General features: G+C 71.8%; 106 protein-coding genes and 2 pseudogenes (2 of these 108 cut by a window edge). 65 read left to right on the top strand and 43 right to left on the bottom strand.

The window, feature by feature from the left end:
- Positions 1 to 667: the 3' portion of a HEAT repeat domain-containing protein gene (locus AB0I91_RS01330; RefSeq protein ID WP_499634584.1), read on the top strand. The gene continues 92 nt to the left of window position 1, outside the view; 667 of the gene's 759 nt are visible here — the last part of the coding sequence; the start codon falls outside the window, past its left edge; the stop codon is at positions 665 to 667.
- A gap of 52 nt (positions 668 to 719) precedes the next feature.
- Here AB0I91_RS01330 and AB0I91_RS01325 read toward each other — a convergent pair whose 3' ends face one another.
- The 7 genes from AB0I91_RS01325 to AB0I91_RS01295 form a co-directional block, all read right to left on the bottom strand.
- Positions 720 to 1,118 carry a pyridoxamine 5'-phosphate oxidase family protein gene (locus AB0I91_RS01325; RefSeq protein ID WP_498772213.1) on the bottom strand — a complete coding sequence of 133 codons (399 nt, stop codon included), beginning with the start codon at positions 1,116 to 1,118 and terminating at the stop codon, positions 720 to 722.
- 20 nt (positions 1,119 to 1,138) lie between these two features.
- The gene (locus AB0I91_RS01320; protein ID WP_499634581.1) at positions 1,139 to 2,575 is read right to left on the bottom strand and encodes an MFS transporter; all 1,437 of its coding nucleotides are present in this window, start codon (positions 2,573 to 2,575) and stop codon (positions 1,139 to 1,141) included.
- A 73-nt stretch (positions 2,576 to 2,648) separates the two neighbouring features.
- Complete coding sequence (locus AB0I91_RS01315; protein WP_499634579.1) at positions 2,649 to 3,137, bottom strand: MarR family winged helix-turn-helix transcriptional regulator; 489 nt, start codon at positions 3,135 to 3,137, stop codon at positions 2,649 to 2,651.
- 52 nt (positions 3,138 to 3,189) lie between these two features.
- On the bottom strand, positions 3,190 to 4,530 hold the full coding sequence (locus AB0I91_RS01310) for a glycoside hydrolase family 6 protein (RefSeq protein WP_499634576.1): 1,341 nt from the start codon (positions 4,528 to 4,530) through the stop codon (positions 3,190 to 3,192).
- Positions 4,531 to 4,675: 145 nt separating this feature from the next.
- On the bottom strand, positions 4,676 to 5,326 hold the full coding sequence (locus AB0I91_RS01305) for a response regulator (RefSeq protein WP_498772221.1): 651 nt from the start codon (positions 5,324 to 5,326) through the stop codon (positions 4,676 to 4,678).
- Positions 5,311 to 6,564, bottom strand: coding sequence for a hypothetical protein (locus AB0I91_RS01300; RefSeq protein ID WP_499611877.1), 1,254 nt, complete (start codon positions 6,562 to 6,564; stop codon positions 5,311 to 5,313). Before AB0I91_RS01300 ends, AB0I91_RS01305 begins: the two co-directional genes overlap by 16 nt.
- Positions 6,557 to 7,621 carry a sensor histidine kinase gene (locus tag AB0I91_RS01295; RefSeq protein WP_498772224.1) on the bottom strand — a complete coding sequence of 355 codons (1,065 nt, stop codon included), beginning with the start codon at positions 7,619 to 7,621 and terminating at the stop codon, positions 6,557 to 6,559. Before AB0I91_RS01295 ends, AB0I91_RS01300 begins: the two co-directional genes overlap by 8 nt.
- Before the next feature lie 150 nt (positions 7,622 to 7,771).
- On the opposite strand from AB0I91_RS01295, the gene AB0I91_RS01290 reads away from it, so the two are divergent.
- The gene (locus tag AB0I91_RS01290; protein ID WP_499634573.1) at positions 7,772 to 10,168 is read left to right on the top strand and encodes a GH92 family glycosyl hydrolase; all 2,397 of its coding nucleotides are present in this window, start codon (positions 7,772 to 7,774) and stop codon (positions 10,166 to 10,168) included.
- Between the two features lie 373 nt (positions 10,169 to 10,541).
- Here AB0I91_RS01290 and AB0I91_RS01285 read toward each other — a convergent pair whose 3' ends face one another.
- Positions 10,542 to 10,853, bottom strand: a complete 312-nt coding sequence (locus tag AB0I91_RS01285; RefSeq protein WP_498772228.1) for a hypothetical protein — start codon at positions 10,851 to 10,853, stop codon at positions 10,542 to 10,544.
- A 42-nt stretch (positions 10,854 to 10,895) separates the two neighbouring features.
- Positions 10,896 to 11,429 (bottom strand): hypothetical protein, encoded by a 534-nt coding sequence (locus AB0I91_RS01280; RefSeq protein WP_499619098.1) that lies wholly within the window; start codon positions 11,427 to 11,429, stop codon positions 10,896 to 10,898.
- 279 nt (positions 11,430 to 11,708) lie between these two features.
- Between AB0I91_RS01280 and AB0I91_RS01275 the strand changes: the two genes are divergently transcribed.
- From AB0I91_RS01275 to AB0I91_RS01260, 4 genes are all read left to right on the top strand, one after another.
- On the top strand, positions 11,709 to 12,323 hold the full coding sequence (locus tag AB0I91_RS01275) for a DUF1062 domain-containing protein (RefSeq protein ID WP_499634570.1): 615 nt from the start codon (positions 11,709 to 11,711) through the stop codon (positions 12,321 to 12,323).
- A 157-nt stretch (positions 12,324 to 12,480) separates the two neighbouring features.
- Positions 12,481 to 13,887, top strand: a complete 1,407-nt coding sequence (locus AB0I91_RS01270) for a serine hydrolase domain-containing protein (protein WP_499634568.1) — start codon at positions 12,481 to 12,483, stop codon at positions 13,885 to 13,887.
- A gap of 20 nt (positions 13,888 to 13,907) precedes the next feature.
- The gene (locus tag AB0I91_RS01265) at positions 13,908 to 14,867 is read left to right on the top strand and encodes a sensor histidine kinase (protein ID WP_499634565.1); all 960 of its coding nucleotides are present in this window, start codon (positions 13,908 to 13,910) and stop codon (positions 14,865 to 14,867) included.
- Positions 14,864 to 15,520 carry a response regulator gene (locus tag AB0I91_RS01260; protein WP_499634563.1) on the top strand — a complete coding sequence of 219 codons (657 nt, stop codon included), beginning with the start codon at positions 14,864 to 14,866 and terminating at the stop codon, positions 15,518 to 15,520. Before AB0I91_RS01265 ends, AB0I91_RS01260 begins: the two co-directional genes overlap by 4 nt.
- Here AB0I91_RS01260 and AB0I91_RS01255 read toward each other — a convergent pair.
- Positions 15,490 to 16,176, bottom strand: a complete 687-nt coding sequence (locus tag AB0I91_RS01255; protein WP_499634560.1) for a MerR family transcriptional regulator — start codon at positions 16,174 to 16,176, stop codon at positions 15,490 to 15,492. The two genes, AB0I91_RS01260 and AB0I91_RS01255, sit on opposite strands and share 31 nt — an antisense overlap.
- Positions 16,177 to 16,305: 129 nt before the next feature.
- Between AB0I91_RS01255 and AB0I91_RS01250 the strand changes: the two genes are divergently transcribed.
- Together AB0I91_RS01250 and AB0I91_RS01245 are read left to right on the top strand one after the other, a co-directional pair.
- On the top strand, positions 16,306 to 17,190 hold the full coding sequence (locus tag AB0I91_RS01250; protein ID WP_498772242.1) for an ABC transporter ATP-binding protein: 885 nt from the start codon (positions 16,306 to 16,308) through the stop codon (positions 17,188 to 17,190).
- A complete protein-coding gene (locus AB0I91_RS01245; protein WP_498772244.1) occupies positions 17,187 to 18,038 on the top strand; it encodes an ABC transporter permease in 852 nt (283 codons plus the stop codon). Before AB0I91_RS01250 ends, AB0I91_RS01245 begins: the two co-directional genes overlap by 4 nt.
- 5 nt (positions 18,039 to 18,043) lie before the next feature.
- Here AB0I91_RS01245 and AB0I91_RS01240 read toward each other — a convergent pair whose 3' ends face one another.
- On the bottom strand, positions 18,044 to 18,988 hold the full coding sequence (locus AB0I91_RS01240; protein WP_499634557.1) for a hypothetical protein: 945 nt from the start codon (positions 18,986 to 18,988) through the stop codon (positions 18,044 to 18,046).
- 642 nt (positions 18,989 to 19,630) lie between these two features.
- Entirely contained in the window at positions 19,631 to 20,266 is a 636-nt protein-coding gene (locus AB0I91_RS01235; RefSeq protein ID WP_498772248.1) for a hypothetical protein, read from the bottom strand.
- Between the two features lie 17 nt (positions 20,267 to 20,283).
- Here AB0I91_RS01235 and AB0I91_RS01230 point away from each other — a divergent pair, with 17 nt between their 5' ends.
- From AB0I91_RS01230 to AB0I91_RS01220, 3 genes are all read left to right on the top strand, one after another.
- Positions 20,284 to 20,442 carry a hypothetical protein gene (locus AB0I91_RS01230; protein ID WP_498772250.1) on the top strand — a complete coding sequence of 53 codons (159 nt, stop codon included), beginning with the start codon at positions 20,284 to 20,286 and terminating at the stop codon, positions 20,440 to 20,442.
- A gap of 179 nt (positions 20,443 to 20,621) precedes the next feature.
- Complete coding sequence (locus AB0I91_RS01225; RefSeq protein ID WP_499634554.1) at positions 20,622 to 22,121, top strand: amidase; 1,500 nt, start codon at positions 20,622 to 20,624, stop codon at positions 22,119 to 22,121.
- Between the two features lie 34 nt (positions 22,122 to 22,155).
- Positions 22,156 to 23,010: an NAD(P)-dependent oxidoreductase gene (locus AB0I91_RS01220; protein WP_498772254.1), complete on the top strand. Its 855-nt coding sequence runs from the start codon at positions 22,156 to 22,158 to the stop codon at positions 23,008 to 23,010.
- 190 nt (positions 23,011 to 23,200) lie between these two features.
- Here the strand turns inward: AB0I91_RS01220 and AB0I91_RS01215 are convergent, their stop codons facing one another.
- Positions 23,201 to 24,022 (bottom strand): hypothetical protein, encoded by an 822-nt coding sequence (locus AB0I91_RS01215; protein ID WP_498772256.1) that lies wholly within the window; start codon positions 24,020 to 24,022, stop codon positions 23,201 to 23,203.
- The gene (locus AB0I91_RS01210; protein ID WP_498772258.1) at positions 24,019 to 24,675 is read right to left on the bottom strand and encodes a hypothetical protein; all 657 of its coding nucleotides are present in this window, start codon (positions 24,673 to 24,675) and stop codon (positions 24,019 to 24,021) included. Before AB0I91_RS01210 ends, AB0I91_RS01215 begins: the two co-directional genes overlap by 4 nt.
- Positions 24,676 to 25,155: 480 nt before the next feature.
- Between AB0I91_RS01210 and AB0I91_RS01205 the strand changes: the two genes are divergently transcribed.
- The 3 genes from AB0I91_RS01205 to AB0I91_RS01195 all read left to right on the top strand — a co-directional run bounded on the left by AB0I91_RS01205 (position 25,156) and on the right by AB0I91_RS01195 (position 27,903).
- On the top strand, positions 25,156 to 25,686 hold the full coding sequence (locus tag AB0I91_RS01205; RefSeq protein ID WP_498772260.1) for a hypothetical protein: 531 nt from the start codon (positions 25,156 to 25,158) through the stop codon (positions 25,684 to 25,686).
- A gap of 119 nt (positions 25,687 to 25,805) precedes the next feature.
- Positions 25,806 to 27,425, top strand: coding sequence for a tannase/feruloyl esterase family alpha/beta hydrolase (locus tag AB0I91_RS01200; RefSeq protein WP_498772262.1), 1,620 nt, complete (start codon positions 25,806 to 25,808; stop codon positions 27,423 to 27,425).
- Positions 27,426 to 27,546: 121 nt separating this feature from the next.
- Positions 27,547 to 27,903 (top strand): DUF6292 family protein, encoded by a 357-nt coding sequence (locus AB0I91_RS01195; protein ID WP_498772264.1) that lies wholly within the window; start codon positions 27,547 to 27,549, stop codon positions 27,901 to 27,903.
- Here AB0I91_RS01195 and AB0I91_RS01190 read toward each other — a convergent pair.
- Positions 27,900 to 28,469, bottom strand: coding sequence for a hypothetical protein (locus AB0I91_RS01190; RefSeq protein WP_498772266.1), 570 nt, complete (start codon positions 28,467 to 28,469; stop codon positions 27,900 to 27,902). The two genes, AB0I91_RS01195 and AB0I91_RS01190, sit on opposite strands and share 4 nt — an antisense overlap.
- 6 nt (positions 28,470 to 28,475) lie before the next feature.
- A complete protein-coding gene (locus AB0I91_RS01185) occupies positions 28,476 to 29,636 on the bottom strand; it encodes an L-histidine N(alpha)-methyltransferase (RefSeq protein ID WP_498772268.1) in 1,161 nt (386 codons plus the stop codon).
- Positions 29,637 to 29,814: 178 nt separating this feature from the next.
- Between AB0I91_RS01185 and AB0I91_RS01180 the strand changes: the two genes are divergently transcribed.
- Positions 29,815 to 32,841, top strand: coding sequence for an AfsR/SARP family transcriptional regulator (locus AB0I91_RS01180; protein ID WP_499634548.1), 3,027 nt, complete (start codon positions 29,815 to 29,817; stop codon positions 32,839 to 32,841).
- A gap of 119 nt (positions 32,842 to 32,960) precedes the next feature.
- Here the strand turns inward: AB0I91_RS01180 and AB0I91_RS01175 are convergent, their stop codons facing one another.
- Positions 32,961 to 33,140: a hypothetical protein gene (locus AB0I91_RS01175; protein ID WP_498772272.1), complete on the bottom strand. Its 180-nt coding sequence runs from the start codon at positions 33,138 to 33,140 to the stop codon at positions 32,961 to 32,963.
- A gap of 145 nt (positions 33,141 to 33,285) precedes the next feature.
- Positions 33,286 to 33,657, bottom strand: coding sequence for an ArsR/SmtB family transcription factor (locus AB0I91_RS01170; RefSeq protein WP_498772274.1), 372 nt, complete (start codon positions 33,655 to 33,657; stop codon positions 33,286 to 33,288).
- An 87-nt stretch (positions 33,658 to 33,744) separates the two neighbouring features.
- Between AB0I91_RS01170 and AB0I91_RS01165 the strand changes: the two genes are divergently transcribed.
- Both AB0I91_RS01165 and AB0I91_RS01160 read left to right on the top strand, forming a co-directional pair.
- Complete coding sequence (locus AB0I91_RS01165) at positions 33,745 to 34,695, top strand: cation diffusion facilitator family transporter (RefSeq protein WP_498772276.1); 951 nt, start codon at positions 33,745 to 33,747, stop codon at positions 34,693 to 34,695.
- A gap of 115 nt (positions 34,696 to 34,810) precedes the next feature.
- A complete protein-coding gene (locus AB0I91_RS01160; protein ID WP_498772278.1) occupies positions 34,811 to 35,473 on the top strand; it encodes a hypothetical protein in 663 nt (220 codons plus the stop codon).
- 48 nt (positions 35,474 to 35,521) lie between these two features.
- Here the strand turns inward: AB0I91_RS01160 and AB0I91_RS01155 are convergent, their stop codons facing one another.
- Together AB0I91_RS01155 and AB0I91_RS01150 are read right to left on the bottom strand one after the other, a co-directional pair.
- Positions 35,522 to 35,794, bottom strand: a complete 273-nt coding sequence (locus AB0I91_RS01155) for a hypothetical protein (RefSeq protein WP_499634544.1) — start codon at positions 35,792 to 35,794, stop codon at positions 35,522 to 35,524.
- Between the two features lie 29 nt (positions 35,795 to 35,823).
- Positions 35,824 to 36,213 (bottom strand): MerR family transcriptional regulator, encoded by a 390-nt coding sequence (locus AB0I91_RS01150; RefSeq protein ID WP_498772282.1) that lies wholly within the window; start codon positions 36,211 to 36,213, stop codon positions 35,824 to 35,826.
- A gap of 131 nt (positions 36,214 to 36,344) precedes the next feature.
- Here AB0I91_RS01150 and AB0I91_RS01145 point away from each other — a divergent pair, with 131 nt between their 5' ends.
- The 10 genes from AB0I91_RS01145 to AB0I91_RS01100 all read left to right on the top strand — a co-directional run bounded on the left by AB0I91_RS01145 (position 36,345) and on the right by AB0I91_RS01100 (position 47,490).
- Positions 36,345 to 37,646: a hemolysin family protein gene (locus AB0I91_RS01145; RefSeq protein ID WP_498772284.1), complete on the top strand. Its 1,302-nt coding sequence runs from the start codon at positions 36,345 to 36,347 to the stop codon at positions 37,644 to 37,646.
- Positions 37,643 to 38,680 carry a hemolysin family protein gene (locus AB0I91_RS01140; RefSeq protein WP_498772286.1) on the top strand — a complete coding sequence of 346 codons (1,038 nt, stop codon included), beginning with the start codon at positions 37,643 to 37,645 and terminating at the stop codon, positions 38,678 to 38,680. Before AB0I91_RS01145 ends, AB0I91_RS01140 begins: the two co-directional genes overlap by 4 nt.
- Before the next feature lie 25 nt (positions 38,681 to 38,705).
- Positions 38,706 to 39,650, top strand: coding sequence for a sporulation protein (locus tag AB0I91_RS01135; RefSeq protein ID WP_498772288.1), 945 nt, complete (start codon positions 38,706 to 38,708; stop codon positions 39,648 to 39,650).
- 94 nt (positions 39,651 to 39,744) lie between these two features.
- Complete coding sequence (locus tag AB0I91_RS01130) at positions 39,745 to 40,173, top strand: hypothetical protein (protein WP_499634542.1); 429 nt, start codon at positions 39,745 to 39,747, stop codon at positions 40,171 to 40,173.
- Positions 40,174 to 40,335: 162 nt separating this feature from the next.
- Positions 40,336 to 41,367, top strand: coding sequence for a GDSL-type esterase/lipase family protein (locus tag AB0I91_RS01125; protein ID WP_499634541.1), 1,032 nt, complete (start codon positions 40,336 to 40,338; stop codon positions 41,365 to 41,367).
- 140 nt (positions 41,368 to 41,507) lie between these two features.
- Complete coding sequence (locus tag AB0I91_RS01120; protein WP_499634539.1) at positions 41,508 to 42,518, top strand: efflux RND transporter periplasmic adaptor subunit; 1,011 nt, start codon at positions 41,508 to 41,510, stop codon at positions 42,516 to 42,518.
- Positions 42,515 to 43,252, top strand: a complete 738-nt coding sequence (locus AB0I91_RS01115; protein WP_498772296.1) for an ABC transporter ATP-binding protein — start codon at positions 42,515 to 42,517, stop codon at positions 43,250 to 43,252. The genes AB0I91_RS01120 and AB0I91_RS01115 overlap by 4 nt, the downstream gene beginning before the upstream one ends.
- The gene (locus AB0I91_RS01110) at positions 43,249 to 44,550 is read left to right on the top strand and encodes an ABC transporter permease (protein WP_499634535.1); all 1,302 of its coding nucleotides are present in this window, start codon (positions 43,249 to 43,251) and stop codon (positions 44,548 to 44,550) included. The genes AB0I91_RS01115 and AB0I91_RS01110 overlap by 4 nt, the downstream gene beginning before the upstream one ends.
- A 482-nt stretch (positions 44,551 to 45,032) precedes the next feature.
- Positions 45,033 to 45,845 carry a nitroreductase/quinone reductase family protein gene (locus AB0I91_RS01105; RefSeq protein ID WP_498772300.1) on the top strand — a complete coding sequence of 271 codons (813 nt, stop codon included), beginning with the start codon at positions 45,033 to 45,035 and terminating at the stop codon, positions 45,843 to 45,845.
- A 160-nt stretch (positions 45,846 to 46,005) separates the two neighbouring features.
- Positions 46,006 to 47,490 carry a chymotrypsin family serine protease gene (locus AB0I91_RS01100; protein WP_499634532.1) on the top strand — a complete coding sequence of 495 codons (1,485 nt, stop codon included), beginning with the start codon at positions 46,006 to 46,008 and terminating at the stop codon, positions 47,488 to 47,490.
- Positions 47,491 to 47,612: 122 nt separating this feature from the next.
- On the opposite strand, the gene AB0I91_RS01095 is transcribed toward AB0I91_RS01100, so the two are convergent.
- Positions 47,613 to 48,365, bottom strand: a complete 753-nt coding sequence (locus AB0I91_RS01095) for a hypothetical protein (RefSeq protein ID WP_499634529.1) — start codon at positions 48,363 to 48,365, stop codon at positions 47,613 to 47,615.
- 792 nt (positions 48,366 to 49,157) lie between these two features.
- Here AB0I91_RS01095 and AB0I91_RS01090 point away from each other — a divergent pair.
- Positions 49,158 to 50,636 carry an ISL3 family transposase gene (locus tag AB0I91_RS01090; RefSeq protein ID WP_499634526.1) on the top strand — a complete coding sequence of 493 codons (1,479 nt, stop codon included), beginning with the start codon at positions 49,158 to 49,160 and terminating at the stop codon, positions 50,634 to 50,636.
- Positions 50,637 to 51,100: 464 nt separating this feature from the next.
- Here AB0I91_RS01090 and AB0I91_RS01085 read toward each other — a convergent pair whose 3' ends face one another.
- Together AB0I91_RS01085 and AB0I91_RS01080 are read right to left on the bottom strand one after the other, a co-directional pair.
- On the bottom strand, positions 51,101 to 51,898 hold the full coding sequence (locus AB0I91_RS01085) for a family 16 glycosylhydrolase (protein WP_499634524.1): 798 nt from the start codon (positions 51,896 to 51,898) through the stop codon (positions 51,101 to 51,103).
- 173 nt (positions 51,899 to 52,071) lie between these two features.
- A complete protein-coding gene (locus tag AB0I91_RS01080) occupies positions 52,072 to 52,644 on the bottom strand; it encodes a TetR/AcrR family transcriptional regulator (RefSeq protein WP_498772308.1) in 573 nt (190 codons plus the stop codon).
- 252 nt (positions 52,645 to 52,896) lie between these two features.
- Between AB0I91_RS01080 and AB0I91_RS01075 the strand changes: the two are divergent.
- From AB0I91_RS01075 to AB0I91_RS01020, 12 genes and pseudogenes are all read left to right on the top strand, one after another.
- Positions 52,897 to 53,697 (top strand): annotated as a pseudogene (locus AB0I91_RS01075) (S1 family peptidase); the annotation flags it as partial.
- A gap of 27 nt (positions 53,698 to 53,724) precedes the next feature.
- A complete protein-coding gene (locus AB0I91_RS01070) occupies positions 53,725 to 54,063 on the top strand; it encodes a proprotein convertase P-domain-containing protein (protein ID WP_499618146.1) in 339 nt (112 codons plus the stop codon).
- A gap of 305 nt (positions 54,064 to 54,368) precedes the next feature.
- Positions 54,369 to 56,606, top strand: a complete 2,238-nt coding sequence (locus AB0I91_RS01065) for a DUF6801 domain-containing protein (protein WP_498772310.1) — start codon at positions 54,369 to 54,371, stop codon at positions 56,604 to 56,606.
- Between the two features lie 111 nt (positions 56,607 to 56,717).
- On the top strand, positions 56,718 to 58,016 hold the full coding sequence (locus tag AB0I91_RS01060; RefSeq protein ID WP_498772312.1) for an FAD-dependent oxidoreductase: 1,299 nt from the start codon (positions 56,718 to 56,720) through the stop codon (positions 58,014 to 58,016).
- Between the two features lie 36 nt (positions 58,017 to 58,052).
- The gene (locus AB0I91_RS01055; RefSeq protein WP_499618142.1) at positions 58,053 to 59,579 is read left to right on the top strand and encodes a sensor histidine kinase; all 1,527 of its coding nucleotides are present in this window, start codon (positions 58,053 to 58,055) and stop codon (positions 59,577 to 59,579) included.
- Positions 59,567 to 60,208, top strand: a complete 642-nt coding sequence (locus AB0I91_RS01050) for a response regulator transcription factor (protein WP_498772316.1) — start codon at positions 59,567 to 59,569, stop codon at positions 60,206 to 60,208. The genes AB0I91_RS01055 and AB0I91_RS01050 overlap by 13 nt, the downstream gene beginning before the upstream one ends.
- A 78-nt stretch (positions 60,209 to 60,286) precedes the next feature.
- A complete protein-coding gene (locus AB0I91_RS01045) occupies positions 60,287 to 61,357 on the top strand; it encodes a hypothetical protein (protein WP_498772318.1) in 1,071 nt (356 codons plus the stop codon).
- Entirely contained in the window at positions 61,354 to 62,154 is an 801-nt protein-coding gene (locus AB0I91_RS01040) for a hypothetical protein (protein ID WP_499634521.1), read from the top strand. The genes AB0I91_RS01045 and AB0I91_RS01040 overlap by 4 nt, the downstream gene beginning before the upstream one ends.
- Positions 62,151 to 62,483, top strand: a complete 333-nt coding sequence (locus AB0I91_RS01035; RefSeq protein WP_499634519.1) for a hypothetical protein — start codon at positions 62,151 to 62,153, stop codon at positions 62,481 to 62,483. The genes AB0I91_RS01040 and AB0I91_RS01035 overlap by 4 nt, the downstream gene beginning before the upstream one ends.
- Complete coding sequence (locus AB0I91_RS01030) at positions 62,480 to 63,571, top strand: hypothetical protein (protein ID WP_499634516.1); 1,092 nt, start codon at positions 62,480 to 62,482, stop codon at positions 63,569 to 63,571. The genes AB0I91_RS01035 and AB0I91_RS01030 overlap by 4 nt, the downstream gene beginning before the upstream one ends.
- A 269-nt stretch (positions 63,572 to 63,840) precedes the next feature.
- Complete coding sequence (locus tag AB0I91_RS01025; protein WP_499634513.1) at positions 63,841 to 64,599, top strand: bestrophin-like domain; 759 nt, start codon at positions 63,841 to 63,843, stop codon at positions 64,597 to 64,599.
- Positions 64,596 to 65,867 (top strand): hypothetical protein, encoded by a 1,272-nt coding sequence (locus tag AB0I91_RS01020; RefSeq protein WP_499634510.1) that lies wholly within the window; start codon positions 64,596 to 64,598, stop codon positions 65,865 to 65,867. The genes AB0I91_RS01025 and AB0I91_RS01020 overlap by 4 nt, the downstream gene beginning before the upstream one ends.
- Position 65,868: 1 nt before the next feature.
- Here AB0I91_RS01020 and urtE read toward each other — a convergent pair whose 3' ends face one another.
- The 5 genes from urtE to urtA are packed head-to-tail and all read right to left on the bottom strand — an operon-like array spanning position 65,869 to position 70,462.
- Complete coding sequence (gene urtE, locus AB0I91_RS01015) at positions 65,869 to 66,564, bottom strand: urea ABC transporter ATP-binding subunit UrtE (protein ID WP_499634886.1); 696 nt, start codon at positions 66,562 to 66,564, stop codon at positions 65,869 to 65,871.
- On the bottom strand, positions 66,564 to 67,313 hold the full coding sequence (gene urtD / locus AB0I91_RS01010) for an urea ABC transporter ATP-binding protein UrtD (RefSeq protein WP_499634507.1): 750 nt from the start codon (positions 67,311 to 67,313) through the stop codon (positions 66,564 to 66,566). The genes urtE and urtD overlap by 1 nt, the downstream gene beginning before the upstream one ends.
- The gene (gene urtC, locus AB0I91_RS01005; protein ID WP_499618133.1) at positions 67,310 to 68,356 is read right to left on the bottom strand and encodes an urea ABC transporter permease subunit UrtC; all 1,047 of its coding nucleotides are present in this window, start codon (positions 68,354 to 68,356) and stop codon (positions 67,310 to 67,312) included. Before urtC ends, urtD begins: the two co-directional genes overlap by 4 nt.
- Positions 68,353 to 69,243 (bottom strand): urea ABC transporter permease subunit UrtB, encoded by an 891-nt coding sequence (gene urtB / locus AB0I91_RS01000; RefSeq protein WP_498772333.1) that lies wholly within the window; start codon positions 69,241 to 69,243, stop codon positions 68,353 to 68,355. Before urtB ends, urtC begins: the two co-directional genes overlap by 4 nt.
- A gap of 1 nt (position 69,244) precedes the next feature.
- Entirely contained in the window at positions 69,245 to 70,462 is a 1,218-nt protein-coding gene (gene urtA / locus AB0I91_RS00995) for an urea ABC transporter substrate-binding protein (RefSeq protein ID WP_499634504.1), read from the bottom strand.
- Positions 70,463 to 70,723: 261 nt separating this feature from the next.
- Between urtA and AB0I91_RS00990 the strand changes: the two genes are divergently transcribed.
- Genes AB0I91_RS00990 through AB0I91_RS00980 form a run of 3 tightly spaced genes read left to right on the top strand, consistent with a single transcriptional unit; the run spans position 70,724 to position 73,665 of the window.
- On the top strand, positions 70,724 to 71,863 hold the full coding sequence (locus tag AB0I91_RS00990; RefSeq protein WP_498772337.1) for a DUF418 domain-containing protein: 1,140 nt from the start codon (positions 70,724 to 70,726) through the stop codon (positions 71,861 to 71,863).
- The gene (locus AB0I91_RS00985) at positions 71,860 to 72,750 is read left to right on the top strand and encodes a LysR family transcriptional regulator (RefSeq protein ID WP_498772339.1); all 891 of its coding nucleotides are present in this window, start codon (positions 71,860 to 71,862) and stop codon (positions 72,748 to 72,750) included. Before AB0I91_RS00990 ends, AB0I91_RS00985 begins: the two co-directional genes overlap by 4 nt.
- A gap of 54 nt (positions 72,751 to 72,804) precedes the next feature.
- A complete protein-coding gene (locus tag AB0I91_RS00980) occupies positions 72,805 to 73,665 on the top strand; it encodes a maleylpyruvate isomerase family mycothiol-dependent enzyme (protein ID WP_498772341.1) in 861 nt (286 codons plus the stop codon).
- Positions 73,666 to 73,692: 27 nt separating this feature from the next.
- Here AB0I91_RS00980 and AB0I91_RS00975 read toward each other — a convergent pair.
- The 5 genes and pseudogenes from AB0I91_RS00975 to AB0I91_RS00955 all read right to left on the bottom strand — a co-directional run.
- Positions 73,693 to 73,866: pseudogene (locus tag AB0I91_RS00975) on the bottom strand (helix-turn-helix domain-containing protein); the annotation flags it as partial.
- A gap of 170 nt (positions 73,867 to 74,036) precedes the next feature.
- On the bottom strand, positions 74,037 to 76,241 hold the full coding sequence (locus tag AB0I91_RS00970) for a pectate lyase-like domain-containing protein (protein ID WP_499618126.1): 2,205 nt from the start codon (positions 76,239 to 76,241) through the stop codon (positions 74,037 to 74,039).
- 123 nt (positions 76,242 to 76,364) lie between these two features.
- Positions 76,365 to 77,408: a LacI family DNA-binding transcriptional regulator gene (locus AB0I91_RS00965; RefSeq protein ID WP_499634501.1), complete on the bottom strand. Its 1,044-nt coding sequence runs from the start codon at positions 77,406 to 77,408 to the stop codon at positions 76,365 to 76,367.
- 262 nt (positions 77,409 to 77,670) lie between these two features.
- Positions 77,671 to 80,037 (bottom strand): glycoside hydrolase family 3 C-terminal domain-containing protein, encoded by a 2,367-nt coding sequence (locus tag AB0I91_RS00960; RefSeq protein ID WP_499634498.1) that lies wholly within the window; start codon positions 80,035 to 80,037, stop codon positions 77,671 to 77,673.
- 76 nt (positions 80,038 to 80,113) lie between these two features.
- Positions 80,114 to 81,376, bottom strand: a complete 1,263-nt coding sequence (locus AB0I91_RS00955) for an ROK family transcriptional regulator (RefSeq protein WP_498772349.1) — start codon at positions 81,374 to 81,376, stop codon at positions 80,114 to 80,116.
- Between the two features lie 186 nt (positions 81,377 to 81,562).
- On the opposite strand from AB0I91_RS00955, the gene AB0I91_RS00950 reads away from it, so the two are divergent.
- From AB0I91_RS00950 to AB0I91_RS00925, 6 genes are read left to right on the top strand one after another with little or no spacing between them, the layout of a single operon-like run.
- On the top strand, positions 81,563 to 83,221 hold the full coding sequence (locus AB0I91_RS00950; protein WP_498772351.1) for an ABC transporter substrate-binding protein: 1,659 nt from the start codon (positions 81,563 to 81,565) through the stop codon (positions 83,219 to 83,221).
- Positions 83,218 to 84,297, top strand: a complete 1,080-nt coding sequence (locus AB0I91_RS00945; protein ID WP_498772353.1) for an ABC transporter ATP-binding protein — start codon at positions 83,218 to 83,220, stop codon at positions 84,295 to 84,297. The genes AB0I91_RS00950 and AB0I91_RS00945 overlap by 4 nt, the downstream gene beginning before the upstream one ends.
- Entirely contained in the window at positions 84,294 to 85,274 is a 981-nt protein-coding gene (locus AB0I91_RS00940; protein WP_498772355.1) for an ABC transporter permease, read from the top strand. The genes AB0I91_RS00945 and AB0I91_RS00940 overlap by 4 nt, the downstream gene beginning before the upstream one ends.
- 3 nt (positions 85,275 to 85,277) lie before the next feature.
- On the top strand, positions 85,278 to 86,270 hold the full coding sequence (locus AB0I91_RS00935) for an ABC transporter permease (protein WP_499634495.1): 993 nt from the start codon (positions 85,278 to 85,280) through the stop codon (positions 86,268 to 86,270).
- A complete protein-coding gene (locus tag AB0I91_RS00930) occupies positions 86,267 to 87,292 on the top strand; it encodes an ABC transporter ATP-binding protein (protein ID WP_498772359.1) in 1,026 nt (341 codons plus the stop codon). Before AB0I91_RS00935 ends, AB0I91_RS00930 begins: the two co-directional genes overlap by 4 nt.
- A 40-nt stretch (positions 87,293 to 87,332) precedes the next feature.
- Entirely contained in the window at positions 87,333 to 88,733 is a 1,401-nt protein-coding gene (locus AB0I91_RS00925) for a GH1 family beta-glucosidase (RefSeq protein WP_498772361.1), read from the top strand.
- 56 nt (positions 88,734 to 88,789) lie between these two features.
- Here AB0I91_RS00925 and AB0I91_RS00920 read toward each other — a convergent pair whose 3' ends face one another.
- Complete coding sequence (locus tag AB0I91_RS00920) at positions 88,790 to 90,907, bottom strand: discoidin domain-containing protein (RefSeq protein WP_498772363.1); 2,118 nt, start codon at positions 90,905 to 90,907, stop codon at positions 88,790 to 88,792.
- 184 nt (positions 90,908 to 91,091) lie between these two features.
- Between AB0I91_RS00920 and AB0I91_RS00915 the strand changes: the two genes are divergently transcribed.
- The 4 genes from AB0I91_RS00915 (at position 91,092) to AB0I91_RS00900 (ending at position 94,032) form a co-directional block, all read left to right on the top strand.
- Positions 91,092 to 92,006, top strand: a complete 915-nt coding sequence (locus AB0I91_RS00915) for a DUF1996 domain-containing protein (protein WP_499634492.1) — start codon at positions 91,092 to 91,094, stop codon at positions 92,004 to 92,006.
- Positions 92,003 to 92,605: a DUF305 domain-containing protein gene (locus AB0I91_RS00910; protein ID WP_498772367.1), complete on the top strand. Its 603-nt coding sequence runs from the start codon at positions 92,003 to 92,005 to the stop codon at positions 92,603 to 92,605. The genes AB0I91_RS00915 and AB0I91_RS00910 overlap by 4 nt, the downstream gene beginning before the upstream one ends.
- Positions 92,602 to 93,354, top strand: coding sequence for a DUF427 domain-containing protein (locus AB0I91_RS00905; protein WP_499612837.1), 753 nt, complete (start codon positions 92,602 to 92,604; stop codon positions 93,352 to 93,354). The genes AB0I91_RS00910 and AB0I91_RS00905 overlap by 4 nt, the downstream gene beginning before the upstream one ends.
- Positions 93,355 to 93,489: 135 nt before the next feature.
- A complete protein-coding gene (locus AB0I91_RS00900; protein WP_498772371.1) occupies positions 93,490 to 94,032 on the top strand; it encodes a uracil-DNA glycosylase in 543 nt (180 codons plus the stop codon).
- Positions 94,033 to 94,036: 4 nt separating this feature from the next.
- Here AB0I91_RS00900 and AB0I91_RS00895 read toward each other — a convergent pair whose 3' ends face one another.
- Together AB0I91_RS00895 and AB0I91_RS00890 are read right to left on the bottom strand one after the other, a co-directional pair.
- A complete protein-coding gene (locus AB0I91_RS00895; RefSeq protein WP_499612835.1) occupies positions 94,037 to 94,996 on the bottom strand; it encodes a helix-turn-helix transcriptional regulator in 960 nt (319 codons plus the stop codon).
- A 5-nt stretch (positions 94,997 to 95,001) separates the two neighbouring features.
- Positions 95,002 to 96,060, bottom strand: a complete 1,059-nt coding sequence (locus AB0I91_RS00890) for an ATP-dependent DNA ligase (protein ID WP_498772375.1) — start codon at positions 96,058 to 96,060, stop codon at positions 95,002 to 95,004.
- Between the two features lie 116 nt (positions 96,061 to 96,176).
- On the opposite strand from AB0I91_RS00890, the gene AB0I91_RS00885 reads away from it, so the two are divergent.
- Both AB0I91_RS00885 and AB0I91_RS00880 read left to right on the top strand, forming a co-directional pair.
- The gene (locus AB0I91_RS00885) at positions 96,177 to 96,674 is read left to right on the top strand and encodes a DinB family protein (RefSeq protein WP_498772377.1); all 498 of its coding nucleotides are present in this window, start codon (positions 96,177 to 96,179) and stop codon (positions 96,672 to 96,674) included.
- Between the two features lie 13 nt (positions 96,675 to 96,687).
- Complete coding sequence (locus tag AB0I91_RS00880; protein WP_499634489.1) at positions 96,688 to 97,461, top strand: DUF899 family protein; 774 nt, start codon at positions 96,688 to 96,690, stop codon at positions 97,459 to 97,461.
- Between the two features lie 9 nt (positions 97,462 to 97,470).
- On the opposite strand, the gene AB0I91_RS00875 is transcribed toward AB0I91_RS00880, so the two are convergent.
- Together AB0I91_RS00875 and AB0I91_RS00870 are read right to left on the bottom strand one after the other, a co-directional pair.
- Entirely contained in the window at positions 97,471 to 97,917 is a 447-nt protein-coding gene (locus AB0I91_RS00875) for a cupin domain-containing protein (RefSeq protein ID WP_499612831.1), read from the bottom strand.
- Positions 97,914 to 99,437, bottom strand: coding sequence for a diguanylate cyclase domain-containing protein (locus tag AB0I91_RS00870; RefSeq protein ID WP_498772383.1), 1,524 nt, complete (start codon positions 99,435 to 99,437; stop codon positions 97,914 to 97,916). The genes AB0I91_RS00875 and AB0I91_RS00870 overlap by 4 nt, the downstream gene beginning before the upstream one ends.
- 178 nt (positions 99,438 to 99,615) lie before the next feature.
- On the opposite strand from AB0I91_RS00870, the gene ruvC reads away from it, so the two are divergent.
- The 7 genes from ruvC (at position 99,616) to AB0I91_RS00835 (ending at position 106,045) form a co-directional block, all read left to right on the top strand.
- Complete coding sequence (ruvC, locus tag AB0I91_RS00865; RefSeq protein ID WP_499612829.1) at positions 99,616 to 100,236, top strand: crossover junction endodeoxyribonuclease RuvC; 621 nt, start codon at positions 99,616 to 99,618, stop codon at positions 100,234 to 100,236.
- Positions 100,233 to 100,823 (top strand): Holliday junction branch migration protein RuvA, encoded by a 591-nt coding sequence (gene ruvA / locus AB0I91_RS00860; RefSeq protein ID WP_498772387.1) that lies wholly within the window; start codon positions 100,233 to 100,235, stop codon positions 100,821 to 100,823. The genes ruvC and ruvA overlap by 4 nt, the downstream gene beginning before the upstream one ends.
- A complete protein-coding gene (ruvB, locus tag AB0I91_RS00855; RefSeq protein ID WP_498772389.1) occupies positions 100,820 to 101,875 on the top strand; it encodes a Holliday junction branch migration DNA helicase RuvB in 1,056 nt (351 codons plus the stop codon). The genes ruvA and ruvB overlap by 4 nt, the downstream gene beginning before the upstream one ends.
- Before the next feature lie 98 nt (positions 101,876 to 101,973).
- Positions 101,974 to 102,342 (top strand): preprotein translocase subunit YajC, encoded by a 369-nt coding sequence (gene yajC, locus AB0I91_RS00850; RefSeq protein ID WP_498772391.1) that lies wholly within the window; start codon positions 101,974 to 101,976, stop codon positions 102,340 to 102,342.
- Positions 102,343 to 102,481: 139 nt separating this feature from the next.
- Entirely contained in the window at positions 102,482 to 104,329 is a 1,848-nt protein-coding gene (gene secD / locus AB0I91_RS00845) for a protein translocase subunit SecD (protein WP_498772393.1), read from the top strand.
- A gap of 1 nt (position 104,330) precedes the next feature.
- Positions 104,331 to 105,530, top strand: coding sequence for a protein translocase subunit SecF (secF, locus tag AB0I91_RS00840; protein WP_498772394.1), 1,200 nt, complete (start codon positions 104,331 to 104,333; stop codon positions 105,528 to 105,530).
- Positions 105,527 to 106,045 carry an adenine phosphoribosyltransferase gene (locus AB0I91_RS00835; RefSeq protein ID WP_498772396.1) on the top strand — a complete coding sequence of 173 codons (519 nt, stop codon included), beginning with the start codon at positions 105,527 to 105,529 and terminating at the stop codon, positions 106,043 to 106,045. Before secF ends, AB0I91_RS00835 begins: the two co-directional genes overlap by 4 nt.
- A gap of 28 nt (positions 106,046 to 106,073) precedes the next feature.
- Here AB0I91_RS00835 and AB0I91_RS00830 read toward each other — a convergent pair whose 3' ends face one another.
- Positions 106,074 to 107,258 (bottom strand): HNH endonuclease signature motif containing protein, encoded by a 1,185-nt coding sequence (locus AB0I91_RS00830; RefSeq protein WP_499634487.1) that lies wholly within the window; start codon positions 107,256 to 107,258, stop codon positions 106,074 to 106,076.
- Positions 107,259 to 107,335: 77 nt separating this feature from the next.
- A complete protein-coding gene (locus AB0I91_RS00825) occupies positions 107,336 to 108,091 on the bottom strand; it encodes a hypothetical protein (RefSeq protein WP_499634484.1) in 756 nt (251 codons plus the stop codon).
- Between the two features lie 98 nt (positions 108,092 to 108,189).
- Here AB0I91_RS00825 and AB0I91_RS00820 point away from each other — a divergent pair, with 98 nt between their 5' ends.
- The 3 genes from AB0I91_RS00820 (at position 108,190) to AB0I91_RS00810 (ending at position 111,671) form a co-directional block, all read left to right on the top strand.
- Positions 108,190 to 109,050, top strand: coding sequence for a helix-turn-helix domain-containing protein (locus AB0I91_RS00820; RefSeq protein WP_498772809.1), 861 nt, complete (start codon positions 108,190 to 108,192; stop codon positions 109,048 to 109,050).
- Positions 109,043 to 109,246 carry a DUF397 domain-containing protein gene (locus AB0I91_RS00815; RefSeq protein WP_498772402.1) on the top strand — a complete coding sequence of 68 codons (204 nt, stop codon included), beginning with the start codon at positions 109,043 to 109,045 and terminating at the stop codon, positions 109,244 to 109,246. Before AB0I91_RS00820 ends, AB0I91_RS00815 begins: the two co-directional genes overlap by 8 nt.
- 124 nt (positions 109,247 to 109,370) lie before the next feature.
- The gene (locus AB0I91_RS00810; RefSeq protein ID WP_498772404.1) at positions 109,371 to 111,671 is read left to right on the top strand and encodes a RelA/SpoT family protein; all 2,301 of its coding nucleotides are present in this window, start codon (positions 109,371 to 109,373) and stop codon (positions 111,669 to 111,671) included.
- Positions 111,672 to 111,707: 36 nt separating this feature from the next.
- On the opposite strand, the gene AB0I91_RS00805 is transcribed toward AB0I91_RS00810, so the two are convergent.
- The 3 genes in view from AB0I91_RS00805 to AB0I91_RS00795 are tightly spaced (at most 52 nt apart) and all read right to left on the bottom strand, a layout consistent with a single transcriptional unit that may run on beyond the window.
- Positions 111,708 to 112,874, bottom strand: a complete 1,167-nt coding sequence (locus tag AB0I91_RS00805) for an MFS transporter (RefSeq protein WP_498772406.1) — start codon at positions 112,872 to 112,874, stop codon at positions 111,708 to 111,710.
- Positions 112,871 to 114,220 (bottom strand): DegT/DnrJ/EryC1/StrS family aminotransferase, encoded by a 1,350-nt coding sequence (locus tag AB0I91_RS00800; RefSeq protein ID WP_499634479.1) that lies wholly within the window; start codon positions 114,218 to 114,220, stop codon positions 112,871 to 112,873. Before AB0I91_RS00800 ends, AB0I91_RS00805 begins: the two co-directional genes overlap by 4 nt.
- Before the next feature lie 52 nt (positions 114,221 to 114,272).
- On the bottom strand, positions 114,273 to 114,378 hold the end of the coding sequence (locus tag AB0I91_RS00795; RefSeq protein WP_499612817.1) for a Gfo/Idh/MocA family protein. Its footprint extends 935 nt past the window's final position; only the last 106 of its 1,041 coding nucleotides appear in the window; the start codon falls outside the window, past its right edge; the stop codon is at positions 114,273 to 114,275.

Raw genomic sequence — 114,378 nt, 5'->3', positions numbered from 1 at the left:
CGTCCGGAACGCGGAGGCCGAGCTGATCTCGATGGGCGGCGAGGTGGTCCGGCCGCTGGCGGACGCGGTGGGGTCGCTGGACGCCTACGGGCAGCTGTGCGCGATCGAGGTCTTCGACCACTTCGGCGACCCCGCCGCCGGTCCCGCGTTGATCGGTCTGCTCGGCAGCGAGGACGAGGCGGTTCGGAGGTGGTCGACCTGGTCGGTCGGCGAGCTCCGCCTCCGGGAGGCGGTGCCGGCGCTGTCGGCCGCGCGCGAACGACTGCGCGCCGAGGGCGGGCCGCCGGACGGGGGCGAAGCGGTCGAGGTCCGTCGCGCGCTGACGCGGCTGGGCGCGCGGCGGGAGGTCTGGCCGCCGTTGACGGCGTCGTTGCGGACGACGGCGCGCGACCTGCCCCGGGCCTGGCCGTCGGACCGGCTGGCGGAGGTCGTCGACGACCTGGCCGACCACGACCAGGCGGTGCTGGGCTTCAGGCTGGCGCTGGTGTTCCCCGCGCACACCACCTGGGTCAGCCACGAGGGGCTCGACCTGCGCCTCGACGTCCGGAAGCCGTGGCCGCAGGTGGTCGAGGACGCGCGGGAGTCCGCGTTGGTCGAGGCGGCCTTCGTGGAGCCGCGGCCGAACCTGTTCGCGACCCTGCAGTGGATCGGTCGGGACGACGTGTGAACGCCGCCCCGACCGATCGCCCCGCTCCGTTGCCCCTGATCAGCCGCCCCGGTCAGGCGCCGGTCTGAGGCCCCACGTCCAGCGCGGTGCCGTAGAGGCGGGTCGCGGGGAACGTGATGGTCAGGCGGCGGTCCGGTGCGAGGTCCGGGCCGTCCGTCGTCTCCACCAGTTCCGCCTCGCCCTCCACCACCGCGAACGACCACACGTCCGGTCCGCTCACGTGCAGCGACACCTTCGGGTCGGCCCGCAGCTGACGGGCTTTCACCCGGTCGGCGGTGGTCGACACCCGGATCACCCGGTCCTCCGCGTCCCACTGGTAGAGCACGGTGGACAGGTGGGGGTGGCCGCTGCGCTTCACGGTGGCGAGCACGCCGAACCGCTGCCCGCCGATCAGGGCCACCAGTTCGTCGTCGGTCAGGGTGCGGGGCGCGGGGCCGGCGTTGACGGTCATGTCGATCTCCTTCGAGGAAGTCAGCGGGAACGCTTGCGCAGGACGAGGAGCGTGACCGCGAACGCGGCGGCCAGCAGCGAGGCGGCGACGGTGAACGCCACGTGGTACCCGGCGGTCAGCGCGGCCGGCTCGGCGGCGCCGGACGCCAGCTCCTCCTCGGTCCGCGCGGCGGCCAGCGTGGACAGCACGGCCACTCCCACCGCCATGCCGACCTGCTGCGTCGTGTTGAACAGGCCGGACACCAGGCCCGCGTCGTCGGGCTTCGCGTCGGACATGCCCAGCGACGCCAACGCGGGCAGCACCAGCCCGCCGCCGGCGATCAGCAGCATGACGGGCAGCAGGTCGGCGGCGTAGTCGGCGTCCACCGGGACCGCGGCCAGCTTGACCATCGCGCCGGCCAGCAGCGCCAGCCCGGCCAGCAGCACCGCGCGTTCACCGACGCGGGTGTTCAACCGGGCCGAGACGAACAGCGACACGCCGCCGATCGCGACCGCCGCCGGCAGCATCGCCAACCCGGTGGCGAGCGCGCTGTAGGCCAGCACCTTCTGCATGAAGAGCGCGACGATGATCTGGAACGCGAACATCGCGGACAGGGTGAGCACCTGCACCAGGTTCGCGCCGACCACGTTGCGCGACCGCAGGATCCGCAGCGGCATCAACGGCGTCCGCGCCCGGGCCTGCCGAACGGTGAACGCGGCGAGCAACGCGACCGACAGCGCGCCGAGACCGAGCGTGCGGGTCGCCGTCCAGCCGTACCGCTCGACCTCGACCACGGTGTAGATGCCGAGCATCAGGCCGCTCGTGACCAGCGCCGCGCCGAGCACGTCGGCGCCGGCGGACAGACCCGCACCCCGGTCGGCCGGCAGCACGCGGACCGCCAGCAGCACGGTGGCCACGCCGATCGGCAGGTTGATGAAGAAGATCCAGTGCCAGCTCAGCGCGTCGGTCAGCACGCCGCCGAGCACCTGCCCGATGGACGCGCCCGCCGCGCCGGTGAAGCTGAACACGCCGATCGCCTTGGCGCGTTCAGCCGGGTCGGTGAACAGCGTGACCAGGATGCCGAGTACGACCGCCGACGCCATCGCGCTGCCCGCGCCCTGCAGGAACCGGGCCGCGATCAGCAGTTCCGGCGTGCCGGCCGCGCCCGCCAGGATGGACGCGGCGGTGAAGACCGCGTTGCCCGCGAGGAACACCGTCTTGCGCCCGATCAGGTCGCCGAGCCGGCCGGCCAGCAGCAGCAGACCGCCGAACGCGATCAGGTAGGCGTTGACCGTCCAGCTCAGGCCGGCGGGGGAGAAGCCCAGGTCGCGCTGGATGGCGGGCATGGCGACGGTGACGACGCTGCCGTCGAGGATGGTCATCAGCATCGCGGCGGACAGCACGACCAGCGCCGACCAGCGGTTCGCGCGGGGTGTGCCGACCGGGGTGTCGTGCGGTGCGTCGAGCGAGGACGACATGGGTCTCTCCTGTTCCGGTGGGGACAGGAGGAACCGTAGCGGATAGTTTTGTTACAGACAATCTGTCGCGGACTTACCTCGTGCTCTCGCGGGCGCGACGGGCCGTCTGCGGTGCCGGGATCGGGGTCGACAAATGGTCGCTGACCAGCAGGTTCAGTGCGTGCAGGAGTGCTTCTCGATCTTTGCCGGGCAGTGACTCCAGGGCGGCCCGGTGCACCCCGTCGACGACCGCCTGGCTCTGCTTCGCCAGCTCGGCGCCCTTCTCGGTGACGGCGATGATCCGGGCCCGCCGGTCGGTGCCGGACGGCCGGCGCTCGGCGAGGCCGGCCTTCTCCAGCGCGTCCACCGTGACCACCATCGTGGTCTTGTCCATGTCGCCGATCTCGGCCAGCTGGATCTGCGTGCGCTCCTCCTGCAAGGCGTGGACGAGGACGCAGTGCATGCGGGCGGTCAGGCCGATCTCGGCCAACGCCGCCGCCATCCGGGTGCGCAGCACGTGACCGGTGTGGTCCAGGAGGAACGACAGGTCGGACTCGGTGCGGGCTGGGGCCATGGCGGACATGGCCCCAGTCTAGCTACCGGTACAACACTGGATTATCCGCAAGAAACCGAGTTCAGAGCGCCGGGTGGGCGTTGCGCAGCAACTGCTGGAACTGCGCCGAGTGCCAGTGGCCGGCCAACGGCGAGTCGCCCATCGCCCCGGTCGGGTCCGGGCTGGCGTTCGGGCGACCGTCGTAGGTGGGGTCGCACTCCCGGTTGAAGTTCTCGCCGTCGATCGGCACCGGGAAGCTCACGCCGTCCGACTCGCCCGGCGGTTTCATCCACACGTACGCGTCGACGTTCGGTCGGGGCGCGGCGACCGGGCGTTCGCCCAGGCCCGTGCCGGTCTGGTTGCACCAGTTCCAGATCCGGGCCCGGCGGTCGAGCCGGCTGGTGTCGACGTAGGTGTCCACGGTCGTCTCGTACCCCGGCTTGGTCGGCCGGTTCGGGCCGCCCCAGCCGTTGCGCGAGGTGTCGAGCAGCACGCCGACGTGCGGGTCGAAGCCCGCCGCGACGGCCTCGGCCCGGAAGAAGTCCACAAAGGACAGCTCGTCGATGAACGGGTTCCAGTCGACCCACCTGCTCTGCTGGATGTGCTGTCCGTTGATCACCGTCTTGACGATGAACTCCTCCCGCAGCGCCGAGTAGTTGGCGGTGTTGGCGATGAAGCCGTGCACGCTGCCGAGCCGGCTGCCGCCCGAGGTCGCCGCCTTCACCAGCAGTTCCAGCGTCGGCTTGCGGTTGTCGTCCCAGCCGATGTGGCCGTGGTGGCTGATGTCCAGGTAGTTGTAGACGTTGCGGATCGCGCCGAGCTTCGCCAGCGCGTACCCGATGCCCTCGGTGTACGAGCCGGCGGCCTTGACGTACTCGCAGGTCAGCGTGGCGTCGTAGCGCGGCTGGACGTGGGTGACGAGGTAGGGCAACGAGTTGGGCTCCACGACCGCGACCACCCGCAGCCGCGCGTACGCCGGGTCGGCCAGGATCGCGGCGATCGGGTCGATGAACTCCTGCTTGTAGCGCGGCAGCTCGTTCCAGGCCAGCTCGCCGTTGGTGGCCAGCCGACCGCAGTCGCGGCCGGGCAGGTTCCACAGCACGAGCTGCACCAGGTCGGCGTTCTGCCGCAGGGCTTCGTCGAGGTGGCCGCGCAGGCCCAGCTTCCCGTTGGCGCCCCGGACGGACGCGATGCTGCCGAGCCACACGCCGGTCGGCTGCTGGGCGACGGCCGCCCCGCCCGGCTCGGCGGCGGCGTGCGCGGACCACTCCGGGTTGACGTAGGGGCGGGCGCCGACGTACGGGTTGTCGACGCGTGGCGACCAGTGCGGCGCCGTGCTCGCGCCGGCGGGGGCGGTGACGACGAGCCCGGCGGCGATCGCGACCGCCATCAGCGCGTGGCCGACGCGGATGAGGGATCTCATGTACTGCTACCTCCGGTGATCACAACGATGTGAGGGAGGCGGTGTGCTGCCACCGTACCGTGCCGGGACGACTACCGGCCGTGATCACGATCGGGTGATCTTGGTGGAGGGTGGCGTCGAGGGCGTCCGGCCCGCAGTCGGGGGATCAGAGGTCGTCCACGCCGATCAGCCCGTCCTGGATCGCCCGCGCCACCAGCGCGGCCTTCGTCGGCGCCTCCCGCCCGATCAGCGCGTACTTGACCCGGATCCGCTCCAGGTGCGAGTTCACCGTGCTCAGCGAGATGCCCAGCCGCTGCGCCACGAACTCCTTGGACTCCGACTGGAACCACTCGACCAGCACCTCGACCTCGCGCGCCGACAACGCGGGCCGGTGGTCGGACCGGTCGCCCGCCAACGCGCCCGCCAGCGACGGCGGCGTGTACGACCTGCCCTCCGCCGCCGCACGGGTCGCCTGCACGAGGTGCTCCGCGCCCTCCGCCTTGGTCAGGTAGCACAACGCGCCCAGCTCCAGGCACTGCAACGCGATGTCGTCGTCGGCGCGCATCGAGTAGACGACGACCCGCCGACCCGCCTCGACCAGCCGGCGCAGGTCGCCGAGCACCGGCGTCGGCCCGTTGAGGTGCAGGTCGAGGATCACCACGTCGGCGTCCGCGCCCTCGCCGAGCCACGCCGAGCGCACGTCGTCCCCGCTCGCGACGACCCGGATCGGCGGCGTGCCGCAGGACAGCCAGTAGGCGACGCCCGCGCGCACCGCCGGGTGGTCGTCCACCACCACCGCGCTCAGTTCGTCCGCCATCTGGCCTCCATCCGCGTGTGCCGACCGTACGTGCCGCTTTCGACCTCCACCGGACCCGTCGTGGTTCCCACCTCGACGTCCGCGTCGGAGACCACCGCCACCCGCACCTCGTCCCCGGTGCGCAGCAGGCTCACCCGAGCGCGCTCCCGGGCCGCCGACAACGCCTCCGCCAGCGGCCCGGTCAGCCGCCGCCGCACGTCGGTCGGCACCGGCACCGGCGCGCCGCTGACCGCGAGCGACACGGCCACCCCGCGCCGCTCGGCGACGTGCACGCACGCCGTGACCTCGTGCACCAGCGGATCGGGCACGTCGTCGTTCTCGGCGAACAACCGCCGCAACTGCGTGGCCGCGAGCGCGCACCGCCGCCGGGTCTCGTCGGCACGCGGGTCGAGCACCCCGTCGGCGAGGCCCGCGAGCAGCGGCAGGGTGGCGCCGAGCTGTCCGGCGAACCCGGCGCGCAGGTCCTGCTCCCACTGCTCGGCCAACGCCGCACGGGTCGCCGCGCGCTCCCGTTCGGCGGCGACCTGGGCGGCCTGGCGCGCGCTGCGCAGCAGGACCCGGGACATCACCACGACCCCGAGCTGGACGCTGGTCATGCTGAGCGTGACGACGCCCGCGTTGCCGATCTCGGCCCGGTCCGGCGCGCCGTCGACCAGCCACAGGGCGATGGTGAGCACGAGGAGCGCCGCCTGGGCGGCGAGGAGCGCGGGCACGCGGTCCAGCAGCAACAGCAGCAGGTGCCACCCGACCAGCCCGTAGGACCAGTCCGCGGGGCCGAAGTGGGCGTGCGGCGGCAAGGTCGCGGTCGCCACCGCGGCCGCGGCCACCACCGCCACCACCCCGACCGCCACCACCGGCGGCGGCAACGGCCTGCGCCGCACCACCCACACCGCGCACAGCAGGGTGACCAGGGCGGGGACGGCGAACGCGACCCGCTCGGCCGGCTCGTGCTCGTTGGCGAGGAACGGGGCGACGCTGAGGCCCGGCTGCAACACGGCGGTGACGCCGAGCAGGATCAGCCGCAGGGTCGCGAACACGTCGCGCTCGGCCTCACGGCCCACGTCGGGCGCGGTTTCGGGGCTCAGGTCGCGCCCGGCAGCGGGGCCCAGGGCGCGCCTGGGTTCGGGGCCCAGGTTGCGCCCGGTTTCGGGGTTCACGTTGCGCTCGGTTTCGCGGTCGTGCCGGTTCGTCAGGTCGGCGGGGTGGTTCCGGCGCACCAGTCCGGGGCGGTCAGCCACGTGGCCACTCCAGCCGCACGGTGGTCCGGCCCGGCCGCGACGTCACCTCGGCGGCGCCGCCCACCGCCGCCATCCGCTCGACGACCGACCCGCGGATGCCGCGCCGGTGCTCCGACACCGCCCCGACGTCGAACCCGCGCCCGGCATCCGTCACCCGCACCTCGACCCCACCGCCGTTCGCCGTCACGTGCACCTCGGCCGCACCCGTGCCCGCGTGCCGCTCCACGTTCGCCAACGCCTCCCGCACCGCCCGCACCAGCGCCAACGCCACCGAAGCCGGCACGAGCGCGCTGTCCCAGCGCGCGTCGATGGCCAACGGGCTGTGCTCCACGACCGCCCGCAACGACGAGCCGACGTCCACCGCGCTGTCCCGCGGCACGCCCGACGTGCCGGTCAGCAGGTCGAGGTCCCGCCGCGCGTACCCGGCGACCTCGGCCGGGTCGGCGTCCCGCCCGTTCACCGCCACCACCAGGAACGTCGCCGACGCCGTGTCGTGCAGCAACGCCAGGTACTCGCGCTCACGCTTGCGCCGCTCCAGCGCCACCGCCTCGGCCCGCTCCATCGCGGCCCGCCTGGTCCGCAGCTCGTCCACCCGCCGCGACGACCGGCGCAGCAGCTGGAACGCCACCCGCGCCAGCACGCACTCCAAGAGCACCCGCAGCACCGCCGCGCCGTCGAACCCCGCCGCGGCCACGTACACCGCCAGCAGCACGGCCGTGGTCGGCACAGTGACCCTCGGCCCCCACTGCCACTGCACCGTGATCGCGGTGATCGTGAGCATGTTGAACGTCCACTGGCCCGTGCCGCCGATCTGCCCGTGCGCCGCGCACAGCGCGAGCACCCGCACGACCGCGAGCGCGAACGACAGCCGCGTCGGCCCGAAGTCCGCCACCGCGCCGATCAGCACCAGGCCGAGCAGCCCCAGCCCCAGCGGCAGGGCGTCGGTCGGCACGGAGAGCACGCCGAACACGCTGATCAGCGTCACGCCGACACCGCGGACGGGCCCGGCGAACCGCGCGATGGCGGTCAGGAGTTCGGTCTCGACCTGCCCCGGCATGCCGCGACCCTAGCCGCACGGTCCAGGGTGGACGGCAGGTGACGTGCCGGTCGACGGCACGGAGCGCTCCCGTGACAACAGCGGACAGAAAGCGCGCCGGGTCTTCCGGTCGGCCCGCCGCATTGGGTAGACCCTGGAGGCAGTCGAGAGGTGGGGGACGCGGTGCGGGTGCTCACGGCAGGGTTGGCGATCGTGCTGGCGGCAGGTCTGGCGACGGCGGTGGAGGCGCCGGCCACGGCGTCACCGGCGGTCGACCACGTCGACCCGCTGATCGGGTCGGCGGGCGGCGGCAACACCTACCCCGGCGCGGTGCGGCCGTTCGGGATGATCTCGTGGAGCCCGACCAGCACCCGCGGCGACCAGACCAACACCGGCGCGGCCAACGGCTACGCCTACGACGCCACCAGGGTGCGCGGGTTCAGCCTCACCCACGTCAACGGCGCGGGCTGCCACCCCGGCGCGGCGGGCGACGTGCCGATCATGCCGTTCGTCGGCGAGGTCACCGGCTCGCCGACCGCCGACGTCCGCGACGAGGTCTACGCCGCCGACTTCTCCCACGCCGACGAGTCGGCCACGCCGGGCCGCTACGCGGTGAAGCTGGCCTCGGGCGCGTCGGCCGACCTGAGCGTGACCACGCGGGCGGGCGTCGGCGACTTCACGTTCCCGCGCGACCGGCCCGCCGCCCTGCTGTTCCGGGTCTCCAACTCGCTCAACGGCAGCGAGGACGCCGAGGTCGCCATCGACCCGGCCACCCGCACGGTGTCGGGGTCGGTGCTGACCGGGGCGTTCTGCGGTCGTCGGGCCAACGGCGGCGCGAACAACAAGAAGACCTACTACCGGCTGTACTTCACCGCGTCGTTCGACCGGGCGTTCGCGGGCACCGGCACGTGGGTCGACGGCGCGCTCCAGCCAGGCGCCACCACCGCGAGCGGCGGCGAGGGCTACGAGACCGGCGCGGCGCGGCAGGGGCGCGGGTCGGGCGGCTACGTCACCTTCGACACCTCCCGCGACGACGACGTGCGCGTCCGGGTCGGCATCTCGTACACCAGCGCGGAAGCCGCACGGCGCAACCTGGACCGCGAGATCCGGCCCCACGACAGCGTGGACGACGTGGCGGCCGACGCGCGGCGGGAGTGGGCGCGGCAACTGCGCGCCGTCGAGGTCTCCGGCGGTACGGACGCGCAGCGCACCACGTTCTACACCGCCCTCTACCACGCGTTCCTGCAACCGAACGTGACCAGCGACGTGGACGGCACGTACCTCGGCAGCGACCGGCGGGTCCACCGCCTGGAACGCGGCCAACGAGCCCAGTACGGCAACTTCTCCGGCTGGGACCAGTACCGCGCCCACACCCAGCTCCTGGCCCTGCTCGAACCGGGGGTCGCCTCCGACTACGCCCAGTCGCTGCTCAACCTGGCCCGCCAGAACGGCGGCGTGTGGGACCGCTGGGTGCACGTCAACGGGCCCACGCACGTGATGACCGGCGACCCGTCCGCGCCCGCGTTGGCCGGCATGCACGCGATGGGCGCGCGGGACTTCGACGTGCGGTCCGCGTTCGAGTCGCTGGTGCGCCAGGCCACCGTGCCGCACCCCGACGGCCTGTCCGACAAGGGGTGCCCCGGCCAGTGCGAGGGGCAGCGGCCCAACCTGGCCGAGTACCTGCGCCTGGGCTACGCGCCGCAGGACACGTGCCACTGCTGGGGCGGCGCGGCGGAGACGTTGGAGGACGCCACGGCCGACTTCGCGCTGGCCGACTGGGCGGGGCGGCTCGGGCGTGACGACGTGCGGGCCGCGTTGCTGCCGCGCGCGGGCTGGTGGCGCAACACGTTCAACCCCTCGGCCGGTGGCGTCGGCTACCAGCAGGCACGGCGGTCGGACGGCACGTGGGTGTCGCCGTTCAGCCCGTCGTCGGACCTCGGGTTCGCGCAGGGGACGAGCTCGACCTACACGTGGATGGTGCAGCACGACGTGTCCGGGCTCGCGGCGGCGATGGGCGGGCGTGAGCGGGCGGTCCAGCGGCTGGACGCGTTCTTCCACAAGCCGGACGGCTCGTGGGCGACCGGCGGCGACGGCCTGCGCTACGACCCGACCAACGAGCCCGGCATCCACACCCCGTGGCTCTACAACGGGTTGGGGCAGCCGTGGAAGACGCAGGAGACGGTGCGCGCCATGGCGTCCCTGGTGTACCGGACGGGTCCGAACGGGCTGCCGGGGAACGACGACCTCGGCACCATGTCGGCCTGGTACGTGTTCGCGGCGCTCGGCGTGTACCCGCAGACGCCGAGCCGGGCGGAGTTGCTGTTGTCCAGCCCGATGTTCGTGAAGGCGAAGATCAACCGGAACGGTGGGCCGACGCTCACCATCAGCGCGCCTGAGGCGTCGCCGTCGAACGTGTACGTGCGTGGTGCGACGTTGGACGGGCGGGTGCATGGGAGGTCTTGGCTGTCGGAGGACTTCGTGACGCGGGGCGGGGAGCTGGTCGTGGACGTGGCGGCGGAGCCCGATATGGCGTGGGGTGTCGAGGATTTGCCGGTCGACCGCGGTTGATCACGCTCGGGTTGGGATCGGTGGTCACGCTCGGGTTGGGGGCGGTGGTCAGGTGCAAGTCCGGGGTTGGTGGTGGCGGGCGGTCGGGTCCGGCTCGATTTGACATGGGGCCCTTACGGGCACTCCAGGCAGGCCAAAGCCGGCAGGCCCGGCGGGGAAAAGCGTCCCGCCAGGCCTGCCGGCTTCGACCAGCCTAAAGCACCCGAACCCATGTCAAATCGGGCCTCTGAGGGTGCGCTGCGGGTCCGTTGGGGGGCACGGGCCCGGACGCCTGCCTCGTCGGCCCCCAGCGGTGGAGTGATGGTGTGAACACACTGGTGGCCTGTTTGGGATCGGGGGTTCGAGGTGAGCAGCCGATGAGGCCGTGGCGGAGCTACAGCTTGCGGACGAGGTCGCGGTTTACCCAGCCGATGTCGTCGGCGGCGGCGGTGGTGGCGACTGCCAGGTATTCGCGGTTCTCGGTTTCGTTGTAGTAGGTCCAGTCGCAGTAGCCGCCGACCACGTCGCCTCGGTACTTGTACTTCAGCCGGGTGCTGGAGTTGGTCGGCAGTTCCCACACGGAGATTCTGTCGGCGGTTACCTGGTACTGGCAGCTGGCGACGGTCGCCGCGTGAGCGGTCGGTGCTGGGGCCAGGATGCCGATGGTGGCGATTGTCGCCAGTAGCGTGGTCGCAGTCTTATGCATGACAACGTTCCTTTCTGGTACGGGTCACCGGTCGGGAGGTGGTCAGCCACGTCGGGGGGCTGCCTCCGGGCCGTTCCACTTCACGTAGTTCGCGGTGCTGCTTGAGGGCGGGGTCGCGTTCGCCTGGCCGGAGGCGGCGAAGTGGTTGAGCCGCACGTGAGTGATCGTGAGCCCGCCGCCGACACCGCGGGTCTGCTGGTAGCGCTGGCCGACGACGTTCTTGAACGAGGTGATCTCCAGCGGGGGCAGTCCGTGCCACTTGCCGTCGCTGCGCCGGGTTCCGACGAAGAACACGACGGTCGCTCCGGGGGTGAGACGGCGGCCGTCGAGGTAGACGGTGTGGATGGCACGCACGTAGCCGCCGCACCGGTAGAGCTCCGAATTCACCCGCATGTAGTACGTGTAGTGGCCGATGACGTTGTGGTCCCAGTTCGTCTCGGCGACCGCGAACGGGGTGGGCGCGCATCGGTCGCCGGCCGCGGCCTGGGCACTTGCTCCCGTCGTGGTCAAGGCGAGCGCAGCCAGGATCGCGACCACCGCCCTCCGCATCGAGTGGGGTTTCGGTCGAATCTGCATCAGCGAGAGTCCTTTCCTCGTCGAGCGTGGCGCTCCCGGAAGAAGCGCCCACCGAGAGGGTGGCCTGGCATCGCCGCAGGTAGGGAGCGAGTCGCGCGCGAGTCGTGTCCGTCGCGCTCAGCGACTGGAGTTCCGCGTCTGCATCGGCGAGGTGACCACGGTGGGCGCGTTCGAAATTCGGTGGAGCGGGGCGTGGTGGGCCGTTAACGTGCGGCGGAGTCACGTTGTCGAGGTGAGGACACACCGTTGTACATCCTGTGAGAAGGACCCAGAGCTGACTTGTCGCGCGTTGCGCCGATGCGCTCGCGCTCCCTCTGCTGCTCTCACAGAACCGGTGTATTTGCTGTGTCCGAAAATTGGTTGGTTGTGCCTACCCGCCTGCCGCTCGTTCGCCGCCGTTGTCACGTGTGCGCGTCCGACCGCTTCCGGGCGAGTGGGAAGTTCCGGGTCAACGCGAACCACAAAGTCCTCGACGCCTGGCTCCTGCTGCTCTGCGCGGCGTGCGGGGACACCGTGAAGCTCACGGTCCTGGAGCGGGTCAACGTGCGGTCTGTTCGACCCGGGTTGTTGAACCGGTTGCACGACAACGATCTCGGCCTGGTCGCCGACCTGCTCCAGGACCCCGTGGTGCAGAGTCGCAATCGCGTCGCCCTCGACTGGGACGACGCCTGGCGGCTCGACACCGGCGGATCGGATCACCTGGACCACGAGGTGGTGGACGTGTCGGTCCGGTTCGTGGCGCGGATCCCCGTTCGGCCGGTGCGCCTGATCGCTGAGGGTTTCGGTCTTCGGCGGGGTGAGGTCGAGAGGCTGATCGCCCAGGGGAAGGTCGTGTCGGCGGTTCGGTTGAGTGGCAAGCTCTCCGGCGACTTCACCTTTACCTTCAAGCGCTGAGCACTTCGGGACCAGGGCGCTGAGACCGTCGGGATCGGGGACTGCCCGGGTTGTTGACGGGGATGACACCTCGGTGCCGGTCTATGACTTTCGTCAGGGGTGGGTCCGGCCTGCGGGCTGATGTCCGGGTAGGGCGGCGATTTCTACGGTTCTCGGCATGAAGGCGATGTTGATCCTGATCGCGGTCGCGGCGGGGGCGTTCCTGAGCCCCGCCGCGCACGCCGCACCGACGTCCATCGACGACTACCTGGCGCAGGTCATGCACGACACCGGTTTGCCGGGGATGTCGGTGGTGGTGACCCAGGGCGACCGCGTCGTGCACGCCGCCGGGTACGGCGAGGACTCCGAGGGCGCACCCGTCACGGCGGACACGCCGATGCGGATCGCGTCGGTCAGCAAGTCGTTCACCGCGATGGCCGTCATGACGCTGGTGGAGGACGGCCGGATCGCGCTGGACGACCCGGTGGCCGACCAGGTGCCCGGCTTCACGATGGCGGATCCGAGGTTCGCCGACGTGACCGTCCGGCAGTTGGTGAACCAGACCTCGGGGTTCTCCGACACCACGATCGACGTGACCGCGTTGGAAACCGCCACCTCGCTGGGTGACTACACGGCGAAGCTGTCCTCCGGTTCGTTGGCGGCGGACCCGGGCACGCACTACGAGTACTGCAACGTGAACTACGACCTGGCCGCTCGGGTGGTGGAGGTGGCGAGTGGCCGGTCGTTCGACGACTACCTGAAGGAGCGCGTGTTCGGGCCGCTCGGCATGTCGCGCAGCACGGTGTCGACGGACGTCATCCGACCCGCCGACGGGTACAACTCGGTGTTCGGCGCGTGGCTGAGCAGGCCCGAGCTGCCGGGGTTCCACAGCGGCGGTGGCGGGGTCGTCACCACGGCGGCCGACATGGGCAAGTGGCTGATCAGCCAGAACGGCATCGGCACGCAGCTCGTGTCGGCCGAGGGACTGCGCGTGATGCACACGTCGTCCACTGTGGACGACTATGCCATGGGGTGGATTCCCGATCAGGGGCCGGACGGGGTGGAGCAGCTCGTGCACCCCGGGAACCTGTTCACGTACTCGGCCGTGCAGGCGATCGTGCCTGCCACGGGGCACGGGTTCGCGGTGCTGGTCAACAGCGCGTCGCTGCACGACGACACCTACGACATCCTCAACGGGCTGATCGCGTTGAGCCAAGGCCGTGATCCGGCGCCCGCGGGCGCCGGTCGGCAGTCGTTCGAGCTGGTGCTGGGCCTGATCGCGTTGGCGGCCATCGGTCTCGGGGTGCTGGGTGTCCGGCGGTCGGCGCGCTGGGCACGACGGCGCGCGGGTTCGCCGGTGTGGTCGGTGGCGTTGCGCTTCGTGCCGCTGCTCGTGCCGGTCGGCCTGCCGGCGGCCTATCCGGACCTCACCTCGATCCTGGTCAACGGGCGCACGGTCACGTGGGCGCAGCTGACCTACTTCGCCCTGCCGTTGACCATCACGGTGGTCGTCGCGGCCCTGGCCGGCGTGGCGACGGCGACGGCCCGGCTGCTCCGCCTGCGTGCGACGGTCCACACCGGATGACGCTCGGTAGGGTCCGCACCATGCGGAACGGCGTGGTCCTCGCGGCGCTCGCGCTCGTGGGGCTGGTCAACGGGCTGGCCACGGACGCGTTGCCGGTGTGGCGGCAGTTGCTCTACCCGGCGCTGGCCGTGCTGGTCTACCTGCACGGCCGGCACCTGCCGGTGCGCCGGGGCGAACTGGTCGTCGGCGCGGTGGCGGCGGTCGGGCTGGTGATCGCGGTGGTGCGGGTCTGGGAAGGTGTCGGCGCGCTGGCGAGCCTGGGCCTGTTCGTGGTGCTGCCGTGGCTCGCCGGCCGGTTCCGGCGGCAGCAGGCCGAGCTGATCGCGGTGGGACGGGAGCGGATCGTGCAGCTGGAACGGGCGCAGGAACTCGTCGCCGAACGCGCCCGGTTGCGGGAGCGGGCCCGGATCGCGGCCGACATGCACGACTCGCTCGGCCACGAGCTGACGTTGATCGCGCTGCGCGCCGGCGCGTTGGAGCTGACCGGCGACACCGAGTCCGCCCGCCGGGCCGCCGCCGGCCTGCGCGAGTCCGCGGTGACGGCCACCGACCGCCTGCGGCGCACCGTCGGCGTGCTGCGGGAGGGCGCCGCCCCGGTCGAGCCGCCGGACGAGACCGTGGAGGCGCTGGTGGACCGGGCCGCCGTCGCCGGCCTGCCGGTGGTCCTGACCCGGACCGGCGACACCACCCCGCTGCCGCCGCTGCTGGACCGCGCCGTGCACCGGGTGGTGCAGGAGGGGCTGACCAACGCCGCCCGGCACGCACCCGGCGCGCCCGTCGCGGTGGAACTGACGACGACCGACGAAGTGCTGGTCACCGTGGCCAACCCGGTCGACCGGACACCCGTCGGCGACGGCGGCGGCAGCGGCTTGGCCGGCCTGGCCGAGCGGGTCCGGTTGGTCGGTGGCACGCTGCGGTCGGGTGTGGTCGACGGCCGGTTCACGGTGACCGCCCGACTGCCGCGGGGAGGTGGGGCGTGATCCGCGTGCTGCTCGCCGACGACGAGGCGATGGTCCGCGCCGGCGTGCGGGCCATCCTCGACACCGACCCGGGCATCGAAGTGGTCGCCGAGGCCGTCGACGGGCGTGAGGCGGTCGAACTGACGCGAGCGCACCAGCCCGACGTCGTCCTGCTCGACATCCGGATGCCCCGCCTGGACGGCCTGGCCGCCGCCGCGGAACTGCGCCAGGCCATGCCGGAGGTCGCGGTGGTCATGCTGACGACGTTCGACGAGGACGAGTACGTCGCGCGGGCGCTGGGCGAAGGGGCCAACGGCTTCCTGCTCAAAGCCGCCGACCCGAGGGAACTGCTGATCGGCGTGCGCGCGGCGGCCGAGGGCGCCGCCTACCTCTCACCCCGCATCGCCCACCGCGTGGTCGCCGACCTGCGCGGCGGCCGCCTCACCCGCTACGACCAGGCCCGCAAGCGGGTCGACGCGCTGACCGGACGTGAGCGCGAGGTGTTGGCGCTGGTGGGGGAGGGCCTGTCCAACCAGGACATCGCCCGGTGCCTGACCGTCGCCGAGGGCACGGTGAAGGCGCACGTCAGCGCGATCCTGCAACGCCTCGAAGTGACCAACCGGGTCCAGGCCGCGATCCTCGCCTACGAGGCGGGGCTGACCACCGCCAGGTAGCCGTGCAGCGCGGCGGCGGCTTCGAGCATCGACCGGGCCCGCCGGCCGATCTCGGCCTCCCGGTCGGTGATCGCGGCGCGCAACGCGTCCGCGCCGCCCGAGCTGCGGAACTCGTCCATGATCGGCTTGATCGTCGGCAGCGGGTAGCGGCTCTGCCGCAGCGTGGCCACCAGGCGGGCGTCGCGGACGTCCGTCGGGCCGAACCGCCGGTGCCCGTCGGTGTCCCGCCCCGGCAGCAGCAGGCCCGCCGCCTCCCACACCCGCAACGCCGACGGCCGCACGCCGAGCCGTGCGGCCAACTCACCCACCCGCAACCCGGTCCGCGGCACGGTGTCCGGCGGGTGCCCGGCCACCGCCTCCAACGCCTCCGCCGTCGCCCGCAACGCCAGCCGCTGCCCGTGCGCCGCCGCGTGCTCGGCGTCCACCCGGACCAGCGCCTGGTCGGGCGCGCCGGCGTGGATCGAGCGCATGATGGCCTTGGCGGCGTCCCACCCGTACCCGCGACCCAGCGCCCGGTACGTCGTCAACGCCTGCCGGTGCCGCTCGTCGAACACCCGGTACCCCGCCGGTGAGCGTTCGGCCGGCGGCAGCACCCCGGCGTCGAGGTAGTTGCGCACCTGCTGGGCCGAGATGCCCGCGACACGGGCCAGATCCACCGGGCGAAGACCCACGGCAAGCACCCCACACGCGTTCAGGTTCAACGGGAATTTGAAGGTTGTCCGATGCCTTCCTCGCACAAGTCGCAGAAAGTCTCAACAGGGTACTTCAACGATACGGTTTAACACATGAAAACCAACGACAACCAGCGGGAACCGTCGGTTGTGCAGACGCGGGACCTGCGCATGCGGTACGGGTCCACCGACGTGCTGAAGGGCGTCGACCTGACCGTCGGACCGGGCGAGGTGGTGGCGCTGCTCGGACCCAACGGCGCGGGCAAGACCACCACCATCGAGATCCTGGAGGGCTTCCGCAAGCGGTCCGCCGGCGAGGTCCGGGTGCTCGGCGTCGACCCCGACGACGGCGACGAGACGTGGCGCGCCCGGCTCGGCGTGGTCCTGCAGTCGTGGCGCGACCACGGCCGGTGGCGGGTGCGCGAGCTGCTGTCCTACCTGAGCCTGTGCTACGAGCCGTACCGCGGGCGGGCGTTCGACCTCGACGACCTGATCGCGTCGGTCGGCCTGACCGACCACGCCGACAAGAGGATCGGCACCCTGTCCGGCGGGCAGCGGCGGCGCCTGGACGTCGCCGTCGGCCTGGTCGGACAGCCCGACCTGCTGTTCCTCGACGAGCCGACGGTCGGCTTCGACCCCGAGGCCCGGCGCGAGTTCCACGAGCTGGTGCGCGGCCTGTCCGGCACCACAATCCTGCTCACCACCCACGACCTCGCCGAGGCGGAGAAGCTGGCCGACCGCATCGTGATCCTGGTGGCCGGCCGGGTGGTCGCCGACGGCACGGCGGCGGAACTGGCCGCCCGGATCGCCGGCGTGGCCGAGGTGCGGTACCGGCTGGGCGGTGAGGAGCACGTGCTGTCCGTGGCCGACTCCACCGGCTACGTGCGGGAGCTGTTCGCCGAGCACGGCAAGGCGGTGGACGACCTCGAAGTGCGGCGCGCGAGCCTGGAGGACGTGTACCTGGCGCTGGTGCGCGAGTCCGAGCTGGTGACCGCGTGAACGCCCGGGTGGTGGCCGTGCGCGCGGGGGTGCGGCGCGGTCGGATCGAGTTCGGCCACACCATGGGCAACGCGGGCGAGCTGATGGGCTGGCTGTGGCTGCCGGTGGTGGCGCTGGTCGTGATGTACGCGTTCGGCGACGGCGCCGTGCCCGGCCTGGACTTCCCGCTCGGTGCGCAGGCCGTGCCGGGGATCCTCGCGATGAGCGCCGTGTTCTCCGGCCTGATGGGGTTGGCGATGACCCTCACCATGGACCGCGAGGACGGCACGTTGCTGCGGGCGAAGGCGACGCCGAACGGCGTGCTCGCCTACGTCATCGGCAAGGTGCTGGGCAAGGCGGCGATGACGGTCGCGGTGCTCGTGCTCATCCTCGTGCCCGCGATGCTGCTGTTCGACGGCCTGCGACCGGGTCGCGTGTCGACGTGGGTCACCTTGGTGTGGGTGCTCGGGCTCGGCCTGCTCGCCGTCCTGCCGATCGGGGCGATCGTGGGCGCGGTGTTCGGCAACACCCAGAGCCTCGGCTTCGTCACCTTGCTGATCATGGGTCTGGTGGTGGTGTCGGGCGTGTTCTACCCGATCACCGCCCTGCCGGGGTGGGCCCAGTGGATCGGCCAGGCGTTCCCGCTCTACTGGCTGGGGCTCGGCCTGCGGTCCGCCCTGCTGCCGGACGCGGTCGCCGCCGCCGAGATCGGCGGCTCGTGGCGGCAACTCGAGACCGTGATCGCACTCGGCGCGTGGGCCGTCGTGGGCCTGGCCCTCGCGTCCGTCGTCCTGCGCCGCATGGCCCGGCGTGAGTCGGGCTCGTCCGTCGCGGCCCGCCGGGAACAGGTCGCCCAGCGGTTCGACTGACCGGCTCAGCCGAACAACGTCGGCAGCTCGCCGCGCTGCAACGCCTGGAGCACCCGACCGATCCGCGCGCCCGGCGCGGTCGGCGCGAGCACCCGCACGACACCGGTCTGGTCGGCGGGCTGCTCGGCCGTCGCGCCGGGCAGCACCTCCGCCCAGGGCGAGGACTCGAGGTTCGTCCGCACGAGGTCCTTGAGCGCGTTGGGATTCTCGTCGGGCACGCACACGACCTCGGTGCTCTCGCCCGCCGGCGTCGTCCGCACCCCCGCCGCCACCGGCAACCCGTTCTTCGGCTTGCTGATCAGCGCCGCGGAGATCTCACCCAGGCACCGCGCCAACTCGCCGATCATGGGGTCGTCGGCCAACGACTGGTCCCCCGGCGGCTCGGTGACCCACTTCAGCGACTCACCGGCAGGCGAGTGCACCACCGAACCCGCCTCCACCCGCACCTGCTGGAACCCGGTCACGATCCCGGCCTCCGCCAACGGCCCGTCCGGGTCGATCTCGTTGTCCTCACCGGTCGTCCAGACGCCCGAACCACCACGTCGCCCACCCAACCCCGCGAGCTTGGCGTCCACCCCCGGCACGTCCACGTCCATGCGCAGCACCGCCGCCCACTTCGGCGGCTGCCCCACCCGCAACGCCGTGCTGGCCTTGGCGGGGTCGAACCCGACCAGCTCGGGCAGCACCCGGCTGTGCCCGGCCAGGTCGGAGTACCCGTAGCCCTGCAACTCCCGGAACCGCTGGGGGTCCTGGTCGACCAACGCCCGCACCGCCGCCACGTCCCCGTACTCGACCAGCACGGACGACTCGGCAGTGGCCCGCACCCCAGCCAGCGCGCCCAGCAACCCGGTCTCGGGCGTCACCTGCGGCACCTCTGCCTCCGCAGCGCACCCGACCACCAAGGCCCCCGCCAACGCCACGCCCAACGCCACGCTCGAACGCTTGTCCACCGACCGAATGCTAGATCCGAACCTCCTTCCGCACTCCTGTTTTAAGCGAAGGCAACCAGCCACAGCCCGCTACCAGTCCAGTCCAGCCATCAACCATGACACCAACGCCAGCACCAACCCCACCGCCTGCACGCGTCCCGCGCCACCCACCACTCCACTCCACCACTCCATCCCACGACGCACCGAGACCCTGCCCATGCCCCACCACCTCTCCACCCCACCACCGAACCGCTTCCACCCAGCCCTGTTCGCCGCCGGGCCGGCCGTTTTATCCGGCTAACGTGAGAAATGCGATTGGGGTTGTCACAGGTTGCACTCTTCGCCCAGTCGAGTGAGCCGCAAGCACGGAAACCACCACCAACGCCCTAACCAACAGCCCCACAACGGACCCGCAGCGCCCCCGCAGAGGCCCGATTTGACATGGGTTCGGGTGCTTTAGGCTGGTCGAAGCCGGCAGGCCTGGCGGGACGCTTTTCCCCGCCGGGCCTGCCGGCTTTGGCCTGCCTGGAGTGCCCGTAAGGGCCCCATGTCAAATCGAGCCGGACCCGAGCGTGACCATCGAACCCAAACCCCGCCCAAAACCCGCCGAGCCCTGCCCCCTGACCCCCAACCCCTCGAACCCCCACCCCTTCAACCCCCAAGTCACTCCCGAGGTATCTCCACCCCGATTTCCTCCCCCAACCGCGCCCCACCCACCAAGTCCAGCTCATCACCGCTCCAAAACCGCCCCGGGTCGTACCAATTGACCCGACGCCCGCTCGGCAGCAGCCCCATCTCCTCGTAAGTCACCGCCACCACCTCCGCGCAGTACGCCGTCTCCAACGTCGTGTCCGAAGACTTGCGCAAGTTCGGCAACCGCCCGCGCAACCACCGACTGGCCATCCTCGCCGTGGACGGGAACGGGGTCCCGTTGAGCCGTGCCACCGTCTTCAGCACCGCGTCGTCCTCCTCCCGGGTCGTCGGCCGGTCGAGTTGCCGCAGCCACGCCCGCTGCCCGTACTTGCGCGCCCACACCAGCACGGCGTCACGCAAGTCGTGCAACTGCACGCCCCGGTGGTGCGTGCCGGTCCACACGTCCGGCAGGGAGCGGCCCATTTCGGCGTGCCACATCAACGGCGGCAGGTCCTCGACGGCCACGGTCATGCCGACGTGGTTCACCGGGCTGTTCGTGGTCACCCGGATCGCCCGGTCGGCCACCGAGCTGCCGCGGAACAACCAGACGTCCCCGGTACGGGTGAGCTCGACCGCCTCGTCCAGACCGATCTTCGTTCCAGCCATCCCGGTAGCCTAGGCAGATGCGCTGGTGGAAGCTGCTCGGACTGGCCGGTGTCGCGGGTGTCGCGGCGACCGGGGTGGTGATCGCACGCGCGGAACGCAAGCGTCGCGCCTACACGCCCGACGAGATCCGCGAACGGCTGCACGCACGCGTCAACCAGGGGGAAGCGCCCAAATAGCCGGCGCCAGCCGAACCAGCGCCGACTGAGGAACCTGCGCCGATCAAGAACCTGCGCCGACCGAGTCCCGACCGAGTCCCGACCGAGTCCCGACCGGGTCCCGACCGAGCCCCAAGATCCCGAAGCCCCCGACCAATGGCGGGTTGACCGGGAACGGTCCCCACGACTGGGGTACCAGCATGCGATCCCTGTTCGCGGCCCTGCTGTGCGTGCTCGTCGTCGCGCCACCGGCCCACGCCCGCACCCGCCCGGTCGAGGACCTGGACGCGGCCACCGTCCCGCACCTGAACCGCCGAATGGACGCGGGCACCCTCACCTCGGTCGACCTCACCCGCGCCTACCTGCGCCGCATCGAGACCATCGACCGCAAGGTCCGCTCGGTCGTCGCGGTGAACCCCGAAGCGCTCGCCCAAGCCGCGGAGAGCGACCGGCGACGTCGGCTGGGGCAGGTGAGAGGCCCGATGGACGGCATCCCGGTGCTCCTCAAGGACAACATCGACACCAGGACCATGGGCAGCACGGCCGGTTCACGTGCCCTGCGCGTGCCGCCCCGGGACGACGCCGAGCTGGTGCGACGCCTGCGTGACGCGGGCGCGGTGGTCCTGGGCAAGACGAACCTGTCCGAGTGGGCGAACTTCCGCTCCACGTCGTCCACTTCCGGGTGGTCCGCGATCGGCGGGCAGACCAACAACCCGCACGTCCTCGACCGCAACCCGTGCGGCTCGTCGTCCGGCTCGGGCGCGGCGGTGGCGGCGTCGTTGGCGCAGGTCGCGGTGGGCACGGAGACCGACGGCTCGATCGTGTGCCCGGCCGGGCAGAACGGCGTGGTCGGCCTCAAGCCCACGCTCGGCCGGATCAGCGGCGACGGCATCGTGCCCATCTCGTCGCGCCAGGACACGGCCGGTCCGATGGCGCGGCACGTGGTGGACGCCGCGATCCTGATGTCCGTGCTGGAGGGCGAGGGCGTCGACTACGCGTCGGACCTCGGCGCGGCGACGTTGGACGGCAAGCGGGTCGGCGTGTGGCGCAAGGCCGGGCGCAACGCCGAGGCGGACCGGGTCGTGCAGTCGGCGGTGGACGTGCTGCGGCGCTCCGGCGCGGTGGTGGTCGAGGTGGAGTTGCCGTACCAGCAGGAGGTCGAGGCCGCCGAGTTCCCGGCGCTGATCACGGAGTTCAAGCACGACCTGGAGCGGTACCTGAAGACGCGGCCGGGCGTGCCGAGGACGTTGACCGAGCTGATCGCGTTCAACGAGGCCGACCCGGTGGAGCTGGACAAGTTCGGGCAGGAGTTGTTCGTCGAGGCGGCGAAGGCCCGGCCGGTCACCGATCCGACGTACGTCGAGCAGCGCCGGACCGCGACCGCGCTCGCCCGCCGTTCGATCGACGAGGTGCTGGCCGCGCACCGGCTGGACGTGATCGTGGCGCCGACGAACGGGCCGGCGTGGCGGACCGAGTACGGCGACGGTGACGCCTTCGAGCTGGGGTCGTCGACGCCGGCGGCCGTGTCCGGGTACCCGAACGCTTCCGTGCCGGCGGGCTTCGCCGGGCCGTTGCCGATCGGTGTGTCGTTCATGGCGGGCCACCGGGAGGACGCGACCGTGCTGCGGTTCGCCGCCGCGTTCGAACGGGCGGCGCACGCCCGCCGGGCGCCCGGCTACCTGGCCTCGTCGCCTTCGTGATGCGGTCCACCGTCCTTGGTGGAATGTTGGGTCCATGCGCGCGGTGGTGTTGGGAACGGGTCTGATGGGCGCCGGGATGGCGCGGAGCCTGCTGCGGTCCAAGATGGACGTCGTGGTGTGGAACCGCAGCGTGGCCAAGGCGCGCCCGCTGGCCGACGAAGGCGCGTTGGTCGCCGACGACCCGAAGAGCGCGGTCGTCGGCGCGGACGTCGTGCTCACGATGCTGTTCGACGCCGACGCGACCGCCGGGGTGATGGCCGAGGCGTTGCCGTCGGTCGAGCCCGGTGCGGTGTGGGTGCAGTGCGGCACGGTCGGCTTGGACGGTGTCGACCACTTGGCGGAACTGGCCACGACGTACGGCGTGCCGTTCGTGGACGCGCCGGTGCTCGGCACGCGCGCACCGGCCGAACAGGGGAAGCTGACCGTCCTGGCGGCCGGGCCGGTGGAGGTGCGGGAGTTCCTCGCGCCGGTGTTCGACGCCATCGCGCTGCGCACGGTGTGGGCGGGTGAACGGCCCGGGGACGGGCAGCGGCTCAAGCTGGCGGCCAACTCGTGGGTGCTGTCGATCACGGCCGCGACCGCGCAGGCGGTGGCTCTGACGCGGGGGTTGGGGTTGGACCCCGACGCGTTCTTGGAGGTGATCGCCGGTGGTCCGGTCGACAGCACTTATGCGCAGGTCAAGGGACGGGCGATGATCGACGGCGAGTTCACCGCGTCGTTCGGGGTTGACGGCGCGGTGAAGGACAGCGAGCTGATCGTGGCGGCGATGGCGGTGGCCGGGACGGATGATCGGTTGATGCGGGTGTTGCACGAGCACTACCGGGTGGCGGCGGGGCGGGTCGGGGAAGGGGCGGACATGGCGGCGGTGGTGGCGGCGTTCGGGTCTTGAGGTCGTCGCAGCGGATCTTGCCCGTCGAAACCCCGCCCTTGCCCGTCGAAACCCCGCTCTGCCCGTCGGAACCCCGCCGAGGCCCTTGACCGCGTGGACGCGGCCCTTGACCGCGTGGACGTGGCCCGGGAAGAAGTGCCTGGAAGAAGTGCACTGCCGACCACCGGCCTCCCACCCCGGGCCCGTAGCGTCAGGTGTCCTCCCAGACGGGGGTTCGGGTGATCATCCGTCCCAGGTTGGGGTCCGCGTAGCACTCGACGGTCCCCTCGGCGACCTTCGGCGACCGGATGTCCCTGTCGAAGAACTCAGCCCGCGCGCTGTCGCCTGGCTGAATCTGCTGGGTGACCGGCTCGCTGTTCATGCCGCCGACGATGACCCCGTCGGCGTTCCGCACCACCGCGGTCAGTTTCGGCCGCAGCGGGACGTCGTAGGTGTTGGTCACCTCGGCCGCGACCGTCTCGTTCCTGCCATTCGAGCCGACGACGACCGGGTCGCCCGTCGCCAACTCGGCGTAGGGAGCGGGTGGTTTCCGGTAGCGCTCGCCGTCCGGGGTGTCCAGCGCGGTGATCAGGGTGATCTTGACGTTCATGCCGGCGATGGTCGGGCGGTCGCCACCGGGGGCGGGGCCGGCGTAGCTCTCGCTGTGGCCGGCGCCCATCCTCCGGCCGGGTAGCACGACGCTGAACTCGTTGCCCGAGCTGGGCACGTCCGGGAGGGGCTTGCCTGCTTCGTCGGTGAACTCCACGGCGACCCGGACGGTGAGGGCCACCTCGTCGGAGACGTTCTCGATGACGTACCCGTAGCTCAGGTAGTCGCTCTCGACGCCGGGTTTTTCGACCTTGTAGGTGACGAACCCCTTGTCGACGACCTTGATCACCTCGTCGGCACTGGCGATGGTCTTCGGTTCGCCGGTATCGCCCTCGGCTGATGACGACCCGTCCCCGCCGCCGCACGCGGTCGTCAGGGCCAGTGCGGCGCACGCGAGCGCGACGAGCTTGCCGATGGTGGTCATCCCAGGTCCTCGAAAACGGGGTCAGTGGTGACGATCCACCCCATGACCGGATCCACGGAGAACTCGGTGGTCCCCGAGGTCAGCCTCGGCAGGTGGACCTGCCCGCTGAGGGTGGCCTGCGCGCGGGCACCCGGCTGGATCTTCTCCTCCATGGCGTTGTTGCCCAGACCGCCCACGATGACGCCGTTGGCGTCCCGCCTCACCGCGGTCACCTTCGGTTTCAACGGGACGCCGTAGGTGTTGGTCACGTCGACCGTGACCACCTCGTTGTCGTCGTTCTGGCCGGTGAGGGTCTCGACCGGGTTGCTCGCCCGCAGCTCCTGGTAGGGGGAGGGCGGGTCCCGGTGGCGCTTGCCGTCCGGGGTGTCCAGCGACCCGATCATCGTGACCTTGACCTCCATGTCGGCCACGACCGGGCCGTCGTACATGCTGTTGCCGCCCACGCCCATCTTCTGGCCGGGTAGTACCACGGTGAAGGAGCCGGCTTCTTCGGTGCCCGGGACGGGCTGTCCTGCTCCGTCGGTGAAGTCCGCCTCGACCGAGACGCTGAGGGCCACCTCGTCGGAGACGTTCTCGATGACGAACCCCCAGCTCAGGTAGTCCTGCTTGACGGACTTCCCGACGCTGTAGGTGACGAACCCCAGGTCGACCACCTTGATCACCTCGTCGGCACTGTCGATCTTCCTCGACTTGCCGGGGTCGGTGCCTGATGTCGGGCCGCCGGCCGGTGACCCGCTCCCGCCGCGATCGCCACACGCAGTAGTGACGGCCAGTGCGGCGATCACGACCGCGACGAGCCCCCTGCTTCGATACCCCATGGTGCCGGAACGTAGCGTCGCGAAGCGGGCGAGCGTGTCAGGCGTTCGCCCTACACACGACCGAAGCCACGTCCGACGCGACGTCTTCGCCCACTGCCACCGCCACCGTCTACATTCGACACTCGGCTGCCGAACCCCTCGTGAGGTCCGTGTCGGGTGGGTTCGGGATGGCGGCGCGGTTCCGACTGCGCCGGCCGGTGGTCGTGGTGTGGCGGGGGTTGGTGGTGTTGGGCCTGTCCGTCGTCGGCAGGTGGGAGTTACCGTCGAAGCGGGTACCAGTGGGTGACAGGTGCCGGTCGTGGCGGAGGTGGTGGGATGGGGTCCGGTGGGTTGGTCGCCGCCGCCGCGTTGGCCGGTGTGGTTGCCGCTGGTGCCGGTGGGCTCGCGGCGCCTGGCGATCCGGACGAGATCTGGCGCGACACCGGGCTCCGGGTGGTCGACAGGGCGACCCGCGCTGACGACGAGTGCGTTTCCCACTCGTTCGGGCAGGTGCAGGAGTTGTTGAAGGCCGTGCCTTGCGTGGCCCTCGACCGGATGCTGTTCACCCTCACGGACGACAAGGGTGGGACGGCGGTCGTGTTCGTCGCCTGGGTCGAGTTCGACGACCGCGACCAGGCCCGCGAGTTCAAGCGGCTCGAGGACGTCCACGGCACCGGTGACCTCACGCCGCTGTCCGGTTCCCTCCTCCAGGTCGCCGACGTCCCGTTCACCGCGCACAACTACGACTCCGCGGTGCTCGACGGCGTCACGGTGGTGATCGCGGAGGTGGAGAACGTCGCCGGTGGGTTCACCTCCGCGTACCTGGACGACATCGCGGGCGTTGCGGTGCTCACACCCCGCCCCTGATCCGTTTCCCGTCCGTCAACGCCCCGAACAGGGGATACTCCGCACGCACGGGCTCGTGCCCGGCCGCCGTCGGACCCGGGATCCGATCGGTGCGCGCGTGATCGGCAGAATGGGCGGGGATGGAGGTGCGAGTGATCCGGTGGGGCGTGCTGGTCGGCATGGTGGTGGCGCTGGTGGCCGCCCTCGCCGCCGCGCCCGGCGAGCAGGGCGCGGTGATCCGGCCCGTGGCCGAGTGCGCGGACCTGGTGCGCGACTTCGAGCTCCCCGGCACGCGTGCGCACGTGACGCAGGCGGAAGCGGTGGGGGAGGGCCAGGAGGCGGCGCACTGCTCCGTGCTCGGGTACGTCGAGCCGGAGGTCCGGTTCCACCTGAAGCTGCCGATCACGACCTACACCGGCCGTTACCTCCAGTACGGCTGCGGCGGGTTCTGCGGCGAGCTCGTGTCGCCCTCGTTCCCCGACTGCGGACCGGAGGTCGGCGGCGTCGCGGTGGCCGCCACGGACGACGGGCACGTCGGTCGCGGCACGGTCAGGTCGGCCGACGGCAGGCCCGCCGCCGCCAACCAGGCGGCCCGCGACGACTTCGCCTTCCGCGCGCCGCACGTGGTCTCGATGGCCGCCAAGCGGGTCATCGAGGACTTCTACGGCGACCCGCCCTCGTTCTCCTACTTCGCCGGCTGCTCCAACGGCGGCCGGGAAGGGCTGCTGCTGGCCCAGCGCTACCCGCACGACTTCGACGGCGTCATCGCCGGCGCGCCCGCGAACTACCAGAGCCCGCTGGTGCTCTACCAGGCGTGGCTGGCCCGCACGAACACCGGCGCGGACGGCCTGCCGGTGCTCACCGCCGACCTGCTGCCCGTGCTGCACGACGCCGTCATGAAGCACTGCGACCGCATCGACGGCCTGGTGGACGACCAGATCGAGGACCCGCGCCGGTGCGACTACGACCCCGCGCCGTTGCTGTGCCCGGCGGCCGGCGGCAAGTGCCTCACGCCCGAGCAGCTCGACGTGGTGCGCAAGCTGTACGCGGGTCCGAAGGACGCCCGCGGCAAGCGGCTCTACCCGGCCGGGCAGGAACGCGGCTCCGAGCGGGCCTGGGTGGACTGGATCACCCCGACCACCAGCCCCCGCGCCGCCACGTTCTCCGCGCTGCTCGCGGACAACTTCCTCAAGCACATGGGCTTCCCGGTCGGCTCGCCCGGCTCGTCGCTGGCCGACGTCGAGTTCACCGCCGAGGAGTTCGCCCGGCTCAACGTCGAGGGCGTGCGCGGCAACGCGATGAGCCTCGACCTGGACGAGTTCCGCGCGGCGGGCGGCAAGCTGATCCTCTGGCACGGCTGGAGCGACCAGGGCGTTCCGCCGCGCGCCCTGCTCGACTACTACGAACGGCTGGCGCAGCGTGACGAGGACGTCCGCTCCTGGGCCAGGGTGTTCATGGTCCCCGGCATGTACCACTGCGGCGGCGGCAGCACGCTGAGCGGTTTCGACCCGATCCGCGAGCTGCTGGCGTGGGTGGAGCAGGGCACCGCGCCCGAGCGCGTCATCGCCACCGGCCGGGCGGGCGACGCGGTCCGCACCCGGCCGGTGTTCCCGTACCCGCTGACCGCCCGCTACGACGGCACCGGCAGCGTCGACGACGCGGCGAACTTCGTGGCCGCCCCTCCGGCGGAGCCCACCCGGGACGCGGTCGACTGGGTGGGCGCCTACCTGTACGAAAAGCCTGGTCCGGCCGCTCCCTGACGTCCCGGCGGCCAAACAATCCGGACGTCCGGGTTTTGAAACCGCACGATCGGGCTACCCCGGACCGCGCCGAGTGGTCGGCGCCGACCAGGGACGGCGGGGGCGGGGACGGTGGTGCGGGATGGACTGGGAATTCGATGACGACAGCGCGGTGCGCGCGGTGCTGGCCTACGTCTCGGACGTGACGCGGGCGCTCGGTCTCAGCGGCGAGTGCTCGTGCGTGCAGTCCGACGGTTCCCGCCTGGGCGCCTACCTCGCGCTCGACGGCCACCTGCCCGGCTTCGCCGACCGCGACGTGGCGCTGCTGTGGGACGAGGACCGCGGCTGGTCGGTCGCGGTGGAGACCGACAGCGCCGAGCCGCCGTTCGTGCTCGCCAGGCTGCGCGGCCCGGTCCGGCCGGAACCCGCCGTCGTGGCACGCTGGGTGGACGGGCTCGGCCTCGTGCTGGGCGACGGCGAGCTGCTGGCCGCGAGCTAGGGCAGCACCGGCCCGCCGAGGGTGGCCTGGGCCTCGTCGAGGAGCGTCCGAACGCCCTGGAAGAAGCTGCTGGCGCGGTGCAGCGCCGTGTGGAACTGCTCGGCCTTCTCGTCCGACGCGCTGGTGAACACCAGCATCTCGGTCAGCTCCAACCGCCGGTTCACCGACGCGACCGCCGTGCGCCACCGGTGCAGCAGGTCGATCAGCTCGGCGTCGCGGTGCGGGCTCAGCGCGCCGGACGACAGCGCGGAGTCCACCGCCGACTGCACCAGCCTCGGGTACACCCGCCGCCCGCGTGAGCTCGACGCGCTGAACGCCTCGCCGTCGAGCGTCTCCCGGTTGCGGGCCATCTCCAGCCGGATCGACTCGATCGCCTGGTTGCGCTGCTCGCGCTGCGAGGCCCACCGCTCGGCGAAGATGCCGGTGATGCCCGCGAGCAGCGCCAACGAGTTCACCGCCGGTTCCCACCGCTCGCCCGGCGGCGACACGACGAACCAGCTCACGCCCAGCGCCATCGCCACCGCGAGCGCGCCGAACGTGAGGGCCGTGATCGCGATCCGGGTCATCGGGGGTCAGTTCCCCCAGATGACGTCGGCCACGTTGTCGTCCGTCCTCGGCGCGGGCACGGGCTCGCCGGGCGCGAGCAGCAGCAGGTCCATGCCGAAGCCCTGCGACGAGCGCGGCACGCCGAAGTCGGAGTGCGTGCCGGTGACCTTGCGCATCCCGGCCTCGCGCACGATCCCGTCCAACGCCTTCCGCGCGTACTTGCGGGTCAGGTAGAGGCGGATGGTGTCCCGGTCGGGGAACGGCACCCGGTTGCGGTCGGGCAGCATCATCATGATGTCGCCGCCGGTCTGGTTCTGGTAGACGACCTTCACCGCCAACGCCCGGTCGCCCTCGACCGCGCCCCGGAACTGCACCGCGTCCACGTTGATCGTCAGGTCGGTGTTGTGCAGCAGCGAGCTGGTCACGAACTCGCGGTAGGCGCGGCTGCGCGCGTACTCCTCGACCGCGTCCTGCGCCAGGTCGTCGTTCAACGCCTCGGTGGTGGCGACCTCCAGCAGGAACAGGTCCTGCGGCCGGACCAGCGCGGTGAGGTTCGCGAGCAGCTCGTCGTCGTGGTCGAAGTTCGCCAGCGTGTTGCCCAGCAGCGAGTACAGCACCGGCTCGTCGCCGACCAGCCGGTGGATCAGCTCGCGCAGCTCGGCCAGGTTGTCGCGGAGGGAGAAGTCGAGCTGCACCGGCACCACCCGGTGCCCGCGCAGGCCGACGCGGTGCGTGGCCTCCTGCGTGCCGAGCCGCAGCATCTCCGAGCTCATGTCGACCGGCACGTAGAGCAGGCCGGGGTTGCGCTCCAGCAGGTGCTCCAGGACCAGCCGGTCCTTGTGCCCGGTGCCGACGCCGAAGCTGACGTGGTGGAAGCCCTCGCCGATCCGGCCGCGCACCCGGCCCCAGCGGCGGGTGAACGAGTCCAGGCTCTGCTTCATCACCAGGTAGAACGGGTCGGCGCAGGCGTGCGCCCAGGCGATCGTCGGCCCGATGCCCCAGTAGGCGTAGCCGGAGGCGATCTGCTTGCCGTCGCCGCTGGTCGACGGCTTGCCGAGCAGGTCGCTGGTCAGCGCGGCCAGCTTGTCGCGCTGGTCCTCGCCGACGAGCACCAGCGACCAGGCGAAGTCCGACTCGTCGATGGCCCTGGCCAGGTCGCCGACCAGCCGCCCGTCGCTCGCCGTCACTCGGCCTCCTCCGCTGTGGGTCCGCACGGTGAGCCTACCGATCACCACCGACAGTCACGTGCTTTTCGCCGCGGCGGGTGCGCGGGCGGTCGCGCGCGGCCCGGACGGCTGTCCGGGACAGCTCCGGACGGCCGGACAGCCTGTGTCCGGGCCGGATCTGTCGCTAGCTTCACTCGCCATGGGGGGCGCGGTGCGGTTGTCGGTCCTGGGTCCGGTCGAGGTGGCGCACGGGGATCGGGTGATCCCGGTGCCGGGCCCGCAGCTCCGGTGCGTGCTGGCGGTGCTGGCTTCGGAAGCCGGTCGCGTGCTGCCGGTGGCGCGGTTGGCGGAGGCGCTGTGGGACGTGCCGCCGCCGACCGCCCGCGGCACGCTCCAGGTGTACGTGTCGAGGCTGCGCAAGCTGCTCGGCGGGCTGGGCGTGGCGCTGGTCGGCACGGGCGGCGGCTACCGGCTCGACGTCGACCCGGTGGACGTCGACCTGCACCGGTTCCGGGAGGGCGTGGCCCGGGCGCGGGCCACGGCGGACGTGGCGGTGCGGCGGCGGCTGCTCGCGACGGCGCTGGGGGAGTGGCGCGGCGCGCCGTTGGCGGACACGGCGGACGGCCCGCTGCGCAACCGCCTGGTGGTCGCGCTGGCCGAGGAGAGGCTGGCCGCGCTGGAGGACCGGCTGGAGGCGGACTTGGAGCTGGGGCGGCACCACGACGTGGTCGGGGACCTGACCGCGCTGGCCGCCGAGCACCCCGGCCGGGAACGCGTGGCCGGCGCCCTGATGCTCGCCCTGCACCGCTGCGGGCGGCGGGTGGAGGCGCTGGAGGTCTACCGGCGGTTGCGCGGGCTGCTGATCGAGCAGGCGGGCGTCGAACCGGGCGCGGACCTGCGCCACCTGCACCAACGGCTGCTGGCCGACGCCGACACCCCGGCCCCCGCCACCACGCCGACACCTCGCCAGCTGCCTCCGGCCGGTGACCTGGTCGCGAGGGAGGGCTACCTGGCCGGGTTGGACGCCCTGCTCGCCTCGCAGGCGGCGGCTCGGGCGGGGGACGGGCCGCTCGCGGCGGTTGCCGGTGGGGCGGCGGTGAGCCCGAGGGCGGGGTCGGGCGCTGGTCCGGTGGTGGGGGATGGGTTCGCCGGGCCCGTCGTGGTCGCGCTCGTCGGCACGCCCGGTGTCGGCAAGACCGCCCTCGCGCTGCGCTGGGCGCACCGCGTCGCCGAGCGGTTCCCCGACGGGCAGCTCTACGCCGACCTCGGCGGGCACGGGGAAGGCGAGCCGGCGTTGCCGCGGGCCGTGCTGGGCGAGTTCCTGCGCGCGTTGGGCGTGCACCGCGACCACGTGCCGGAGAGCGAAGCCGAGCGCTCGGCGCTGTGCCGGTCCCTGCTCGCCGACCGCCGCGTCCTCCTGGTCCTGGACAACGCCCGCTCCGCCGAGCAGGTCCGGCCGCTGCTGCCCGGCGCGCCCGGCTGCGCCGTCGTGGTCACCAGCCGCGCGGAGCTCGCCGGCCTCGCCGCCCGCGACAACGCGCACCCGGTCGCCGTCGTGCCGCTGTCGGCCGACGACGGCGTGGCGCTGCTGCGCGGTGTGCTCGGCCGACGCGTGGACGTCGAACCGGCCGCCGCCGCACGGCTGGTCGACCTGTGCGGCGGGCTGCCGCTGGCGTTGCGGGTCGTGGCGCACCGGGCCGTGCGCCGACCTTCGGTGACGTTGACCGCGCTGGCCGCGCAGCTGGCCGACGAGACCAGGCGGATCGACCTGCTCTCGCCCCCGGACGACCCGTCCGCCGCGGTGCGCGCCGTCTTCTCCTGGTCCTACCGGGCACTGACACCCGACGTGGCGCGCGTGTTCCGGCTGCTGGGCGCGTTACCCGGCGCGGACTTCGACGTCGAGGCCGCCGCCGCGGCCACCGGGTCGGACGTCCACCGCCCGCTCGCCGTGCTCGCCTCCGGCCACCTGGTCGAGGAGGTCGGGCTCGACCGCTACCGGCTGCACGACCTGCTGCGCGTGTACGCCGCCGAGTTGGCCGACCCCGACGAGCGCGACGCCGCCGTCGTCCGGGTGCTCGACTGGTACCTGGACCGGGCGGCGGCAGCGGTGGCCGCGGTCGAGACCGACGCGGGCGCCGGCGACCGCGACACCGCCGCGCGGTGGCTGGACGACGAGCGCCGCAACCTCGTCGCGGCCACCCGCCTCGCCGCCGCCTCCGGCCGGCACGAGCACGCCTGGCGCCTGCCGAACGCGTTGTGGCGGCACTGGTTCACCCTCGGCCTGCTGGACGACTGGACCGCCACCCACGAGGTCGCCCTGACGTCCGCGCGCGCCCTCGGCGACATCCGGGCACAGGCCGAGACGCTCAACGCGCTCGGCGTCGCCCACCAGACCTCCCAGCGGCACACCGACGCGGTGGACGCCTACGAGCAGGCGTCGGCGCTGTGGGAAGAACTCGGCGACCACGCGGGCGCGGCGCGGACGTCGACCAACATCGCCGTCGTGCACTACCTGGCCGGGCGCTACCGGGACGCGGTCGAGCAGGGCGAGCGGGCGCTGGCGCTGCGGCTCGGCCAGGACGACGCGTTCGGCGAGGCGGTCGCGCACACCGCGCTCGGCGGCTTCCACCTCCGGCTCGGCGACCCGGTCCGCGCGCTCGACCACGGGCAGCGGGCGCTGACCGTGTTCGAGAAGCTGGCCAACCGGTTCGGCGTCGCCGCCGCCACCCTCAACCTCGGGCACGTGCACCGGCAGGCGGGCGAACCCGACCGCGCGACCGCGCACTACCGCGACGCCCTGGTCCGGTTCCGCGAGCTCGGCGACCAGCGGCACGAGGGCGAGGCGTTGTGCGGGCTGGGCTCGGTGCACCTGGCGCGCGGCGGGCTCAGCCAGGCCCGCGACCACCTCGACGCGGCGTTGGCGGTCGGCGTGGTGGCCGACGACGTGCCGTTGCTCGGCGAGGTCCGGTACCAGCTGGGGCTGCTGCGCCTGGCGACCGGCGAGCCGGAACTGGCGTTGCGGCACTTCGAGCACGCCCGGCGGGCCGGCGGCCGGTACGAGCGGGCGCGCGGGCACCACGGGGTGGCGCGGGCGGAGTGCGCCGCCGGGCGGCACGGCGAGGCGGTGCGGTCGTGGCGCGCGGCGGCGGAGGGGTTCGCCGCGCTCGGCGTGCCGGACCGGGCGGTGCCGGACTGCGCGGTGTGCGCGGCGCGCGTCAGGTCGTGACGCGGGCCGTCACGCCCTCGTCCGGCGGGCGTCGGTCATCGGCAGGTTCCCTTGCACCGCAACGAGAACGGGGCCGCGGGCTGCTGCCCGCGGCCCCGTCGGGGGACTGCTGCCGCGCGTCACCGGGCTACCGGCTCGAGGACGCGGCCCGAGGCGGTCAGGTGCTCCCAGGTCCGGCCGCGCTGGCTGGGCGGCGCTTCGCCGTCCGCCGTGCACGTCGGGTACACCAGGCCGTAGGGGACGGGTTGGTGGAAGAGGTCTCCGCTGCGGATGTCGATCAGGTCCCGCGACTGCGCCATCACAGCCTCCCGTCGCGGAGGGGAGAGGGGGAGGTGCCCATGATCCTGCTCCTCGTCGAACCGGGTGGGGACGCTTCGGATACCCGCTGAGCTGCACTGATAAGCCCGATTCGTTGCGACGTAAGGGTGAAACCGCCGGTGTCGCTCAGTGCTGGTGGTGCGCGACCTCCTGCTCGGCGTCGTCGGCGGGCGGGATGCCGCGGTCGACGTGGTCGGCGTGGAAGAGCGCTTGCGCCAGAAGGGATTTCACGTGGTCGTTGGCGGCCGAGTAGTAGACGAACGTCCCTTCCCGACGGCCCTTCACCAGACCCGCGAGGCGCAGCTTGGCCAGGTGCTGGCTGACCGCGGTCGGCGCGGCGCCCGCCAGCTCGGCGAGGCAGGCGACGGAGGACTCGCCCTGCAACAACGCCCAGAGCACCTTGATCCGGGTCGGGTCGGCGAGCAGGCGGAACGACTCGGCGGCCAGGTGGACCTGCTCGTCGTTGGGCATGTCGAAGTCCGACAACGCGGTGTGCATGGGGGTAAGCCTACTTGGTTGCGTATCTGCGTGACTGCGCAGGTATGCTGCCAACGTCCCAGTCAGAGGTCGACCAGAGGCGGAACGGTGACCGACAGAACGCACGGACATGGCCACGGGCACGGTCACGGCCACGGGCACCGCTCGGCGGACCGCGTGGACAGCGCCCTGGAGAGCAGCAGGCGCGGGATGCGGGCGCTGGTCGTCTCGTTCGTGGCGCTGTTCGCCACGGCGGTCGTCCAGGCGGTGCTGGTGCTGGTCACGGGCTCGGTCGCACTATTGGGCGACACCGTGCACAACTTCGCCGACGCCCTCACGTCCGTGCCGCTGGCCATCGCGTTCGTGCTGGGCCGCCGGGCCGCGTCCCGCCGGTTCACCTACGGCCTCGGTCGCGCGGAAGACCTCGCCGGCGTCGCGATCGTGCTGGTGATCGCCGCCTCGGCGGTGTACGCCGGGTACGAGTCGGTGCGCGGACTGCTCGACCCGCAGCCGGTGCGGCACCTCTGGGTCGTGGCGGCGGCGGGCGTGGTCGGGTTCCTCGGCAACGAACTGGTCGCCCGCTACCGCATGCGCGTCGGCCGGGACATCGGCTCGGCCGCGCTGGTGGCCGACGGCCTGCACGCCCGCACCGACGGCTTCACCTCGCTGGCCGTCGTGCTGGGCGGCGCCGGCGTGGCACTCGGCTTCCCCGCCGCCGACCCGCTCGTCGGCCTCGGCATGACGGTCGCCATCCTGGTCGTCCTGCGCGACGCGGCCGGCGAGGTCTTCGGCCGGCTGCTCGACGCGGTCGACCCGGCGTCGGTGGACCTGGCCGAACGCGCCGCCGCGCAGGTCGACGGCGTGGTGCGGGCCGACCGGGTGCGGATGCGCTGGACCGGGCACGTGCTGCGGGCGGAGCTGGCGATCGCGGTGGACGCGGGGCTGAGCGTCGAGCAGGGCCACCGCATCGCGCACGAGGTCGAGCACCACCTCAAGCGCGCCGTGCCGCGCCTGACCGCCGTCACCGTGCACACCGAGCCCGCGACGGGTGGGGCCTGACTGCCGCCGGTCGAGGTGGGGACCATATAACCGGCTGAACACCTACCACTAAACCACTTCTGACCAGCAAAAACAAGACTTGTGCGCGCCATCGGGAGCCGTCACCCTTGCCACCATGAGGTGGGGACCTTCTGGTGAACTCAGCACTGTCCTGTGGATCGGCGGCGCGCAGTGGTCGGGCAAGTCGACCGTCGCCTGGCTCTTGTCGCGCCGATTCGGACTGACCGCCTACCACTACGACTTCCACGACGCCCGGGGCCACTACGACCGCGCCCTGGCGCAGGCCGGTCGCTACCCGCACCGGCACGCGTGGCAGACCCTCCAGGCGCACGACCCCGACACGACGTGGGTGCGGCCGTCGCCGCAGGAGATGGCCGAGCACAGCAAGCACAGCCACGCCGAGCGCTTCGGCATGGTGCTCGACGACCTGCGCGCCCTGTCCAGCGGCCGTCCGCTCGTCGCCGAGGGGTGGGGCCTGCGGCCGGAGCTCGTCGCGCCGCTGCTCGCCGACCCGCGCCAGGCCGTGTTCCTGGTGCCGACCGAGGCGTTCCGGCAACGGCAGCTGCGCGAACTGCCCAGGGCCGCCAAGGTGTCGGTCGCGGTGAGCGACCCGGAACGGGCGCAGGCCAACCGCCTCGAACGGGACCGCCTCCTGGCCGAGGACGTGGTCGACCGGGCGCGGGAGCACGGCCTGCGGGTGATCGAGGTCGACGGCCGGCTCAGCGTCGGCGGCCTGACCACCGTCGTGGCCGAGCACTTCGCCCCCTGGTTGGGCTGATCGGCTCCGTCATCGACCCCGCCGCCCGCGCGGCGGGGTCCACGGCGGCTACCCGAACACGAGTGCGGCCCACGGCACGATCACCAAGACCACCACGACGAACGTGATCAGCACCGCGATCCACACCAGGGTGCGGCGGATCGAGTGCAGGAGCACCACCGCCTCGGTCGTCGCCTGGGCGTGCGCGTCCTCGACCGTCCGGCTGTGGCGGATGCGGTGCAGCGACGCCTTGACCGAGTGGTGCTTCCAGGTGGGCGCGGTGCTGGGCGTTTCGTGCGCCGAGATGTACGGCTGGAATGGGCCGGGTTCCGGCGTGGTCACGACAGGCCTCCTGAAACGGGTCTCGGGTCTCAAGGCAGGGGAGGCATCTCCAGCGCCAGCGTGATCAACGAGTGCACGCGGTTCGCGATGGCCGTCAGCACGCCGTGCGCCTCCGGCGAGGCCGATTCCGCCGCCGTGTGCAACGCGCGCAGGTCCTCGCCGATCCGGTCCAGGATGGGGCCGACGTCGGCCTGCCGCGTGGTGAACGCGGTCGCGATCTCCTCCAGCGGCACGCCCTGCACCTCCAGCCGCCGCACGAGGTGGATGCGCTCCACGTCACCGGGCCCGTAGAGCCGGTAGTTGCCCGCCGTGCGCCGCGCGGGGGAGAGCAGCCCCAGGCTCGTGTAGTAGTCGACGGTGCGGATGCTGACGCCGGCGCGCGCGGCCAGCTCGCCGATCTTGAGCAGCACCTCCGCCACCGCTCACCTCCCGCGCACGTGACCTCGACCGATTCCACCCAAACCATACAGTGTCACGTGCTAGTGTGAGGTATGTCCGATGAAGGCTGCAGTAACCGGCCGGGTCAGGCCCGGCTGAACGACTCCGCGCCATGTTGATCCTCGCCGGCACGCTGGCGATCGTGCTGCTCACCACCGCCACCGGTTACTTCGTGGCCCAGGAGTTCGCCTACCTGGCCGTGGACCGGGGCCGCCTGCGCCAGCAGGCCGAGGACGGCGACAAGGCCGCCGACCGCGCCTACCGCGTCACGCAACGCCTCTCCTTCATGCTCTCCGGCGCCCAGTTCGGCATCACGGTGACCGCGCTGCTCGCCGGTTACGTCGCCGAACCCCTGTTGGGCGAGGGCCTGGCCGCCGTCCTCGGCGAGGAGAGCACGGGCCTGTCGCCCGCGTTGACCGTGCCGCTGTCGATGGCCGTCGCGCTCACGTTCGCGACCGCGGTCCAGATGGTGCTCGGCGAGCTGTTCCCCAAGAACCTCGCCATCGCGAAACCGGACGCCCTCGCCAAGGCGCTGAGCGCGTCCACCCTGGCCTACCTCAAGGTCACCGGCCCGGTGATCAGGCTGTTCGACGCGGCGGCGAACCGGCTGCTGCGCGCGGTCGGCATCGAGCCGGTCGAGGAGCTGCCGCAGGGCGCCACCCCGGACGACCTCAGGCAGATCATCGGCGAGGCGCAGGCGCTGGGCCACCTCGACCCGGAGCTGTCCCGCCTGCTCGACCGCGGCCTCGACTTCCGCGGCCTCGCCGCCGACCAGGCCATGACGCCGCGCGTCTCGGTGCGCGCCGTCCGCGCCGACGAGCCGGTGACGCGCGTGGTCGAGCTGCTGGACACCGGCCACTCCCGCTTCCCCGTCGTCGGCGACGGGCTGGACGACCTGCGCGGCGTGGTCGGGTTGGCCGAGGTGCTGACCGTCGCGCCCGAGGACCGCGCCACCACACCGGTGGGTGAGATCGCGTCACCCGCTCTGGTGGTGCCGTCGACGTTGCCGCTGCCCGCCGTGCTGGAACGGCTCCGCCTCGAACGCCGCCAGCTGGCGTGCGTGGTGGACGAGTTCGGCGGCTTCGCGGGCGTGGTGTCGTTGGAGGACCTGGCCGAGGAGCTGGTCGGCGAGATCCACGACGAGGACGACGTGGTGCGCGACACCGTGGAGCGGCGCGCCGACGGGTGGGAGGTGCCGGGCCGGCTGCGGATCGACGAGATCGCCGACGCCACCGGCATCGAGCTGCCCGCGCACGACAGCTACGACACGGTCTCCGGCCTGGTGCTGCACCGGCTCGGCCGGACGCCCGACGTGGGCGACGAGGTGGCGACCGGCGCCGTCCGCGTGCGGGTCACGGCCGTGGCGCGGCACGTGCCCAGCCGGGTCCTGCTCACCACGGGGGTGCCGCGATGAGCACCACCTGGTCGTTGCTCCTGTCGGTGTTCCTGTTGGCGGCCAACGCGTTCTTCGTCGCCGCCGAGTTCGCCCTGATGGCGGCGAAGCGGCACCGCCTGGAGGAAGCCGCCGAGACGAGCCGCGCGGCGCGCGCCGCGTTGGCGGGCGTGCGGGAGCTGTCGCTGATGCTCGCCGGCGCGCAGCTCGGCATCACGCTGTGCACGCTGGGGTTGGGCGCGTTGGCGAAGCCCGCCGTGGCGGACCTGCTCGACCCGCTGCTGCTCGCGGTCGGCCTGCCGGCCGGCGTGTCGTACGCGGTCTCGTTCACGATCAGCCTGGTGCTGGTGGTGTTCCTGCACATGGTGCTCGGCGAGATGGCGCCGAAGTCGTGGGCGATCAGCCACCCCGAGCGGTCGGCGCTGCTGCTGGCGATGCCGTTCCGGGTGTTCGCGCACGCCGTGCGCCGGCTGCTGAGCGGCCTGAACACCACCACGAACGCGTTGCTGCTCCTGGTGAAGGTGCAGCCGAAGGACGAGCTGACCCGCGAGCACCACCCCGACGACGTGCGGATGCTCGTGCGGCAGTCCGCCGAGCACGGCCTGATCCCGGAGGGCCAGCGGCGGCTGCTGACCCGGATGCTCCAGCTCCAGCAGACCACCGTGGCGCAGGTGATGGTGCCGGTGGAGCACACCGTCACCGTCGCCGAGCACCTCGGCGCGCGGGCGATCGAGGACCGCAGCCGCGCGTGCGGGCGCTCGCGGTTCCCGGTGACCGACGCCGACGGGCGGTTCGTCGGCCTGGTGCACATCCGCGAGGCCGTGCGGGCGACCGCCGCCGGCGCCGACACCCCGGCCCGCGACCTGATGACGACGCCGTTGACGTTGCCCGCCGAACTGCCGGTCGCCGGCGCGGTGACGAGGATGCGCGCGGAGCGGGCGCAGCTGGCGCTGGTGGCCGACGCGGAGGGCCGCGTCGTCGGCATCGCCGCGCTCGAAGACCTCCTCGAAGAGCTGATCGGCGACTTCGAGGACGAGACCGACCAACCGAACTGACCACGCCCCGGAGGGACACCACCCCATGTTCAAGCGGATGCTCAGCGCCTTCGGCGTCGGCGGACCGTCCGTCGACACCGTCCTCGACACGCCGCACGCCCAGCCCGGCCAGGTGATCACCGGGCAGGTGCGCATCCAGGGCGGCAGCAACGACGCCCGGATCGACCGGATCGTGCTGTCCCTCGTCACCCGGGTCGAGGTGGAGCACGGCGACCACGAGTACGGCGGCGTCTCCGAGTTCCTGCGCCTGGACGTGGCGCAGGACGTGCGGGTCTCGGCCGGTCAGCTGGTGGCGGTGCCGTTCCAGCTGCCGCTGCCGTGGGAGACCCCGATCACGGCGGTCGGCGGCCAGCCGCTGCCCGGCGTGACGGTGGGCGTGCGGACCGAGCTGGTGATCTCCGGCGCGCCCGACAAGGGCGACCTGGACCCGGTGCTGGTCGGGCCGCTGCCGTCGCAGGACCGGGTGCTCGACGCGTTCGGGCAGCTCGGCTTCCAGTTCCGCTCCGCCGACGTCGAGGCCGGCCGGATCCACGGCGTGCACCAGGAACTCGGCTTCTACCAGGAGATCGAGTTCTTCCCGCCGGCGCAGTTCGCGGGCCGGGTGAACCAGGTGGAGCTCACCTTCGTGACCAGCCCGCACGAGCTCGTCGTGGTGCTGGAGGCGGACAAGCGGGGCGGCGTGTTCTCCTCCGGCTCGGACGCCTTCGGCCGGTTCCACGCCTCGCACGCCGACGCGGTGAACACCGACTGGGCGGGCGCGATCGGCCAGTGGATGGCGCAGATCGCCGAACGCGGCGGCCACGCCGCCTACGGCCACCCGGGTCAGCACGGCCACCACGGTCACCACCGCGGGCCGGGCATGGGCGCGGTGGTCGGCGGTGTCGCGGCGGGCGTCGTCGGCGGCATGGTGCTCGGCGAGGTCGTCGACGAGGTGTTCGACGGCGGCGAGGACCTCGGCTTCGAGGAGTAGCTCCGATCGGGTGTGGTGGGGCGGCCTCCCCTCCGCTCCACCACACCGCTCTATCTCGCTCGACCCACGGCCCCCCGCACCGCAGGATGTGCGCATGGTCCCCACGCCGAAGCTGGTCGCGCTCCTGGCGGCCCTCGACACCGTCCCCTCCGAGGACGTGCCGGGCTGGGCCGCGCACTGGTTGATCGCGGGGTACGACGGTGACGGCCTGCGCGCGTTGGCCGGGCTCAGCGGCCAGGACCCTGGGGAAGTGCGCGACGTGCTGGCGGGAGCGCTGGCCGACTGCGGCGCGGCGATCCCGCCCGCCGACCTCGCCGCCGCCGCGCTCTCCTGCACCCGCGTCGCGCGGATGTTCGCCGACGGTCGCGCCGGGTCGCGGTGGGTGGCGCAGAAGGCCGCCGAGATCGTGGAGGACCTGTCCGCCGACGTCCGCGCGGCCCTGCCGATGGACCGGCTGACCGACGGGTCCGACGAGGCCGCGGTGTCCCGGGCCTGCGCGGACCAACTCGCCGCCTGGGGCTGATCGTCGGTCGTCCTTTGTGGACCGACGTGGCCCGCCGCGGGTCGGTCGCCTGCGGACCGCCGAAGGTTCGGGCAAAACAGCCGATCGGACGTTGTCGGCACGTTACGCGCACCCTACGGTCGGATCACGTCCGATCGAGGGCAACCCCTTTGGAGGCCTGCGGTGTCGCGGAAACAGGTTGGCGCCGTAATCGGCGCGCTCTTGCTCACCGGCTCCACCTTCCTCGCGGTCCCCGTCACGGCCGGCGCCGTCGACGACCGGCCGACCGCCGTGGTGTCGCTCGGCGACAGCGCGATGTCCGGCGAGGGCGCCGGGTCCTACGAGCCGGGCACCGCCGGCGAGAACGGCAACTGGTGCCACCGCTCCACCCAGGCCATGGTCCACCGCACCCGGTTGGCCGAGCGGACGTTCAACCTCGCGTGCTCCGGCGCGGACTCGGCGAACGTGTCCCTGGCCGACACCGTGCACTACACCGAGGGCTCCCAGGCGCGGCGGCTGATCGACATCGCCCGCCAGTACCGCGTCACCACCGTCGTCGTGCAGGTCGGCGCGAACGACGACGTGCGGTTCGCCGACACGATGGTCGACTGCGTGGCCGCGTGGGTGAACCCGTTCGGCGCGAGCTGCCGGTCCACGTTGGAGCGCGAGTGGCCCGGCCGGCTGGCCGGGATGGCGCCCAAGGTCGAGAACGCGCTGCGCGACGTCCGCACCGCGATGACCCAGGCCGGGTACGCCACCTCCTCCTACAACCTGATCCTCACCTCGTACGCCTCGCCGGTGACCGAGAAGATGGACCGCTACCTGCACGGCCCGCAGGGCTGCCCGCTGCGCCTGGCCGACGCGGGCTACGGCCGCACGACCGCCGTGCCGCAGCTGTCCGAGGCGCTGCGCGGGGTGGCGACCCGGTCGGGCGTGAAGTTCCTCGACTTCTCCCGCGCCACGGAGAACCGCGAGGCGTGCAGCAAGGGCGAGAGCTCCGCGGGCGAGTGGCAGCGCAGGCTGACCGTCGACCCGTACGCGTTGGTCACCGGCGGCCTGGACGCCATCGGCCTGCACCTGGCCCAGCAGTCGTTCCACCCGAACGCCGCCGGCCACGAGCAGCTCGGCCGCTGCCTCACCGAGTTCGTCAACGGCGGCGCGGGCTCGGCCCGGTGCCTCGCCGGCGCCGACGGGAACCTGCACGCCGTCGCGTAGCAGGCGCTGACCACCGGAAACCGCTCTCGCCCCAGCCGGGGTGAGAGCGGTTTCCGCGTCACACGCAACCCCGATGATCCCCCCGGCGTCATATGGGTAAATTGGCGAGACCGGACAGGGGAATCGCTTTGGGGGGACCGGTGTCGAAATCTGCCTTCGTCCGCGTGTGCGGACTGGCCGCGGCGGTACTCGCCGCGGCCTCGTGCACGTCGACCGGAGCCGAGCCGGTCAACCCGGAGCTCGCGCCGCGCGGCACCGTGCAGACCACGGCCACGCCGACCAGGCAGGACCTGACCAACAAGGTCAGCCTGACCGGCAAGGTCACCATGAACCCGCTGTTCGGGATCGTGGCCCCGGTCGCCGGCCAGGTGCGCTACTGGACCGTGGAGGAACCGACCGCCACGCCGACCAGGCCCACCCGGATCGCCACGGTCTGGACGGACGGCAAGCCCACCAACGTCGACGTGCCCGCCGGCTCCACGTTCGGCGGACGCCTGGTCGACGACCGGGCCACCGTCACCGCGGGCATGCCGATCGCCTCGGCGAAGCACGCGGGCTACGGCATCGTCGCCGAGATCGACGGCGAGCAGGCCTACCGGATCTCCGAGGCCGCGCAGGGCACCGTGCAGGCGCAGATCAAGAACGGCCCCGGCCCGTTCCCGTGCACGCTGCTCGGCACGATCGCCGCACTGCCCGTGGGCACCGTGCCCGCGCCGCCGCCCGCGCAGCCCGACCCGGACGACACCGACGCGACCGGCGCCAACACCCCCGCGCCGCCGCCCCAGCAGCAGCCGCGGGAGCCCGACACCTCCTCCGAGCCGACCGGCCTGCGCCTGGTGTGCACCGCGCCCGCCGACGTCAAGATGGTCAACGGCGCCGCCGCCACCCTCGAACTCGTCACCGCGTCCGCGCAGAACGCGCTGGTCGTGCCCGTCGAGGCGGTCGCGGGCGGCCAGGGCAAGGGCAAGGTCGACGTGGTCGGCCCCGACGGCGCCAAGGTGACCACCGACGTCGAGCTCGGCCTCACCGACGGCAAGGTCGTGGAGATCAAGTCGGGCCTGACGGGCGAGGAGACGCTGGCCGTGCCCGGACCGAACCTGCCACCCGGCGAGGGCGCGGGCCAGGTCGAGCCCGGGGCGGGCCGCAAGTGACCACGTCACCCCTGCTCGTGCCGCCACCCGTGGCGTCGCCGCCGTTGATCCACCTCACCGGCCTGACCAAGACCCTCAAGGGCCAGGACGAGCCGCGCACCATCCTCGCGGGCGTCGACCTCACCGTCCACGCGGGCGACAGCGTCGCCATCCTCGGCCGCTCCGGCTCCGGCAAGAGCACCCTGCTCAGCCTGATCGGCCTGTTCGACCGACCCGACGGCGGCCAGTACCTGCTGGGCGACCGCGACATCACGAAGATCCCCGAACGCAAGGCCGCCGCGCTGCGCAGCGCCGAGTTCGGGTTCGTGTTCCAGCGCTTCTTCCTGCTCAAGCACCTCACCGCGGCGCAGAACGTGGCCATGGCGCTGGTCAACGGCCAGGGCTGGCTGCCCAGGCGCAAGCGCAAGGCCAAGGTGCTCGCGGCGCTGGAGCGCGTCGGCATCGGCCACCTGGCCAAGCACAAGCCGCCCCGGCTGTCCGGTGGCGAGCAGCAGCGCGTCGCCATCGCCCGCGCCCTGGTGCGCGAACCGCGGATCCTGCTGGCCGACGAGCCGACCGGCGCCCTGGACACCGAGACCGGCAACCTCGTCGTGGAAGTCCTGCGCCAGGCCACCGACGTCGGCTGCGGGCTCGTGCTCGTCACCCACGACCACGACCACGCGGCGAAGATGGGCCGGGTGCTGCACCTGTCCGACGGCCTGCTGCGCCCGGCCGGGCAGCGGGTGGTCGCGTGATCAGGCTGTCGGGCAGGCTCCGGGCGTCGCTGATCATCGGCGGCCAGGGCATCCGGGCCCGCAAGCTGCGCACGTTCCTGTCGATGGTGAGCCTGTTCCTCGGCGTGCTGGCCGTCGTCGTGGTGCAGGCCGGCGCGGAGATCGCGAACCGGGCCATGCTCGCCGACGTCGAGCTGTACCAGGGCAAGGACGGCACCCGGCAGATGTACCTGTCGCCGGAGGGCCAGGCCGTGCCGGTGGCGTTGGAGGTGCTGAAGGGCCGCACCGACGCCGTCGCCATGACCAGCGCGCGGGCGATCATCGGCGAACCCGGCGTGAAGCCGATCAACGAGGGCGGCGGGCCGATCGACCAGCCCGGCGGCCCCCCGATGACGTGCGACGAGAACGGCTGCCGCCCGCTCGACGACGGCAACGCGACCGCGCCGCAGGGCCAGGCGATCGAGCTGCAACTCGTCGGGCTCACCGGCGACATCCGCCAGTTCCGGCCGTTCCGCCCGGCGCAGGGCCAGTGGCTCGACTTCGGCGGCGCGCCGTCGCTCGCGCCCCGGCTCGTGCTCAACCTGGAGGCGGCGAAGGCCTTCAGCCGCTACCAGGTGCCGGCCGAGATGAGGGTCGACGGCGCGGACGCCAACCCCACGCCGCAGTTCATCGGCGTGGTGGACGACGGCGGCTACCAGCCGACCGCCTACGTGCGGTCCGACGAGCTGCTGAACTGGCTGCCGGTGACCAGCATGAGCGGCGGCGACACGGGCCCCGGCCTGCAGGTGCTCATGACGCCGATGGCGATCGAGGTCGAGCACGTCCTGCGCGCCAGGCTCGTCGCGGCGGGCACGCCCGAGGACCGCATCCACGTCCAGACGGTGGAGACGCTGAAGCGCATGTCCACCGAGCTGGCGTTGATGCGCTGGATCTTCCTCGGCATGGCGGCGCTGGTGCTCATGATCGGCGTGGCGGGCATCCTCAACGTCGGCCTGGCCACCGTCGGCGAGCGCATCGAGGAGTTCGCGCTGCGCCGGGCCGTCGGCACGCCCCGGCTGTTGCTGGCGGGCATCGTGCTGGCCGAGACGTTGCTGACCGGCCTGCTCACGGCGGCGTTGGCGATCGGCGCGGGCGTGGTCGGGCTCAAGCTCGCGCTCGTGGTGTTCGGCTCGCGGTTCCCGTCGCTGGAGGGCACGGCGTTCCCGTGGCAGGCGGGCGTGGCCGGTGTGGTCGCGGGCCTGGTGGCCGGCATCCTCGGCGGCCTCGTCCCGGCGCTGCGCGCGGCCCGCATCCCGATCTCCACCGTCATGCGGGCGTAGCCGCACCGGTCGTGCGGGGTCAGGGCGCGGCGGTCCACGGCCGCAGGCCGAGCTGTTGCGCCACAACAACCCGGTCACCGCCGACTCGCCACACCAGCAGGAAAGGAAGACGGGGCACGTCACCGATCGTCGCACAATGACGGGAAGTTGCCCGACCGCGCATTCACGAGATATGCTCACGCCCGTGACTGCCGGGTCGGCCTTGAGCCACGAGCGAGAGAGTCACCCGGCCAAGGTTTGACCGCCGGGTGGGCCAGAGGCCCGCCGCACACCGGGGATTCCCGGGTTTCCGCGCACGTAGCCGCGACGCACCCGCACCCCGTTCCCCCCACACACCAGCGCATCGGCGCACTGGCGCGCGCACGCGTGCCACCGCGCGGGACCGTCGTGCCCGCGCGCCTCCACAAAACCTTCACCGAAAACCACGGCGCAATTCACCCGTGGTGATCCGGTCATGCCCAAAATCAGGAGACGAACCGCAGATGGATTTCCACCAGCAGGTGATCGCCGAGTTCCGCGCCAACGCGGGCCACGTCGGCGGTCCCTTCGAAGGAGGCAGGCTCATCCTGCTGACCACCACCGGCGCGCGGACCGGCGCACGCCGCACCCACCCCCTCGGCTACCTGCCGGACGGCGACCGGATCGTCGTCATCGCGTCCGGCGGCGGCTCGCCACGCCACCCCGGCTGGTTCCACAACCTCGTGGCCAACCCGGTGGCGCAGGTGGAGGACGGCGTCTTCACCTACGAGGCCAAGGCGACCGTCCTGACCGGACCGGAGCGCGACGAGCTGTGGGAGCGGGCCGTCGAGTCCGACCCGGGCTGGGCCGAGTACCAGGCCAAGACGTCCCGGCTGATCCCCGTGGTCGCGCTGACCCAGGTCTCCGGCGGCCCGCCGAACGCGACGAGCTGGGGCGCCGCGCTCAAGCTCGTGCACGGCGCGTTCCGCCGGGAGCTCGCCACCATCCGCCGGGAGGTCGCCGCGTCGAAGCCCACGCTCGGCGCGCAGCTCAAGGTCAACTGCCTGACCGCGTGCCAGGGCCTGAGCTTCCACCACACGTCCGAGGACACCGGCATGTTCACGATGCTGCGGGACCGGTACCCGGAACTCGCGCCCACCCTCGACCGGCTCACCGAGGAGCACGAAGCGATCGCCGCCCTGCTGGCACAACTGCGGCAGACCCTCGAACGCGGCGACGCGACGACCCTGCGCGCCGACGTCGACCGGCTGATCGGCGAGCTGGAGGCCCACCTGACCTACGAGGAGGAGCAGTTGATCCCCTTCCTCGACGCCTGACGGAGTCCCCGGCGACTTCGTGACAACCGATCGTCCGCGTGAGGACATGAAGTAAGTGGAACCCCGTGTCTTAGTCTCGCGCGGCAGGGCTTCACCGATGCGGCCAGTCCACGTCAGGTTGAATGCTCATGTTCCCCATCCACCGAGCAAGGAGATGTCCGTGGGTAGAGCAAAGGGCTTGGGGGCCCTGTTCGCCTCGCTGGTCGTCGCGGCGACCGTGGTGAGCGCGACGGGAGGTGCCACCGCCGCGCCCTCGGCACGCGCCACGCTGAACCCGGCGGCGGTCGCGGAGTCCGTGCGGTACCTCGTCGACAACTACGGCGTCAGCGAGCGGGAGGCGCTGCGCCGGCTCGAGCTCCAGCACGAGGCGGTGCGCCTGGACGGCGTGCTGCGCCGGGAGAACGCGGCCGAGTACGGCGGCATGTGGCTCGACCAGGAAACCGGCGAGCTGGTGGTCGCGCTGACCGACCCGGCCGCCGCGAACCGGCTCCTGGCGGACCTGCCCGACCGGGCGCACGTCCGCACGCAGGCCGTGCGGCACTCGTTGGCCGACCTGACCGCCGCCAAGGACCGGATCGCCGCCAAGGTGGGCGCCGGCTCCGAGGCGGTCTACCTGCCCGCGGTCAACGAGCGCGACAACGAGGTCGTCCTGTGGGAGCGCTCGTGGGTCGCGCGGGAGAAGGTCGCGGTGGCCAAGGACGCCGAGGTCGCGCACGAGAGTGACGCGGCACGTCGGGCGGTGGCCGAGGAGTCCGGCGGGACCGGCGTGGCCGTGCGGTCCAAGGTCCTGCCCAAGCCGAACCCGCTCGCGGCCACGTTCCCCGACCAGGGCGCCTGCCACCCGCTCGCGTGCGTCAACTACGGGCCGATGCGCGGCGGCCTGCGGCTGGACATGAAGCGCGACAACGGGACCTGGGGCGGCTGCACGGCCGGCTTCAACCTGCGCTCCACCGGCGGCGGCCACCCGGGCAAGGCCTGGGTGCTGACCGCGGGCCACTGCATGGCGACCAAGACCAACAACACGCCGACGCAGCACAACGGCGTGCCCGTGCTCCAGCAGCACGGCATCGAGAGGAACTCCTACCCGTACGACTACGCGGCGCTGCTGTACGTCGACACCCCGACCCGCAACACCTGGCTGGAGAACCACACCGGCCGCAACCGGGTGCTGAAGTACTGCTTCAACGGTGGGACGGACAGCAACGCCGACACCCCGTGCGGCGTGCAGGAGACGTCGGCGGACGAGTACATCACCGGCACCCACACGCTGGCCGAGGTCAAGGCCGGCTGGGTCGTGTGCGCGACCGGCTCCGCCTCCAACGCGATCGACTCGCCCGGCGCGGTCGACAGCGGAGCGGGCAAGGGCTACAAGCCGGGCACCCGCTGCGGCCGCGTGCTGTCGACCGACGTCGGCATCAACACCGACATCTGCGCCCGCCCGGGTGACAGCGGCGGACCGCTGTTCAGCCAGGTCGACCACACCGCGTTGGGCATCCTGGAAGGCAACCAGCAGTCCCGCACGGGCGCGTGCGTCTCCGGCGAGCTGAACAACTACGTGCCGGTCGAGACCATCCTGACCGACATCCACACCCGCTACGCGAGCCTGCGGTCGACGTTCTCGGTGATCACCACCGCGAACGGCTGACCCGTCCCGCGCCTCGGCCCGCCTCCCTCGACTCGGGGGGAGGCGGGCCGCTCGCGCGGCTGCGCACCGCTCTCGCTCAGTGCCGCCGTCACGCAGTCGTCGCCGTTATGCAGTGGTCGCCGTCATGCAGTCGTGGGCGCGAGCAATCCGGCCACCAGCAGCACGCACACCAACAGGGCCACCAACCCGACCGCGATCACGTAGTGCCGCCACGTGGCCCGGCCGGGCATCCGCCGCAACACGACCCCCACCGCCAGCAACGCCGTCAGCGCGATCGGCAGCAACGCCCGCCACGCCCGGTCGAACGAGAACGGCAGGAACGAGTCCGCGCCGTACAGCGACAGGATCAACGCGGGCAACCCGAGCCCGGCCGCCGCCGCGGCCGCCACCATGTTGAACCGCTGCTGCGCCTCACCATCCTGCGCCACCGCGAACGTCGCCATGCTGCTCAACAACGCCTGCAGCCGCGCGACCTCCTCGGCCAACTCGACGTCCATCGCCTCGCAGTGCCGCAACGCCGCCCGATGCGTCTCCGTCCACGGCCGGGTGGAACCCACCACCTCGCCGCGGTTGTGCCGATACGTGTCGACGTCCCACAACGCGATCCCAAGCCCGTCGCGCACCGCTTCGCGGGCGTGGTCACGGGCCCGGCTCAACGCCATCGACAACTCGATCACCTGCGCCAACAACGACCGCAACGCCGTCGACCGCCGCTGCGCCAACAAATCCGCGACCTGCCGCTCCAGTTCGTACCGCAACCCGCGCAACCGCGTCACCTCGTTGCGCGACGCCTCGGCGAACGCCTTCGCCACCGTCACCACCGCCATCCGCGGCTCACCGTCGACCAGGTGCGCGGGCTCCGCCAACGACGCCACCACCTCCGCCTTCAGGCGCCCGACATCCGCCTCCGCCCCACCACTCCCACCTCCAGCCCCCTGCCCATCCCCGCTCCCGCCCCCGCCCCCGCCTCGGGCCCCACCACCACCGACCTCCTGCTGCCACCCACCACTCTCCCGCCACACCGCCTGCACCACGAACGCCACCGACGTCCCACCACCGGCCTCCACCACAACCCTCGCCCCACCAACCACAACCCGCCGCTCACCACGCGCACCGATCAACCGAACCAACGGCGGCACGAGCAGCACCCCACCCCCGGCCCGCCGCGCCGCCCCACTCCCATTTCCACTCACCACCTCATCCGCAACCACACAAGACACCACCGCCCGCAACCCGTGCCCCTTCTCAACCGGATCACCAGCGAACAACAGCGAGGTCGACGGCATAAGTCGATCTTAGTTCCGGCCCCACCCGCGATCGCCCGAATCGACGGAACCGGGCGGAACCTGGCACAGCTCGGCCGAACCGGGCCCACACGACGAACCTGCCCACACGACGAACCGGGCCCACGCAACTCGGAGGGCCACGACCGCGACGTGGTGGCTGCGGCGCACTCCCACTCCCGGGCCCGCGAACCCGTGCTCCCCACCCCAGGCCCGCGCACCCCGTGCTCCCCGCACCCCGTGCGGGTCTGTCAAACGAGCGGTTCTGTCGCTGTTTGAGTGATCAACTTGTTGGGCTGCTCGACGCTGCGTGCCGTGTGCCTGCGATCATGGTCGGGGTGTGATCGCGACTGGTGGGAAGCCCTGCTGCCGCACCTTGCCGGTGTGGTGGTCGAGCGGGTCGAGCGGACCTCCGCAGGTGTGCGGGTCTGGGCGTGCACGACGGTGAAGGCTGCCGCTTGCCCGTCCTGCGGTGTGCGGTCGAGTCGGGTGCACAGCCGCTATGACCGGAAGCTGGACGACACGCCGGTGGCCGGTCGGCCGGTGATGCTGCGATTACGGGTGCGCCGGTTCTTCTGCGACGACCAGGGTTGCGCGGTGGGGACGTTCGCCGAGCAGGTCGACGGTCTGACCGTCGGGCACGCGCGGCGCACCCTGTTGTCGCGCACCGCGTTGGAGCGCATCGGATTGGCGTTGGCGGGTAGGACAGGGGCACGTCTGGCCGTCGGTCTCGGGCTGCCGACGAGTCGAAGCACGCTGCTGCGGTTGGTGCACGACCTGCCCGATCCACCGGTCGGAGCGGTGCAAGTGCTCGGGGTCGACGACTTCGCCCTGCGGCGTGGTCGCCGCTACGCGACCGTATTGATCGACGCGGTCACCCACCGCCGCGTCGATGTGTTGCCCGACCGCAAGGCAGCGACCCTGGCCGCATGGTTGGGCGAACATCCCGGCGTGGGCATGGTCTGCCGGGATGGCTCGGCCACCTACGCCGAGGCTGTCCGCCAGGGCGCTCCGGACGCGGTCCAGATCGGTGACCGATGGCATATCTGGAACAACCTCGTCGCGGCGGTGGAGAAGACCGTGACCGCCCACAGCACGTGCTGGTACGTCGGGCCGCAGCGGCGCACCAAGGTCGCGGAGGAGCGGACCCTGCAGCGGCACGCCGCGGTCCACGACCTGCTCGGCCAAGGCGTCGGACTGCTGGACTGCGCACGACGACTCGGCATATCGCTCAACACGGTCAAGCGCTACGCCCGCGTCGCCTCGGCCGAGGATCTGCGGCGTCCGCCGCCCTACCGGCGCAGCATGATCGACCCCTACCGCGACCACCTGCGCCGTCGTCTGATGCAGCAACCTGACATCCCGGTCACCCACCTGCTCGCCGAGATCCGCACCCTGGGCTACCCCGGCAGTGCCAACCTCCTGGTCCGCTACCTCAAACAAGGCCGCGCCGAACCCGAGCGCGTCCCACCCTCCCCGCGACGCCTGGTCACCTGGCTGACGAGCAAACCGGAGAACCTGCCCGAGCATCATCGCCGCCATCTCGACGACCTGATCACCAGCTGCCCGCCGATGACGACGCTCGCCCGGCGGATCCGCGAGTTCGCCGTGCTCCTCACCCGCCGTCGAGGCCAGGGCCTCGATGCCTGGATCGACGCGGTCCTGGCCGACGACCTGCCCGCCCTGCACCGCTTCGTCCACGGTCTGCGCAAGGACAACGACGCCGTGGTCGCGGGACTGACCCTGCCCCACAGCAACGGCCCCACGGAAGGAGTCGTCAACAAGATCGAGCTGCTCAAGCGGCAAACCTACGGAAGGGCGAGCTTCGCCCTGCTGCGCAAGCGAATCCTGCTCAACCAGTAACGCCCTCGGGTCCGTGGCCTTCACCCCAAGTCGTTGATCACGCAATCAGCGACAGAACCGCTCGTTTTACAGTCCCCCCCGTGCTCCCGCGAGGTCCGCTTTGGCGCCTCGTGACGCTCGGCGGTGCTGGGTGACGCCCGGCGGTGCTGGCACCCTGAGGCTGCTGGCACCCTGACAGTGGTCGTGGTGGGTGTCGTGGCTGTCTCCGTGACAGGCCGCCCGCCGTGCCTTGCCGCCTCCTTCTTTCCCGGCAACGTCAATGGTGTGTTCAAAGTTTCCTGACGACGTAACCCATCAGGGTGAACTCAGGGTGGTGGATGGAGGCGGTGTGGGTGGGTGGGGAGAGGTGGGTTGAAGGTAGGTCCTTAGCTTGCACGAAATTGTGGAACGTGCAAGCGCGTGCGTTCCCGCCGTCGGGTGAAATGGGGACGGCGGGAACGAAGGGGCGCGCGGGTAGGACAAGGTTAAGAGCGGGTGCGGCCCACGTAGAGGTTGCGGGCGCGGTAGTAGGTGTCGGTGGTTGGGCCGGTGGTGCCGGAGGAGCCCTCCATCTGCAGGTTGATGATGATCCACATTGGCTTGCCGACGAAGTTGGCGCCCCGGTGCTGGCCGACCCACGTCCCGTCGAGGTAGTAGTGGATGTCGACATCGGTCGCGCTGACCTTGGCGATCCACGCCCGGTAGGTGTGCCAGGAACCGGGCGACGACACCGGGCGAATGGTGTTCGACCAGCCACCCGAGGCGTTCTTGTAAGTGTTGAACCAGTTCCGCGCGTCACCCTTGTACTCCAGGATGTCGCTCTCCGGCGGCCACGAGTTCGCACCCGTGAGCCAGAACGCGGGCCACGTGCCGCGCGTCGACGGAGCCTGGAACTCGCCGCGCACCTCCCAGTTCGGGAACTGGTCGTTGACCAGCACGTGCTGCCGGGCGTGCACCGCACCGGAGTGGTACCGGATCGGCAGGTGCGGGTCGGCGGAGCTGTTGCCCTCGTCCCAGTTGATCCGGGTCGCCCTGATGACCAGCGTCGACCCTTCCAGGAACACGTGGTTGTGGTCGGACGCGCTCGCGTACATCCGCGCCGTGCCGTTGTGGTCCGAACCCCACGGGTAGCGGTAGTTCCAGACCGACTCCAACGTGCTGTAGCTCGCGAACGATCCGTTGATGACGGTCTCCCAGGCGGCGGCCCGGCCGAGGCCGGACGTGCCGAGAGCGGCCAGTCCGGCGCCGCCCGCCACCAGGAGACCACGTCGACTCACTGTCACGGGAAAGCCCTTTCCTCGACGACGTTGACGAGGCGGTGTCACTCCCGAACCTAGAGATCAGCCCGGTGTCACGTCAACGGATGCCCCAAGGGCCGCAAGGGGTGCGGACTGTCCACTGTGGTCACAGCACACCACTGTGGCTGGTTGATTACTCACTTGAGGGAGGCAGGGGATCAGTAGTGGCGGATGCCCTTCGACAGGGTTCGGGCCCACGGTGCGTCGATGTCGTCCGCCTGCGCCGCCACCACCAGGTGGCACAGCATGCCCATGGCGAAGAACTGCTGCACCTGCTCCTCGCTGCCGCCCGACACGCTGCGCACGTACTCGACCGTCCGCGCCACCCCGCGCTGGAAGACCTCGCGCACGGCCGGTTCGGAGATCGCGGCGCACTGGGCGTGCATCTGCACCAGCAGGAGCGTGTTCTCCGCGGAGATCAGGTGGGCGTAGGCGTCGCCCATCGCGTACAGGACGTCCTCCGGTGCGCTGCCCTTGGCCTCGGCGACCCCGTCGGCGAGGCTTTCCCTGACCCGCGCGAAGCTGTGCTCCACCACGGCCAGGAACAACGCCTCCTTGTCGGGGAACAGCCGGTAGACGTAGGCCTGGGAGATGCCGGCGGACTTCGCGACCTCGCCGGTGGTCGTGCCGTAGTAGCCGCGGGCGGCGAACGCGCCGATGGCGGTGCGCAGGACCGTCTCCCGACGTTCCTCGGCGGTCGACAGGCGGCGTTCACTCGATGCGGCAGGCACGAGTGTAATCAACCACTCACACCTGTGGAAGTCAAGTCGGGACGCTCGCCGGTGCTCAGAGCCACGACCGGCAGAACCACGCCCTACCACGGACCACACCGGAAGAACTCCCGTCGATCGACGGATTGTGAGCAGGCCGTTCGCCACGCACGATGAGTCGCCGGCAGAGGGGCCGGCTGGATAGTTCCCTGCGATCTCGACGTCCGGCCACCCTGCGAGCACGATCCCGGCCGGGCGCGGGAAGGACCAACCGTGCGCGACACCGTGAGAAGGACGCTTGCCCTCGGTGTGGGCATCGTCGCCGCCCTGGCCGCCTTCGGGGGCCAGGCGATCGCCGCCCCGCCGCCGCCGGACACCGTCAACCCCACGCCGATGGTCGTCGGCGGCACCCAGGCCGCCAAGGGCGAGTTCCCCTGGATGGTGCGGCTGTCCATGGGCTGCGGCGGCTCGATGCTGACCGACCAGCTGGTGCTGACGGCGGCGCACTGCGTCAGCCGCACCGGCAACAACACGTCCATCACCGCCACCTACGGCGTGGTGGACCTGCAGGACACCACTCGCGTCACCCGCACGTCCACCTACGTGCACCGCGCGCCCACCTACGGCACGGCCACCGGCGGCGACTGGGCGATCATCAAGCTGGCCAGCCCGATCACCGGCGCGGCGCTGCTGCCGATCGCCACCACCGCGGCCTACAACACCGGCGTGTTCACCGTGGCCGGCTGGGGCGCCACGCGGGAGGACGGCGGCCAGTCCCGCTACCTGCTCAAGGCGAACGTCGACTACATCGACGACACCACGTGCAAGAACTCCGACCCGTACTACGCGGACCTGATCCCGGCGGCCGAGCTGTGCGCGGGCAAGCTCGCGGGCGGCGTCGACACGTGCCAGGGCGACTCGGGCGGCCCCATGTTCCGCCGCGACAACAACGGCGCGTGGGTCCAGGTCGGCATCGTCAGCCACGGCAACGGGTGCGCGCGGCCGGACAACCCCGGCGTCTACACCGAGGTGAGCACGTTCGCGGCGGCCATCAACCAGGCGGCGGCCGACCTCGGCGGCACGCCCCAGCCGCCCGGCAAGGTGTTCGAGAACCTGGACAACGTGAACATCCCGGACGCGGGCGCGGCGGTCTACAGCAACGTCACGGTGAGCGGCATCGCGGGCAACGCGCCCTCCACCCTCAAGGTCGGCGTCGACATCAAGCACAGCTACAGCGGTGACCTGGTGATCGACCTGGTCGCGCCGGACGGCTCCACCTACCGGGTCAAGAGCTCCAGCGGCTCCAGCACGCCCAACGTGGTCGCGACCTACACCGTGAACGCCTCCTCCGAGGTTGCCAACGGCACGTGGCGGCTCAAGGTCCAGGACGTCTACAGCCAGGACACCGGCTACGTGGACGCCTGGCGGCTCACCTTCTGACCTCACCACCCGACGACCGCGCGCCGAGCACTCGGCGCGCGGTTTGTCATAGGTGTGCCAAAAGTCGTCCCGGAAATACGCGTCCGCGTGCCAATCGTTCGCCATTTCCCTTTCTGTGTCTCGTCCATGCAGGTCACGGGCCGGGTAATTGTCCGAAAATGACAATTTCCCGGCCCGTCCGCGAATGGTCATCCGGCAGTCTTGCGCAAGTGTTGCGGCCTGGTTAATTTCCCCTTGCAGCACGTCTGCGAACCATTCCACCCCTTAATTGCCGACGTGCGCTCGGCGTCAGGGAGGACGTTTCCGTGAGACACAGCAGACCAGCCCTCGGGCTGACGAGGCTCGGCGTGGCGGCCATGGTCGTCGCGGGCCTCGCGATCGGCACGGGCACCGGTTCGGCCGCCCAGGGCGACCTGACCCAGACCTACAGCTGCCCGTTCCCCCTGATCGGCGACCAGAACGTCTCGGTGAACATCAAGACCACCCAGCCCGGCACGGTCGTCGCCGGCGCGTTCACCCCGCAGCTCGACATCACCGCCGTGTCGAACGCGGGCCCGACGGCCACGCAGGGCTTGCGGCTCGTCGGCGCCGAGACGATCCGCGGCACCGCCCGCGCCACCTCGAAGGTCACCGCGCCCGGCGACCAGGGCGCGCTCACCGTGCAGGTCGCCGCGGACGTGCCGGACCAGCCGATCCCGGCCGTCGGCAACGACCTCGTGCTCGACGCCGTGGGCTCCGCGCCGGGCCTGCGCTTCGACCAGCCCGGCGCCGCCACCGTCGAGGTGACCGACCTGGTGCTGGAGATGACCCCGCTGCGCGCCGACGGCACGCCGACCGACCTCGGCACGTTCGTCGCCGACTGCACGCCGACGCCGGACCAGGACACCGTGCTGCAGACCTACACCGTCTCGGGCGCCGCCGTCACGCCCGAGACACCGGCCGGCACGGGCGGCACGCCACCGCTGCGCCAGGTCTACACGTGCCCGTTCCCGTTGATCGGCAACCAGAACGTCACCGTCGACATCGACACCGACCTGCCGGCGGAGATCGGCGTCGGCGAGTTCACGCCGCAGCTCGACATCACCGCCGTGTCGAACGCCGGGCCGACCGCGACCCAGGGCCTGCGGCTCGTCGGCGCGGAGACCATCCAGGGCACGGCGGTCGCGACGTCGCTGGTCCGCACGCCGGGCGGCCACCTCGCCGTGGCGGTGCCGGCGGCCGTGCCGAACCAGCCGATCCCGCCCAGCGGCGACCTGGTCATCGACGCCGCGGGCGCCGCGCCCGCGCTCCGGTTCGACCAGCCGGGCACCGCGACGCTGTCCGTGCACGACCTCGTGCTCACCATGACCCCGAAGAAGGCCGACGGCACCGACACCGGTCTCGGCACGTTCGTCGCGGACTGCACGCCGGTCGACGCGGCCCAGCGCACCGTGCTGCACACGGTCACCGTCACGTCGGCGCAGGACACCGAGGCACCCACGGCCCCGTCCGGCCTGACCGCCGGCGCGACCACGCCGACCAGCGTGCCCCTGTCGTGGGACGCGGCCACCGACAACGTCGGCGTGACGGGCTACGACGTCTACAACGGCGACACCCTCGCCGCCACCGCGGAGGGCACCGGCGCCACCGTCGACGGCCTCACGCCGGACACCGAGTACACGTTCACCGTGGTGGCGAAGGACGCGGCGGGCAACCGCTCGCCGGCCGGCCCGCCCGTCACCGCCCGCACCCAGCCGCGGCCGGACACCGAGGCGCCCGCCGCACCCGGCAATCTCCGGTCCACCGCCCAGACCGAGACCAGCGTCGCGCTCGCGTGGGACGCGGCCACGGACAACGTCGGCGTCACGGGCTACGAGGTGTTCAACGGCGCCGCGTCCGCCGGCGGCACGACCGGCACCACGGCCACGGTCGACGGCCTCACGCCGGACACCGAGTACAGCTTCACGGTCGTGGCGAAGGACGCGGCGGGCAACACGTCGGGCGCGAGCGCCGAGGTGAAGGTCCGCACGAAGGCGAGCCAGGGCCCGCCGGTCGTCGAGCACGGCTACGGCCTGACCGGCGGCACGAGGATCAAGGCCGCCAACGGCACGGTCGCCCTCACCGGTGGCATCGCCGCCGCGCTCGACCTGTCCACCGGCGCGTTCGACGCCGACCTGACGCTCGACCCGGCCACCGGCCGGTTCAAGGCCTTCGGGTTCGTGCCGGTCAAGGCGAAGCTCCAGTTCGCGCAGGCGGCCAAGACCACCGGCACCCTGGCGGCCGGCGTGCTCAGGTCGACCTCCAGCGTGACCGTGAAGCTGCCGCACGTCACGGTGCTCGGCATCCCCGTCAGCACCGGCCCGGACTGCCGCACGAAGACACCGGCGTCGATCCCGCTGGAGTCCGGGCCGGGGTTCGACCCGCTCGCGGGGGGCGTCCTCGCGGGGGTCTACACGCTGCCGGCGCTGACCGGCTGCGGCCCGCTCACCGGCCTGATCAGCGGGCTGACGTCGGGTCCGGGCAACACCATCGAGGTGACGCTGTCGCCGCGCCCGCAGCGCTGACGCCCGGCACCCGGGCGAGCGGCCCGTCCGGCACCCGGGCGGGCCGCTCGTGGCGCGAGGATCGCACAACTGAAGAAGCACACCGGCGGCCAACGCTGTCAGAGTCGCCGGATGACGCATGCGGTGGTGTTGGGCGCGAGCATGGGTGGGCTGCTGGCGGCCCGCGCGTTGGTCGGTTTCTACGACCGGATCACGGTGGTCGACCGCGACCCGTTGACCGAGGACGCCGTGCACCGGAAGGGTGTGCCGCAGGCCAAGCACTTCCACACGATCCTGCTGCGGGGCAAGCAGGCGCTGGACGTGATGTTCCCCGGCCTGACCGACGAGCTGGTCGACGCGGGCGGGTTGCGCGTCGGCTTCAACGTCGACGCGCGGTTCGTGCTCGCGGGCCACACCTTGGCCCGCACGGACACCGGCGCGTCCGACATCCAGACGACCCGGCCGATGCTGGAGGGCGCGGTCCGGGCGAAGGTCGCGGACTACCCGGGCGTGCGGATCATGTCCCGGTGCGACGTGGTCGGGCCGGTGTTCGAGCGCGGCCGGGTGGTCGGCGTGAAGGTGACCCGCGACGGCGCGGAGGAGGTGCTCGACGCCGACCTCGTGATCGACGCGATGGGCCGGTCCGGCCGGGCACGGGCGTGGCTCGCGTCCCTGGGCCTGCCGACGCCCGAGGAGGACCGGATCGACGTCGACATGGTGTACGCGAGCCGGCTGGTGCGCCCCACCGCGCCGTTCCCGGACAAGCTGGTGCTCCTCGGCCCGGTGCCCGGCCGGCCGACCGGGTTCGCGTTCGCCGCGCAGGAGCACGGCCAGTGGATGATCACCCAGGTCGGCATGGCGGGCGACCACCCGCCCACCGACGAGGCGGGCTTCCTGGCGTTCCTCAAGCGGTCCGCGCCGCCGGACGTGCAGGACGCCGTCGCCGCCTCGGAGCCGATCACCGAGATCCGCACGCACCGGTTCCCGGCCAGCCTGCGCCGCCGCTACGAGCGGTTGCGGGAGTTCCCGCCCGGCCTGCTGGTCTTCGGCGACGCGATGTGCAGCTTCAACCCGATCTACGGCCAGGGCATGACCGTCGCGGCGCTGGAGTCCGAGGCGCTGCGGAAGTGCCTGCAGGACGGTGAAGGCGACCTGGCGCGGCGGTTCTTCCGCGCGTCGGCCAAGATCATCGACCCGGTGTGGCAGCTCAACGCGCTCGGCGACCTGGCGCTGCCGGAGATCCCCGGCCACCGGTCGCTGTCCACCAAGGCGCTGAACCGGTACGTCGCCAGGATGCAGCGCGTCGCCACGCACGACCCGGTGGCGGCCACCGCGTTCATCCGCACCATCGGGCTGCTCCAGCCGCCGTCGTCGATCCTGCGCCCGGACGTGCTGGCACGCGTCCTGGTCGGTGGTCTGCGCCGCGGCTGAGCCGACCGGCCCGCCGGCCCGGCTACCTTGGGCGCCATGCTGCTGCCGTTCGCGATGTTCGCGGTGAGCGCCGTCTACGTGACCGCGGGTGTGATCGGCCGCCGCGTGCAGCCGCGCAACCGGATCGGGCCGCTGTTCGTGCTCGTCGGCGTGGGCTGGCTGCTCGACTACACCGTCGAGGGCGGGTCGTTCCTGTTCCAGCTGGCCTGCAAGGTCTGGCCGGCCGTGCTCGGGCACGCGCTGCTGGCGTTCCCGACCGGCAGGCTGCGCACCACGCCGCGCCGGCTGGTGGTGGCCGCCGGGTACGCCGAGACGCTGGCGCTGGCCGTGGGGTTCGAGTTCGAGCGCCAACCGTGGGCCGCCGCGATCGTGGGCGCCGAGACGCAGATGACCGCGGTGGTCGGCATCGCCATGCTGGGCCTGCAACTGCACCGCTGGCGGGTCAGCAGCATGGCGCAGCGGCGCACGCTGACCGCGATGCTCGGCGCGGCGGCGGTCGCGATCATCGGGTTCGTGGTGTGGGAACCGGTGGAACGCGCGGGCCTGCAACCGCCGCTGGTGGTGCTGATGCTGGCGTTGAGCGGCATCCCGTTCGCGTACCTGGCGGGGTTGCTGCGCCGGCGGATGGACCGCGGCGAGGTGGCCGACCTGGTGGTGCGGCTCAGCGGCGACAGCAGGCGCGCCGGCGTGCAGGAGGCGCTCGCCGCCACGCTGCACGACCCGAGCGTGCGCGTGGCGTACTGGGTGGCCGAGCAGGAGCGGTACGTGGACGTGGACGGGCGGCCGGTCGCGCTGGACTCCGTGCACACCAGGGTGGACCGCGGTGGCGTGCCGGTCGCCGTGCTGCTGCACGACCCCGTGCTCGACCTGGAGCTCGTGGACGCCGCGTGCGCCGCCGTCGGCCTGGCGCTGGAGAACGAGCGGCTCACCGCCGAGCTGCGGGCCAGGGTCCGGCAGCTGGCCGAGTCGCGCGCCAAGGTGCTGCGGGCCGCCGAGGACGAGCGCCGCCGGCTGGAGCGCGACCTGCACGACGGCGTCCAGCAGCGGCTGCTGTCGGCGGTGATGACGTTGGGGCTGGCCGAGACCGTGCCGCCGGAGCGGACCCGGGCGCTCGCCGCCGAGGCCAAGCAGGCGGTGCTGGCGACCATCGACGACGTGCGCGCGGTGTGCCAGGGCATCCACCCGCCGGTGCTCACCGAACGCGGCCTGCACGGCGCGGTGCGCGAGCTGACCGCGTTGGCCGAGCCTCGGGTCGACCTGACCCTGGACCTGCCGGAGGACGTGCCGCCGTCGGTCGAGACAACCGCGTACTACGTTGTCGCCGAGGCGTTGGCGAACGTCACCAAGCACGCCGAGGCGTCCCGGACCAAGGTCGCGATCAGCGGCCGGGGCGGGCGGCTGGTGGTGGAGGTCGACGACGACGGGCGCGGGGGAGCGGACCCGGTGCGCGGCACGGGCCTGCGCGGCCTGGGCGAACGGGTGGAAGCGAACGGGGGGACGATGCGGGTGGTCAGCGCGGCGACGGGCACGAGCGTGCGGGTGGTGCTGCCGTGCGGGTCGTGATCGCGGAGGACTCGACGTTGCTGCGCGAGGGGTTGGCGCGGCTGCTCGCCGAGGCCGGTTTCGCCGTGGTGGCGGCGGTCGAGGACGCGTCGGCGTTGACGGCGGCGGTGGACGAGCACCGGCCCGACGTGGCCATCGTGGACATCCGGATGCCGCCGACGCACACCGACGAAGGGCTGCGGGCCGCGGTGGCGTTGCGCCGCCAGTACCCCGGGACGGGGGTGCTCGTGCTGTCGCAGTACGTCCGGGTGAGCTACGCGGCCGAGCTGCTCGACGCGGGCGCGGACGGCGTCGGCTACCTGCTCAAGGACCGGGTGTCGGACCTGGCCGAGTTCACCGCCGCGATCCGGCGGGTGGGCGCGGGCGGGTCGGCGTTCGACCCGGACGTGGTGAGCAGGCTCCTGGTGCGGCGGCGCGACGACAGCGACGACCGGCTGACCGACCGGGAACGGGCCGTGCTCGCGCTGATGGCGGAAGGGCGCACCAACCAGGCCATCGCGCAGCGGCTGTTCATCGCGGAGCGGACCGTGGAGAAGCACTGCACCAGCATCTTCACCAAGCTGGACCTGTCCGCGAGCCCTCACGACCACCGCCGCGTCCTGGCCGTCCTGCGCTACCTCAACGCCTGAAAAGGTGCGGTTAACCGCACCACGCGGTGGTGCTGGCACGATTCCCGGGCCACCCCCGGCGCGGGCACGCTCGTCCCCATGACAGTGGGGCGCGAAGCAGAAGTTGCCGACCTGGCGGGGAGCCCGACGACGAGCGGGCGTCCCCGCGCCGACTACCGCACGGACCTGATCACGGTGCTGCTCGGCACCTGGTTCTCGATCGGGCTGTTCCTCGACGCGTGGGCGCACTCCAACGTGCCCGAGCTCGAGTCGTTCTTCACGCCGTGGCACGCGGTGTTCTACTCGGGCTTCGCCGCGACCGGCGCGTGGATCCTGTGGGTGCTGTGGCGCAACTACCAGCAGGGGCTGCGCGGCCTGGACGCGGTCCCGATCGGCTACGGGCCGGCGGTGATCGCGCTGCCGGTGTTCGCCGCGGCGGGTGTCGGCGACTACCTGTGGCACACGTTCATCGGCATCGAGCAGGGCATCGACATCCTGTTCAGCCCGACCCACCTGGTGCTGATCTCGTCGATGGTGCTGATCCTCACCACGCCGCTGCGCACCCTGTGGAGCGACCGGGACGTGGTGAGCCCGTCGCTGCGGCGATTCCTGCCCGCCGGGCTGGCCCTGGGGTTCACCACCTCGCTGGTGCTGCTGTTCGCCGGGTACGCCGACGCGACCGTGTTCACCACCGAACAGGTGATCAGGGCGTTCAGCTTCGAGAAGGGCGCCAACGGCGCCGGCCGGGCGGCCGAGCTCGCCGCGTCGATCATGTTCACCAACCTGATCATGATCCTGCCGCTGCTGCTGGCCGTGCGCCGGTTCCGGCTGCCGTTCGGCGCGGCGACCCTGCTGGCGTTCGTGGTGATGCTGCTCAGCACCGCCGTCGCCAACTACACCAACATGAGCATCGCGATCGGGTTCCTGGTGTCCGGGGTGGTGATCGACGTGCTGCTGCTCAAGCTGAACCCGTCGGAGAGCAGGCTCAAGGAGTACCGGATCTTCGCGGCGGCGGCGTCGTTCGTCACGTGGGCGGTGTTCTTCGCGGCGGCCATCATCGAGCAGGGCACCACGCCGAGCGTCACCGAGATGTGGACCGGGGCGCCGGTCATGGCCGCGCTGCACGGCGTGCTGATGGCGGTGGTGCTCGTGCCGACCGCCCGCCGGTGAGGGCGCTGCTCGCGGCCCTCGTCCTGGTGATCACCACCGCCGGCCCGGCCCAGGCGCACGCGGGCGGCCTCACGCCGCAGGACCACCTGAGCCGGGTCACCGGGATCGAACCGCCGCTGCCCGGCGTCACGGCGGCGATGGTCAACCACGGCACGCAACTGGAGATCCGCAACGGGAGCGCCGTCGCGATCACCGTCGGCGGCGCCGGTGAACGGACCGCGGAGCACGCGATCGGGCCGGGCGAGACCTACCGCTACCGCGACGAGCGCACCACCGCTCCGCAGTGGGAGGTGCCGCTCGGCCACGCGGTGATCAAGGGCCAGGTGGACGTCGTGCCCGGCCCGAACCCCTTGTGGTGGCTGCTGATCACGGCCGCGCTCGCCCTCGGCGGCTACTTCCTGGGCCGCGCGCGGGCGCTGCTCGCGGTCGGCGTGGTCGTGGTGACGGCCGCGCACGGGTGGCACGCGGTCGGCGCGACGCTCGCCGTGACGGGCGGGTCGTTCGTGCCGCTGCTGCTCGGCGCGAGCGGCGTCGGCCTGGTGGCGTGGCCGCTGGCGGTGGTCGCCGTGGTGGCGGCGGTGCGGCGCAGGCCCGCGACGGCGTTCGTGGCGGCCGTCGTGGGCGCGATGCTGGTGGTGGCCGGGATACCGGACTTCGACAGCTTCCGGTTCTCCCGGCTGCCGTTCGCCGGTCCGGCCGACCTCGACCGGCTGCTCGTGGCACTCACCCTGGGCGGCGGCCTCGGCCTCGCCGCAGGCGGATTCGACTACCTCAGAAGGACTGGATCGACCACATGAAGACCGTTCACGCCCTGCTGCTCGCGCTGCTCGTGCTCGCGGGCTGCTCGTCCGGGCCCGAGGCCGCGCCGCCCGCCGCCGGCCCGCTGGTGCTCGACCTCTCGGTGGACCAGGCGTCACCGCAGCGGGTGGAGGCGGTGCGCGGGCAGGCCGTCGAGCTGACCGTCACCAGCGAGCAGCCGGTGGACGTGCACGTGCACGGCGTCGACGTGCTGGCCAAGGCGGAGAGCGGGAAACCCGCCGTGCTCAAGTTCACCGTGGACCGGACGGGCACCTACGACGTGGAGGCCCACCCGGACACGCTGCTCGTGCAACTGGTGGTGCGGTGACCGTCCTCGCCCACGGCGTCGGCGCGCGGCACGACCTGCCGCTCCCGCTGGACCTGGTGCTGCAGGGCGCGGCGGTCGCGCTGCTGGCGTCGTTCCTGGCGCTGGGCCTGCTGTGGACGAAGCCCCGGTTCGACGCCGCCGAGCCCGCGCCCGACCGCGACTGGTGGCCGGTGCGGCTGCTGGTCGCGGTCGGGCTGGTGCTCGTGCCCGCCGCGGCGTGGCCGCACCTGGTGTTCGTGCTGGTGTGGGTCGGCGTGCCGGTGCTGTCGATGCTGTTCGGCCCGGTGTGGCGGGTGCTCAACCCGCTGCGCCTGGCCGCCCGCGTCACGCTCGGCCGCGCGTACCCCGAGCGGCTCGGCCACTGGCCCGCCGCGCTCGGCCTGCTCGCGTTCACCTGGGTGGAGCTGGTCTCGCCGGACGCGCTGCCGTGGTTCCTGGTGGCGCACGCGGTGGTGAACGTCGCCGGCGGCGTGGTGTTCGGCCGCACGTGGTTCGAGCGCGCCGACGGGTTCGAGGTGTTCTCGACGCTGCTGGGCCGGCTGTCGCCGCTGCGCGGCAACCCGTTCCGCGCGCTCGTCGCCACGCCCGTGCGGCCCGGTCTGGTCGCGGTGGTGGCGGTGCTGCTCGGCTCGACGGCGTTCGACAGCATCGGCTCCACCCCCGCCTGGGAACGCCTGTCCGTGCCGGACACGGCGGGGCTGGTGGCGGCCGTGGCGCTGGTCGCGGGCAGCTACCTGCTGGCGTGCCGGTCGTTCGGCGGGCAGCTCGCCCACTCGATGGTGCCGATCGTCGCCGGGTACGTCGTGGCGCACTACTTCTCGCTGCTCGCCGTGGAGGGCCAGCGGGGCGTCGCGCTGCTGCTCGGCCACACCGGCTTCACCCCCGACGACACGCTCGCCGCACCCGTCCTGGTGGCCTCGGTGCAGCTCGGCGCGGTGCTCGCCGGGCACCTGCTGGCCGTGGTGTCCGCGCACGACCGTGCGCTGCGGCTGCTGCCGGCGAACCGGCACTTGACCGGTCAGGTGCCGTTGTTGGTCCTGATGGTCGGCTACACCTCGGGCGGTTTGGCGCTGCTGTTCGCGGGCTGAGCGGATATTCTGAGGGCCCACGACGGTCTGTCGTGATGCAAACAACTCGATCGGGCTAATGGGTTAGCTCGATGAGCTGGATTTCGCCGCATTCTGGCGGCTTCCAGCTGGCGCTCCTGCTCGTGCGAGGTGAGCGGGTCACCTGAGAGATTGGGGTTTCCTGGCACTCGGATGAACGCACTTCTCACTGGATCGGGTCGATCACTAGCTTTCGGGTGAGTGAAATCGGCGGATCTGTGGAATTCATCCCGAGTGACGAAAGGGTGTCGATGAGCATTTACCTCACAGGTCTGCTGTGGGTCGGCGGTGCGGCCATCGTGGCCGCCGTCCTGGCTTACTTGATCCGCAAGTACGGCGAGCTGGAGGGGCGCTCGGCGAACAACGAGTCCGCCGGGCAGGTCTTCACGATCGTGGGCGGCCTGCACGCGGTCCTGGTGGCGTTCGTGCTCATCGCCCTGTTCGACGCCGTCGCCCAGGCAGGTGAGGCCGCGTACCGCGAGGCGGACGGGCTGGTGGCGGCCACGTGGGCGAGCGACTCGCTGTCCCCGGAGACCGGCGAGCAGGTGCGCGACCTGTCCCGCGACTACGCCGCCACCGTGATCGACGACGAGTGGCCCGGCATGACGCAGGGCACGTCGTTCGAGTCGAGCGGCTGGTCGCAGCTCGACCAGCTGCGCCGGGTCGTGGCCGATGCGCCGACGACCGACGAGTGGCAGGTCGACCGCAAGTCCGAGGCCGCGAACCAGCTGTGGCAGGTGTACCAGGCCAGGCAGGAGCGGCTGGACGCGGCGGGCGGCGGGGTCAGCTCGGTGGTGTGGTTCGTGCTGATCGCGGGCAGCGTGCTGGCCGTGTGCCTGCCGCTGCTGTTCGGCGGGGCGCGCATCCGCACGCACGTGCTCATCGTGGCGACCCTCGCCGCGACCATCACCCTGCTGCTGTACGCGATCTACCAGCTGCAGAACCCGTTCGGCGGTGGCGCCGGGGTGAGTCCCGCGGCGTTCGAGGCCGCCGTGGAGCGATTCGGATGATCGAGGCGCTCGCCCAGGTCGTGTGCACCGCCATCCAGGTCGAGGCGGAGGCCCACGGCCCGTCGACCGTTTTCCGGGTGCGGCTGCCGTCCGGCGAGACGTCCTCGCTCACCACGCTCGACGTGCGGCTGAACGCCATCGGCTTCTCCTCCGAGCAGGACCTCGTGTACGGCGTGGACCACCACGGCAGGCTCGTCGCCCTCGACCGGACCGGCCGGGTGGTCGGGAAGGCGCCGCGCCCCTCACCCCTGCTGCGGAACGCGACGGCGGGCGTGGTGGTCGACGAACGGCTGGTCGTGCGCGTGGGTCCGTGGCTGAACTCGGTCGACATCGACCGGAACAGCCCCACGTTCGGGCACGTGCTGCACCAGGCGTGGTTGTGGCCGGCGGAGGGGACGACGGTCGACGACTTCGACCTCAACCCGGACGACGGCCTGCTCTACGGCGTCGCCACGCACGCCCACGGCTACGGCGTGGTGGTCAGCATCGACCCGGACACCGGCCGGACGAGAGCCGTGCCCGGCGCCGGCCGGTTGCCCGGCGGCAGCAGCTACGGCGCGGTGACCCTCGCGCCGGACGGCGCGCTGTACGCCACGAACAACAACCAGGGCGGTCGCAGCACGTTGTGGCGGGTGGCGCTGGACGGCTCGGGCGTGGTCACGGAGATCTCGTCCCGGAAGGCACTGCACACCATCGACTCGTCGGGCTGCCTGACCACGATCCCGATCCCCACCACGACCACGACACCGCCCACCACCACGACCACCACACCACCCACGACGACCACCACCACACAACCCACCACGACGACCACTACGCCGCCGACGACGACCACCACCACCACACCGCCCACGACGAGGACGACCACGCCACCCACGACGACCAGGACCACCACGACAACCCCGCCACCGACGACGACCACCACCATCGCCCGGACGACCACCACCACGACAACGACGACGACCACCACCACGACCACCACGGTTCGCCCCGCACCCGCGGTGCCGCCGCGGCCGAACGTCCCGCCGCTGCGGACCACCCCGCCGCAGAACCCCCCGCCTCCGCCACTGCCCCCGCCCGCGGAACCGCCCGTGGAACCGCCGCCGCCTCCACCGCCGGCCGACCTCGAGGCGCCGGACCGGCGGGTGGAGACGTTGGCGCCGACCGACAACACCGTCCGCGACCAACGGCGCTGGGGCCTGGCCGCGATGGTGCTGATCCTGGCCGCGGGCGCGCTCGCCCGCCAGGCCGCGAGCAGGCGCCGGTAGGTCAGACGGCCAGCATCCGGCGCACCTCCTCGTCGTGCAGCTCCTCCACCGCGCCCGCGCGCACGACCTCGCCCGCGTCCAGCACCACGAAACCGTCGGCCAGCCGCAACGCGAAGTCCAGGTACTGCTCCACGAGCAGCACGGTCAACCCGACCTCCCGGTGCAGCCGGTCGATCGCCGCCTCGATCTCGTCGATCACCGACGGCTGGACGCCCTCCGTGGGCTCGTCGAGCACCAGCAGCCGGGGCCGGGTGATCAACGCCCGCGCGATCGCCAGCTGCTGCCGCTGACCGCCGGACAGGAGACCCGCCGGCCGCTTGAAGAACTGCCGCAACGCCGGGAACACGTCCAGCGCCTCGTCCACCGCCGCCGGGTCGCGGTGCCCGGTGGCCTCCAGCGTCACCCGCAGGTTCTCCCACACGGTCAGCTGCGGGAACGAGACGTGACCCTGCGGCACGTACGCCATGCCCGCGCGCACCCGCAGGTGCGTCGGCAGCCGCGTGATGTCCTGCCCGTCGAACGTGATCCGGCCGGCCGTGGGCGTGAGCGTGCCCATCACCGTCTTGAGCAACGTCGTCTTGCCGACCCCGTTGCGGCCCATCACGCACACCAACGACCCGGCGGGCACCTCCAGCCCCACGCCGAACAGCACCCGCGCCCGCCCGTAGGCGGCGTCCACCCCGGACACCGACAGCATCACGTGACCGCCTTCCCCTTGGCCCGACCCAGGTACACCTCGCGCACCCGCGGGTCCTCCTGCACCTCGGCGACGGAACCCTCGCGCAGCAGGCGACCCTGGTGCAGCACGGTGACCTTGCGCGCGTACCTGCGCAGGAACTCCATGTCGTGCTCCACCACGACCACCGTGTGCGTCGAGGCGATCCGGTGCAGCAGCTCGCCGGTCCGCTCCCGCTCCGACCGGCTCATGCCCGCCACCGGCTCGTCCAGCAGCAGCAGCTTCGGCTGCTGCACCAGCAGCATCCCGATCTCCAGCCACTGCCGCTGCCCGTGCGAGAGCACACCGCCGGGCTTGTCGGCGGACGCCGTCAGGTCCGCCGCCTCCAACGCGGAGGCCACCGCGTCGGACACGCCGCGCCGCCGCCGCAGCAACGACCGCAGCGGCAACCGGAAGCTCGCCGCGAGGTCGAGGTTCTCCACCACGGTCAGCTCCTCGAACACGGTGGCGGTCTGGAACGTGCGGCCGACGCCCATCCGCACGATCCGGTGCTCGCGGCGCCCGACCAGCTCCTGGCCGCCGAACCGCACGCTGCCCGCCGCCGGCGCGGTCAGCCCGGTGACCACGTCGATCAGCGTCGTCTTGCCCGCGCCGTTCGGCCCGATCAGGAACCGCAGCTCGCCCTCCTCGACGGTGAGGTCCAGCCCGTCGATCGCCGCGAACCCGTCGAACACCACGCGCAGCCCGCGCACCTCCAGCAACGCGCTCACGCCAGCACCTCCACCGGACGCCGCCGTGCCGCCACCCGGTCCCGCGCCGACTCGACCAGGCCCGCCAGGCCCTTCGGCGCGAACACCAGCACGAGCACGAACAGCCCGCCCTGCAGGTACAGCCAGCCCTCGGCGAAGTCCTCGCTGAACAGCGTCTTGGCGTAGTTCACCGCGATGGCGCCCGCGATCGCGCCGGCCAGCACGAACCGGCCGCCGACCGCCACCCCGACCAGCAGCTCCAGCGACGGCACGATGCCGAGCAGCGCGGGGGAGATGATGCCGACGACCGGCACGAACAACGCGCCCGCCAGACCGGCCATCACCGCCGAGACGGTGAACGTGATCGCCTTGACCACGGCCGGGTCGTAGCCGAGGAACCGCACCCGGTCCTCGCCGTCGCGCACCGCCACCAGCAGCCGCCCGAACCGGCTGCGCACCAGCAGCTTGGCGACCAGGAACGTCACGCCCAGGACGAGCGCCGTGACGGCGTACACGGCGCGCTGCCCGTTCGGGTCGGTGAGGTCCAGCCCGAAGAACTGGCTGAAGTTCGTCATCCCGTTCGTGCCGCCGGTCAGGCCCTGCTGCCCGACCAGCAGGATCACGAACGCCGCCGCCAACGCCTGGGACAGGATCGCGAAGTACGCGCCGCGCACCCGTTGGCGGAACACCAGCAGCCCCAACAGGAACGCCACCAGCCCCGGCACCAGCACCACCGCCGCCAGCGCGAACACCGGGTTGCCGAACGGCTTCCACAGCGCGGGCAGCTCCTCGACGCCGCTCCACACCATGAAGTCCGGCAACCCGGCCGACCCGGCCTCCTTCAGCTTCAGGTACATGGCCATCGCGTAGCCGCCCAGGCCGAAGAACACGCCCTGCCCGAGCGTCAGCATCCCGCCCTGACCCCAGGCCAGCGCGATGCCGACCGCGACGATCGCGAAGCACAGGTACTTCGCCAGCAACCCGAGCCGGAACGGCGAGAGCGCGAACGGCGCCAACGCCAGCAGCACGACGCACACCACGAGGGAGATGCGACCCCACGTCATACCAACGCCCTCCCCTTCAGCACGAACATGCCCTGCGGCCGGACCTGGAGGAACGCGATGACCGCCACGAACACCAGCACCTTGGCCAGGCTCGCGTCCGTCCAGAACTCCAGGTAGCCGTTGAGGAACCCGAGCGCGACCGCCGCCAGCACCGCGCCGCGCAGCTGGCCGAGCCCGCCCGCGACCACGACCAGGAACGCGTCCACGATGTAGAAGGTGCCCAGGCTCGGGCCGACCGGGCCGACGAGCGTCAGCGCGACACCCGCCACCCCGGCCAGCCCCGAGCCGAGCAGGAACGTGAACCGGTCCACCCGCCCGGTGGCGATCCCGCTGTACGCGGCCAGTTCCCGGTCCTGCACGACCGCCCGCATCCGACGCCCGGCCGGCAGCCTGGTCAGGTACAGCCACACCCCGACCACGCACAGCACGGCCAGCACGACGATGAACACCCGGTTGTACGGCAGGCGCACGCCGAGCACGTCGACGCCGCCCACCAGCCAACCCGGCGCGGTCACCTGCACGTTCGGCGCGCCGAAGACGTCACGCGCCAGCTGTTGCAGCACCAGGCTCACGCCCCAGGTCAACAACAGCGTGTCCAACGGCCGCCCGTAGAACCGCCGGACCAGCGACCACTCCAGCAGCAGCCCCATCACCCCGGCCACGGCGAACGCGACCGGCAGCGCGATGAGGAACGACTGGCTCGTGTCACCCAGAAGAGATGAACTCTGCAACAGGTACGCGGTGTAGGCGCCCGCCATGATGAACTCGCCGTGCGCCATGTTGATCACGCCCATCTGGCCGAACGTGAACGTCAGGCCGAGCGCGATGAGCAGCAGCACCGCGGCGATGCTCAGCCCGATGGGCAGCTGGTTGACCAAAGCGCCCATGTCAGCTCAACCCGCCCGCCCAGTCGTAGCTCTTCAGGTACGGGTCCGGCTTGATCGGACCGGGCGAGGACCACACCTCCTTGATCTGGCCGTCCGCCTGCACCAGGCCGATCCGCGCGGTCTTGGCGACGTGCTGGTTGTCGCCGTCGATGGTGGTGGGGCCCTCGGGCGCCTCGATCGTGATGCCGCCCGCGGCCTTCCGCACCGCCTCGACCTCCGTCGTGCCCGCCTTCTTCACCGCCTCCGCCCACAGGTGCACGGCGTTGTAGCCGGCCTCCATCGGGTCGGACGTCACCTTGTCCGCGCCGTACTTCGCCTTGAAAGCCTTGACGAACGCGTCGTTCGCGGGCGTGGTGGTGGTCTGGTAGTAGTTCCACGCCACCAGGTGCCCGGCCACGTTCTCCGGCCCGATGCCCTTGACCTCCTCCTCGGCGACGCTCACCGACACCACCGGCGTGGTCTGCGGCGTGATGCCGGAACCGCGCAGCTGCTTGAAGAACGCCACGTTGCTGTCGCCGTTGAGGGTGTTGAACACGGCGTCCGGCTTCGCGTCGGCGATCTTGTTGACCAGCGTGCTGTACTCCGTGTGGCCGAGCGGCGTGTACTCCTCGCCCAGGACCTCGATGCCCTTGGCGGCGGCGTACGCCTTGATGATCTTGTTGGCGGTGCGCGGGAACACGTAGTCGCTGCCGACCAGGAACATCTTCTTCTTGCCCTGCGCCGCCAGGTAGTCCAGCGCGGGCACGATCTGCTGGTTCGTCGTCGCGCCGGTGTAGAAGATGTACGGCGAGCTCTCCAGGCCCTCGTACTGCACCGGGTACCACAGCAGCGCCTTGTTGCGCTCGAACACCGGCAGCATCGCCTTGCGGCTGGCGGAGGTCCAGCCGCCGAAGACCGTCGCCACCTTGTCCTGCGAGATCAGCTTCTGCGCCTTCTCGGCGAACGTGGGCCAGTCCGACGCGCCGTCCTCGACGACCGGGACGATCTTCCTGCCCAGCACGCCGCCCTTGGCGTTGATCTCCTCGACGGCCAGCAGCTCCGCGTCGCGCACGGTCACCTCGCTGATGGCCATGGTGCCGCTCAGCGAGTGCAGGACGCCGACCTTGATCTCGTCACCGGAGGCCCCCGCGCCACCGCCGGGCTCGTCGACGCAGGCCGTCGCGAGCAGGGCGGGCAGCAGGAGGGCGATCAGTCCGCGGCTGAGGGTTCTGGAACGCACCGGCGGCTCCTTTCGGGCAGGTGGAACCGAGAAGCTATGAACCGCGTGTTGCGTGCCGGGCGCGGGAGGTTACGTTCGTGTGGCCAAATCCGCACGGTATGGACTTGTGACCATCCGCGCTCACCTTGCGCGGTCGTCGTGTCATCCGTTCGGCCGTCACCCATCGTCCGAAGGTGCGACACCGCCGGACACCTTCGACCGACGAGCGCCGAGGGCTTCTCGTCCTACGTTCGCCCGGTACCTAGTTCGGGGAGGCGGGTCATGGGCGGACGAATCGTGGCGCTCGACGTGCTGCGCGGGGTGGCGATCCTGGGCACGTTCGGGACCAACGTGTGGGCTTTCACGCACCCGCAGGGGGTGACGGGCTTCCTGGCCGGTTTCGGCTCGGGCGCGGGCGACACCGCGACCGCACTGCTGCAGATGATCACCAACGGGAAGTTCCTGGGCCTGCTGTCGATCATGTTCGGCATCGGCCTGGCGATCCAGCACCGCTCCGCCGGTAGGCGGGGGCAGCGGTGGCCCGGGTGGTACCTGTGGCGCTCGGCGCTGCTGCTGTTCGAGGGCCTGCTGCACTACGTGCTGGTCTTCGAGTTCGACGTGCTGATGTTCTACGCGGTGGTGTCCGTGCTGGTCGCCTACCTGGTGGGGCGCGGCCGACGGGTCCAGGTCGGCTGGATGGTCGGGATGGGGGCGGTGAACCTGGGAGTCGTCGGCCTGATCACGCTGGCGCTGCTGACCGGCGCCACGACGGTCGGGGATCCGGGGTTCGTGCTCGCCACGGACAGCTGGTGGGACGGGGTCCAGGCGCGGATCGAGCACTTCGCGGTCTTCCGGGCCGAGGGGTTCCTGGTGCTGCCGCTGAGCGCGCTGCTGTTCCTGGCCGGCGCTCGGCTGTTCCAGGCGGGCGCGTTGGAGGACTCCGCGCGTGGCGCCCGCATCCGACGGCGGCTGGTGGTGTGGGGCCTCGGGGTCGGCGTGCCGCTGAACGTCACCACCACGCTCGCCGGCGCCGACTGGTTCGCCGTCGACCGCTACGTGTGCGCGCCGCTGGTCGCGTTCGGGCTGCTCGGCGCGATCACCGCGCTGGTCCACCGGATGCGGGCCGAGGCCGGTCCGGTGCGCCGCGGCGTGACGGCGGTCGGTCGGGCGGCGTTGAGCTGCTACGTCGCGCAGAACGTGATCGCGTCCGCGCTCTGCTACGAGTGGGGCCTCGGCCTGGCGCGGCGCTGGGGTCACCTCGGCCCGTGGTTCACCGGGGCGGTGTGGCTGGTGGTCGCCGTGCTGCTGGTCGTGGGCGCGTCGTGGTGGATGCGGCGGTTCGAGCGCGGACCCGTGGAGGCGGTGTGGGACTGGGCCTACCGGGCGCCACGCCGTCGGTCGGCCAATACGCTGGCGGTATGAGTCCCCTCGACGTGGACACCAGGGTGCTGCGGTACTTCGTGGCCGTGGCCGAGCGCTTGAGCTTCACCGGGGCGGCGCGGGCCCTGTACGTCTCGCAACCCGCGTTGAGCAGGCAGATCAGGCAGCTGGAGACGGACCTGGGCGTCGAGTTGTTCGTGCGGACCGGCCGGGAGGTCCGGCTGACCGCGGCGGGCGGTGACCTGCTGCCGTTGGCGCGCCGGGCGCTGGCCGAGTGGCGGGACGCGGTGCGGTCGGCGCGTTCCGCGGCGGCGGCCGAGGCGAACGTGCTGCGGGTCGGGTTCGTCGCGTCGGGCGGTGGCAGCGTGGCGCGACGGGCCCGGGCGGCGTTCGCCGAGCAGCGGCCCGACGTGACGATCGAGCCGAAGCGGTGCGACTGGGGCGGCGAGCCGGACGCGTTGCGGCAGGGGCTGGTCGACGTGGCGTTCGTGTGGCTGCCCGCCGACACCGACGGCCTGCGCACCCACGTGGTGGCGACCGAGGCGCGGTACGTCGCCCTGTCCCGCGACCACCCGTTGGCCGCGCGCGAGTCGGTGGGCATCGCGGACCTGGGCGACGAGCCGCTGATGTGGACGCGCAAGGCGCCGAAGGCGTGGGTGGACTGGTGGGCCGTCAACCCGCGGCCGGACGGCCGCGAACCCGTGTGGGGACCGGAGAACGACAACGCGGACGAGATGCTGGAGCACGTCGCGGCCGGTGCGGCGGTGTGCTTCGGCCCGGAGTCGATGGCGGAGTACTACGCGCACCCCGACCTGGCGTGGCGGCCGGTGACCGACATCGAGCCGCTGCGGGTGGCGATCGGGTGGGCGCCGGAGACGGCCCGGCCGGTGGTGCGCGCGTTCGTGGAGACCACGGTGCGGCTCCGCTAGCCCTCGTCGCTGAAACACTGTTATGGTACGTGCCCGGGCGACTTGGGGGGTGCCGTGGTCGAGCAGCAGTGGCCGGCAGTGCGGGACGTGCTGTCGGACGTGACGGGTCGGTTCGCCGACCTCGTCGCATCGTCGGACCCGAGCGCGCTCGCCACCGCCGACTGGACGGTGGCCGACACGGCGGCGCACGTCGTCGCCATCGCCTCGATCTACACCACGTTGCTGGCGCCCGGCGGCGGGGAGGTGGCCGACCGGAGCCTCGCCGAGCACATCCCCGCGGTCACCGTGGACACCGTCGCCAACCTGAACGACCTGGCCCTGCGGCGGTTCACCGAGCGCGACCCCGCCACCCTGAGCGCCATGCTGCGGTCGATGGTGGCCACGATCCTGGAGGTGACGACGGAGGCCGACCCCGAGCGGACGGTGCCGTGGCTGGGCGCGTCCCAGGTGCCGATCGCGGGCGTGCTGGCCCACCTCGTCAACGAACTGCTGGTCCACGGGTGGGACATCGCCCGGGGCGTCGGCACGCCGTGGTCGATCCCGCCGCGTGAAGCCGCGTTGTTCTTCGACCTGTTCATCGTCGGCATGATCCGCAACGACGTCGGCGGCGTGCTCGACGGCGAGCCGCCCAGCGACCGCCGCGTCGCGGTGGCGTTCCGCTCACCCCACACGACCCCGGTGACGATCGTGCTGCACCAGGGCCGGGTGTCGATCGGGGAACCGGGCGAGCCGGTCGACGTGCGCCTGACCTTCGACCCGGCGGTGCTGAACCTGGTGCTGTTCGGCCGCGTCAGCCGCGCCCGCGCCGCCGTGACGGGCAAGCTGCGGGTCGCCGGACGACGCCCGTGGCTGCTGCCCGCGTTCCTGCGCAAGGTGCGGCTGCCGACGAACTCCCTGCCCCTGTCGGCGGGCTAGCGGCTTCCCGGGTGACCCGTCATCGGCGAAGCCCAGGTCCGCCGCCAGGCCCGCCAGGTCGCGCTCACCGCCCTCCAACCGCTCCACCGCGCGCCCCACCCGCACCCGGTTGCGGAACCTGGTCAGGGACGCGCCCACCTCGCGGTTGAACGCGCGGCTCAGGCGGTAGGGCGACACGCCGAGCGCCTCCGCCAGGGGCACCACCAGCCCGGCCGACTCGGGCGCGTCCGCCAGCACCGCCTCCCGTGCCGCCGCGACCACCGCGCGCGCCGCCGGAACCGGCCGCGCCGCACGAGCACGACCACGTGCCCGGACCCCAGCGAACCGCCCCGCCGAGGACGGAAGCCTCGGCGGGGCGGTTGCTCACGCGATCACGGGTAGTTGACGACGTAGCGCTGCTGCGTGGCCATGTTCGCCGCGCCGCCGACGCCGTTCACGACGTTGTCGATCGTGCCGACACCGCCGAGCGACACCGTCACCAGGTCGTGCAGCCGCACGCCCGACCGGTTGGGCACCTCGAAGCCGTTCGCCGTCCGGATGCTCGGGTCGGCCTGGTTGAAGGCGTACACGCCCATGCCCCAGCCCTCGTGGGTCGTGACGTGGTCGCCCACCTTGTACCCGGCCCAGCCCAGCTTCGAGCCGTTCATCCACGCGGCCTGGTTCGGCGGGTCGTACGGCAGCTCGTTCTGGTAGAAGTACGTGCGGCCGCCGTTGCCGTTCCACACCGTGTTGTACTCCTGGTAGTGCTCGACGAACAACCCGTACGCCGTCACGTTGTCACCGTTGACGACGACGCCGTTGCGACCGGTGTTCGCGGTCCAGCCGGTCGGGCCCGTGCCGTGGTCGGCGCGCCACACCCACGTGTGGTCGACGATCACGTGGTCGCTGTTGATCTCCAGCGAGGTCGTCGCCTTGCCCGCCTGCGGACCGCCGACGCGCAGGTACACGTCGTGCATCGAGGTCGGGTTGGCGGCGTGCGACGCCGACGAGGTCGTCGGACCGAGCTGGAGCAGCACGGGGGAGTTCTGCACACCGGCGTCGACCAGGAACCCGGCCAGCTTCACACCGTCCACATCGGACACGGCCATCGCGGCCTTGCCGGTGTCGGGCGACAGCGTCGCCAGGCCAAGGCCGAGCACCACGGTGTTCGGCCGGGTCACGTTGATCGTGTCGGTGAGGCGGTGCACACCCGGCGTCAGCAGCAGGTGCTTGCCCTGCGCCAGCGCCGCGTTCGTCGTCGCCACCGGCGTGCCGGGCTTGACGATGAAGAAGTCGGCCAGCGAGATCGACTGGCCGGCGGGCGCGCCCGCTTCCCAGCTCGTGCCGCGGGCGTTCTGCCGCAGCGCCGGGACGAACACCTTGTACTCGCCGTTCTCGAAGTACAGGAACGGCTTCTCGCGCACGACCGGGCTGGTGTCGACGGTGGTGTGCGAGGGGTTCGGGAAGTGCTGCGCGGGCGCGCCCTGCGTGCCGACGAACACCATGTTCCACACCGAGCCGCTCCAGCCGCCCGCGAGGTTGCTGTTGCGGGTCAGGAACTGCTGCTGCGAGCCGGAGACCGCGACACCGTCGATCTTGCTGTCCACGATCAGACCGCCGGACGCCCAGCCGTCGCCGCCGTTCCACAGGTGGATCTGGCCGCTGAGGTGCATCCGCCGGTAGGACGCGGCCTGCGAGACGGCCCACCGCTCGATCTGCCCGGCCGGCAGGTTGACGTGCAGGTTCTCGGCCTGGCGCCAGAAGTTCTGGGTGGCGTTGCCGAGGTTGTTCGGGTTGTCGCCCTGCTGGAGCCAGTCCGCCTCGACGCGCACGTGGCCGTTGAGCCGCACGTCGTCCGGGCGCAGGCCGAGGCCCGCGACCTGGGTGTAGAAGCGGAGGTTGACGTCCGCGTCGTACACGCCCGGCTTGTACAGCACGGCGTACCGCTCGGAGCCGAACTGGTTGGTCTTCATCTGGGTGGCGATCTGGTCCAACCGCGACTGCATCGCGGCCCGGTCGTAGCCGGGGCCGTAGACGAGCACGTTGGGACCGAAGTCGGGGTTGCGCGGGTCGGTGGGCGGGATGACGGGTCCGCCGGTCGTCTCGGTGTTGACTGCCAGCTCCCACAGTGAGTAGCCGTAGCCGGTGGCGCGCGCCGTGCCGTGGACCCGCAGGTAGCGCCCGGAGCCCGCGACGGTCAGGTTCTGCACGCCACCGGTGCCGGTGGTGGTGGAGTAGACGGTGTTCCAAGTGGACGCGTTGTCCGACAGCTGCACCTGGAACGCCCGGCCGTACGCGGCCTCCCAGGTCAGGGTCACGCGGCAGACCTGCTGCGTCGAGCCGAGGTCCACCTGGACCCACTGCGGGTCGGCGAACGCGCTGGACCAGCGGGTGCCGGTGTTGCCGTCGACCGCGGCGGCGGCAGGGGTGCCGCCGTTCTCGACGGAGGATGCGGTCGCCGGGCGGTTCAGCGCGGCGTTGGTCGTGCCGCACTCGGCGGCCTGCGCGGACTGGGTGATCACGGGGCTGAGCACCGCGGCGAGGCCGAGTGCCAGCGCGGCGGTCAGGACCCGTGACAGGGAACGGGGAGAGCTCATTGTCCTACCTGACGAGGTAAGGGGCGCGAGAAGGCCCGGAGCCGTGCCTCCGTGGCACCGGAGGCGCTGAGAGAGCGCTCTCTCGGAGCGTAACGCCGATGTCGCGAAGACGTCAACGACGGTTCAGGCGGAATCGCGCACGACGAGCGAGGGTTCGAAGATGACGGATTTGGGGCGCAGTCCCGGTTCTTCGACGTGGTCCAGCAGCAACCGGGACATCCCGGCCGCCATGTCCTCCACCGGTTGCCGCACGGTGGTCAACCTCGGTCGGCACGACAGCGCGGGGCTGCTGTCGTCGAAGCCCACCAGCGCCACGTCCTCCGGGACGCGCCTGCGGTGCTTGTGCAGCACCAGCAGCGCGCCTTGCGCCATCAGGTCGTTGGCCGCGAACACGCCGTCGATGTCGGGGTGCTCGGCGAGCAGCCGTTCCATCGCGGCCTCGCCGCTGATCGAGGTGAACCCGCCCTCGGCGATCGGGACGTACGGGAAACCGTGCCGCGCCATGGCGTCGCGGAACCCGGTCAGCCGGTCCTGGGACGCGGGCACGTCCAGCGGGCCGGTGATCGTCGCGACCTGCGTGCAGCCGCGGTGCACCAGGTGGTCGGCGGCGAGCTTCGCGCCGGCCTGGTGGTCGAGGTCGACGTAGCTGATCGGCACGGGCCGGGCCGGGCGCGCGAACAGCACGGCGGGCAGCTCGGCGTCGACCAGGCGGGTGGGCAGCGGGTCCTCGGCGTGGGTCGAGACCAGCAGCGCGCCGTCCGCGCTGCCCTGGCGGAGGAACGACAGCACGTCCTCGCGGGCCGGTTCGGTGTCGGCGACCATCAGCACCGGGTGCACGCCGCGCGTGCGCAGGAAGCCGAGCACGCCGCTGGCCACCCGGCCGAAGAACGGGTCGGAGAACACGCGTGCGGCGAACGCGTCCTCGTCGCCCGGGTCGCCCGCGCCGGACACCACCAGCGCGATCGTCCCGGCCCTCTTGGTGACCAGGGAGCGCGCGGCGCGGTTGGGTGCGTAGCCGGTCTTGTCGATGGCGGCGCGCACGACTTCCTGGATCTTGCGGTCGACGTTGCGGGTGCCGTTGATGACGCGGGAGACGGTGGCGCGGGACACGCCGGCGACCCGCGCCACGTCTTCCAACGTCGGCGGGGTCGTCGGCGATCTGCTCATGGGGGTCATTGTGCCACGGGGGTGGAGAGCGCTCTCCGTAGTCTGGCTCTGTTCGGCTCGATTTGACATGGGGCCCTTACGGGCACCCCAGGCAGGCCAAAGCCGGGCAGGCCTGGCGGGAAAAGCGTCCGCCAAGCCTGCCCGGCTTCGACCAGCCTATGGCACCCGAACCCATGTCAAATCGGGCCTAGGTGCGGATGTTCCGGGTCCGTTGTGGTGCCGTTGTGGGTGGTTGGGAGAGGGGATTGGGGGGTGGTTGGGGTCAGAGGTGGTGGTGGAGGGTGAGGGGGGTGTTGCCGGAGGAGGGGCCGATCAGCAGGGTGAAGGGGCCTGGTTCGGTGGTCCAGCCGGTGGTGGTCCAGTGTTGGTAGGCGCGTTGGGGGATGGGGATGTCCACCTCGACGGCTTCACCTGGGGTTGCGGTGGCGTTGGTCCAGGCGGCCAGTTGGCGGTTGGGGCGGTCGATGGCGCTGTCCGGTCGGGTCACGTAGACCTGCACGACCTCGCGGCCGGGGCGGGTGCCGGTGTTGCGGAGGCGGACGCGGAGGCCCGATTCGGTGGTGGTGGCGGCTTCGTAGGCCCAGGTGGTGTAGCCGAGGCCGTGGCCGAACCAGTAGGCGGGGTTGGCCTTGGCGCGGTGCCAGGCGCGGTAGCCGAGGTGGAGGCCCTCGTCGTAGCGCAGGACGCCGTGGTCCGGTCGGACGTTCGAGACGGGCAGGTCCTGTTGGGTGGCGGGCCAGGTGGTCGGTAGTCGGCCGCCCGGCTCGCGGAGGCCGAAGAGCACGTCGGCGAGGCCGTGGCCGGCTTCCTGGCCCGGGAACCAGGTCAGCAGGACGGCGGCGACCTCGTCGCGCCACGGCAACTCGACCGGGCCGCCGGAGTTGACGACGACCACCGTGCGGTCGTTCACCGCGCGCACGGCGCGCACCAGCTCGTCCTGACGGCCGGGCAGGGCGAGTGACGTGCGGTCGAAGCCTTCGCTCTCGATCTCGTCCGTGGTGCCGACGACGACCACCGCGACGTCGCTGGTGCGGGCCAATCCGACCGCACGGGCCAGTTCGTCGTCGGCGCTCAGGCGTGGTGGGTCGGCGGCGAGGACGGTGGCGGTGCCGGTGTGGTCACGCAGCTCGCGGCGTGCGACGAGGTCGACCGTCGTACCTGCTCGGAGGTGCGCGGTGGCTTGTCGGTACGGCGGGGTGAGGTGGATGACGGCCGGGTCGTCCGTGTCGAGCGGGACGTCGTCGTCGATCAGGCGGGCGCCGTCCAGGTCGACGGTGAGGCGGCCGAAACCGGCGGCGGAGATCGTCCAGTCGCCGGTCACGTCCACGTCGAGCCTGCCGTGGATCTCGACGGTGCGGGCGCCGTCGACGAGGGGCACTTCGAGGATGCGGCCCAGGAACCGGTGTTCGGCGGACAGCTCGGCGTCGTCGGCGTCGAGGAGGCGGACCAGCACGCCCGGCTCGCCGTGGTGCGGGTGCCGGGTGTTGGCGGTGGTCAGGGGCGCGGGGCGGTCCTGGAGGCGGACGCCGGCGGTGTGCACGACCTCGGCGACCTCGTGGAGGCCGTCCAGGAACGACACGACCGACTCGGGGTAGACGCCCGCGCTGCCGCCGCCCTGGATGCGGGCGGTGGCGGCGTTGGGGCCGAGGACGGCGACCTTGGTGCCGGGCGTGAGCGGGAGGACGCCGTCGTTTCGCAGCAGCACGGTGCTCGCGGCGACGGCTTCGCGCAGCAGGTCCAGCGGGGCGTCGACGTGGGGTCTCCGGGCGGTGGCGCCGTTGAGGGCGCCGACTCTTGAGGCCAGGCGGAGCAGCCGTTCGACCTTCAGGTCCAGCGCGCTCTCCGGCACCTCGCCGTTCTCGACGGCGGCGGCCAGGTCGTTCCACGGGCTCTCCGGGCCGGGCATGGCGAGGTCCTGGGCCGCCCGCGCGGACGGCGCGGTGGACCGGATCGCGCCCCAGTCGGAGACGACCAGGCCGTCGAAGCCCCAGGAGCCCTTGAGCGGCTCGTCCAGCAGCGGGTTCTCCGACATGGTGACGCCGTTGACGCCGTTGTAGGCCGACATCACCACCCACACGCCCGCTTCGACGGCGGCCTCGAACGGGACCAGGTAGACCTCGTGCAGGGTGCGATCGTCGACCTCGGCGTCGAGCGTCATGCGCTCGGTCTCGGAGTCGTTGGCCACGTAGTGCTTGGCGGTGGCCGCCACCCCGCCGCTCTGCACGCCGGTGATGTAGGCCGCGCCGATGCGGCCGGTGAGCAGCGGGTCTTCGGAGTAGCACTCGAAGTGCCGGCCGGCGAACGGCGAGCGGTGCAGGTTGAGCGTGGGCGCGAGCAGCACGTCGACGCCCTTGCGCCGCGCCTCGGCCGCCAGCAGCACGCCCAGCCTCCGCACCAGGTCGACGTCCCAGGTGGCGGCCAGCGCGGTGGGGGAGGGCAGCGCGAGCGAGGTGCTGCGCTCGTCCCAACCCTGGCCGCGCACGCCGATCGGCCCGTCCGACACCACGATGGACCGCAGGCCGATGTCCGGCTCCTCGTGCGTCCGCCACCCCGTGGCGCCGGTCAGCAGCCGGACCTTGCGCGTCACGTCCAACTTGCCGACCAGCAGACCCAGATCCGGCTCGTCCACACCCAACCCCTTGCCTCGGAGAGCGCTCTCCCGCCCAGCGTCAGGCCACCCGGCCCGCTCTGTCAACCACCTGCGGTCAGAACGCGCGCGTCCGGCGGTCGGGCACGCCGAGTTCGACGCTCAGCTCGGGCGCGGACGGCTTGCGCGGGTCGGCGGCGCGGTCCAGGAGGGCGGCGACGGGGAGGGTGGCCGCGCCGACGGCGACGGCGTCCGGGCCCAGGCGGCCCAGCTCGATCGAGATCTGCTCGTACGGGTGCCGCAGGGCGTGCGCGCGGGTGGCCGCCACGATCCGGTCCAGCTGGTGCGCGCCCAGCGCCAGCCCGGCCCAGCCGCCCAGGACGATCCGCTCCGGGTTGAACAGGTTCACCAGGTTGGCGATGCCCGCGCCCAGGTAGCCGGCGGTCTCCTCGAGCACGCGGGCGGCGGTCTTGGAGCGGGGCGCGGCGTCGATCAGGGCCGCCACGGTCGACTGCTCGTCACCCGCCGGCAGCTCACGTCCCCGTGCCTTGCGGTACCGGTCGAGGATGCCCTCGGCGCCCACGTAGGCCTCCAAGCAGCCCAACGCGCCGCACCGGCACGGCCGGCCGCCGTAGACGATGGTCGTGTGGCCCCACTCGCCTGCCGAGCTGGTGGCGCCCCGGTAGACCCCGCCGTCGGTGACGACCGCCGCGCCGACACCGGAGCCGATGAGGGCTATGACGACGTGCTTGGCGCCCCGTCCCGCGCCGAACCACATCTCCGCCTGGCCCTGCGTCTTCGCCCCGTTCTCCACGTACAGCGGCCAGGCGGAGGAGGACGCCGACGCGACCAGCTCCTCCAGTCGCACGCCGTCCCACCCGATGGTGGGCGCGTGCACGACCGCGGTCGCGCCCTGCTCCACCGTCCCGGGTACGCCGATCCCGACCCCGAGCACGGTCGACGCCGGCACGCCCGCCGCGGCGACCACGTCCCGGACCGACGACGCGATCAACGACGCCACCGCGGCGGGCGACGAGGGCGACAGGGCGTGGTCGAGGGCGGCCAGCTGGGTCAGCGCCAGGTCGAACAGCTCGACCTTGATCCCGGTCTCGCCGACGTCGACCCCGACCACGTGCGCGAACGCGGGGTTCACGCGCAGCAGCACGCGCGGCCGGCCGCCGTCGGAGTCCACCGAACCGGCCTCGACCACGAGCCCGTCGTCGACCAGCTCGCCGGTCACGTTGGACACCGTCGCCGCCGACAGCCCGGACAGCCGGGACAGCTCGTACCTGCTCAACGGCCCGTCGAAGAACAGCGTCGACAGCAGGGTCGAACGGTTCTGCCGACGCAGGTCGCGGACGGTGGTGCGCTTCGGTGCCACGCCACGGACCTTAGTTTGCGACTTAAAATTAGTCTAAGTTTGTAACCTGTTCGTGATTGACGTGACTTGGCTCACCGGGGTTGAGTCTGCATCGACACGAGGACGCGCCCAGCGTCCCAGCCGCGATGGCACGCGCGGCCCGCACTCCCGAGCGCTCGCCCTTCCCCCGCCCGACAAGGAGAACCCATGCGACTCAGGCGAACGTCCGCCCTCGCCGTCGCGGCAGCACTGCTGTTCTCGGCAGCCTGTTCGACCTCGAACCCCGGCGCGAACAGCACGAACGAAGGCGTGCTGAACGTCGGCATGCCGAACGGTCCGCAGACCGAGAACAACAACCCGTTCCTCAACACGTCCGCGGCCAGCTCGCTCGGCTACCGCCGGCTGCTCTTCGAGCCGCTGGCCATGGTCAACGAGACCAAGCCCGCGGAGAAGCCCAAGCCGTGGCTGGCCACGGACTGGGAGTGGACCGAGAACTTCCACAAGTTGAGCCTGACCATCCGCGACGGCGCGACGTGGTCGGACGGCAAGCCGCTGACCGCCGAGGACGTGGCGTTCACCTTCGAGCTGCTGAAGAAGAACCCCGGCCTGAACGTCGACTCCGTCCCCTACGACAAGGTCACCGCCTCCGGGAGCAAGGTCGAGGTCGAGTTCCCGAGGTCGCAGTTCGTCAACCAGAAGAAGATCCTCGAGCAGCTGATCGTGCCCAAGCACATCTGGTCGACGATCGCGAACCCGAGCACGGACACGGTCAAGAGCCCGGTCGGCAGCGGCCCGTACACGCTCAAGTCGTTCACGCCGCAGACCGTCACCCTGACCGTGCGCGACTCGTACTGGCAGGAGCTGCCGAAGGTCAAGGAGGTCCGCTACACCTCCTACAGCGACAACAACGCGCAGACCACGGCCCTCGCCACCGGCGCGGCCGAGTGGAGCTTCGTGTTCATCCCGAACTACGAGGCCGTCTACACCTCGAAGGACCCCGAGCACTACAAGCTCTACTTCCCGCCGGTGCTCGGCATCCACGGCCTGTGGTTCAACACCAAGGTCGCGCCGTGGGACAACCCGGCCCTGCGCCGCGCGGTCAACATGGTGATCAACCGGGACGACATCTTCATGCAGGGTGAGGCGGGGTACTTCTACCCGAAGGTCGACAACATCACCGGCATCCCGACGCCCGCCGGCGACTCCTACATCGCGCCGGAGTTCAAGGACAAGATCGTCACGGTCGACGTGGAGGCCGCCAAGAAGGAGCTGACCGCCGCCGGCTTCACCTTCGACGGCGACAAGCTCAAGGACCCGTCGGGCCAGCCCGTCACGCTGAAGATGACCGTGCCGTCCGGCTGGTCGGACTACGTGACGAACCTGGAGATCATCAAGGACAACGTGTCCGAGATCGGCATCGAGGCCACGGTCGACCTGCCGAACGCCGACGCGTGGAGCAAGGCGCTCGACACCGGTGACTTCCAGGCCGCGCTGCACTGGACCAACAACGGTCCGACGCCGTACGACATCTACGAGAACATCATGAACGGCGCGCTGTACAAGCCGATCGGCGAGGGCGGCATCAACGGCAACTACGGCCGTTACGAGAACCCCGAGGCGACCGCGCTGCTCAACGAGTACGCCAACGCCGCCGACGACGCGGCGCGCACCGCGGCCCTGCACAAGATCCAGCAGATCCACGTGCGGGACATGCCGGTCGCCATCACCTCCGCGGCGAACGCGGGCGGCCAGTACAGCACCAAGAACTGGGTGGGCTGGCCCGACCAGTCCAACCAGTACGCGCCGCTGCAGCCCACGCTGGAGAACGCGCTCGACGTCGTCCTGCACCTGAAGCCGGCCGCATGACGACGAGCACCGCACCGTCGGCCTCCGGGACCACTGAGGTGGTCCTGGAGGCCGATGGCCTGACCAAGCACTTCCCGGTCCGCAAACGCGGGCGAGAGCTGCTGTCCCGGACCGTGCGCTCGGTGCGCGCGGTCGAGGACGTGACGCTCAGGCTGCACCGCGGCCGGGTCACCGCGCTGGTCGGCGAGTCCGGCTCGGGCAAGTCGACGGTGGCCCGCCTGCTGGCGCAGCTCTACCCCCAGACCTCCGGCTCGATCCGGCTGCGCGGCGAGCCGGTCAAGACCAAGGGCGGTAAGCGCTTCCGGGCGTACAGCAAGCGCGTCCAGATGATCTTCCAGGACCCGTTCGCCTCGCTGAACCCCGTGCACACCGTGCGCTACCATCTGACCCGCGCGCTGAAGATCCACGGCAACGCGGGCAAGACGCCGCGGGAGCTGGAGGAGGCGCTGGCCCACCTGCTGACCCGCGTGCAGCTCACCCCGCCCGAGCGGTACGTGGACAAGTTCCCGCACGAGCTGTCCGGCGGCCAGCGCCAGCGCGTGGCCATCGCGCGCGCCCTCGGCGCCGACCCCGAGGTGCTGCTGGCCGACGAACCGGTGTCCATGTTGGACGTCTCGATCCGGCTCGGCGTGCTGAACCTGCTGCGCGACCTCAAGGAACGCCTGCACCTCGCGATCCTCTACATCACCCACGACATCGCGTCGGCCCGCTACTTCGCCGACGAGACGTTCGTGATGTACGCCGGCCGCGTGGTCGAGGGCGGCGACAGCGAGACCGTGACCCAACGGCCCGCGCACCCGTACACGCAGCTGCTGATCGACTCCGCGCCGGACCCCGACCGGCCCGCCGCGCAGGAGAAGGACGGCGGCACGGGCGAGCCCCCGTCGCTGATCAACCCGCCCGACGGCTGCCGGTTCAACCCGCGGTGCCCGTCCGCCATGAAGGTCTGCGCGGAGAAGGTCCCGCCGCGGTTCGCCATCGGCGACGGGGACGGGCACTTCGCGGCCTGCTGGCTCTACGGCGACGGCCTGTCCGACGGTGACAAGGTCGCGCTCCGCGTCCTGGAGGCGCCGTGAGCTACCTCCTCAAGCGGATCGCGTTCTACCTGTTCACCGCGTGGGCCGCGATCACCATCAACTTCTTCATCCCGCGCGTCATCCCCGGCGACCCGGTGCAGGCGCTGATCACGCGGTCGCGCGGCCAGATGACCACCGAGGCCGTGCAGTCGCTGTACGTGCTGTTCGGGCTGGACAAGGACGCGAGCCTGGTCGAGCAGTACTTCACCTACCTGGGCCAGCTGCTCGGCGGCGACCTCGGCCTGTCGTTCACCTACTTCCCGTCGCCGGTGTCGCAGGTGCTCGGCGACGGCCTGCCGTGGACGCTCGGGCTGGTCGGCATCACCACCGTGCTCGGCTTCCTCATCGGCACCGCGCTGGGCACCGGCATCGGCTGGCGGCGCGGCTCGTGGGCCGACGCGCTGATCCCGGTGACCACGTTCGTGTCGTCCATCCCGTACTTCTGGCTCGGCCTCATCGCGATCGCGCTGCTGACCGGCCCGGACAGCTTCTTCCCCGCCTCCGGCGCCTACGACAACGGCCTGGTGCCCAACCCGGACCTGGAGTTCGTCGGCAGCGTGCTGCGGCACGGCATCCTGCCCGCGTTCACCATCCTGATCTCGTCCATGGCGGGCTGGATCCTGTCCATGCGCAACATGATGGTCACGGTGGCCTCCGAGGACTACGTGACCGTCGCGCACGCCAAGGGCCTGTCCGACCGGCGCGTGATGCTGTCCTACGCGGCGCGCAACGCGCTGCTGCCGAACGTCTCCGGCTTCGCGCTGTCGCTCGGCTTCATCGTCGGCGGCACGCTGCTGGTGGAGATCGTGTTCTCCTACCCGGGCCTGGGCCTGCAGCTGTTCCAGGCCGTCGGCGCCAAGGACTACCCGCTCATGCAAGGGATCTTCCTGATCATCACGCTGTCCGTGCTGCTGGCGAACTTCCTCGCCGACGTGGCCTACCTCGCGCTCGACCCGCGCACCCGACGGGAGGGCTGAGCCGTGACCGTGGTTCCCGCCACCGGGACCGCCACCCCGGTCGCCGCGCCCGTGAAGCGCCGCAGGCTGCGGTTCGTGGCCAACCCCAAGGCCACCGTCGGCCTGGTCATCCTGGGCTTCTTCGCCCTGGTCGCGATCATCGGGCCGTGGATCGCGCCCTACGACCCGTCCGGGCGCGGCAACGACCTGCTCCAGGCGCCGTCGGCCGCGCACTGGTTCGGCACCACCCACCTCGGCCAGGACATCTTCAGCCAGGTCGTGGTCGGCACGCGCAGCGTCATGGTCGTCGGCTTCGTCGCGGGCGTCGTGGCCACGATCCTGTCGATCCTGGTCGGCGTCACGTCCGGTTACCTGGCGGGCGCGGGCAGCGAGGCGCTCTCCGCGCTGTCCAACGTGTTCCTGGTGCTCCCGGCGCTGCCGCTGATGATCATCATCACGTCGACGCTGCCGGAGACGGGCACGCTCACCATCGCCCTGGTCATCGGCCTCACCTCGTGGGCCTGGGGCGCACGCGTGCTCCGCGCGCAGACGCTGTCGCTGCGCGGCCGCGACTACGTGGAGGCCGCGCGGGCGACCGGCGAGAAGACGTGGCGGATCATCCTGTTCGAGATCCTGCCCAACCTCACCGCGGTCATCGCCTCCGGCTTCGTCGGCACGGTCATCTTCGCGGTGACCCTGGAGATCACGCTGGCGTTCATCGGCATCGGCGCGGGCGGCGACTGGAACTGGGGCACCGTCCTGTACTGGGCGCAGAGCCAGCAGGCCCTCGCTCAGGGCGCGTGGTGGTGGTTCGTCCCCGCGGGCCTGGCCATCGCGCTGCTGGGCACCGCCCTGTCGCTGGTGAACTTCGGCATCGACGAGTTCGTCAGCCCGCGCCTGCGCGGCGGCGGCAAGACCAACGTCAAGACCGCCGACGGCCACACGGTCCGGATGCGGGTCGGCTTCACGCCGGTCCTCGCGACGAAGGCCCGGTCCGAGGGAAGGGAGACGCCGTGACCGACGCGGTGCTGGAGATCCGCGGCCTGAACGTGGACTACGGCCTCGGCGAGGAGGCCGTGCACGCGATCCGCGACGTGGACCTCACGCTGCACCGGGGCGAGGTCCTCGGCCTCGCCGGCGAGAGCGGCAGCGGCAAGTCGACCCTGGCCTACGGCCTGACCAGGCTCCTGCCACCTCCGGGCGTGATCACCGGCGGCGAGGTGCTCTACCACCCCGACGGCGGCGACCCGGTCGACGTGCTCCGGATGGACCACGCCGCGCTGCGGAGGTTCCGGTGGGCCGAGACCGCGATCGTGTTCCAGGGCGCGATGAACTCGCTCAACCCGGTGCACCGGATCTCCACCCAGCTCACCGACGTGATCAAGGCGCACGACCCGCGCGGCAGCGGCGCGTCCCGGCTGGCCCGCGCCCGCGAGCTGCTGCACCTGGTCGGCATCTCCGCCGACCGGCTGGACAGCTACCCGCACCAGCTCTCGGGCGGCATGCGGCAGCGCGTGATGATCGGCATGGCGCTGGCCCTGGAGCCGAAGGTCGTCATCATGGACGAGCCGACCACCGCGCTGGACGTGGTGGTGCAGCGGCAGATCCTGCGCCAGCTCGTCGAGCTGCGGGAACGGCTTGGGTTCTCGGTCGTGTTCATCACCCACGACCTGTCACTGCTGGTCGAGTTCTCCGACCGGATCGCGATCATGTACGGCGGTCGGATCGTGGAGGAGGCGGCCTCGGCCGACCTCTACCGCGACCCGCTGCACCCCTACAGCCACGGCCTGCTCAACTCGTTCCCCGCGCTGCGCGGACCGAAGCGCGAGCTGACCGGCATCCCCGGCTCACCGCCCGACCTGCGCGCCATGCCCGCGGGCTGCGCGTTCCACCCACGCTGTCCGCACGCAATGGAGCGTTGCGGTGTGGAGGTCCCGGTGCTCGGCGTTCCCCCCGAGAAGAACCACGCGGCACACGAGGGGCCCGCCGACCGCACCGTGGCCTGCTGGCTGCACCCCGTTCACGACAACGGGCTCTGAACCCGTTCACGACAACGGGTTCCGACTCCAGAGGAGATCAATGGACACCACGGCGCCGACCGTCGGGCTCGACCCCGCGATCGACACCCTGCCCGCCTCGTTCCGCTGGGGCGTGGCGACTTCCGCGTACCAGATCGAGGGGGCCCACGAGGAAGACGGTCGGGGACCATCCATCTGGGACACCTACTGCCGCACACCCGGCATGGTGCACAACGCCGACAACGGCGACATCGCGTGCGACCACTACCACCGCATGCCCGAGGACGTCGCGCTGATCGGCTCCCTCGGCGTGGACACCTACCGGTTCTCCGTCGCCTGGCCGCGCGTGCAGCCGGGCGGCAAGGGCCCGGTCAACGCGCCCGGCATGGCGTTCTACGACCGGCTGGTCGACGAGCTGCTCGGCAAGGGCATCACCCCGTGGGTCACGCTCTACCACTGGGACCTGCCGCAGGAGCTGGAGGACGCGGGCGGCTGGCCGGTGCGCGACACCGCCTACCGGTTCGCCGACTACTCGATGCTCGTCTTCGACGCGCTGTCGGACCGGGTGCGCCACTGGACCACGCTCAACGAGCCGTGGTGCTCGGCGATGCTCGGCTACTACGAGGGCCGCCAGGCGCCCGGCAGGCAGGACTTCGAGGCCGCCATCCACGCCGTGCACCACCTGCTGCTGGGCCACGGCCTGGCCACCCGGCGGATGCGCGAGGCGGCCACCGAGCCGATGGAGTTCGGCATCACGCTCAACATGAGCCACGCGAGCCCCGCCACCGACAGCGCGGCCGACCACGACGCGGCCCGCCGCGCGGACGGCCTGTCCCGCCGGATCTACCTCGACCCGCTGGTGCGCGGCCACTACCCGGCCGACGTGGTGGACGACCTGGCCGCGCGCGGGGTGAAGATCCCCGAGGAGCCGGGCGACCTGGAGGTCATCAAGCAGCCCATCGACGTGCTGGGCGTGAACTACTACTCCAGCTCGAAGTTCTCCGGCGTGGACGAGGACGGCAACACCGCCGACGCCGACGGCGTGCCGGTCTGCCGGGAGGTCCGCTACGGCCGCCCGGTCACCGCGATGGACTGGGAGATCGTGCCCGAGGGCTTCACCAACCTGCTCGTGCAGATCGGTGAGGAGTACCCGGGCGTGCCGATGGTCATCACGGAGAACGGCGCCGCGTTCGACGACAAGGCAGACGACAGCGGTTTCGTGCAGGACGACGACCGCACCGCCTACCTGGAGTCGCACATCGCCGCCGTGGCCAAGGCCCGCACGGCGGGCGCGGACGTGCGAGGGTACTTCGCATGGTCGCTGATGGACAACTTCGAGTGGTCCTACGGCTACGACAAGCGGTTCGGCCTGGTGCACGTGGACTACGACACCCAGGTCCGCACCCTGAAGAGCAGCGCGCTGTGGTACCGGGACACGATTCGCCGCGTCCGGGGCAGCTGATGGAACGGCCGAAGGGCCGGAGGGGAGTTCTCCCTCCGGCCCTTCGGCTTTTTCCGTCAGCGCCGGTAGACGCCGAGCTCGTAGAGCGAGTAGCCCCACCCGGTGCCGCGCTGCGTGGCGTGCAGCCGCACGTACCGGCCGGTCGCCGTGACGTCGATCGAGTCGACGCCGCCGTTGCCGGTCGTGGTGCCGTACACCGGACGCCAGGTGGCGCCGTCGTCGGACACCTGGATCTCGTACGCCCGGCCGTACGCGCCCTCCCACACCAGCTGCACGTGCTGGAACGTGGTCACCGCGCCGAGGTCGACCCGCAACCACTGCGGGTCGGACCAGTCGGTGGCCCAGCGGGTGCCCGCGTTGCCGTCCACGGCGTTGGCCGGCGGGAACGGCGCGCCGTCGCCCACCTGCTGGTAGGACGACGCCGCGGTCGGCTTGCCCCGCGCCACGTTCACGCCCGCCGGCTGCGGCGCGACCACCCGCACCGACTTCGTCTCGATGCCGATGTTGCCGCGGCCGTCCTCGGCCATCACGTACACCTTCCACACCCCGAGCCGATCGGGCGCGGTGACGGTCAGCCGGTTGCCGTCGACCTGCACGGGCGTGAAGCCCAGGCCGCCGCTGTTGTCGACGTACTTGCTGTTGAACGCCGCCGACCAGGTGATCGGGTCGCCGTTCGGGTCGCTCACGGCCACGTCGACGGTCAGCCGCGCGCCGGCCGGGACGCTGGTCGGCAGGTTCATCGCGGTGATCACCGGCGGGGTGTTGGCCGGGCTCGCGCCGCCGAACGCCCGCTGCACCGCGTAGAACGACAGCCGCTTCTTGCCCGCCGGGGTCAGGTTGAACCACACCGCGCCGAAGTCGTACTCCGTGCCGTAGTGGAACAACGTGCCGCCGAACGACACCCCGGCGTGCCCGGTGATGCAGTCCCACGCCCTGGTGTAGCCGTCCCGCTTCTGCACGTCCGTCGGCTCGCTGGGCACGCCGTTGACGTCGTCGGGCACCTCCCACTCGCCGGCCGGGCCGGCCTCGGTGAGGATGTACGGCTTGGTGTGGCCGCCGTTGATCCAGTCCTGCCGGACCTGGCACACGTTGCCGTAGGAGTTCACCGAGTACAGGTCGAGGTCGGGCGCGTGCGCCTTCAGGTAGGTCCACGCGCCGGTCCACGCGTCGGTGTTGGTGACGGGGTGGTTGGCGTCGACGGCGTGGATGGCGCGCGCGGCCTCGTTGACGTACTTGGCGTACGCGACGCGCTGGTTCTCCAGCTCCGCGCCGGAGTAGCAGTTCTGCAGGCCCAGGATGGACTCGTTGCCGACGTTCCACATGAGCACGCCGGGGTGGTCCTTGTAGGTGGTCACCCACTGCCGGATGGTGTTGAGCATGTCGGACTTGTAGGTGGCGTCGGTGACGTAGTCGACGCAGCCGCCGGAACCGGGGCCGCCGCCGGGCTGCAACCAGAAGCCGTTCATCACCCTGATGCCGTTGGCCGCCGCCGCGTCCAGCAGGGGCCTGGTGGAACCGTCGGTGCCCCAGGTGCGCAACGTGTTGACGCCCATGGACTTCAGCTCCGGCATGTACCGGGCCGCGTCCGCCGCCGGCGGGCCCCAGGTGAGGCCCTTCACCGTCCACGGCCGACCGTCCACCACGAGCTGCCAGTTGCCCTGGGAGCCGGTGACGTGCACGCCCGTGCCCGGCGGGGGAGTGTCGCCCTGCGTGCCGAAGACGCGGAACTCCCACAGGGAGTAGCCGTAGCCGTTGGCGCGCTGGGTGCCGTAGACGCGGACGTACCGGCCCGACCCGGTGACGGCGAAGCCCTGCTTGCCGCCCGTGCCGGCGGTCGTGGTGTGCACGGTGGTCCAGGCGTTGCCGTCGGCGGAGACCTGGACCTGGAACGAGGTGGCGTACGCGGCTTCCCAGTCGAGCTCGACTCGGCTGAGGGTCGAGGCGGCGCCGAGGTCCACCCGCAGCCACTGCGGGTCGCTCCACGCGCTGGCCCACCTGGTGCCGGCGTTGCCGTCCACGGCCGCCGACGCGGGTGTGCCCGCGCCCTCGGTCGAGGACGCCGTGGCCGGCTTGCCCTGGGAGAGCAGCACGGGTGCGGCGTTCGCGGTGCCCGGGACCACGGCGAGTCCTATGAGCAGCGCGAGTGCCGTGCTGACGGATCGGAGGCGGTGCATGGCGTCTCCTGCCGGATTGTCGGATCGAGGTGCGGGAGAGCGCTCTCTCAACCCGGCTTGAAGTGTTACGAACTGACTACGGATCTGTCAATGCGCCGCCCCTTGACACCTCGGTGGCGGGCGGGCAACCTCAATCGGGAGAGCGCTCTCCCAGCCACGTTCCCACGTCGGCAGGAGGACAAAGGTGTCCCGAACACTCCGCACCCTGGCCGCGACCGCCGCGGCCGGCCTACTCGCGACCGCCCTGACGGTCGTCACCCAACCGGCCCAGGCCGATGAGCTGGTCACGCACCACGAGTTCCAGGCCAACTGCTCGGTCACCGCGCACCGGCCGGACGACCCGATCGTCTTCCCCGGGCTGCCCGGCGCGTCGCACATGCACACGTTCTTGGGCAACAGCTCCACCAACGCGAGCAGCACCACCGCGTCGCTGAAGGCCGGGCAGACCAACTGCAAGACCCCGGACGACAAGTCGGCGTACTGGTTCCCCTCGCTCTACAACGGCGACCAGCTGGTCGTGCCCGACTTCCCCCAGGTCATCTACTACAAGTCGGGGATCCTGAAGTACCAGGAGGTCCGGTCGTTCCCGGCCGGGATCCGGTTCGTGGTGGGCAGCCCCACGGCGACGCAGGAGCAGTTCCGCACCGCGCCCGGCGCGGTCGAGGGCTGGGAGTGCGGCAACAGCGCCCACAACTGGGACTTCCCGTCCTACTGCCCGCCGGGCAGCCAGCTCAACGTCCGCTACCAGGCCCCGAGTTGCTGGAACGGGCGCGAACTCGACTCGGCGGACCACAAGTCGCACATGGCGTACCCGGACCGGGCGACGCTCGTGTGCCCGGCCACGCACCCGGTGCCCGTGCCGATGCTGGAGTTCAAGATCGCCTTCCCGGTGTCGGGCGACATGTCACGCGTGCGGCTGGCCAGCGGACGCGGCTACACCTGGCACTACGACTTCATGAACGCGTGGGACGGCCCCACGTTGCAGGCGCTGGTCAGCCACTGCGTCAACGGCGGCCTGCAGTGCGACCCGCGCGGGTACGACCAGTACAAGCCGCACCGGGGCGCCGCCCTCGGGCCGGACTACCGGCTGCCGCGGTGACGACGATCCCGTCCACCCCGGGGCGCTTCCGAGCGCTCTGGGGTGCCGCCCTGCTGGTGCTGGCCGCGTGCGCGCCGGCGCCGACCCCCGCGCCGCCGGCCCCGGCGTCGCCGTTCAACGCCACCGACACCGCGTGGATCCAGCTGATGATCCCGATGAACGAGCAGCTGCTGCCCGCGCTCGCCCTCGCGCCGCCCGAGCTCGCGCCGTTCGCGGCGGAGCTGGCCGAGTCGCACGGGCGGGAGCTGGCCCAGCTCAAGCGGTTGCGCGAGCGCGCCGGGCTGTCGGGCGACAACCCGCACGCCGGCCACCAGATGCCCGGCCTGGTGTCGGAGGCGGACCTGGCCGGCCTGCGCCTGGACCCGGCCGGCCTGCCCGCGAAGCTGCGCGAGCACCTGGAGCAGTCGGCGCTGCTCGCGCGCGGCGAGCAGGACAGCGGCGCGGACCGGGAGACCCGCGACCTGGCGGCGTCGATCGGCGCGGCACGGGCGGCGCAGACCGAGCGCCTGGCCGCCGCGACACCGGGCCACGTTGGGCAACACCGGAGAAACCCGACGCCTCCCGACCGGGCGGACTCGCGCGTAGTTTCGGAATCATGAGTGCTGCGGAACGCGGACGGGTGCGGGTGGAGACCGGGACCAAGCGGGTCCGGGCCTTCCTGGCGGGCGAACTGGTCGTGGACACCACGCGGCCGGTGCTGGTGTGGGAGATGCCCTACTACCCCACGTACTACTTCCCGGCGGAGGACGTCCGGGCTGACCTGGTGGCGACCGGCGAGGTGAAGCGGTCGCCCAGCCGGGGCAACGGCCAGTTGTTCGACGTGAAGACCGGCTCGGCGTCGGCGGCGGGCGCGGGGCTGCGGTACCCGGACTCGCCGCTGGAGGCGCTGCGCGGCCTCGTCCGGCTGGACTGGGACGCGATGGACGAGTGGTTCGAGGAGGACGAGCCGGTCTACGCCCACCCGCGCGACCCCTACACCAGGGTCGACGCGCTGCAGAGCAGCAGGCACATCCGGGTGGAGGTCGGCGGCGTCGAGGTCGCGAACTCCCACCGCCCGGTGATCCTGTTCGAGACCGGGCTGCCCGCCCGCTACTACCTGCCGATGACCGACGTCCGGCTGGACCTCCTGCGGTCGACCGACCTGAGCACGAGCTGCCCGTACAAGGGCACCGCCGAGTACTGGTCCGTGGTCGTCGGCGACCAGACGCACGAGAACGTCGTCTGGGGCTACCGCAACCCGCTGCCGGAGAGCAGGCCGCTCGCGGGTCTGGTCGCGTTCTACAACGAGAAGGTCGACACTTACGTCGACGGCGTCCTGGAGGAGCGGCCGCGCACCCACTTCGCCTGAACGCCTCCCACGATTCCGGGGCGCCGCCCGGACGGCGGATGGTAGTGCCTGATCAAGACGGGAACGCTAGCGCCCATGGACGTCTTCCCCTCCACCCCGAGGGCACACCGGAACCCCGTGGTCGTCGCTCGGAAGATGGCTCTGCTCAAAGCGCCCCACCTGGCGAAGTTGACGGAGTTCGCGCAGCGCATCGCCACCGAGCGCAAGGCCGACGTGCCGCTGTTCGACCCGGCGAGCGGCGGCGTGAACGCCAAGGTCCTGCTGCTGCTGGAGTCGCCCGGGCCCGCGTCGTCGGGCTCGGGCCTCAACTCGCCGGACAACGACGACCCGACCGCGGCCAACGTGTTCGCCGCGATGGCCGAGGCGGGCCTGTCCCGGCGGGTGAGCCTGAGCTGGAACGTGGTGCCCTGGTACCTGTCCGGCCGCGAGCCGTCGCCCGCCGACCTGCGCGCGGCGGTGCCGTACCTGGTGGAGCTGCTGCGGATGCTGACCTCGCTCAAGTCGGTCGTGGTGCTGGGCAGGCCCGCGGGCACGGGCTGGACGCTGTCCGGCCGCGGCCACAAGCTGAAGGTGTTCAACGCGCCCCACCCGTCGCCGCTGTCCATCAACCGCGACCGGGCGGGCCGGTGGCCGCAGCTCGTCGAGGCCTGTCGGCAGGCGGCCAAGGCGGCCGACTGAGCGCTCAGCCGCGCCCGACCGCCCGCCCGACCCGGTCGTGCAGCTCGCGCAGGTGCCGGACCAGCTCGGGCGGCTCGTGCACCTCGAACTCGCAACCCAGCTGCACCAGGTGGAACGCGAGGTACTCCACCGTGTCCGAGAAGTTCCGGAGCACGCACGTCCGCTCGTCGACGACCTCGACGTCCGCGCCGGGGAACCTGGCCCGCACGTCACGGGCGGGCAGGTGGACCGTCGCCACGGCGGTGTAGGTCGGCGCCCGGCTGAGCATGTGCTCCGCCAGGTAGGCGGCCGGGTCGTCGGAGGGCAGGGTGCGCGGCGCGAACCGGGCCCCGGTGGGGGACAGCGCGGTCATCCGGTCGACCCGGAAGAACCGCCAGTCGTCGCGCTCCGGGTCGAACGCCACCAGGTACCAGCGCCGCCCGGACGGCACCAGGTGCAGCGGCTCGACGTGCCGCCTGCTCTCCGCGCCGTCCGCCGCCGAGTACCGGAACCGCAGCCGTTCCCGGTTCGCGATGGCGGACGCCAGCACGGTCAGGTGCTCGGGGTCCACCGTCACCCCGTCGGCGCCGAGCACCACCGGCAAGGTCGCCGCGCCCAACGCGGCCACCCGCCGCCGCAACCGCGACGGCAGCACCTGCTCCAGCTTCGCCATGGCCCGCAGGGACGCCTCCTCGATGCCCGCCACGGTCTGCCGCGCCGCCGTGCGCAACCCGACCGCGATCGCCACGGCCTCCTCGTCGTCCAGCAGCAGCGGCGGCATCGCCGTGCCCGCGACCAGCCGGTAGCCGCCCTCGGCGCCCATCGACGCCTCGACCGGGTAACCGAGCTCGCGCAGCCGGTCGACGTCGCGGCGGATCGTGCGCGGGCTGACCTCCAGCCGCCGCGCCAGCTCGCTGCCCGGCCACTCGCGGGGCATCTGGAGCAGGGACAACAGGGAGAGCAGCCGGCCCGCGGTGTCGGTCACCCGACCTAGCTTCGCACGCCGAAGACGTCCATCAGCTCCGCCGGCGCGACTTCCTCGAGCTGGGCGTACGTGCACGACTCGGGCGTGCGGTCCGGGCGGAAGCGGACCAGCCTGCTCGTGTGCCGGAACCGCCGTGCCTGCAGGTGCTCGTAGCGCACCTCGGCGACCAGTTCCGGCCGCAGCGGCTCCCAGGTCAGCGTCTTGGTCGGGTTCCACCGGCTCTGCGCGCCGGGCGTGGCGGCGTCGATCGCGGCCCACTCCGCCCACGGGTGGTCGGCCAGCGCGTCCTCCCGGTACGGCGCCAGCTCCGCCAGCAGCTCACGGCGGCGCGCGGCGGTGAAGCTGCTGGCCACGCCGACGTGGTGCAGCGAACCCGCGTCGTCGAACAGCCCGAGCAGCAGCGAGCCGACGCCGACCCCGTCCTTGTGCGGCCGGAACCCGGCCACCACGCAGTCGGCCGTCCGCTCGTGCTTGACCTTCCACATCACCCGCTTGTCCTGCTCGTACGGCAGGTCGGTCCGCTTGGCCACCACGCCGTCGAACCCCGCGCCCTCGAACCGGGTGAACCAGTCCTCGGCCTGGTCGGGGTCGTCCGTCGCGGGGGTCAGGTACAGCCCCGGCACGTCCCGCAGCACGCCCTCCAGCAGCCGTCGGCGTTCGGCGAACGGCACCGCGGTCAGGTCCCGGTCCTCCAGCGCGAGCAGGTCGAACGCGACGAACGCGGCCGGCGTGTCGACGGCCAGCTTGCGCACCCGCGACGCGGCCGGGTGCAGCCGCAGTTGCAGCAGGTCGAAGCTCAACCCGTCGGGCGTGACGATGACGATCTCGCCGTCCACCACGCACCGCGGCGGCAGCCCCGCCAGCAGCACCTCCACCACCTCGGGGAAGTACCTCGTCAACGGCCGGTCGTTGCGGGAGCCGAGCTCCAGCTCCTCGCCGTCGCGGAACACGACGCACCGGAACCCGTCCCACTTCGGCTCGAAGACGAGCCCGGGCTCGCGCGGCACCGCGTGCACGGCCTTGGCGAGCATCGGCCGCACGGGCGGCATCACGGGGAGGTCCACGGGCCCGAGCGTAATTCGAAGTGGAGGAATTCACCGTGGTGCGGAATCGAGGGCCGAAGTTGTCCGCAATGCGTCTTAGGGTGGTGTCACCACTGAGGCGAAAGGCAGACCAGACCATGAACACCACCCTCTCGACCGAGCTCACCGACCTGCTGACGAGCCTGGACAGGCACCGCGGGTTCCTCCGCGTCACGGTGCGCGGGCTGAGCGACGAGCAGGCGCGGCAGACGCCCACGGCGAGCGCGCTCTCCCTCGGCGGCCTCATCAAGCACGTCCGCGCCGTGGAAGAGGGCTGGATGCGCTTCGCGGTCGGCGGCGCGGAGCTGATGGAGAGCGTGCCGGCGGACTGGGAGAACGGCTTCCGCATGCTGGAGCACGAGACGCTGGCCGGGCTGCTCGCGGACTACGAGGAGACGGCGGCGAAGACCGAGCGGCTGCTCGCGGACCTGGACCTGGACACCGCCCACCCGCTGCCCGTCGCGCCGTGGTTCGAGCCGGGCGTCTCGTGGACCGTCCGCCGCGTGGTGCTGCACCTGATCGCCGAGACGTCCCAGCACGCCGGGCACGCGGACATCATCCGCGAGACCCTCGACGGTCAGAAGACGATGGGCTGACCAGGAGGACACCATGACACCCGACCCGACCACCGCGCGGCCCGGCCGCCCGCCCGTCGTCGACCCGGCCACCTGGCAGGCCGCCCGCGACGAGCTGCTGGTCCGCGAGAAGGCGCACACCCGCGAGGGCGACGCCCTCGCCGCCGCCCGCCGCCGACTGCCGATGGTGGAGTTCGACGGCGCGGTCGAGGTCGTCGGACCCGACGGCCCGGTCCCGTTCCTGGACCTGTTCCAGGGCCGCGACGAGCTCGTGGTCTACAAGCACATGTGGTACGACGGCGCGCCGCACCAGGGGCAGTGCGAGGGCTGCACCACCACGGCCTGGCACCTGAAGGACGCCGTCTACCTCAACGCCCGCGGCGTCTCGTTCGCCGTCCTGACCACGGGCCGGTGGGACGAGGTGGCCGCCTACGTCGAGTTCATGGGCTACACCCAGCCCTGGTACTCGGTGCGCGACCTGGCCGCGCCGGTCGGCGACAGCATGGGGCACCTCACCTGCTTCCTGCGCGACGGCGACCGCGCGTTCCTCACCTACTCCACGACCGGCCGCGGCAACGAGCGGGTCAACGGGTCCCTGGGCCTGCTCGACCTGACGCCCTACGGCCGCGGTGAGGCCTGGGAGGACAACCCCGACGGGTGGCCGGCGGGCCGGGACGCGTGCTGGTCCTGGCGCGCGGACGCGGACGGGACCGCCACCTGGGGCCCGACCAGCCGCCCCGTGCCGCAGTGGACCCGTCCCGGCGCGCTCCCGGTCGACACCCTCGGCCGGGAGCGGCACCACCACTAGGGACGGCGGTCAGAAGCGGCAGTAGCGGCGGATCAGGTCGGCGTGCGAGGGGTAGAGCGGGGCGAGGGTGTCGGCCTCGCCGAAGCTGACCACGTCGTCGTTGTAGGGCGGCACGACGACCGTGCCGACGATCGACCAGTCCCCGTCCGGCTCGGAGGCCTGCCACACCCCGGCGGGCACGACCACCTGCGGCCGTTCGCCCGCGGCGAGGTCCGGGCCCAGCACCGGCGTCGTCACCGTGCCGTCCGGGTGCAGCAGCAGCATCCGCAACGCCGCGCCGCGGTGGTAGGAGTAGATCTCCAGGTGGTCCAGCCGGTGCATGCCGGAGAACTCGCCCTCCCGCAGCAGGTAGTAGATCGCGGACGCCTCGGGCGAGCGCCACGACTGCGCCCACCACCCTCCCTCGACCTGTAACTCGACCATCCCCAGCGTCTTGATCACGTCCTCGATGCTCATGTCAGCTCCGCCTCCACCGATCCGTGCACCACGACCATCCCCTTGCCGAGCCGCTTCGCCGTGTACATCGCCGCGTCCGCCGTGCCGAGCAGGTCGTCGGCGGTCAACGACGGGTCGAACGCCTCGCGGTGCGAGATCCCGATCGACGCCCGGATCACGTGCGAGCCGTTCGCCGTGCGGTGCGGCTCGTCCAGCGCGCCGAGCACCCGCCGCCCGATCTCCTCCGGCGGCTGCGGGTAGCCGTCGACCAGCACGCCGAACTCGTCGCCGCCCAACCGCGCCACCACGTCCTGCGACCGCACGCAGGCCTGCAACCGCGACGCCACGATCCGCAGCACCGCGTCGCCCTCGGCGTGGCCGAAGTTGTCGTTGACGTCCTTGAACCCGTCCACGTCGATGAACAGCACCACCACCGGCGACGTCCCGGCCAGCGCCGCGTCCAGCCGCTCCCGGAACAGCGCGCGGTTCGGCACCCCCGTCAGCGGGTCGTGGTAGGCCTGGTGCCGCAGCCGTTCCCGGCTCTCCCGCAGCTGCTCCAGCAGCTTCACGTTGTCGATCAGCGTCAGCAGCTGCCGCGCGATCACCAGCAGCACCACGCCGAGCCCGACGTAGATCTCCAGCGGGTTGAGCCGCACGCCGGTCGCCGTGCCGACCACGATGAACAGGCCCGTGACCAGCATCGGCAGGTACGGCACCAGCAGGTGCAGCAGCTCGCCCGCGCGCAGCCTGGCCGCGCCGACCCGCTCCCGCGCGGCGTTGCTCGGCGCGATGGAGCTGAGGAAGAACAACGCCGGGCACACCATGAACCCGATGTCGGCTGCCGTCGGGATGGCCGTGGCGCCCTTGCTCACCAGGTACGCGAACACCCAGCCCGACGCCGACTGCGCCAGGCCCGCCAACGCGATGAACAGCACCGGCAGCTGCCGCACCGAGCGGTGCGTCCACGACGACACCAGCAGCACGACCAGCATCACCAGGTAGGCGGCCGGGTGCGCCACGACGGTCGCGAAACCCGGGCCGGAGGTGGCCCACGCGCGGACCATCGACTCCAGCAGCGACACCCACGTGAGCACGAACAGCGAGCCGACCACGATCAGCCCGTCCAGCGCGACGACCAGCTTGCTGCGGTGGCCGGGCAGCTTGCCCGACCCGCCGTGCGCCAGCACCAGGACCGCGCACAGCGTCAGCCCGGGCACGAGCATGAACCCGATCGGCGCCAGCGTGGACGAGGGCAGCGCCACCCCGAGGAACACCTGGCCCCAGATCCACACGGCCAGCCCGACGGCCAGGCTCGCCATCGCCGCGACCATCCACAGCCGCCAGCGGCGCGCCACCCCCTGCCGCGCCCGCGCGGCCCGCCAGTACGACACCATCGCGGCGACCGAGGCGAGCAACTGGGTGAACTTGTCGATCGCGACGGACGTCGGCCGGTCGAGCACCCCGGAGACCACGAGGCTGACGACGCAGACGACCAGGGCGCAGACGGCGACGGAGACGACGCCGAACCGCCTCAGGGTCATGGCACCCCGCTCATGCCGCCACTGGAGTCGATCAGTTGACCGAGCCACTGTAGTGACCTCGTGACGCTGTGTCGATCGGGGGGTGCCTGTTCGTCACCGTGCGCGTGTCACCGGGCCGTCCGCCGTGATCACCCTCTAAGGTTCGAACTGGTGTTCGTCGGCGGTTGAGGGGACCAGCGTGCGCGTGTTCGGAGTCGACCCCGGCCTGACCCGGTGCGGGTTCGGGGTGGTCGACGGCGGTCCCGGCCGGACCGTGCGGCCGGTCGCCGTGGACGTCGTGCGCACGCCCGCGGACGAGGACCTGGCGCGGCGGCTGCTCCAGCTCTCCGACGCGGTCGAGCAGTGGCTGGACCGCTACCAGCCCCAGGTGGTGGCCGTCGAGCGGGTGTTCAGCCAGCACAACGTGCGCACCGCGATGGGCACCGCGCAGGCGGGCGGCGTGGTGGCGCTGTCGGCGGCCCGCCGCGGCCTGCCGGTCGTGTTCCACACGCCGAGCGAGGTCAAGGCCGCCGTCACCGGTTCCGGGCGGGCGGACAAGGCCCAGGTCACCGCCATGGTCACCAAGCTGCTCGGCCTCAAGACCGCGCCGAAGCCCGCCGACGCCGCCGACGCGCTCGCGCTGGCCATCTGCCACCTGTGGCGCGCGCCCATGCGGTCGCGCCTGGAGGAGGCGCAGGCGAGGGCGGCTGAGATCGCCCGGACGCACCGCGCCAAACTGGCACAGGCCGGTGCGAGGGCAGCGGCCGCACCGGGCAAGGCCACACCGATCGACAAGCGGGAAGCAGGTAAGGGTCAGTGATCTCGTCACTGCGCGGGCAGGTGCTGTCCATCGGGCTCGACCACGTCGTCGTCGAGGTCGGCGGCGTCGGCTACGCCGTGCAGGCCACCCCCGCCACGCTGGCCACGCTGCGCCGCGGCGAAGAGACCCAGCTGGCCACGGCGCTGGTCGTGCGCGAGGACTCGCTGACCCTCTTCGGCTTCGCCGACGCCGACGCCCGCGAGCTGTTCGGCCTCCTGCAGACCGTGTCCGGGATAGGGCCGCGGCTGGCGTTGGCGACACTGGCCGTGCTGGAGCCGGACAAGCTGCGCGCCGCCCTGGCCGAGGGCAACATCACCGTGCTCACCCAGGTGCCCGGCATCGGCCGCAAGGGCGCCGAGCGCCTGATCATCGAGCTGCGCGACAAGGTCGGCCGGCTCGAGCCCGCGCCGAGCGCCACCGGCGACGCGGGCCAGGTCCGCGCGCAGGTCACCGAGGCGCTGCTCGGCCTCGGCTTCCCGGCCAAGCAGGCCGAGCAGGCCGTCGACGCCGTGCTGGCCGCCGACGGCGCGCTGGGCACGTCCGAGGTCCTCCGCCGCTCCCTGGCCGCCCTGGGCCGCAAGCGATGAACCACGACGAGGACGACACCCTCAACCCGCTGCCGGATCCCGCCGAGCGGGACCTCGAAACCACCCTGCGGCCGAAGGACCTGCACGAGTTCGTCGGCCAGCCGAAGGTCCGCGAGCAGCTCGAACTGGTCCTCCAGGGCGCGATGCAACGCGGCTCGCCGCCCGACCACGTGCTGCTGTCCGGCCCGCCCGGCCTGGGCAAGACCAGCCTCGCCATGATCATCGCGGCCGAGCTGGGCGCGTCCCTGCGCATCACCTCCGGCCCCGCCCTCGAACGCGCGGGCGACCTGGCCGCGATGCTGTCGAACCTGGTCGAGGGCGACGTGCTGTTCATCGACGAGATCCACCGGATGGCCAGGCCCGCCGAGGAGATGCTCTACCTGGCGATGGAGGACTTCCGGGTCGACGTGGTCGTCGGCAAGGGCCCCGGCGCGACCAGCATCCCGCTCGACATCGCCCCGTTCACGCTGGTCGGCGCCACCACCCGCTCCGGCGCGCTGACCGGGCCGCTGCGCGACCGGTTCGGCTTCACCGGGCACATGGAGTTCTACAGCCCCGAGGAGCTGGAGCTGATCCTGCGCCGGTCCGCCGGGATCCTCGGCGTCGACCTGCGCGAGGACGGCGGCCGGGAGATCGCGGGCCGGTCCCGCGGCACGCCCCGCATCGCGAACCGGCTGCTCCGGCGGGTTCGGGACTACGCAGAGGTGCGCGCGGACGGGGCGGTGACCCTGGAGGTCGCCCGGGACGCCCTGAAGGTCTACGACGTGGACGAACTGGGCCTGGACCGGTTGGACCGGGCGGTCCTGGGCGCGTTGGTCCGTTCGTTCGGCGGCGGCCCGGTCGGCGTCTCCACGCTGGCCGTCGCGGTGGGTGAGGAGCCCACCACGGTCGAGGAGGTCTGCGAGCCGTACCTGGTCCGGGCCGGGATGCTGGCGCGCACGCCCCGTGGTCGGGTCGCCACCGCCACGGCGTGGCTGCACCTGGGCCTGCAGCCGCCGCCCCGGGCGCCTGGGGAGGCCACCCGATCCCTGTTCGACGACGCCACCGAGTGATCGGTATTACTCACCTGGCACAATCGGCAGCGGCACCCCAGAAATTCGGACGTACCGGGCGCTGATCGCGCCCGCCCCGTCCGGTTGATCGGAGAATGATGGACCTGTCCTCCTTGATGTTCCCGCTGCTGCTCGTGCTGCTCGCGGTGCCGCTGTTCCTCAGCGCCCGCAAGCAGAAGCGGGCCGTCGCCGAACAGCAGGCGCTGCTGAACTCCCTGGAGCCGGGTGACCGGGTCATGACCACCTCCGGGCTGTACGCGACGGTGGCCGGCGTGAACGACGAAGACAACACGATCGAACTCGAGATCGCCGACGGCGTCGTCACCACTTGGCTGCGCCAGGCCATTCGCGAGAAGGTTGTCGTGGACACCGAGACCGACGCGGTCGTGGACGACGTCGAGGATGTCGACGACGTCGTGGACGAGACCGCGGACGTCGACCGCGCACAGCAGGAGAGCAAGAAGTAACCAGAAGTAACCAGCGGAGGCCTCGCCTGGAGCCGGCAACTGTCAACGTGCCGACTCCAGGCAGTGACGCGCAGCTCACACCATCAGGGGTACGCTGCGGCCTCGCTGACCTTGTCAACTATCAGGAGACGGACGGACCGTGGCACCTCCGGCCGGGCAAATCCGCCCCGCGAAGTACCTGGGCGCATTTGTCCTCATCGTGGTCGCGCTGTACTCCCTGGTGTTCTTCACCGGGAACGGCAAGGCGACCCCCAAGCTCGGCATCGACCTCCAGGGTGGCACCCGTGTCACGTTGACCGCCCGGGCTCCTGATGGGAAGACGCCGTCGGAGGAGTCGCTCAACCAGGCGCGCACGCTCATCGAGACGCGCGTCAACGGTCTGGGCGTGGCCGGTCCCGAGGTCATCCGCGACGGCACCAACCTGGTGATCACGGTCCCCGGCTCCGACAGCGAGGGCGCGAAGCGCCTCGGCCAGACGGCGAAGCTCAACTTCCGCAAGGTCATCGGCTCGCCGGTGCCCAACGCGCCGGAGCCCGAGCCGACCAGCAGCGCGCCGCCGACCACGTCGGGCTCGGCCGCGCCCCCCGCGAGCGAGGGCAAGGAGCCGACCGAGACCGCGAACTCCGTCGCGCCGACCACGACCGCGCAGGGCCGCCCGGCCCCGGCGTTCGAGGGCCAGCCGACCACGACGCCGCCGGCCGACACCACGACGCCGCCCGCGGACCCGAACGCGCCCGCCGGTGAGCAGCCGCCCACCGAGCCGCAGGTCGACTGCCGCGCGGTCTTCCAGGGCCAGTACTCCGACGACCCGACCAGGGCCATCGAGGAGTCCCGCACCTGCCGGCAGGACCCGCAGCTGACCACGCTGGACGCGCAGACCGTGTCCCAGGCGCTCGCCGCGTTCACCTGCCCCGCGGTCGACCCGCTGATCGGCAACGACGACCCGGCGCTGCCGCTGCTGACCTGCGACCAGGACCGCACCGAGAAGTACGTGCTGGCGCCGGTCACCCCGCCGACCGACGGCAGCGTGAAGGACGACGACTTCAGCCTGTACTCGCGGCTGAGCGGCGAGGACATCGACAACGCGGTGTCCGGCACCGACCCGCAGGGCGCGGGCTTCGTCGTCGACCTCACCTTCAAGGGCGAGGGCGGTGACAAGTGGGGCAAGTTCACCTCGGCGAACGTCTCCCAGCAGGTCGCCGTCGTGCTGGACACGCAGGTCGTGTCCGCGCCGAACATCAACGAGCCCATCCTCGGCGGCTCGACGCAGATCAGCGGCAAGTTCAGCCAGGCCGAGGCGAACAGCCTCGCCAACGTGCTCAAGTACGGCTCGCTGCCGCTGTCGTTCGAGGCCTCCGAGGCCGAGACGGTGTCCGCGACGCTGGGCCTCGCCTCGCTGAAGGCCGGCCTGATCGCCGGTGGCATCGGCCTCGCGCTGGTGTTCGTCTACTGCTTGTTCTACTACCGCCTGCTCGGCGTGCTGACGATCCTGTCGCTCGTCCTGTCCGGTGTGATCGTCTACGCGGTGCTGGTGCTGCTCGGCCGCTGGATCGGGTTCACCCTCGACCTCGCGGGCATCGCCGGTTTCATCGTGTCGATCGGTATCACCGCGGACTCGTTCGTGGTGTTCTTCGAACGACTGAAGGACGAGATGCGAGAGGGCCGGACGTTCCGGTCGGCGGTGCCGCGCGCCTGGGTCCGCTCCCGTCGCACGATCCTGTCCGCGGACATGGTCAGCTTCCTCGCCGCGGCCATCCTGTACGTGCTCGCCGTCGGCCAGGTGAAGGGCTTCGCGTTCACCCTGGGTATGTCGACCGTGCTCGACCTGGTCGTGGTCTTCCTGGTCACGCACCCGCTGGTCAGCATGATCTCCAAGTCGAAGCGCCTGTCCAACCCGAAGCTCTCGGGTCTGGGCGGCGCCGTCCAGGCCGCTGTCGACGACCGCGCGCCGTCGGGTGCGAAGAGCACCGCTGTGAAGGAGGTCTGACGTGACCGAGGCGAAGAAGAGCAACGTTTTCCATCGGCTCTACGTCGGCAACGGCGCGTTCGACATCGTCGGCAAGCGCAAGCGCTGGTACGTGATCTTCGGCATCATCCTGCTGATCTGCGTCCTGTCGATCGTGTTCAAGGGCTTCAACCGCGGCATCGACTTCACCGGTGGCACGCGGATCCAGATGCCCGCGATCAGCTCCTCCGGCACGATCGGCGTCGAGCAGGCCAAGGAGTCGTTCGAGAAGGCCCTCGGCAAGGAGCCGGCCGCCACGCAGACCGTGGGCACCGGCGACTCGGCGACCATCCAGATCCGGTCGGAGACGCTCGACGCCGACCAGGTCCTGAAGCTCAAGACCACGCTCAACGAGGACCTGAAGCCCAACGGCGGCGTGGACGCCATCAGCGACAGCGCCGTGTCCGCCTCGTGGGGCGGTGAGATCACCAGCCAGGCGCTGATCGCGCTGCTCGTGTTCTTCGTCGCGGTGATGATCTTCCTGGCGCTGTACTTCGAGCTGTCGATGGCGCTCGCCGCCCTCGTCGCGGTGCTGCACGACGTGGTGATCACGGCGGGCGTGTACTCGATCGTCGGCTTCGAGGTCTCGCCGGCCACGGTCATCGGTCTGCTCACCATCCTCGGTTTCTCGCTGTACGACACGGTGGTGGTGTTCGACAAGGTCCGGGAGAACACCCGCGGTCTGCTCGGCCTCACCCGCCGCACGTTCGCCGAGGCCGCGAACCTGGCGGTCAACCAGACCCTGATGCGCTCGATCAACACCTCGTTGATCGCGGTGCTGCCGGTGCTGGGCCTGCTGGCGATCGGCGTCGGCCTGCTCGGCGTCGGCACGCTGAAGGACCTGGCGCTGGTGCAGCTCACCGGCATCGTGATCGGCGCGCTGTCGTCCATCTACATCGCGACCCCGATCGCGGTGGACCTGAAGATGCGCGACGCCCGGTACAAGGCGCAGGCCGCCCGGGTGCAGGCGCGTCGGGACAACCTGGCCCGCCGTGCCGCCGCGACCGGCGAGGCGACCGGCGAGGTCGTCAGCGGTGGCGACATCGTGGAGTCGACCGACGACGAGTCGCTGCAGGCCGAGTTGCGCAAGGAGAAGGCCATGGCGGCCGCGGCGGGCGTGCCCGCGCGGACCGGCAAGGCGAGCGACGCGCGACGCCGCCCGACGGGCAAGAAGCACCGTTGAAGCTCGACCGCGCCCTAGGGCTGCTGCGTGAGGTCCCGGACTTCCCCCTGCCGGGGGTCGTCTTCCGGGACCTCACGCCGGTCCTCGCCGACCCGGACGCGCTGCGCGCCGTGGTCGACGCCCTCCAGGACAAGATCCACCCGGACACCCAGGTAGTGGCCGCGATAGAGTCGCGCGGCTTCCTGCTGGGCGCTGCTCTGGGCTATGGCTGGCACTACGGCGTCGTGCCGCTGCGCAAGCCGGGCAAGCTGCCTTCGGTCGCGCACCGCGTGTCCTACGACCTGGAGTACGGGACGGCCACGCTGGAACTGCCGGCGGAGGCCATCGTGCCGGGGCAGCACGTCGTCGTGGTGGACGACGTGCTGGCGACCGGCGGCACCGCCGCGGCGGCGTGCGAGCTGGTCGAACGCGCCGGTGGCGTGGTCACCGGTATCTCGGTCGTGCTGGAGATCCCCGGCTTGGGCGGCCGCGAGCGCCTGGCCGGCCGTGACGTCAACGCCCTGCTGACCGTCTGACCTGCTGACCGTCCGACCTGCTCCGGGTTCACGCCGCGAGGGCGGTGGGTGGTCGGTGGAGGAGGTTCTGGCGGGGTAGTCGGGCGGGGTCGACGTGGCGGGGTGGGATGAACGCCGGCACTCCGCCGGTCATGGTGATCCTCCAGCGTGAGTGGTGGACCAGGCTGTGGTGGGCCCGGCAGAGCAGGACCATGTTGGCGAGGTCGGTGTCGCCGCCGTCGGCCCAGTGCCGGACGTGGTGCGCGTCGCACCACTTCGGTGGTCGGCCGCAGCCCGGGAACGCGCATCCCCGGTCCCTGGCGTGCAGTGCCTTGCGCTGCGCCACGCTGACCGTGCGCTTCGTCCTCCCCAGGTCCAGCACCTCGGAGCCGGCTCCGAGCACGACCGGGATGACCTTGGCGTCGCAGGCGATCCGCCGGGCCTGGGATGCGCTCAAGAAGTGGTCGCCGTCGAGCACCGCGTGCCCCGCGCCGCGCCGCAACGTCTCGAAGTCGAGGGTGACGCTGATGTGGGGGCGTTCCCCGGCTTCGGAGGGCAGGTCACCCGACCGCGAGGCCAGTGACACGAGGTCGCCGAACGCCTCGCCCCACCGGTGCGCCCGGTCCTTCGGGCCGTCCGGGCGAGGGGCGGCGAGTGGTTCGAGCATCGCGGTGAACCGGGCGCCGGTCTCGGCGGACAGTTCGCCCCAGAACTCCAGTCGCCCGCCGGGCAGGTCTCGCACGTGCAGGGTGTCGGCGGGTTCGGCGGCGGGTTCGTCCCACTCGTCGGCCGCCTCCTGGTCGATCCGGTCCCGGATCCGGTCGGCCAGCCGCCGCACCGCTTGGGGTTCGACGGAGCGGGCGGCCTCGACCAGGATCGCCTCGGAGGAGTCGGGCAGCTTGAGCGTGGTGATCGCCCGGGTCAACTCCCGCAGATGAGCATCGGACAACTCGTGCTCGGCCAACGCCGCACCGACCTCCGGGTGCGAGGGCGGCAGCGGTTGGCCGGTGGGGGTGATCGAGGGCAGGAACAACGCGACCTGCGCGATCCACTGCTTCATCTCGGCGGGGTTCGCCCGTGCCAGGTGTCGGAACGAGTCCACGTCGTAGCCGCACCGGAGCACCTCGGCCAGCAGTTCCAATCGCCGCCGGTGCAACGCCCGCAGGGATGCCTCGACCGAGGCGACGGCGGCGAAGAGGCCGTCCTCGGTGAGCAGCGCGGGCGATGTGTCCATGACCAAATGATATTCGAACGAGCATTCGGCCGGCATCGCTCGATCAAGTGAAACCGTTGCAGCATAAAGACTTTCGCCTACCAGTGGGCGACGCCGAAGTCGCCGATCACGAGCAGGTCCGGCTCGGGCGGCTCGGTCGAGGAGTGCACGGCGGTCTGGAGGGCTTCCGCTTCGAGCACGAGCGCGTCGGCCCCCGCGATGGTGAAGTCGTCGGCTGCCCGCTTGAACCAGAGCAGCGCCGATTCGCGGTCGCCCTGGGCCAGCCGGGCCCGTCCGAGCAGCACGCGGCACTCGCCGCGCTCCTCGGCGATCCCGGTGTCGGCGTCGTACTCGGCGTAGAGCTCGTCGGCCCGGGTGAACTTCGCGACCGCGTTGTCCAGGTCGCGCGTCAGGAGCGCGTGCGCACCGAGTTCGCGGACGGCCCACGCGACGCCGGCGTTGTTCTCGCACGTGAAGTGCATCTCGACCAGTTGGACGAGGCACCCGGTGATGGCGTCGGCCATGCCGCGGGCACGGTAGATGCTCGCCAGCAGGTCGAGGGCGAAGGCGTGGTGGGCGAGCCGGTCCTCGGTGGCCAGTTCGAGGCAGAGGTCCCGGCGGATCCCGACCGCGCGCGTGGCCATGGTGGTGGCGGCTTGGAAGAGGCGCATGCGGGCGTAGACCTGCGCGGCGACCTCCAGCGGGACGGCGGCGGACTCCGAGAGGGGGTGGCGCTCGGCGAGGGCGAGGGTCGCGCGGTGCACCTCCAGCGTGGCTGCCAAGCCGTAGCTGTGCGGCACTTCCAGCCACTGGCAGCGGAGGCGCTCCGCCACTTGGTCTACGTTCTCCGTCATGCGTGCCACCCTATAGTTTGCGGCGGGCAAACTTCTGGCAAGCAATAGGGTGAACTCTGCGTGCAAGTCGACTACGCACAGTGGCTAAGGTGATCGTCATGGCGGTAGGAACCACGCGTGCCAAGCGAAGGCTCGGCCGACACGTCAAACCGATCGTGGAACGGGCAGGACTCAAGCCCGCCGAGGTCGCGGACCTGGTCAAGACGTCGAAGGACACGGTCAACCGACTGCTGTCCGGCGACCACCTGCCGCGCTACCCGACGTTCCTGGCGATCATGATGGTCCTCAAGGCGACCGATGAGGAGCTGGGTGAGGGCACCGCGCTCTGGGAACGCGCGAACGTGGACGCGGTGGTGGTCGAGCACGCCTCCGCTCTCTCGCCGGGTTACCTGCGGTTCCGGATGGACGAAGGAGAGGCGACCGCGGAACGCTCACTCGACCCGACGATGATTCCGGGAATCCTCCAGCTCGGCAGCTACGCCGAAGAGATGGGTCGAGGCGCTCCCGCGTTGACCGCGGGCAAGGGGTGGACCGCCCAAGCGGCTGCCGAGCGTGGTGATCGCCAAGGCTTGCTCTCCCGTGCGGTCAACCCGCTCCAGCTGCACGCGCTGATCGACGAAGCGGCGCTGTACCGCGTGGTCGGAGGCCGTGAGCTGATGTATGAGCAGTTGACGCACCTGTTGACGGTCGCCCAGCAGGACAACGTCACCCTTCAGATCGTCTCCTTCGACACCGGTGCCTATGGCCCGCAGTTCGGCGCGTTGACCCTGCTCGACTACCCCGAGCCCGAGGAACCGCTCTCGGTCTACGTGGAGGGCCACAGCGGGATCAAGGTCGTGGAGAATGAGCGGATGGTGAGCAGGCTGGTCGAGGCTTGGGACGACGTGGCCCGGCTGGCGCTCGATCCGAAGCAATCCGCGAAGTGCATCCGAGAAGTGAGGGACGCCAGGTATGCCTGACCAGCAGGATCGGTGGCGGAAGTCGACCTACAGCTCCACCCAGCCGGACTGCGTCGAGCTGTCCGTGACCGTCGAGTCGACCGCCGTTCGGGACAGCAAGCAGCCGGAAGCGGGGCAGTTGAGGTTCCCCCGGACGAGCTTCGCGGCGTTCCTGGCGGGTCTCAAGAGCGACCAGACGGCGGGTTCAGGCTGGTGAAACCCGACCGGTCGCGCTGATTGACAGGTGCTGCTCGTCGTGTGAACTGCACCGCTCATCGGCTCGCCGCCGGGGTGAGGCCCGCAACGGAGTTATCCTCGGTTCCTAGACCCGAGGAGCGTGGTTGAGCCAGGACACCGAACCCGCCCAGACGTCGCAGCCCGTGCCCGCACGGCCGCCGTCGGCGACGAGGCGCGTGCGCGCGCGGCTGGCACGTCGGATCACCGCCCAGCGCGCCGCGCCGGTCAAGCAGGTGCTCGAACCGCTGGCCGCCGTCCACCGCGACCTGCACCCGAAGGCCGACCTGGCGCTGCTCCAGCACGCCTACGACGTGGCGGAGGAGAAGCACCGCCCGCAGCGGCGCAAGTCCGGCGACCCCTACATCACGCACCCGCTCGCCGTGGCGACGATCCTGGCCGAGCTGGGCATGGACACCACCACGCTGGTCGCCGCCCTCCTGCACGACACGGTGGAGGACACCGACTACTCGCTGGACCAGCTGCGGGTCGACTTCGGCACCGAGGTCTCGCTCCTCGTGGACGGCGTCACCAAGCTCGACAAGGTCAAGCTCGGCGCGGCGGCCGAGGCGGAGACCATCCGCAAGATGGTCATCGCCATGGCCAAGGACCCCCGGGTGCTGGTCATCAAGCTCGCCGACCGGCTGCACAACATGCGCACCATGCGGTTCCTCCCGCCGGAGAAGCAGGCCCGCAAGGCGCGCGAGACGCTGGAGGTGCTGGCGCCGCTGGCGCACCGCCTCGGCATGGCGACGGTGAAGTGGGAGCTCGAGGACCTGGCGTTCGCGATCCTCCAGCCGAAGAAGTACGACGAGATCGTGCGCCTGGTGGCCAACCGCGCGCCGTCGCGCGACACGTACCTGGGCGGGGTGATCACCGAGCTGTCCCAGCAGATGGCGGCGGCCCAGATCACGGCCAAGGTCGAGGGCAGGCCCAAGCACTACTACTCGATCCACCAGAAGATGATCGTGCGCGGTCGGGACTTCGACGACATCCACGACCTGGTGGGCGTGCGCATCCAGGTGGACGAGGTCCGCGACTGCTACGCGGCGATGGGTGTCGTGCACGCGCTGTGGCAGCCGATGCCGGGCCGGTTCAAGGACTACATCGCGCAGCCCCGGTTCGGGGTGTACCAGTCGTTGCACACGACGGTCATCGGACCGGACGGCAAGCCGCTGGAAGTGCAGATCCGCACCTACGACATGCACCGGACCGCCGAGTACGGCATCGCGGCGCACTGGCGGTACAAGGAGACGCGCGGCACGCACAGCGGCAAGGGCGTCGAGGTCGACGAGATGGCCTGGATGCGCCAGCTGCTCGACTGGCAGCGCGAGGCCGCCGACCCCGGCGAGTTCCTGGAGTCGCTGCGGTTCGACCTGGCCGCGCGGGAGATCTTCGTCTTCACGCCGAAGGGCGACGTGGTGACGTTGCCGACCGGGTCCACGCCGGTCGACTTCGCGTACGCCGTGCACACCGAGGTGGGTCACCGGTGCATCGGCGCGCGGGTGAACGGTCGGCTCGTCGCGCTGGAGCGCAAGCTCGAGAACGGCGAGGTCATCGAGATCTTCACCTCGAAGGCGGAGGGCGCGGGCCCGTCCCGCGACTGGCTGTCGTTCGCGGCCTCGCCCAGGGCCAAGGCGAAGATCAAGCAGTGGTTCGCGAAGGAGCGCAAGGAAGAGGCCATCGAGGTCGGCAAGGACGCCATCGCGAAGGAGGTCCGACGCGTCGGGCTCCCGTTGCAGAGGCTGGTGTCGGCCGACTCGATGGGCGCGCTGTCGAAGGAGCTGCACTACCCCGACGTGTCGGCGCTGTACGCGGCCGTGGGGGAGGGGCACACGTCCGCGCGGCACGTCGTGCAGCGGCTGGTCGCGCAGCTCGGCGGGGTGGAGCACGCCGAGGAAGAGCTGGCGGAGCGGTCGACGCCGTCCACGGTGGCGCGGCGGCGGGTCACCGGCGACGCGGGTGTCGTCGTCAAGGACGCGGCCGACGTCTGGGTCAAGCTGGCGCGCTGCTGCACGCCCGTGCCGGGTGACGACATCCTCGGCTTCGTGACCCGCGGTGGCGGCGTGTCGGTGCACCGGACGGACTGCACCAACGCGGACGAGCTGCTCAAGACGCCCGAGCGGCTGCTGGACGTCGAGTGGGCGCCGTCGTCGTCCTCGGTGTTCCTGGTGGCGATCCAGGTGGAGGCGCTGGACCGGCACCGGCTGCTGTCGGACGTGACGAAGGTGCTCGCCGACGAGAAGGTCAACATCCTGTCGGCGTCGGTGACGACGTCGCGGGACCGGGTCGCGGTGTCGCGGTTCTCGTTCGAGATGGGCGACCCGAAGCACCTCGGTCACGTGCTGAAGGCGGTTCGCAGCGTGGAGGGCGTGTACGACGTGTACCGGGTGACGTCGGCGTCGTGACCGGGTGACGTCGGCGTTCTGACCGGCCGACCGCGCCTACGCGTCCGACGCGTCCGACGCGCGGGGCTCGTCCACGGCCAAGGGCTCCTTCTCGGCCTTGGCCGCCAGGAGCAGCACCAGCAGGCCCAGCACGACGGTCGTCACCCCGAGCGCGACCTGGACCCCGGTGATGGCCGACAGCCCTCCGACCGCGGGCCGCATGAGCGCCATCCCGACGTAGCTCGCCCCGATCACCTTCGCCTGGTCCTTGACCGAACCCCGCCCGGCCGCGCTCAGCGCCAACGGGTGGGCGGGTTGCAGGCCCAGCCCGGCCATGGCCAGGCCGATCGCGACGACCGTCACCGAGTCCGACCACGTCGCGGCCACCATGCCGACGATCCCGACGGCCGCCGTGACCCGCAGGACGACCGTCGCGCCGTAGCGGTCGGCCAGCGGACCGCAGACGAAGAGGATGACGGTGGCGCCGGCGATGAAGGTGACGTTCCCGATCCCGTACATCGTCGGCGGGGCGCCCAGTTCGCGGAACACGAGGCTCGCCCAGTCCATCACCGCGAGCTGCATGCCCAAGCCGGCGGCGGCCAGCACGCACAACGCCGTGACGGGCACCTTCCGGCTCGGAGCGGCGTTGCGCACCGGGGTTCGCCGGGGCGCGGGCAGGTACCGCCACACCGCGAGGACGATGAAGCACCCCGCGAGCCCCACCGCGATGGCGTACGGGCCGACGCCGGTCCGCCCGGCGGTCGCCGCACCCGCGCTCGCGCCGAGCAGCGAGCCCAGCGCGGCGGGGATGTCGAGGAAGGTGATCAGCGTGCGGCCGGTCTGCTTCTCGGCGTCGGTGGCGGAGCGGGCCATGCCGAGGTCCAGCAAGGCGTTGACCGCCCCGCTGGCCAGGAAGGCCGCGAACAGCATCGTCCACGAGCCGGCCAGGCCGATCAGCGGCGTCAGCACGCAGAACGACAGGGCTCCCAGCCGGGCGGCGGCCCGTGCGCCGTAGCGGTCGGCGAGGCGGGGCGCCAGCGTGAGGACGACCGCCGTCAGGCCGACCGCCTGGCCGAGGAGGGCCAGCGCCAGGCTCTCGGCGGACAGGCCGAGGGACGTCACGATCTCCGCGTAGCGGGGCGCGAGCGCCGCCGACAGCGCCGTGTTGACGAAGTACAGCCCGCCCAGCGCGATCATCGGCCACAGTGCGGATCGCTGCTTCACAGCCCCCTCCGGTGGCCGGCGCTCCTCACGATCGGGTTCGTCACCCGGTCGGCCGTGAAGCCGGGAGACCTCTCGGCGATGCCGGCCAGATCCCCCTTGTGCTCCCGGATCTTCTCGAAGACCCGGTCCAGCCACACCGGGAAGTCGGGGTGCCGGAGGAACTTGTTGTGGATGAAGATCGCCCGGTCGTGCACGAGCGTCGAACCGGGGTAGGAGAGCTCCGCGCCACCGACGCAGGTGCTCCACGCCGGGTCCTGGTGAGTGGGGGTGAAACCCGCTTCCGCCCAGATGCCCTCCGCGGTGAGCGCCAGCCGGAGGTCGTCCGGCGTCAGGCCCCACTCGTCCTCCAGCGCCTCGGTGCACAGCATGTAGAGGCAGAAGAAGGGCGGGTACTCGGCGTCGACCGGAGGCACCCACAGGACCGGTGTGGGGAACCGCCCGCGATCCCGCACCAGGTCGGTGATGACGCGCCGGTTCTCCCGCACCTGCAACCGGTAGTGCAGCGCTCGCAACCACTGGACGAGCATCAGCACCGCCGGCTGCTCGCCCATCCGCTGGTTGCCGGCCGGGACCGGTCCGAGGTCGGCGGCCGGGATCGGGTCGCCGCGCTCGGGCCCGTTGCCGCAATCGGTGTCCGCCCGGACGAGCGCCGCCAGGTACGGGTCCGTGGCCACGACCATCCCGCCCTCGCACGACGGGGTCGCCTTCCCCTCGCCGTGAGCCGAGATGGAGGCGGTCGGGGCCGGTCGGCCGTCGTAGCGGGCCGCGCCGCCCAACGCGTTGTCGTGGTGCACGGCGACGTCGTGCCGCTCGCCGAGTTCGACGATCTCCTCGATCGGGCCGAAGTTGCCGTACATGGTCGCGGGGACCACGGTCAGCACGCGGTCGGCGTGGCGGTCCAGGTAGTCGGCGACGACCTCGCTGTCCATCGTGGCGTCCGGCCGTGCGTCGATCGGCACCAGCGTCGGCGTGCGACCCAGTTCTGCCGCCACGCCCAACCGGACGCCGTGGTGGGCCGAGGCGTGGGTCAGGTCGGCGACGAGCACCTCGTCACGCCCGTCGGCCCACTCCAGGCCACGTCGGCGCAGTTGTGCGCGGAGGCCACTGGCGATCGCCAGCGTGCCGTTGGGCTGGCCGACGCCGTAGCGGTACCCCGTGGTGTCGGCCACCACCTGCTCGAGGATTGCCCGCCACTTCGCCGGGACGTGGCTGAACCCCACCCACTGGCCGCTGTCGGTGACCTCGGTGAGCGCCGCCGTCTCGATCAGTCCGGACAGGGGCCAGATCGGGGCGTCCTCCGCTGTGACGACCGGGTCGCCGCCGAGGGCTGCCGGCATCGTGCTCATGACTCCACTCCTGTCTGTGCGTTGTGGGCGGACTTCGCGTTGGGGACGGACTTCAAGAGCCCGCGATGGGCAGCCGCTCCTCGACCGGGCCGCCGATCGCGATCGACTCGCCGGACCGCGCCGACACCAGGGCCAGGTCCACCATGCGCTGGAGCGTG

This window comes from Actinosynnema sp. NPDC049800, assembly GCF_040656635.1.
In the GTDB taxonomy this organism is placed as follows: Bacteria; Actinomycetota; Actinomycetes; order Mycobacteriales; family Pseudonocardiaceae; genus Actinosynnema.
The sequence above is the reverse complement of the archived record's forward strand: the minus strand, read 5'-3'. Positions and strand labels throughout refer to the sequence as shown.

Coding starts and splice junctions, on each gene's coding strand:
- urtE (WP_499634886.1), bottom strand. CDS start 66,564: ATGCTGTCGGTGTCCGGGGTGGACGCCGCCTACGGGCGGGCGCGGGTG.
- AB0I91_RS01280 (WP_499619098.1), bottom strand. CDS start 11,429: ATGCAGATTCGACCGAAACCCCACTCGATGCGGAGGGCGGTGGTCGCG.
- urtB (WP_498772333.1), bottom strand. CDS start 69,243: ATGGGCGCTTTGGTCAACCAGCTGCCCATCGGGCTGAGCATCGCCGCG.
- AB0I91_RS01285 (WP_498772228.1), bottom strand. CDS start 10,853: ATGCATAAGACTGCGACCACGCTACTGGCGACAATCGCCACCATCGGC.
- AB0I91_RS00925 (WP_498772361.1), top strand. CDS start 87,333: ATGGACACCACGGCGCCGACCGTCGGGCTCGACCCCGCGATCGACACC.
- AB0I91_RS00830 (WP_499634487.1), bottom strand. CDS start 107,258: ATGGACACATCGCCCGCGCTGCTCACCGAGGACGGCCTCTTCGCCGCC.
- ruvB (WP_498772389.1), top strand. CDS start 100,820: ATGAACCACGACGAGGACGACACCCTCAACCCGCTGCCGGATCCCGCC.
- AB0I91_RS01190 (WP_498772266.1), bottom strand. CDS start 28,469: ATGACCCGGATCGCGATCACGGCCCTCACGTTCGGCGCGCTCGCGGTG.
- AB0I91_RS01305 (WP_498772221.1), bottom strand. CDS start 5,326: ATGGCGGACGAACTGAGCGCGGTGGTGGTGGACGACCACCCGGCGGTG.
- AB0I91_RS00950 (WP_498772351.1), top strand. CDS start 81,563: ATGCGACTCAGGCGAACGTCCGCCCTCGCCGTCGCGGCAGCACTGCTG.
- AB0I91_RS01230 (WP_498772250.1), top strand. CDS start 20,284: ATGCGCTGGTGGAAGCTGCTCGGACTGGCCGGTGTCGCGGGTGTCGCG.
- AB0I91_RS01265 (WP_499634565.1), top strand. CDS start 13,908: ATGCGGAACGGCGTGGTCCTCGCGGCGCTCGCGCTCGTGGGGCTGGTC.
- AB0I91_RS01295 (WP_498772224.1), bottom strand. CDS start 7,621: ATGCCGGGGCAGGTCGAGACCGAACTCCTGACCGCCATCGCGCGGTTC.
- AB0I91_RS01105 (WP_498772300.1), top strand. CDS start 45,033: ATGGATTTCCACCAGCAGGTGATCGCCGAGTTCCGCGCCAACGCGGGC.
- AB0I91_RS01200 (WP_498772262.1), top strand. CDS start 25,806: ATGGAGGTGCGAGTGATCCGGTGGGGCGTGCTGGTCGGCATGGTGGTG.
- AB0I91_RS00900 (WP_498772371.1), top strand. CDS start 93,490: ATGGCTCTGCTCAAAGCGCCCCACCTGGCGAAGTTGACGGAGTTCGCG.
- AB0I91_RS01060 (WP_498772312.1), top strand. CDS start 56,718: ATGACGCATGCGGTGGTGTTGGGCGCGAGCATGGGTGGGCTGCTGGCG.
- AB0I91_RS01170 (WP_498772274.1), bottom strand. CDS start 33,657: ATGCACACCGCGTTGTCGGACTTCGACATGCCCAACGACGAGCAGGTC.
- AB0I91_RS00875 (WP_499612831.1), bottom strand. CDS start 97,917: ATGAGCATCGAGGACGTGATCAAGACGCTGGGGATGGTCGAGTTACAG.
- AB0I91_RS00800 (WP_499634479.1), bottom strand. CDS start 114,220: ATGAGCACGATGCCGGCAGCCCTCGGCGGCGACCCGGTCGTCACAGCG.
- AB0I91_RS01215 (WP_498772256.1), bottom strand. CDS start 24,022: ATGACCACCATCGGCAAGCTCGTCGCGCTCGCGTGCGCCGCACTGGCC.
- urtC (WP_499618133.1), bottom strand. CDS start 68,356: ATGACGTGGGGTCGCATCTCCCTCGTGGTGTGCGTCGTGCTGCTGGCG.
- AB0I91_RS00945 (WP_498772353.1), top strand. CDS start 83,218: ATGACGACGAGCACCGCACCGTCGGCCTCCGGGACCACTGAGGTGGTC.
- AB0I91_RS01130 (WP_499634542.1), top strand. CDS start 39,745: ATGGTCCCCACGCCGAAGCTGGTCGCGCTCCTGGCGGCCCTCGACACC.
- AB0I91_RS00905 (WP_499612837.1), top strand. CDS start 92,602: ATGAGTGCTGCGGAACGCGGACGGGTGCGGGTGGAGACCGGGACCAAG.
- AB0I91_RS00920 (WP_498772363.1), bottom strand. CDS start 90,907: ATGCACCGCCTCCGATCCGTCAGCACGGCACTCGCGCTGCTCATAGGA.
- AB0I91_RS01025 (WP_499634513.1), top strand. CDS start 63,841: ATGAGCATTTACCTCACAGGTCTGCTGTGGGTCGGCGGTGCGGCCATC.
- AB0I91_RS01270 (WP_499634568.1), top strand. CDS start 12,481: ATGAAGGCGATGTTGATCCTGATCGCGGTCGCGGCGGGGGCGTTCCTG.
- AB0I91_RS01180 (WP_499634548.1), top strand. CDS start 29,815: ATGGGGGGCGCGGTGCGGTTGTCGGTCCTGGGTCCGGTCGAGGTGGCG.
- AB0I91_RS00870 (WP_498772383.1), bottom strand. CDS start 99,437: ATGACCCTGAGGCGGTTCGGCGTCGTCTCCGTCGCCGTCTGCGCCCTG.
- AB0I91_RS01135 (WP_498772288.1), top strand. CDS start 38,706: ATGTTCAAGCGGATGCTCAGCGCCTTCGGCGTCGGCGGACCGTCCGTC.
- yajC (WP_498772391.1), top strand. CDS start 101,974: ATGGACCTGTCCTCCTTGATGTTCCCGCTGCTGCTCGTGCTGCTCGCG.
- AB0I91_RS01310 (WP_499634576.1), bottom strand. CDS start 4,530: ATGAGATCCCTCATCCGCGTCGGCCACGCGCTGATGGCGGTCGCGATC.
- AB0I91_RS00985 (WP_498772339.1), top strand. CDS start 71,860: ATGAGTCCCCTCGACGTGGACACCAGGGTGCTGCGGTACTTCGTGGCC.
- AB0I91_RS01320 (WP_499634581.1), bottom strand. CDS start 2,575: ATGTCGTCCTCGCTCGACGCACCGCACGACACCCCGGTCGGCACACCC.
- AB0I91_RS01020 (WP_499634510.1), top strand. CDS start 64,596: ATGATCGAGGCGCTCGCCCAGGTCGTGTGCACCGCCATCCAGGTCGAG.
- AB0I91_RS01235 (WP_498772248.1), bottom strand. CDS start 20,266: ATGGCTGGAACGAAGATCGGTCTGGACGAGGCGGTCGAGCTCACCCGT.
- AB0I91_RS01220 (WP_498772254.1), top strand. CDS start 22,156: ATGCGCGCGGTGGTGTTGGGAACGGGTCTGATGGGCGCCGGGATGGCG.
- AB0I91_RS01140 (WP_498772286.1), top strand. CDS start 37,643: ATGAGCACCACCTGGTCGTTGCTCCTGTCGGTGTTCCTGTTGGCGGCC.
- AB0I91_RS01315 (WP_499634579.1), bottom strand. CDS start 3,137: ATGTCCGCCATGGCCCCAGCCCGCACCGAGTCCGACCTGTCGTTCCTC.
- AB0I91_RS01160 (WP_498772278.1), top strand. CDS start 34,811: ATGAGGTGGGGACCTTCTGGTGAACTCAGCACTGTCCTGTGGATCGGC.
- AB0I91_RS01055 (WP_499618142.1), top strand. CDS start 58,053: ATGCTGCTGCCGTTCGCGATGTTCGCGGTGAGCGCCGTCTACGTGACC.
- AB0I91_RS01250 (WP_498772242.1), top strand. CDS start 16,306: ATGAAAACCAACGACAACCAGCGGGAACCGTCGGTTGTGCAGACGCGG.
- AB0I91_RS00825 (WP_499634484.1), bottom strand. CDS start 108,091: ATGACGGAGAACGTAGACCAAGTGGCGGAGCGCCTCCGCTGCCAGTGG.
- AB0I91_RS01045 (WP_498772318.1), top strand. CDS start 60,287: ATGACAGTGGGGCGCGAAGCAGAAGTTGCCGACCTGGCGGGGAGCCCG.
- AB0I91_RS00885 (WP_498772377.1), top strand. CDS start 96,177: ATGAACACCACCCTCTCGACCGAGCTCACCGACCTGCTGACGAGCCTG.
- AB0I91_RS01325 (WP_498772213.1), bottom strand. CDS start 1,118: ATGACCGTCAACGCCGGCCCCGCGCCCCGCACCCTGACCGACGACGAA.
- AB0I91_RS00820 (WP_498772809.1), top strand. CDS start 108,190: ATGGCGGTAGGAACCACGCGTGCCAAGCGAAGGCTCGGCCGACACGTC.
- AB0I91_RS01175 (WP_498772272.1), bottom strand. CDS start 33,140: ATGGCGCAGTCGCGGGACCTGATCGACATCCGCAGCGGAGACCTCTTC.
- AB0I91_RS01205 (WP_498772260.1), top strand. CDS start 25,156: ATGGGGTCCGGTGGGTTGGTCGCCGCCGCCGCGTTGGCCGGTGTGGTT.
- AB0I91_RS00990 (WP_498772337.1), top strand. CDS start 70,724: ATGGGCGGACGAATCGTGGCGCTCGACGTGCTGCGCGGGGTGGCGATC.
- AB0I91_RS01195 (WP_498772264.1), top strand. CDS start 27,547: ATGGACTGGGAATTCGATGACGACAGCGCGGTGCGCGCGGTGCTGGCC.
- AB0I91_RS00970 (WP_499618126.1), bottom strand. CDS start 76,241: ATGAGCTCTCCCCGTTCCCTGTCACGGGTCCTGACCGCCGCGCTGGCA.
- AB0I91_RS00880 (WP_499634489.1), top strand. CDS start 96,688: ATGACACCCGACCCGACCACCGCGCGGCCCGGCCGCCCGCCCGTCGTC.
- AB0I91_RS01145 (WP_498772284.1), top strand. CDS start 36,345: ATGTTGATCCTCGCCGGCACGCTGGCGATCGTGCTGCTCACCACCGCC.
- AB0I91_RS01225 (WP_499634554.1), top strand. CDS start 20,622: ATGCGATCCCTGTTCGCGGCCCTGCTGTGCGTGCTCGTCGTCGCGCCA.
- AB0I91_RS00815 (WP_498772402.1), top strand. CDS start 109,043: ATGCCTGACCAGCAGGATCGGTGGCGGAAGTCGACCTACAGCTCCACC.
- AB0I91_RS00965 (WP_499634501.1), bottom strand. CDS start 77,408: ATGAGCAGATCGCCGACGACCCCGCCGACGTTGGAAGACGTGGCGCGG.
- AB0I91_RS01035 (WP_499634519.1), top strand. CDS start 62,151: ATGAAGACCGTTCACGCCCTGCTGCTCGCGCTGCTCGTGCTCGCGGGC.